Source organism: Pseudonocardia sp. Ae331_Ps2, assembly GCF_001932405.1.
Classification (GTDB): domain Bacteria; phylum Actinomycetota; class Actinomycetes; order Mycobacteriales; family Pseudonocardiaceae; genus Pseudonocardia.
In genome coordinates this window covers 5,856,699-5,972,041 of the sequence record NZ_MCIM01000001.1, presented here as the reverse complement: position 1 = coordinate 5,972,041, position 115,343 = coordinate 5,856,699, and the positions used below count along the sequence as shown (strand labels likewise).

At 75.0% G+C, this 115,343-nt stretch carries 98 protein-coding genes and 2 pseudogenes (1 of these 100 only partly in view); 70 read left to right on the top strand and 30 right to left on the bottom strand.

Annotated elements, in window-relative coordinates:
- On the top strand, positions 1–372 hold the 3' portion of the coding sequence (locus Ae331Ps2_RS27895; RefSeq protein WP_233147495.1) for a bifunctional 2-polyprenyl-6-hydroxyphenol methylase/3-demethylubiquinol 3-O-methyltransferase UbiG. Its footprint begins 387 nt before the window's first position; 372 of the gene's 759 nt are visible here — the last part of the coding sequence; its start codon lies off the left edge, out of view; its stop codon occupies positions 370–372.
- Between the two features lie 312 nt (positions 373–684).
- A complete protein-coding gene (locus tag Ae331Ps2_RS27890) occupies positions 685–1,095 on the top strand; it encodes a DUF3040 domain-containing protein (protein WP_020623751.1) in 411 nt (136 codons plus the stop codon).
- A 681-nt stretch (positions 1,096–1,776) separates the two neighbouring features.
- On the opposite strand, the gene Ae331Ps2_RS27880 is transcribed toward Ae331Ps2_RS27890, so the two are convergent.
- Genes Ae331Ps2_RS27880 through Ae331Ps2_RS27865 form a run of 4 tightly spaced genes read right to left on the bottom strand, consistent with a single transcriptional unit; the run spans position 1,777 to position 7,088 of the window.
- Positions 1,777–2,379: a TetR/AcrR family transcriptional regulator gene (locus tag Ae331Ps2_RS27880; protein WP_075305624.1), complete on the bottom strand. Its 603-nt coding sequence runs from the start codon at positions 2,377–2,379 to the stop codon at positions 1,777–1,779.
- 44 nt (positions 2,380–2,423) lie between these two features.
- The gene (locus Ae331Ps2_RS27875) at positions 2,424–4,772 is read right to left on the bottom strand and encodes a DUF3488 and transglutaminase-like domain-containing protein (RefSeq protein WP_083696102.1); all 2,349 of its coding nucleotides are present in this window, start codon (positions 4,770–4,772) and stop codon (positions 2,424–2,426) included.
- Positions 4,769–6,133, bottom strand: a complete 1,365-nt coding sequence (locus Ae331Ps2_RS27870; protein ID WP_083696100.1) for a DUF58 domain-containing protein — start codon at positions 6,131–6,133, stop codon at positions 4,769–4,771. The genes Ae331Ps2_RS27875 and Ae331Ps2_RS27870 overlap by 4 nt, the downstream gene beginning before the upstream one ends.
- A 1-nt stretch (position 6,134) precedes the next feature.
- Positions 6,135–7,088, bottom strand: coding sequence for a MoxR family ATPase (locus tag Ae331Ps2_RS27865; RefSeq protein WP_075305626.1), 954 nt, complete (start codon positions 7,086–7,088; stop codon positions 6,135–6,137).
- A gap of 694 nt (positions 7,089–7,782) precedes the next feature.
- Here Ae331Ps2_RS27865 and mraZ point away from each other — a divergent pair.
- The 25 genes from mraZ (at position 7,783) to Ae331Ps2_RS31520 (ending at position 40,614) form a co-directional block, all read left to right on the top strand.
- A complete protein-coding gene (gene mraZ, locus Ae331Ps2_RS27860) occupies positions 7,783–8,214 on the top strand; it encodes a division/cell wall cluster transcriptional repressor MraZ (protein WP_043276508.1) in 432 nt (143 codons plus the stop codon).
- Between the two features lie 386 nt (positions 8,215–8,600).
- Positions 8,601–9,599 carry a 16S rRNA (cytosine(1402)-N(4))-methyltransferase RsmH gene (gene rsmH, locus Ae331Ps2_RS27855; RefSeq protein ID WP_075305627.1) on the top strand — a complete coding sequence of 333 codons (999 nt, stop codon included), beginning with the start codon at positions 8,601–8,603 and terminating at the stop codon, positions 9,597–9,599.
- A 64-nt stretch (positions 9,600–9,663) separates the two neighbouring features.
- The gene (locus Ae331Ps2_RS32250; RefSeq protein ID WP_075305628.1) at positions 9,664–10,383 is read left to right on the top strand and encodes a hypothetical protein; all 720 of its coding nucleotides are present in this window, start codon (positions 9,664–9,666) and stop codon (positions 10,381–10,383) included.
- Positions 10,383–12,209, top strand: coding sequence for a penicillin-binding protein 2 (locus Ae331Ps2_RS27845; protein WP_083696096.1), 1,827 nt, complete (start codon positions 10,383–10,385; stop codon positions 12,207–12,209). The genes Ae331Ps2_RS32250 and Ae331Ps2_RS27845 overlap by 1 nt, the downstream gene beginning before the upstream one ends.
- 368 nt (positions 12,210–12,577) lie before the next feature.
- Complete coding sequence (locus tag Ae331Ps2_RS27840) at positions 12,578–14,188, top strand: UDP-N-acetylmuramoyl-L-alanyl-D-glutamate--2,6-diaminopimelate ligase (protein WP_060714742.1); 1,611 nt, start codon at positions 12,578–12,580, stop codon at positions 14,186–14,188.
- A 94-nt stretch (positions 14,189–14,282) separates the two neighbouring features.
- Positions 14,283–15,728: a UDP-N-acetylmuramoyl-tripeptide--D-alanyl-D-alanine ligase gene (gene murF, locus Ae331Ps2_RS27835; protein WP_075305629.1), complete on the top strand. Its 1,446-nt coding sequence runs from the start codon at positions 14,283–14,285 to the stop codon at positions 15,726–15,728.
- Positions 15,725–16,795: a phospho-N-acetylmuramoyl-pentapeptide-transferase gene (gene mraY, locus Ae331Ps2_RS27830; protein ID WP_020627574.1), complete on the top strand. Its 1,071-nt coding sequence runs from the start codon at positions 15,725–15,727 to the stop codon at positions 16,793–16,795. Before murF ends, mraY begins: the two co-directional genes overlap by 4 nt.
- On the top strand, positions 16,792–18,210 hold the full coding sequence (gene murD, locus Ae331Ps2_RS27825; RefSeq protein ID WP_075305630.1) for a UDP-N-acetylmuramoyl-L-alanine--D-glutamate ligase: 1,419 nt from the start codon (positions 16,792–16,794) through the stop codon (positions 18,208–18,210). The genes mraY and murD overlap by 4 nt, the downstream gene beginning before the upstream one ends.
- Positions 18,207–19,487 (top strand): putative lipid II flippase FtsW, encoded by a 1,281-nt coding sequence (gene ftsW, locus Ae331Ps2_RS27820; protein ID WP_043277720.1) that lies wholly within the window; start codon positions 18,207–18,209, stop codon positions 19,485–19,487. Before murD ends, ftsW begins: the two co-directional genes overlap by 4 nt.
- 2,235 nt (positions 19,488–21,722) lie before the next feature.
- Positions 21,723–22,799 (top strand): glycosyltransferase, encoded by a 1,077-nt coding sequence (locus Ae331Ps2_RS33680; RefSeq protein WP_051050412.1) that lies wholly within the window; start codon positions 21,723–21,725, stop codon positions 22,797–22,799.
- Positions 22,796–24,211, top strand: a complete 1,416-nt coding sequence (gene murC / locus Ae331Ps2_RS27810; RefSeq protein ID WP_075305631.1) for a UDP-N-acetylmuramate--L-alanine ligase — start codon at positions 22,796–22,798, stop codon at positions 24,209–24,211. The genes Ae331Ps2_RS33680 and murC overlap by 4 nt, the downstream gene beginning before the upstream one ends.
- Before the next feature lie 88 nt (positions 24,212–24,299).
- Positions 24,300–25,373, top strand: coding sequence for a cell division protein FtsQ/DivIB (locus Ae331Ps2_RS27805; protein WP_075305632.1), 1,074 nt, complete (start codon positions 24,300–24,302; stop codon positions 25,371–25,373).
- Positions 25,374–25,586: 213 nt separating this feature from the next.
- The gene (gene ftsZ, locus Ae331Ps2_RS27800; RefSeq protein ID WP_075305633.1) at positions 25,587–27,005 is read left to right on the top strand and encodes a cell division protein FtsZ; all 1,419 of its coding nucleotides are present in this window, start codon (positions 25,587–25,589) and stop codon (positions 27,003–27,005) included.
- 71 nt (positions 27,006–27,076) lie between these two features.
- Positions 27,077–27,799: a peptidoglycan editing factor PgeF gene (gene pgeF / locus Ae331Ps2_RS27795; RefSeq protein WP_075311565.1), complete on the top strand. Its 723-nt coding sequence runs from the start codon at positions 27,077–27,079 to the stop codon at positions 27,797–27,799.
- A gap of 64 nt (positions 27,800–27,863) precedes the next feature.
- Entirely contained in the window at positions 27,864–28,646 is a 783-nt protein-coding gene (locus Ae331Ps2_RS27790) for a YggS family pyridoxal phosphate-dependent enzyme (RefSeq protein ID WP_083696093.1), read from the top strand.
- A gap of 128 nt (positions 28,647–28,774) precedes the next feature.
- Positions 28,775–29,524: a cell division protein SepF gene (locus Ae331Ps2_RS27785; RefSeq protein WP_064485438.1), complete on the top strand. Its 750-nt coding sequence runs from the start codon at positions 28,775–28,777 to the stop codon at positions 29,522–29,524.
- A gap of 21 nt (positions 29,525–29,545) precedes the next feature.
- The gene (locus Ae331Ps2_RS27780) at positions 29,546–29,824 is read left to right on the top strand and encodes a YggT family protein (RefSeq protein WP_043278632.1); all 279 of its coding nucleotides are present in this window, start codon (positions 29,546–29,548) and stop codon (positions 29,822–29,824) included.
- Positions 29,825–29,871: 47 nt separating this feature from the next.
- Positions 29,872–30,726 (top strand): DivIVA domain-containing protein, encoded by an 855-nt coding sequence (locus Ae331Ps2_RS27775; protein WP_075305634.1) that lies wholly within the window; start codon positions 29,872–29,874, stop codon positions 30,724–30,726.
- Positions 30,727–30,814: 88 nt separating this feature from the next.
- On the top strand, positions 30,815–32,440 hold the full coding sequence (locus tag Ae331Ps2_RS27770; protein ID WP_075305635.1) for a hypothetical protein: 1,626 nt from the start codon (positions 30,815–30,817) through the stop codon (positions 32,438–32,440).
- A gap of 275 nt (positions 32,441–32,715) precedes the next feature.
- Positions 32,716–35,901, top strand: coding sequence for an isoleucine--tRNA ligase (gene ileS / locus Ae331Ps2_RS27765; protein ID WP_075305636.1), 3,186 nt, complete (start codon positions 32,716–32,718; stop codon positions 35,899–35,901).
- Positions 35,902–36,054: 153 nt separating this feature from the next.
- The gene (locus Ae331Ps2_RS27760; RefSeq protein WP_075305637.1) at positions 36,055–36,864 is read left to right on the top strand and encodes a bifunctional 2-polyprenyl-6-hydroxyphenol methylase/3-demethylubiquinol 3-O-methyltransferase UbiG; all 810 of its coding nucleotides are present in this window, start codon (positions 36,055–36,057) and stop codon (positions 36,862–36,864) included.
- 13 nt (positions 36,865–36,877) lie between these two features.
- Entirely contained in the window at positions 36,878–38,371 is a 1,494-nt protein-coding gene (locus Ae331Ps2_RS27755; protein ID WP_075305638.1) for a potassium/proton antiporter, read from the top strand.
- A 43-nt stretch (positions 38,372–38,414) separates the two neighbouring features.
- On the top strand, positions 38,415–38,963 hold the full coding sequence (gene lspA, locus Ae331Ps2_RS27750; RefSeq protein WP_075305639.1) for a signal peptidase II: 549 nt from the start codon (positions 38,415–38,417) through the stop codon (positions 38,961–38,963).
- A 10-nt stretch (positions 38,964–38,973) separates the two neighbouring features.
- Positions 38,974–39,885 carry an RluA family pseudouridine synthase gene (locus Ae331Ps2_RS27745; protein ID WP_060714737.1) on the top strand — a complete coding sequence of 304 codons (912 nt, stop codon included), beginning with the start codon at positions 38,974–38,976 and terminating at the stop codon, positions 39,883–39,885.
- A 3-nt stretch (positions 39,886–39,888) separates the two neighbouring features.
- Entirely contained in the window at positions 39,889–40,614 is a 726-nt protein-coding gene (locus Ae331Ps2_RS31520; protein WP_139318680.1) for a hypothetical protein, read from the top strand.
- Between the two features lie 377 nt (positions 40,615–40,991).
- On the opposite strand, the gene Ae331Ps2_RS27735 is transcribed toward Ae331Ps2_RS31520, so the two are convergent.
- Entirely contained in the window at positions 40,992–41,639 is a 648-nt protein-coding gene (locus Ae331Ps2_RS27735; protein ID WP_083696088.1) for an HAD-IA family hydrolase, read from the bottom strand.
- A gap of 345 nt (positions 41,640–41,984) precedes the next feature.
- Here Ae331Ps2_RS27735 and dnaE point away from each other — a divergent pair, with 345 nt between their 5' ends.
- Positions 41,985–45,533 (top strand): DNA polymerase III subunit alpha, encoded by a 3,549-nt coding sequence (dnaE, locus tag Ae331Ps2_RS27730; RefSeq protein ID WP_020623479.1) that lies wholly within the window; start codon positions 41,985–41,987, stop codon positions 45,531–45,533.
- 112 nt (positions 45,534–45,645) lie between these two features.
- Here dnaE and Ae331Ps2_RS33675 read toward each other — a convergent pair whose 3' ends face one another.
- Entirely contained in the window at positions 45,646–46,692 is a 1,047-nt protein-coding gene (locus tag Ae331Ps2_RS33675) for a PaaX family transcriptional regulator C-terminal domain-containing protein (protein WP_249265297.1), read from the bottom strand.
- Positions 46,693–46,847: 155 nt separating this feature from the next.
- Between Ae331Ps2_RS33675 and Ae331Ps2_RS27715 the strand changes: the two are divergent.
- The 7 genes and pseudogenes from Ae331Ps2_RS27715 (at position 46,848) to Ae331Ps2_RS27685 (ending at position 54,307) form a co-directional block, all read left to right on the top strand.
- A pseudogene (locus Ae331Ps2_RS27715) lies at positions 46,848–48,094 on the top strand (adenosylmethionine--8-amino-7-oxononanoate transaminase).
- Positions 48,095–48,372: 278 nt separating this feature from the next.
- Positions 48,373–50,691: a bifunctional SulP family inorganic anion transporter/carbonic anhydrase gene (locus Ae331Ps2_RS27710; RefSeq protein WP_075305640.1), complete on the top strand. Its 2,319-nt coding sequence runs from the start codon at positions 48,373–48,375 to the stop codon at positions 50,689–50,691.
- Between the two features lie 49 nt (positions 50,692–50,740).
- On the top strand, positions 50,741–51,130 hold the full coding sequence (locus Ae331Ps2_RS27705) for a co-chaperone YbbN (protein WP_020623876.1): 390 nt from the start codon (positions 50,741–50,743) through the stop codon (positions 51,128–51,130).
- A 72-nt stretch (positions 51,131–51,202) separates the two neighbouring features.
- Positions 51,203–52,384, top strand: a complete 1,182-nt coding sequence (locus tag Ae331Ps2_RS27700) for an 8-amino-7-oxononanoate synthase (protein ID WP_075311573.1) — start codon at positions 51,203–51,205, stop codon at positions 52,382–52,384.
- Entirely contained in the window at positions 52,381–53,079 is a 699-nt protein-coding gene (gene bioD, locus Ae331Ps2_RS27695) for a dethiobiotin synthase (protein WP_075305641.1), read from the top strand. The genes Ae331Ps2_RS27700 and bioD overlap by 4 nt, the downstream gene beginning before the upstream one ends.
- Positions 53,080–53,081: 2 nt before the next feature.
- Positions 53,082–54,089, top strand: coding sequence for a biotin synthase BioB (gene bioB, locus Ae331Ps2_RS27690; protein ID WP_020623921.1), 1,008 nt, complete (start codon positions 53,082–53,084; stop codon positions 54,087–54,089).
- Positions 54,086–54,307, top strand: coding sequence for a hypothetical protein (locus Ae331Ps2_RS27685; RefSeq protein ID WP_020623920.1), 222 nt, complete (start codon positions 54,086–54,088; stop codon positions 54,305–54,307). The genes bioB and Ae331Ps2_RS27685 overlap by 4 nt, the downstream gene beginning before the upstream one ends.
- A 15-nt stretch (positions 54,308–54,322) precedes the next feature.
- On the opposite strand, the gene Ae331Ps2_RS27680 is transcribed toward Ae331Ps2_RS27685, so the two are convergent.
- Positions 54,323–55,360 (bottom strand): zinc-dependent alcohol dehydrogenase family protein, encoded by a 1,038-nt coding sequence (locus Ae331Ps2_RS27680; RefSeq protein ID WP_075305642.1) that lies wholly within the window; start codon positions 55,358–55,360, stop codon positions 54,323–54,325.
- Positions 55,361–55,440: 80 nt separating this feature from the next.
- On the opposite strand from Ae331Ps2_RS27680, the gene Ae331Ps2_RS27675 reads away from it, so the two are divergent.
- Both Ae331Ps2_RS27675 and Ae331Ps2_RS27670 read left to right on the top strand, forming a co-directional pair.
- Positions 55,441–55,995, top strand: coding sequence for a type II toxin-antitoxin system PemK/MazF family toxin (locus Ae331Ps2_RS27675; RefSeq protein WP_075305643.1), 555 nt, complete (start codon positions 55,441–55,443; stop codon positions 55,993–55,995).
- A 143-nt stretch (positions 55,996–56,138) separates the two neighbouring features.
- The gene (locus Ae331Ps2_RS27670; RefSeq protein WP_083696086.1) at positions 56,139–57,767 is read left to right on the top strand and encodes an ABC-F family ATP-binding cassette domain-containing protein; all 1,629 of its coding nucleotides are present in this window, start codon (positions 56,139–56,141) and stop codon (positions 57,765–57,767) included.
- Positions 57,768–57,769: 2 nt separating this feature from the next.
- On the opposite strand, the gene Ae331Ps2_RS27665 is transcribed toward Ae331Ps2_RS27670, so the two are convergent.
- Together Ae331Ps2_RS27665 and Ae331Ps2_RS27660 are read right to left on the bottom strand one after the other, a co-directional pair.
- Entirely contained in the window at positions 57,770–58,441 is a 672-nt protein-coding gene (locus tag Ae331Ps2_RS27665; protein ID WP_075311577.1) for an LON peptidase substrate-binding domain-containing protein, read from the bottom strand.
- Between the two features lie 13 nt (positions 58,442–58,454).
- Positions 58,455–59,165 (bottom strand): NUDIX domain-containing protein, encoded by a 711-nt coding sequence (locus tag Ae331Ps2_RS27660; protein WP_075305644.1) that lies wholly within the window; start codon positions 59,163–59,165, stop codon positions 58,455–58,457.
- A gap of 167 nt (positions 59,166–59,332) precedes the next feature.
- On the opposite strand from Ae331Ps2_RS27660, the gene nadA reads away from it, so the two are divergent.
- From nadA to nadC, 3 genes are read left to right on the top strand one after another with little or no spacing between them, the layout of a single operon-like run.
- Positions 59,333–60,331, top strand: coding sequence for a quinolinate synthase NadA (gene nadA, locus Ae331Ps2_RS27655; RefSeq protein WP_075305645.1), 999 nt, complete (start codon positions 59,333–59,335; stop codon positions 60,329–60,331).
- Positions 60,328–61,929, top strand: a complete 1,602-nt coding sequence (locus Ae331Ps2_RS27650) for an L-aspartate oxidase (RefSeq protein WP_075305646.1) — start codon at positions 60,328–60,330, stop codon at positions 61,927–61,929. Before nadA ends, Ae331Ps2_RS27650 begins: the two co-directional genes overlap by 4 nt.
- Positions 61,926–62,843, top strand: a complete 918-nt coding sequence (gene nadC / locus Ae331Ps2_RS27645) for a carboxylating nicotinate-nucleotide diphosphorylase (RefSeq protein ID WP_083696084.1) — start codon at positions 61,926–61,928, stop codon at positions 62,841–62,843. The genes Ae331Ps2_RS27650 and nadC overlap by 4 nt, the downstream gene beginning before the upstream one ends.
- Before the next feature lie 149 nt (positions 62,844–62,992).
- Here nadC and Ae331Ps2_RS27640 read toward each other — a convergent pair whose 3' ends face one another.
- Positions 62,993–64,183 (bottom strand): winged helix DNA-binding domain-containing protein, encoded by a 1,191-nt coding sequence (locus Ae331Ps2_RS27640; protein WP_075305647.1) that lies wholly within the window; start codon positions 64,181–64,183, stop codon positions 62,993–62,995.
- A gap of 174 nt (positions 64,184–64,357) precedes the next feature.
- On the opposite strand from Ae331Ps2_RS27640, the gene Ae331Ps2_RS27635 reads away from it, so the two are divergent.
- From Ae331Ps2_RS27635 to Ae331Ps2_RS27615, 5 genes are read left to right on the top strand one after another with little or no spacing between them, the layout of a single operon-like run.
- A complete protein-coding gene (locus Ae331Ps2_RS27635) occupies positions 64,358–65,836 on the top strand; it encodes a hypothetical protein (protein WP_075305648.1) in 1,479 nt (492 codons plus the stop codon).
- A 34-nt stretch (positions 65,837–65,870) separates the two neighbouring features.
- Positions 65,871–67,196, top strand: coding sequence for a histidinol dehydrogenase (hisD, locus tag Ae331Ps2_RS27630; RefSeq protein WP_020622778.1), 1,326 nt, complete (start codon positions 65,871–65,873; stop codon positions 67,194–67,196).
- A complete protein-coding gene (locus Ae331Ps2_RS27625; protein ID WP_075305649.1) occupies positions 67,193–68,314 on the top strand; it encodes a histidinol-phosphate transaminase in 1,122 nt (373 codons plus the stop codon). Before hisD ends, Ae331Ps2_RS27625 begins: the two co-directional genes overlap by 4 nt.
- Positions 68,311–68,910, top strand: coding sequence for an imidazoleglycerol-phosphate dehydratase HisB (gene hisB, locus Ae331Ps2_RS27620; RefSeq protein ID WP_020622780.1), 600 nt, complete (start codon positions 68,311–68,313; stop codon positions 68,908–68,910). The genes Ae331Ps2_RS27625 and hisB overlap by 4 nt, the downstream gene beginning before the upstream one ends.
- A gap of 35 nt (positions 68,911–68,945) precedes the next feature.
- Positions 68,946–69,998, top strand: coding sequence for an LLM class flavin-dependent oxidoreductase (locus tag Ae331Ps2_RS27615; RefSeq protein ID WP_075305650.1), 1,053 nt, complete (start codon positions 68,946–68,948; stop codon positions 69,996–69,998).
- On the opposite strand, the gene Ae331Ps2_RS27610 is transcribed toward Ae331Ps2_RS27615, so the two are convergent.
- Positions 69,965–71,350 (bottom strand): CoA transferase, encoded by a 1,386-nt coding sequence (locus tag Ae331Ps2_RS27610; protein WP_075305651.1) that lies wholly within the window; start codon positions 71,348–71,350, stop codon positions 69,965–69,967. The genes Ae331Ps2_RS27615 and Ae331Ps2_RS27610 overlap by 34 nt on opposite strands.
- Before the next feature lie 65 nt (positions 71,351–71,415).
- Here Ae331Ps2_RS27610 and Ae331Ps2_RS33670 point away from each other — a divergent pair, with 65 nt between their 5' ends.
- Together Ae331Ps2_RS33670 and Ae331Ps2_RS33665 are read left to right on the top strand one after the other, a co-directional pair.
- Positions 71,416–71,799, top strand: coding sequence for a helix-turn-helix domain-containing protein (locus Ae331Ps2_RS33670; RefSeq protein WP_075305652.1), 384 nt, complete (start codon positions 71,416–71,418; stop codon positions 71,797–71,799).
- Complete coding sequence (locus Ae331Ps2_RS33665) at positions 71,715–72,212, top strand: hypothetical protein (RefSeq protein ID WP_249265549.1); 498 nt, start codon at positions 71,715–71,717, stop codon at positions 72,210–72,212. Before Ae331Ps2_RS33670 ends, Ae331Ps2_RS33665 begins: the two co-directional genes overlap by 85 nt.
- A gap of 353 nt (positions 72,213–72,565) precedes the next feature.
- Here Ae331Ps2_RS33665 and Ae331Ps2_RS27595 read toward each other — a convergent pair whose 3' ends face one another.
- Both Ae331Ps2_RS27595 and Ae331Ps2_RS27590 read right to left on the bottom strand, forming a co-directional pair.
- On the bottom strand, positions 72,566–73,210 hold the full coding sequence (locus Ae331Ps2_RS27595) for a response regulator transcription factor (protein ID WP_075305654.1): 645 nt from the start codon (positions 73,208–73,210) through the stop codon (positions 72,566–72,568).
- The gene (locus Ae331Ps2_RS27590) at positions 73,201–74,412 is read right to left on the bottom strand and encodes a histidine kinase (RefSeq protein WP_075305655.1); all 1,212 of its coding nucleotides are present in this window, start codon (positions 74,410–74,412) and stop codon (positions 73,201–73,203) included. Before Ae331Ps2_RS27590 ends, Ae331Ps2_RS27595 begins: the two co-directional genes overlap by 10 nt.
- Positions 74,413–74,522: 110 nt before the next feature.
- On the opposite strand from Ae331Ps2_RS27590, the gene Ae331Ps2_RS27585 reads away from it, so the two are divergent.
- On the top strand, positions 74,523–75,296 hold the full coding sequence (locus Ae331Ps2_RS27585; RefSeq protein ID WP_083696079.1) for an ABC transporter ATP-binding protein: 774 nt from the start codon (positions 74,523–74,525) through the stop codon (positions 75,294–75,296).
- A complete protein-coding gene (locus tag Ae331Ps2_RS27580) occupies positions 75,293–77,614 on the top strand; it encodes an ABC transporter permease (RefSeq protein WP_075305656.1) in 2,322 nt (773 codons plus the stop codon). Before Ae331Ps2_RS27585 ends, Ae331Ps2_RS27580 begins: the two co-directional genes overlap by 4 nt.
- A 63-nt stretch (positions 77,615–77,677) precedes the next feature.
- Here Ae331Ps2_RS27580 and Ae331Ps2_RS27575 read toward each other — a convergent pair whose 3' ends face one another.
- On the bottom strand, positions 77,678–78,610 hold the full coding sequence (locus Ae331Ps2_RS27575) for an amidohydrolase family protein (RefSeq protein ID WP_075305657.1): 933 nt from the start codon (positions 78,608–78,610) through the stop codon (positions 77,678–77,680).
- A gap of 109 nt (positions 78,611–78,719) precedes the next feature.
- Here Ae331Ps2_RS27575 and hisH point away from each other — a divergent pair, with 109 nt between their 5' ends.
- Positions 78,720–79,355 carry an imidazole glycerol phosphate synthase subunit HisH gene (gene hisH / locus Ae331Ps2_RS27570; protein ID WP_075305658.1) on the top strand — a complete coding sequence of 212 codons (636 nt, stop codon included), beginning with the start codon at positions 78,720–78,722 and terminating at the stop codon, positions 79,353–79,355.
- Here the strand turns inward: hisH and Ae331Ps2_RS27565 are convergent.
- Positions 79,345–80,058, bottom strand: coding sequence for a hypothetical protein (locus Ae331Ps2_RS27565; RefSeq protein WP_075305659.1), 714 nt, complete (start codon positions 80,056–80,058; stop codon positions 79,345–79,347). The two genes, hisH and Ae331Ps2_RS27565, sit on opposite strands and share 11 nt — an antisense overlap.
- A 140-nt stretch (positions 80,059–80,198) precedes the next feature.
- Between Ae331Ps2_RS27565 and priA the strand changes: the two genes are divergently transcribed.
- Genes priA through hisI form a run of 3 tightly spaced genes read left to right on the top strand, consistent with a single transcriptional unit; the run spans position 80,199 to position 82,092 of the window.
- On the top strand, positions 80,199–80,948 hold the full coding sequence (priA, locus tag Ae331Ps2_RS27560; RefSeq protein WP_075305660.1) for a bifunctional 1-(5-phosphoribosyl)-5-((5-phosphoribosylamino)methylideneamino)imidazole-4-carboxamide isomerase/phosphoribosylanthranilate isomerase PriA: 750 nt from the start codon (positions 80,199–80,201) through the stop codon (positions 80,946–80,948).
- The gene (hisF, locus tag Ae331Ps2_RS27555; protein ID WP_020622477.1) at positions 80,948–81,721 is read left to right on the top strand and encodes an imidazole glycerol phosphate synthase subunit HisF; all 774 of its coding nucleotides are present in this window, start codon (positions 80,948–80,950) and stop codon (positions 81,719–81,721) included. The genes priA and hisF overlap by 1 nt, the downstream gene beginning before the upstream one ends.
- The gene (gene hisI, locus Ae331Ps2_RS27550; RefSeq protein ID WP_075305661.1) at positions 81,718–82,092 is read left to right on the top strand and encodes a phosphoribosyl-AMP cyclohydrolase; all 375 of its coding nucleotides are present in this window, start codon (positions 81,718–81,720) and stop codon (positions 82,090–82,092) included. The genes hisF and hisI overlap by 4 nt, the downstream gene beginning before the upstream one ends.
- Positions 82,093–82,172: 80 nt before the next feature.
- On the opposite strand, the gene Ae331Ps2_RS27545 is transcribed toward hisI, so the two are convergent.
- A complete protein-coding gene (locus Ae331Ps2_RS27545; RefSeq protein ID WP_075305662.1) occupies positions 82,173–83,090 on the bottom strand; it encodes an oxygenase MpaB family protein in 918 nt (305 codons plus the stop codon).
- A 48-nt stretch (positions 83,091–83,138) separates the two neighbouring features.
- Between Ae331Ps2_RS27545 and Ae331Ps2_RS27540 the strand changes: the two genes are divergently transcribed.
- Positions 83,139–83,393, top strand: coding sequence for a response regulator transcription factor (locus tag Ae331Ps2_RS27540; protein WP_369804830.1), 255 nt, complete (start codon positions 83,139–83,141; stop codon positions 83,391–83,393).
- Here Ae331Ps2_RS27540 and Ae331Ps2_RS27535 read toward each other — a convergent pair.
- The gene (locus Ae331Ps2_RS27535) at positions 83,351–83,998 is read right to left on the bottom strand and encodes a TetR family transcriptional regulator (protein ID WP_075305663.1); all 648 of its coding nucleotides are present in this window, start codon (positions 83,996–83,998) and stop codon (positions 83,351–83,353) included. The genes Ae331Ps2_RS27540 and Ae331Ps2_RS27535 overlap by 43 nt on opposite strands.
- A gap of 57 nt (positions 83,999–84,055) precedes the next feature.
- Between Ae331Ps2_RS27535 and Ae331Ps2_RS27530 the strand changes: the two genes are divergently transcribed.
- From Ae331Ps2_RS27530 to Ae331Ps2_RS27510, 5 genes are read left to right on the top strand one after another with little or no spacing between them, the layout of a single operon-like run.
- Positions 84,056–85,687: an anthranilate synthase component I gene (locus Ae331Ps2_RS27530; RefSeq protein ID WP_233147498.1), complete on the top strand. Its 1,632-nt coding sequence runs from the start codon at positions 84,056–84,058 to the stop codon at positions 85,685–85,687.
- Positions 85,684–86,334: a Trp biosynthesis-associated membrane protein gene (locus tag Ae331Ps2_RS27525; protein WP_020627499.1), complete on the top strand. Its 651-nt coding sequence runs from the start codon at positions 85,684–85,686 to the stop codon at positions 86,332–86,334. Before Ae331Ps2_RS27530 ends, Ae331Ps2_RS27525 begins: the two co-directional genes overlap by 4 nt.
- 49 nt (positions 86,335–86,383) lie before the next feature.
- Positions 86,384–87,253, top strand: coding sequence for an indole-3-glycerol phosphate synthase TrpC (gene trpC, locus Ae331Ps2_RS27520; protein ID WP_283160278.1), 870 nt, complete (start codon positions 86,384–86,386; stop codon positions 87,251–87,253).
- Between the two features lie 3 nt (positions 87,254–87,256).
- Positions 87,257–88,213: a prolipoprotein diacylglyceryl transferase gene (gene lgt / locus Ae331Ps2_RS27515; RefSeq protein WP_337819498.1), complete on the top strand. Its 957-nt coding sequence runs from the start codon at positions 87,257–87,259 to the stop codon at positions 88,211–88,213.
- The gene (locus Ae331Ps2_RS27510) at positions 88,210–88,848 is read left to right on the top strand and encodes a DUF2461 domain-containing protein (protein ID WP_075305664.1); all 639 of its coding nucleotides are present in this window, start codon (positions 88,210–88,212) and stop codon (positions 88,846–88,848) included. Before lgt ends, Ae331Ps2_RS27510 begins: the two co-directional genes overlap by 4 nt.
- A 76-nt stretch (positions 88,849–88,924) precedes the next feature.
- On the opposite strand, the gene Ae331Ps2_RS27505 is transcribed toward Ae331Ps2_RS27510, so the two are convergent.
- Positions 88,925–89,275: a VanZ family protein gene (locus Ae331Ps2_RS27505; protein WP_020627503.1), complete on the bottom strand. Its 351-nt coding sequence runs from the start codon at positions 89,273–89,275 to the stop codon at positions 88,925–88,927.
- A 111-nt stretch (positions 89,276–89,386) separates the two neighbouring features.
- Here Ae331Ps2_RS27505 and pyk point away from each other — a divergent pair, with 111 nt between their 5' ends.
- The 5 genes from pyk to Ae331Ps2_RS27480 are packed head-to-tail and all read left to right on the top strand — an operon-like array spanning position 89,387 to position 94,307.
- Positions 89,387–90,811: a pyruvate kinase gene (gene pyk / locus Ae331Ps2_RS27500; RefSeq protein ID WP_020627504.1), complete on the top strand. Its 1,425-nt coding sequence runs from the start codon at positions 89,387–89,389 to the stop codon at positions 90,809–90,811.
- A gap of 24 nt (positions 90,812–90,835) precedes the next feature.
- A complete protein-coding gene (locus Ae331Ps2_RS27495) occupies positions 90,836–91,768 on the top strand; it encodes an acyl-CoA thioesterase II (protein WP_020627505.1) in 933 nt (310 codons plus the stop codon).
- Positions 91,765–92,475 carry a dienelactone hydrolase family protein gene (locus tag Ae331Ps2_RS27490; protein WP_020627506.1) on the top strand — a complete coding sequence of 237 codons (711 nt, stop codon included), beginning with the start codon at positions 91,765–91,767 and terminating at the stop codon, positions 92,473–92,475. The genes Ae331Ps2_RS27495 and Ae331Ps2_RS27490 overlap by 4 nt, the downstream gene beginning before the upstream one ends.
- Before the next feature lie 18 nt (positions 92,476–92,493).
- Complete coding sequence (locus tag Ae331Ps2_RS27485; protein ID WP_075305665.1) at positions 92,494–93,831, top strand: O-acetylhomoserine aminocarboxypropyltransferase/cysteine synthase family protein; 1,338 nt, start codon at positions 92,494–92,496, stop codon at positions 93,829–93,831.
- The gene (locus tag Ae331Ps2_RS27480) at positions 93,828–94,307 is read left to right on the top strand and encodes a CoA-binding protein (RefSeq protein WP_020627508.1); all 480 of its coding nucleotides are present in this window, start codon (positions 93,828–93,830) and stop codon (positions 94,305–94,307) included. Before Ae331Ps2_RS27485 ends, Ae331Ps2_RS27480 begins: the two co-directional genes overlap by 4 nt.
- 21 nt (positions 94,308–94,328) lie before the next feature.
- Here the strand turns inward: Ae331Ps2_RS27480 and Ae331Ps2_RS27475 are convergent, their stop codons facing one another.
- From Ae331Ps2_RS27475 to Ae331Ps2_RS27465, 3 genes are all read right to left on the bottom strand, one after another.
- Positions 94,329–94,553 carry a hypothetical protein gene (locus tag Ae331Ps2_RS27475; protein ID WP_075305666.1) on the bottom strand — a complete coding sequence of 75 codons (225 nt, stop codon included), beginning with the start codon at positions 94,551–94,553 and terminating at the stop codon, positions 94,329–94,331.
- Positions 94,554–94,797: 244 nt separating this feature from the next.
- Positions 94,798–95,292: a hypothetical protein gene (locus Ae331Ps2_RS27470; RefSeq protein ID WP_075305667.1), complete on the bottom strand. Its 495-nt coding sequence runs from the start codon at positions 95,290–95,292 to the stop codon at positions 94,798–94,800.
- A gap of 107 nt (positions 95,293–95,399) precedes the next feature.
- Positions 95,400–96,641 (bottom strand): DUF418 domain-containing protein, encoded by a 1,242-nt coding sequence (locus Ae331Ps2_RS27465; RefSeq protein ID WP_075311591.1) that lies wholly within the window; start codon positions 96,639–96,641, stop codon positions 95,400–95,402.
- Positions 96,642–96,739: 98 nt separating this feature from the next.
- On the opposite strand from Ae331Ps2_RS27465, the gene Ae331Ps2_RS27460 reads away from it, so the two are divergent.
- Positions 96,740–97,726, top strand: a complete 987-nt coding sequence (locus tag Ae331Ps2_RS27460; protein ID WP_075305668.1) for a malate dehydrogenase — start codon at positions 96,740–96,742, stop codon at positions 97,724–97,726.
- Positions 97,727–97,953: 227 nt separating this feature from the next.
- Here the strand turns inward: Ae331Ps2_RS27460 and Ae331Ps2_RS27455 are convergent, their stop codons facing one another.
- The 5 genes from Ae331Ps2_RS27455 to treZ all read right to left on the bottom strand — a co-directional run bounded on the left by Ae331Ps2_RS27455 (position 97,954) and on the right by treZ (position 104,156).
- Complete coding sequence (locus tag Ae331Ps2_RS27455; protein ID WP_020624014.1) at positions 97,954–99,033, bottom strand: ABC transporter ATP-binding protein; 1,080 nt, start codon at positions 99,031–99,033, stop codon at positions 97,954–97,956.
- A 15-nt stretch (positions 99,034–99,048) separates the two neighbouring features.
- A complete protein-coding gene (locus Ae331Ps2_RS27450) occupies positions 99,049–100,380 on the bottom strand; it encodes an ABC transporter substrate-binding protein (RefSeq protein WP_075305669.1) in 1,332 nt (443 codons plus the stop codon).
- Between the two features lie 49 nt (positions 100,381–100,429).
- Positions 100,430–101,305, bottom strand: coding sequence for a carbohydrate ABC transporter permease (locus Ae331Ps2_RS27445; protein WP_075305670.1), 876 nt, complete (start codon positions 101,303–101,305; stop codon positions 100,430–100,432).
- Positions 101,302–102,264 (bottom strand): carbohydrate ABC transporter permease, encoded by a 963-nt coding sequence (locus Ae331Ps2_RS27440; RefSeq protein ID WP_075305671.1) that lies wholly within the window; start codon positions 102,262–102,264, stop codon positions 101,302–101,304. The genes Ae331Ps2_RS27445 and Ae331Ps2_RS27440 overlap by 4 nt, the downstream gene beginning before the upstream one ends.
- A 146-nt stretch (positions 102,265–102,410) precedes the next feature.
- The gene (gene treZ / locus Ae331Ps2_RS27435; protein WP_075305672.1) at positions 102,411–104,156 is read right to left on the bottom strand and encodes a malto-oligosyltrehalose trehalohydrolase; all 1,746 of its coding nucleotides are present in this window, start codon (positions 104,154–104,156) and stop codon (positions 102,411–102,413) included.
- Positions 104,157–104,239: 83 nt separating this feature from the next.
- On the opposite strand from treZ, the gene Ae331Ps2_RS27430 reads away from it, so the two are divergent.
- Positions 104,240–104,752 carry a DUF5709 domain-containing protein gene (locus tag Ae331Ps2_RS27430; protein WP_075305673.1) on the top strand — a complete coding sequence of 171 codons (513 nt, stop codon included), beginning with the start codon at positions 104,240–104,242 and terminating at the stop codon, positions 104,750–104,752.
- Positions 104,753–104,818: 66 nt separating this feature from the next.
- On the opposite strand, the gene treY is transcribed toward Ae331Ps2_RS27430, so the two are convergent.
- The 3 genes from treY to Ae331Ps2_RS27415 form a co-directional block, all read right to left on the bottom strand.
- On the bottom strand, positions 104,819–107,185 hold the full coding sequence (treY, locus tag Ae331Ps2_RS27425) for a malto-oligosyltrehalose synthase (protein ID WP_075305674.1): 2,367 nt from the start codon (positions 107,183–107,185) through the stop codon (positions 104,819–104,821).
- Between the two features lie 3 nt (positions 107,186–107,188).
- Positions 107,189–109,357 carry a glycogen debranching protein GlgX gene (glgX, locus tag Ae331Ps2_RS27420; protein ID WP_075305675.1) on the bottom strand — a complete coding sequence of 723 codons (2,169 nt, stop codon included), beginning with the start codon at positions 109,355–109,357 and terminating at the stop codon, positions 107,189–107,191.
- A gap of 170 nt (positions 109,358–109,527) precedes the next feature.
- The gene (locus tag Ae331Ps2_RS27415; protein ID WP_075305676.1) at positions 109,528–109,995 is read right to left on the bottom strand and encodes a PPOX class F420-dependent oxidoreductase; all 468 of its coding nucleotides are present in this window, start codon (positions 109,993–109,995) and stop codon (positions 109,528–109,530) included.
- A gap of 79 nt (positions 109,996–110,074) precedes the next feature.
- Here Ae331Ps2_RS27415 and Ae331Ps2_RS27410 point away from each other — a divergent pair, with 79 nt between their 5' ends.
- From Ae331Ps2_RS27410 to Ae331Ps2_RS30705, 3 genes are all read left to right on the top strand, one after another.
- Entirely contained in the window at positions 110,075–110,500 is a 426-nt protein-coding gene (locus Ae331Ps2_RS27410; protein ID WP_075305677.1) for an HIT family protein, read from the top strand.
- Between the two features lie 4 nt (positions 110,501–110,504).
- A complete protein-coding gene (locus Ae331Ps2_RS27405; RefSeq protein ID WP_020624024.1) occupies positions 110,505–111,101 on the top strand; it encodes a histidine phosphatase family protein in 597 nt (198 codons plus the stop codon).
- A 604-nt stretch (positions 111,102–111,705) separates the two neighbouring features.
- Positions 111,706–113,025, top strand: a complete 1,320-nt coding sequence (locus tag Ae331Ps2_RS30705; RefSeq protein ID WP_083702305.1) for a GGDEF domain-containing protein — start codon at positions 111,706–111,708, stop codon at positions 113,023–113,025.
- 63 nt (positions 113,026–113,088) lie between these two features.
- Here Ae331Ps2_RS30705 and Ae331Ps2_RS27395 read toward each other — a convergent pair whose 3' ends face one another.
- Complete coding sequence (locus Ae331Ps2_RS27395) at positions 113,089–114,459, bottom strand: diguanylate cyclase (RefSeq protein ID WP_020624027.1); 1,371 nt, start codon at positions 114,457–114,459, stop codon at positions 113,089–113,091.
- A 548-nt stretch (positions 114,460–115,007) separates the two neighbouring features.
- Here Ae331Ps2_RS27395 and Ae331Ps2_RS32790 point away from each other — a divergent pair.
- Positions 115,008–115,343, top strand: a pseudogene (locus tag Ae331Ps2_RS32790) (IS5/IS1182 family transposase); the annotation flags it as partial.

The following is a 115,343-nucleotide window of genomic DNA, read 5'->3' as shown; positions in this document are numbered from 1 at the left end:
GCCGCCCCGGGCGGAGCGGTGTCGGTGCTGACGGTGGGGCGCTACGGCGCGTTCATCGGGCGCCTGGCCAGCGGTCGGCTGGCCGAGGCCCGTGCCCTGCTCACCGACCCCGAGGGGCGCACCGGTTCCGACGACCGGCTGCTGCGCCGGTTCGACGCGCACCGGCTGCAGGAGCTCGCCGCCGGGACCGGACGCCTGCAGACCGAGATCCTCCAGGGCGACGGCACCCTCGAGGCGTGGCTGCCCGGCCCCGGTCAGGAGGGCGAGGCGGCGGGCCGCGAGGAACGTGACGAACTGGACGCGCTCGCGTCGCAGGTCGGCGCCCTCGCCGAGGTCGCCCCGCGGTTGCATCTGCTCGCCCGGCGGTACTGACGCCCGTCCCGCCGCCGGTGTCCGACGGTCGTCGTCCGGCTGCCGTCGGTGATCGGTCGACCGGCGTTCACTCGTCCGCCCACCCCCGTCCGGGTGGGTCCGCGACGGTCCGGGTGACCGACGACACGCCGCGCAACACCGTCCGCTCGACGATCAGCCGAGCGGGTTGGACGGTCCGGGTGGTCGCGGCACGATTCGCCTCGTACTCTTGTCCTCAGACGCCCAGGTTGGGGCGCCCGTCGTACCGGTCGGGGCAGGAAGCCCGGGCCGAATGCGGCCTACCGTCCGATTACGTGTGCCGGAGGTGAAGGCATGCCGCTCTCCGAGCACGAGCAGCGCCTGCTCGAACAGATCGAACGCGCCCTCTACCAGGAGGACCCCAAGTTCGCGTCCTCGGTCAGCGGTAGCCGGCGGAGCAAGCCCGCCCGGCGCCGCCGGATCCAGGGCGCCGTCCTGTTCGTGGTGGGCCTCGTGCTGCTCGTCGCCGGGATCCCCTTCCGGGCGCTCTGGCTCGGCGACCTGCCGATCCTCAGCATCGTCGGCTTCCTCGCCATGCTCGGTGGCGCGCTGCTGGCGGTCACCTCGATCGGCGCCCGTCGTGGCGGCGAGGAGACGACCGGCCAGGGCGGATCCGCCCCCAAGGACAAGCAGTCCGGCGAGAGCGGCGGTGGCTTCACCGGCCGGATGGAGGAGCGCTTCCGGCGTCGCTTCGAGCAGGAGTGACGCCCGGGCGCCCCAGGCGACTGCCCGCGTGACGCCCGGCGGGGCGGGACACCGACTCGGTGACCCGCCCCGCCGTCGTGTGTCCGGCACCGTCGCCGGGTGCCTGACGGTCGGGTAGGGGGGCGCGCTGCCCACGGCTGCCCACGGGGCATCGGCTCGGCGACCGGGATCCGGCGGTCGCGTCGTCAGGGGCCCGCTGCGCTGCGCCGGTGTCGCCGGAGAGTGGGCTCCGGACTTGACTTCACAGATCTGTGTACCTAGCGTCGACCCTCCACGAGTTCACTGATCTGTGAAGGGGTCTCGGATGCGTCAGGTTCTGCACGTGGTCATGGAGTTCCTGCGGGACGTCGCGTGGGGCGTCAACGCCGGCAGCGCGATCCGACACGGCGCCCCACCGCCTGCTCCACGGCGTGCCCGGCCCGTCCGGGAGTACGGCGGCGACGCGATCGGAGGTCGGGAGGCCGACCGGGACCAGGTGCACCCTCTGCGCTGGACGGTCGATGCCGGTGGGGGACTTCGCCTGGCCGGCGGCACGCTCCCCGGGGCGGGCCCGGACCCCGTCACACGCTGACGCGGAGGCCGGCCCACGTCGCCGTCGGAGCTGCGAGACGATGCGGTCGCCCCCGGTCCTCGGGGCCGGGTGCGAGCGGGCACGGCGCGTGGCCGGAGTGGCCTGCCTGCTCAGTGCAGCGCCGCTCGTTCGTCCCGCAGCAGGCGCTCGGCCGCCTCTCGCGCCCTGCGCAGGAGGTCGGGGTCGTCGCCGATGCCGTGGTGGGTGATCGCGCCTTCGAGGAGCAGGAACACCAGGTTGGCCGCCGCTTCGGGACCGGCGATCCCGGGGTGGTCGGCCCGGACGAGTGCTTCGAGATGCCGGCGCACCGCACGCTTGTGGGCGCGGACGACGCGATGGGCGGGATGGTCCGCGGGAAGCTCTCCCGCGGCGTTGATGAAGGCGCAGCCACGCCCGGAGAACTCGACGTCCTGGGTGTAGGAGTCCCAGAGCGCCAGCACTCCCGAGCCCGGGCTCGCAGCCACCCTCTGTTCCATCAGCTCCCACCACGCGTGGTGCCGAGCCTGCAGGTAGGCCTCGACCAGGCGGTCCTTCGAGCCGAACCGGTTGTAGAGCGTGCGCTTGGTGATGCCGGACTCGGCCGCGATGGTGTCGACCCCGACGGCGTGGATCCCGCACCGGTAGAAGAGCTCCGACGCCACGTCCAGGATCCGGCGCGCGCCCGGGGTCAGCGCCGGCGCACGCAGCGCCTCGTGATCCTCCGCGCTCGACATCGCCGACCCTCCTCCCCGTGTCGCCGTGCTCCCGACTTCACCGATCAGTGTACGTCGCCGTCGGGCCGAGACGTGCGGACCTCGTCCAGGTCGTCGGCCGGCGCGTCGTCGTCGGCCGGACGGCGCCCGCGCCGGACCGCCTCCGGCACGACCGAGGCCGGCAGCACCCGGGCCCGCAACGGCGTTCCGCCGGCCGCGATCGCCGTCCGGACCTCGTCCACCAGGCCGTCGAGCGTGCCGGGCCCGGGCAGCATCCCGCCGTACCAGCTCGCCTCGACCCGGCCCGCCAGCTCGCGCAGCGCCTCCGCGGGCCGCCCGGACAGGCCGTGCCGCTCGATGATGCGGTCGGCGGCCGCGCGGACGGTGTCCCCGGGCGGCACCGGGACCCCGTGGTCGCGGGAGGCGGCCAGGACCTCGTCCCACGCCGCGGTCGCCGCACCGTCGCCGCCGGCCCGGGCGAGCCCGGCCCGTCGGGAGTACTGGTGCCGGCGCCACAGGCCCGGGGTCAGCACGACGGCGAGCACCGCGGCCGCCAGCAGCAGCGCCACGACCAGCGGCCACCACGACCCGGTCGCGGCCGTCGGCCGGTCCGCCGCCTGCTCCTCGGTGGGCGGGGGCTCCGGGGTGGGACCGGCGGCCTCCGGGGGCGGGGGTGTCGCGGACGGCTCGGGCTGCGGGGTCTGCTCGGCGGCGGGCGTGCCGCTCTCCTGCTCCCGGGCCTGCTGGACGTAGGCCGGGTCGATGGTGCGGCCGTCGGCGAGCGGGGTCGGGTCGAAGGTCAGCCAGCCGTACCCGGGGAACCACGCCTCGACCCAGGCGTGCGCGTCCTCGGTCGTGATCGTCCGGGCCCCGGAGCCGTCGGCGTCGCCCGCGGTGAAACCGACCGCCACCCGGGCCGGGACGTCGACGGCGCGCAGCATGACGGCCATGGCCGAGGCGTACTGCTCGCAGTAGCCGGTGCGGCCGCGGGTCAGGAAGTCGACGAGGGCGTCGCCGTTGCTGCCCGGCGCGGTCGCCAGGCTGTAGGTGAAGGGGGAGCCGGGCCCGGTGAAGTGGTTCTCCAGCGCCATCGCCCGGTCGAACGGCGTCGCGGCACCGGCGGTCACCTCGCGGGCGATCGCGGTGACCCGCGGGTCGACCCCGTCGGTGTCGAGGTAGGCCCGGTCGACCGTGGTCGGGCCGGATGCCGCGCGCAGCTGGTCGGCCGAGGGCTCCGGCAGCCGCATCGACTGGGTCCAGCCGTCCTCGGACTGTGCGCGTTCGCTGTAGACGATGCCGCCGGCGGCGTCGTAGGCCCAGCTCGGCGAGGCGACCGCGATCCGGGTGGGGTCGCCGAACACCGGCAGCCAGTAGTCGCGGAAGCCGAGGTTCTCGACCTGCACGTCCTGCGCGGCGGCCGGCCCGGACGTCGACGGCGGCAGCGGCCCGGTCAGCGGCACCCCCGGCAGCGGACGGCCCGCCTTCCAGCCCTCCTGCGGCACGTAGGTCTGCAGGGTGAGCGCACGCAGGTAGGTCGGGGTCTCCAGACCCCGGACGCTGAACAGCGGCCGCGGCTCGCTGCGGGTCAGCTGTCCGCGCAGCGAGGTGAACGGGTTCAGCCCGATCGAGCCGTCGGCGTTGCCCCCGGTCCCGCCGGTGGCGTCGAAGCGACCCGAGGTCCCCACCGACGACGCCAGCAGCCCCACCAGCAGCGAGCCCACGACGGCCACCGCGACGACCGCGGCCCCGGCCGGGATCTGTCGCAGCCGGTCCGGGCGCAGGAGCAGCAGCACGCCGTAGCCGAGCGTCGCCGCGACGACGGTCCACCAGGGCAGCAGGTCCGGCTGCAGCGCGGTCGGCACCGCGAACACCACGAGCAGCGGCACCCCGGCCGCGGCCGGGGCGGCGACGGTCACCGCGAGACCGAACACCGCGATCGCGATCGTGCCGAACCCGAGGGCGACCAGCAGCAGGATCTCCGGGCTCGCCGGCACCGGCGGCAGGCCGCTGTCGATCTGCTGCCCGGCACCGCCGAGCAGGCCCGACAGCTCGCCGAACGCCGTGGGGCCCGGGAGCACCCCGAGCACACCGCTGCCGGTGAACCACGCCGTCACCAGCAGGATCAGGGCCAGCAGCTGCCCGGGCGCGACCAGCCAGGCCCGCAGCGGCAGCAGCAGGGCGCCGACCAGGGCGACCAGCACGACGGCGACGGCGGCGTGGGCGAACCAGGCCGCGCCCTGCACGACCGAGCTCATCGCCGTCCCGGCGAGCAGCACCGCGACGACGGTCGCGACCGGTCCCAGCACCACCGTCCAGGCCGGCGCGCCCGGCGTCCGGCCCGCCGGCGCGGTCTCGGCGACGGGCGCGGCGGGTGGCGGCGCGGGCCGCACGGGGGGCCGGGTCGGCGCGCTCATCCGGTCGCTCCCGCGGTGCCGGGCGAGCCGCAGGCGTCGGCCCAGGCCCGCTGGACGGTCATGTCGGAGGTGACGACGGTGGCGTGCCACCCGGCACGGCGCAGCGCGGCCGCCGCGACCGACGCCGGGCGGGCCCGCGTCGCCGCCGACCAGGTGTCGACGTCGAGGAGGACGGCGTGCCCGCCGCGCGGCCAGGCCGAGACCAGCGCGGTGACGTCCTGCGGCGCGGTCCCGCCGAGCACCGCGAGCACCCCCTCCGGATGCCCGGGCCCGGGGCCGGGTGCGGTGATCCCGGTGCTCGCCGAGGGCCGCAGCACCGCGAGCGACTCCAGCCGCGGGGGCACGGCGTCCGCGCCGGTCACACCGGGCGGCACGTCGCCGACGGTCTCGCCGGACTCGTCGACGAGCGCGACGGCCTCGCCGCGCTGGAGCAGGTGCACCGCGGCGCTGGCGGTGAACGCCACCGCCCACTCCAGGCTGGACGCGGGTCCGTGGCCGCGGTGGGCGCTGTCGCGCCGGTCGATCAGCAGGGTCACGCCGGACGGGTCGGGCCGGTCGTCGAGGCGGACCATCAGCTCGTCACGCCGGGCGCTGGAGCGCCAGTGCACGCGGCGCAGCTCGTCGCCGTGGCGGTAGGGGCGGATCAGCACGTCCGGGGTGCCGGGGCCGGGGCGGCTGCCGCCCTCGGCGCCACGCCCGGCGGCGGTGGAGGTCAGGGCGGGCCGCCCGGTGAGCGGGGTGACCCGGGGGAGGACCAGCAGCCGGTCGGCGGGCAGCAGGTCGTGGCGGAACTCGGCCAGGCCGAGTGCGTCGGTCCCGCGGCCGCGCAGCGGGCCGATCCGGTACGCGCCACGGACCGCGGGCCGCACCGGGTAGCCGACCCGGGCACCGCGGCGACCGAGCCGGTGCACGGTGAACCGTGGCGGGTAGCGGTCGGCGGGACCGGCGGCGTCGGGCACGTGGTCGGCGATCCGCAACGCGCCCAGCAGGGCGCCGCCGGCGATCCGCAGCAGCACCGTGCCGCCGTCGCCCGCCTCCAGCCGGGCCGGCTCCAGGGTGCGCGCGACCTGCAGCGAGCGGCGCGACCGCAGCGCGACGACGAGCGCGAGCAGCGGCAGGAGCAGCACGAACGCCCCGATCCGGACGAGGTCGCGCTCGTCGAGCGCGATCGCCGAGAGGACCATCGCGGCGCCGCCGGCGAGCAGGCAGCGCCCGCGCACGGTCAGCCCCGCCGGCCGTTCCCGGCGCGGTGCGCCGCCGGTCGCGAGCGGCGGAGAGGACGGCGGAGACGACCCGGACGCGGCCGGGGCGCCGGGCTCGGCGGGAGCCGGTGTCCGCGGCGGCGGCGCGGTCGGCGCCATCTCAGCCCCGCGGCGGGGACGGCACCGCGACCCGCGCGACGGCGGCCCGCACCAGGTCCGCCGGCGTGCGGCGGGCCGCGACCCCCTCGGGCCCCAGCATCAGCCGGTGCGCGAGGACGGGAACGGCGACGGCCTGGACGTCGTCGGGCACGACGTACCCGCGCCCGGCCGTCGCCGCCCAGGCCCGGGCGGCGCGCAGCAGGTGCAGGGTCGCGCGCGGCGACGCCCCGAGGCGGACCTCGGGCAGCCGTCGCGTCGCACCGACGACCTCGACGCAGTAGCGGCGCACCTCCGCCGCGGTGTGCAGACCACGCACCCCGGCGATCATCGACCGCAGCGTGCGCAGGTCGGTGACCGGCCGCAGCCGCTCCAGCGGGTCGGTCGAGCCGTGCTCCTCGAGCATCGCCAGCTCGGCCGCCGGGTCGGGGTAGCCGACCGAGACGCGGATCGTGAACCGGTCCTGCTGGGCCTCGGGCAGCGGGTAGGTGCCGTCCATCTCCACCGGGTTCTGGGTGGCGACGACCATGAACGGGTCACCCAGCGGGTAGGTGCCGCCGTCCACGGTGACCTGGTGCTCGGCCATGCACTCCAGCAGCGCCGACTGGGTCTTCGGTGACGCGCGGTTGATCTCGTCGGCGATCACGACGTTCGCGAACACCGGGCCGGGCCGGAACTCGAACTCCGCGGTCTGGCGGTTGTAGACCGACGAGCCGGTGATGTCGCCGGGCAGCAGGTCCGGGGTGAACTGCACCCGGCTCACCGCCCCGTCGACGGCGCGGGCGAGCGCCTTGGCCAGCGTGGTCTTGCCGGCGCCCGGCACGTCCTCGACGAGCAGGTGGCCCTCGGCGAGCATCGCGACCAGGGCGAGCCGGATGGTGTCGGGCTTGCCGACGATGATTCGCGCCATCGCGGCGGCGATCCGGCCCGCCGCGTCGGCGACGGCGACGGCGTCCATCGGCTCGGGCGCGTAACCGGGGTGCGCACCGCTGGCCTCGGCCCGGCGGACGGGACCACCGGACGGCGACGGGACGGGCGGTACGGAGGGCGCGGACGGCGCGCTCGACGACAACGGGCCTCCTCAGGAGACGGCTCGGATGACCCCAGTCTGTCAAACGTCCCCCGATCGGGACCGGGCGCCGCCACCTGCCCCGCGACGCTGCTCCGTACGGCCGAACGCGGCGGGCCCCGCAGTGCCCCGGCCGGCGCCGTCGGCACCTCCGCCGCGGCGCCCCACGGCACTCCACGGCGGTTCCCCCACCGCGCCCCACCGTGGTTCCCCACGCCACCCCACCACGCGTCCGTCGGGCTCCCCACCGCCCCCCACCCGGCCTCCCCACGGTCGCCCCACCCTCTCCCCACTCGTCCCCACCCCGGACGCCCCGATCGGCCCGGAAACCGCCTCCGACCAGCCACGACGGCGGTGGGGGAGCGGTGGCGCCCCGGACGGGCGCGACGGGCCCGACACGGCCTCCGGACGTCGCGCGACCGGGTGGCGCGGCGCGCGCCCCCACCGTCCCCCACCGCTTCTGACCTGCGGAAACATTCGATGAACGGCGGAAGATCCCCCCGTCTCGGGTTGACGGTGGGTGAGTGTGGGGTAGTGTGGTGATCGCTGGGGCGAACAGGGGTCCCAGGTGGAGGTGGGGTCGGTGTTCCTCGGCACCTACACCCCGAAGTTGGACGACAAGGGGCGGCTCACGCTGCCCGCAAAGTTCCGCGACGAGTTGCGAGGCGGCTGCATGATCACGAAAGGGCAGGACCACTGCCTCTACGTGTTCACCCGTGACGCCTTCACCGAGATGGCGCGCAAGATCGCCGCGGCCCCGCTGACGAACGAGTCGGCGCGGGTGTTCCAGCGGAACCTCTTCTCGGGCACCGACGAGCAGAACCCCGACGGCCAGGGCCGGATCGCGATCCAGTCCGAGCTGCGCCGGTACGCCGGACTGTCCAAGGACTGCGTGGTGATCGGCGCGTTCACGCGTGCCGAGATCTGGGACGCGCAGGCCTGGCAGGAGTACCAGGAGCGGCACGAGGACGAGTTCGCCAAGGCCCAGGAGGAGGTTCTGCCCGGGCTGTTCTGAGTCCCGCTGGCGGGCGGGACGACGGACGGCGGCAGTACCGAGCAGGACAGCACGACCGACAGCGGACGACACCACCGTCGCCGCCCCGACCCGGGTGCCGTGATCGAGATGGCCCTGGCACACCTTCCCCGGTGCCAGGTCCGTCTCGGCACGGCCCCCGGGTGGGGACGGCGCAGGCGCCCACCCCGACTGGGGAGTTCGGGTGGCGCGGTGGAGCCCGCGCGTCTTCGGGCGTGGAGCGGACCGGTTGTGGGAGCCGGCACGCCACACCCACGGACATCGACCGTCCCGGTCCCGGCCCCGTGGCCGGGACCGGGGACGGACGCCGGCCGGCACGACACACACGCACACACCACGGGGACGGACGGCGCACCGGGGGGTGGGACGTGGACGGAACTTCCGGCGACGGCGCCACCCCGCGCGACGAGCGCGCGCCCGGTGACCGGCACACCCCGGTCCTGCTGGAGCGGGTGACCGAGCTGCTCGACCCCGCCCTGCGCGACCGGGACGCGGTCTACGTGGACGCCACCCTCGGCATGGGCGGCCACGCGGCCGCGCTGCTGGCCGCGCACCCCAGGCTGACCGTCGTCGGCATGGACCGGGACCCGCAGGCCCTGGAGCTCGCCGGCCGCAGGCTCACCGCCTACGCCGACCGGCTGCACCGGGTGCACACCGTCTACGACGACGTCGCCGGCGCACTGGAGCAGGCGGGGGTGCCCGCCGCCGACGGGATCCTGTTCGACCTGGGCGTGTCCTCGCTCCAGCTCGACGAGGACGCCCGTGGCTTCTCCTACTCTCGCGACGCTGACCTCGACATGCGGATGGACCCGACCACCGGGTCGACCGCCGCCGACGTCCTGAACTCCTACACCGCCGGTGAGCTGCGCCGGATCCTGCGGGAGTACGGCGAGGAGCGGTTCGCGGGCCCGATCGCGAACGCGATCGTCCGGACCCGGGAGAAGCGCCCCTTCACCCGCAGCACCGAGCTCGTCGAGCTGCTCTACGGCGTGGTCCCGGCCGCGTCCCGGCGCACCGGCGGGCACCCGGCGAAGCGGACCTTCCAGGCCCTGCGCATCGAGGTGAACCGCGAGCTCGAGGTCCTGCGCGACGCGCTGCCCGCGGCGCTGGACGCGCTCGCCCCGGGCGGGCGGATCGTCGTCCTGTCCTACCACTCGCTGGAGGACCGGATCACCAAGCGCGTGTTCGCCGAGCGCGTCCGCTCGCGGACCCCGGTGGACCTGCCGGTGGAGCTCCCCGGACACGGACCGGAGTTCCGGCTGCTGACCCGGGGCTCCGAACAGGCGTCCGACTCCGAGGTCGCCCGCAACCCGCGGGCCGCCCCGGTGCGGCTGCGCGCGGCCCAGCGCGTGGAGGACGGGCCGTGAGCACCCGTGGCACGGCCCCGAGCACGCAGGCAGTACCGGCACGGCGGAGAGGCAGGAACCCCCGATGAGCACACCCGTCATCGAGCGCCCGGGCACCCCGGGCGGTGGCCGGGCACGGCCCGACACCCGCCAGAGCCGTCGCACCGCGGCGCCCCCGCGGATCCCGGCCCAGCGCGGCCCCGGCGACGCCCGCCGGGTGGCCGACCAGCGCCGCCGCACCGCGGCCAGGGAGAACACCGGCCGCGCAAAGTTCGTGCTGGTCGTGATGGTGCTGCTGGTCTCGGGTCTGATCGCGACGCTGTGGCTGTCGACCGCCGCGGCGGCCGACTCCTACGCGCTGCAGGCGGCCCGGGAGCGGACCGCGTCGCTCACCGAGCAGTCCGAGGCGCTCCGCAAGGAGGTCACGGTGCTGCAGAGCCCCGGCTCGCTCGCCGACCGCGCCGCCGCCCAGGGCATGGTCCGGGTGACCGACCCGGCGCGCCTGGTCGTCGCCCCGGACGGACGCGTGGACGTCGTCGGGGAGCCGATGGCCGCCGTCGCCGCGGCCCCGGCCGTGCCACCCGTGCCGCCCGCCGCCGACGCACCGGCACCGCAGACCCCGCCCGCGCCGCCGGCGGGCCAGCCGGGTGCCGCCACCTCCGACCCGGCCGCCGAGGGCGGCGACGCCGCCCCGGGCGGGGCCGCGGGCGCCGGTCAGGGCGCCGGGCAGGATGCTGGTCAGGGTGCCGGTGAGGGCACCGAGCGCGAGGTCCCGGCCGACACCCGGGCGGCGGGCGGGAACTGATGGTCTACGCGCCGCCGCGCCCCCGGCCGCGGGGGCAGGGCCCACGGGGCGGACGGCGCCGGTCCCCGGCCGACGACCCGCGGTTCCGGCTGCGCCTGGCCTGGGTGGCGCTGGCCGCCCTGCTGCTGGTGTCCGGGGCGAAGCTCGTCGTCGTCCAGACGGTGCAGGCGGGCACGCTGACCGCGGACGCGGAGAAGCAGCGCGCCAGCCGGATCGTCGTTCCGGCCGAGCGCGGATCCATCACCGACCGCAACGGCGCCGTCCTGGCCTTCTCCACCGAGTCCAAGGCGCTCGTCACCAACCCGCGTCTGATCAACTCGACCAAGGGCGCGGACGCGGTCGCCTACAAGAACCGGATGGCCGAGGCCGTCGCCGCGGTGACCCACGGCGACCCCGAGGAGCTGAAGCGGGCGCTGAACAGCGACCGCGGCTACGTTGTGATGGCCACCGCGGTCGACCCCGGGCCCGCCCGTGACCTGCGCAGGCAGTTCCCGGAGATCGCCGAGGAGAGCCGCGAGGCGCGCCAGTACCCGAACGGGACGCTCGCCTCGAACATCATCGGCGCCGCGACCTGGAGCGCCGACGCGCAGAAGCTCATCGGCCGGATCGGCCTGGAGTCCTCCGACGACGCCCTGCTCGCCGGGCGCGACGGCTTCCAGATCGCCGACACCGCCGAGGGCAGCGGCACCGTCATCCCCGGCAGCGTGCGCTCCGAACAGGCCGCGGTGTCCGGCTCCGACGTGCAGCTCACCATCGACTCCGACCTGCAGTTCCAGGTGCAGCGGATGCTGGCCGACTACGCGGGCCGCGCCGAGGCGCGCAGCGGGTCGGCCGTCGTCCTCGACCGGGCGACCGGGCAGGTGCTCGCGCTCGCCGACAACACCTCGTTCGACCCGGCGCAGCTGCTGTCCGCGGACCCGAACACGCTGGGAAACAAGGGCGTCACCACGCCGTTCGAGCCCGGTTCGGTCAACAAGGTGGTCACCATGGCCGCCGCGCTGGAGGCCGGCGTCGCCAAGCCCGACGACGTGCTGGCCGTGCCCGGCAGCATCGAGGTCGCCGACCGGACGATCAAGGACGCCTGGGAGCACGGCCTCGACCACTACACGCTGACCGGTGTGCTGGCGAAGTCCTCCAACGTCGGCACGCTGATGACCGCGCAGAAGGTCGGCGAGGACCGCTTCTCGGACATGCTCGCGAAGATGGGCATCGGGCAGAAGACCGGTGTCGGGCTGCCCGGCGAGAGCGGTGGGCGCGTCCCGGCCCGCGCGACCTGGTCCGGCTCCACCTTCGGCAACCTGCCGATCGGGCAGGGGCTGTCGATGACCGTGCTGCAGATGGCCGGGATGTACCAGGCCATCGCCAACGACGGCGTCCGCATCCCGCCGCGGATCGTCGCCGCGACGACCGGCCCGGACGGCGTCCGGGTACCGACCGAGGCACCCGAGCCGGTGCAGGTGATGTCGCCGCAGACCGCGCAGACGCTGCGGACGATGCTCACCGCCGTCACCCAGAAGGCGCACGGCCAGTCCGGCACCGGGCCCGCCGCCGCGGTGCCCGGCTACGAGGTCGCGGGCAAGACCGGCACCGCCCAGCAGGTGGACCCGGCGACCGGGGCGTACTCGCGCTCCCAGTACTGGATCACCTTCGCCGGGATGCTCCCGGCCCAGGACCCGCGGTTCGTGATCGGGATCATGCTCGACGCCCCGAAGGGCGGGACGAGCGCGGCCCCGCTGTTCCACGACATCGCCTCCTACCTGGCCCAGCGCGACGCCGTGCCGGTGCAGACGACGCCCGCCCCGGTGCAGACCCTGCAGATCAGGTGACGGCGCGGCCGGGTGCGGTCCGGCTGCGTCGGGCGGTCCCGGCCGCTGCCCACCCGTACGGGTGCCGGCCGGGCCGCCGTGCGCCCTGCCCGGCGGCCCGCCCACCGGACCGGAACCTGCGCCGGATGGCCGTATCCGGCTGGTCGGACGGCCGGGTGCCGGTCGTCTGTCCGCCGCCCGCCGCGACCGCCTCCGCGAGCGGTCGGGGGCGTCCGACCGGGGGGAGGGGCGGCCCGTGCCGGTCGGTAACCTCCGGCCCTGTGCCCGACCTCCACACCGCAGCCACCGCCCGCTCCCGGAGCACCGGCGGAACCGCGCACGACGGCGGGCCGGGTGGCGTGGTCGGCGACCGGACGGGGACGGGTGACGTGGCGGGTCCGCTCGAGTCGCTGCCGGAGCGCCCCTCGCAGGTGCGCCCGGTCGACGTCGCGCTGCTCGGGCGGCTCGCCGGTGCCGAGCTGAACCCGCGCACCGCGGGCAGCGGCCCCGGCCCCCTGCTCGACCCCGCCGCCGGGCCGCACACCGTCACCGGCGCGACCCTGCGGGCGGGCTCGGTGCGCCCCGGCGACCTGTTCGCGGCGCTGCCCGGCGCCCGGGCGCACGGCGCCGACTTCGCCGCGCAGGCCATCGCCGCCGGCGCCGGCGCGATCCTCACCGACGCCGCCGGCGCGGACCGCGCCGAGATCCGGCACTCCCGGCTCCCGGTGCTGGTGCACCCGAACCCGCGCGAGGTCCTCGGGCCGGTCTCGGCCGCCGTCTACGGCGAGCCCACCGCCCGGCTTCGGGTGCTCGGGGTGACCGGCACCTCGGGCAAGACGACCGTCGCGCACCTGCTGGAGACGGGCCTGACCGCCGCCGGGCGGGCCACCGGCCTGCTCGGCACCGTCCGGACCCGGGTGCAGGTCCCCGGCAGCCCGGCCAGGGCGCTCCCCAGCGCGTTCACCACCCCCGAGGCGCCGGACCTGCAGGCGCTGTTCGCGGTCATGGTCGAGGCCGGCGTGACCGACGTGGCCATGGAGGTCTCCAGCCACGCGCTCGAGCTCGGCCGGGTCGGCGGCTCCCGGTTCACCGCAGGGGCCTTCACCAACCTGTCCCAGGACCACCTGGACTTCCACCCCACGATGACCGACTACTTCGAGGCCAAGGCCCGGCTGTTCGGCGGTGGCGGGGCGGGGGTGGAGGCCGCGCGGCACGCGGTCGTCTGCGTCGACGACGAGTGGGGCCGCCGGCTGGCGGCCCGCCACCGCGACGCGGTCACCGTCTCCTCCGAACCGCGCGGCCCGCACGCCACCTGGACGGTCCGCGACCTCACCGCCCACCCCGACGGCACCCAGACCTTCACCGCGGTCGGCCCCGGCGGGCTCGCCGTGCCGGTCACGCTGAGCCTGCCCGGCCGCTACAACGTCGCGAACGCGCTCGTCGCGCTGGCCGTGCTCGACGCCGACGGGATCGCCCCGGAGACGGCCGCGGCCGGGTTCGCCCGGGCATCGGTGCCGGGTCGGATGCAGCGCGTCGACGCCGGTCAGCCCTGGCTGGGCGTCGTCGACTACGCGCACAAGCCCGCCGCCGTCGCCGCCCTGCTCGACGCGCTGCGCCGCCAGGTCCGCCCGCACGCGCGGGTGATCACCGTGCTCGGCTGCGGCGGGGACCGCGACACCGGCAAGCGCCCGCTGATGGGCGCCGCCGCCGCGATCCGGTCCGACGTGCTCGTCGTGACCGACGACAACCCCCGCAGCGAGGACCCCGGCGCGATCCGCCGCGCGATGCTCGACGGCGCGTTCGCCGAGCCCGCCCGCGGCGACGTCATCGAGATCGGCGACCGGCGCAGCGCGATCGTCTACGCGGTCCGCTCCGCCCGCCCCGGCGACGCCGTGGTGGTCGCCGGGAAGGGCCACGAGGCGGGCCAGGAGATCAACGGCGTCAAGTACCCGTTCGACGACACCGACGAGCTGGTGGCGGCGATCCGGGCGGCGACGTGACGCGCCGCGGGACACCACGGCGGGCCGTGCCGGCACCCGGCACGGCCCGCGCACGGGCAGGAGGACGGATCGGACCGGTGGAGGCGAGCGGGCGATGATCGAGATGACGCCGGCGGAGATCGCGGCCGTGACCGGCGGGCGCTTGCACCGCATCGACGACGAGACCGCCGCCGCACCGGTCACCGCCGTCGAGTTCGACTCCCGGAGGATCGGGCCGGGCGGGCTGTTCCTGGCGCTGCCGGGGGAGCGGGCCGACGGCCACGACTTCGCCGCGCAGGCCGTCACCCGCGGGGCGACCGCGGTGCTGGCGGGCCGCGAGGTCGACGCCCCGGCGATCGTCGTGCCGCCGGTCGAGGGGCGCGACAGCCAGACCTACCTCGGTGCGGTCGACCCCGACGGGACCGGCGCCGCCGTCCTGGCCGGGCTCGGCCGCCTCTCCCGGCACGTGCTGGGCGCCCTGCCGGGGCTCGCCGTCGTCGGCGTGACCGGATCGGCGGGCAAGACCTCCACCAAGGACCTGCTGTCCGCGGTGCTGTCCCCGCTGGGGCCGACCGTCGCGCCGCCGGAGTCGTTCAACAACGAGCTCGGCACGCCGTACACCGCGCTGCGCGCCGACGCGGGCACCCGCAACCTCGTGCTGGAGTTCTCCGCCCGCGGGATCGGCCACATCGCCGCGCTGTGCGCGATCGCGCCACCGCGGATCGGGGTCGTGCTCAACGTCGGCTCCGCCCACCTCGGCGAGTTCGGGTCCCGCGCCGCGATCGCCACGGCCAAGGGCGAGCTGGTCGAGGCGCTGCCCCCGGGCGACCTGCCCGGCGGGCGGGGCGGCGTCGCCGTCCTCAACGCCGACGACGAGCTGGTCTCCGCCATGGCGTCCCGCACCTCCGCCCGGGTCGTCACCTTCGGACGCGCCGCGGACGCGCACGTGCGGGCCACCGACGTCGCCCTGACCTCGGGTCGGGCGTCGTTCCGGCTGGTCACCCCGGCCGGGTCGGCCGACGTCGCGCTGCGGCTGGTGGGGGAGCACCAGGTCTCCAACGCCCTCGCCGCCGCCGCGGTCGCCCTGGAGCTGGGCGGCACCCCGGACGGGATCGCGGCGGCGCTGTCCGCGGCGTCGCCGGCGTCGCGCTGGCGGATGGAGGTCACCGACCGCGCCGACGGGGTGACCGTCGTCAACGACGCCTACAACGCCAACCCCGAGTCCGTCCGCGCCGCGATCGACGCGCTCGGGCAGATCGCCGGTCCGGACCGCCGGGCCTGGGCGGCGCTCGGCCCGATGGCCGAGATCGGGGACGACGCGGCCGCCGAGCACGCCGGGGTCGCGGAGTACGCACGCGCCGCCGGGGCCCTGGTGGTCGCCGTCGGGGCGCCCGACTACGGGCCCGGCGCCGAGCACGTCGCCGACCTGCCCGCCGCCCTGACCCTGCTGCGGGAGCGGACCCGGCCCGGCGACGTCGTGCTGGTCAAGGCCTCCCGCAGCGCCGGGCTGGAGCGGCTCGCTGCCGGCCTGCTGACGACCGAAGGACCGGTGTACCGGTGAGAGGCCTGTTCCTGGCCGCGGGCCTGGCGCTCGCGGTGTCGATCCTGCTCACCCCGTACCTGATCCGCTTCTTCGCGCGGCAGGGCTTCGGGCAGGAGATCCGCGAGGAAGGCCCGCAGAGCCACCAGTCCAAGCGCGGTACGCCGACGATGGGCGGCGTGGCGATCCTGCTCGCCATCTGGGTCGGCTACCTGGGCTCGCACGCGTTCACCCGGGAGCCGATCACCGCCTCGGCGCTGCTGGTGCTGTTCCTGACCACCGCGCTGGGCGTCGTCGGGTTCCTCGACGACTACCTGAAGCTGCGCCGCAAGCGGAACCTCGGCCTCAACAAGACCTCGAAGATCGTCGGCCAGGTGCTGACCGCCTCGATCTTCGGCATCCTCGCCGTGCGTTTCGTCAACGAGCGCAACCTGGCCCCGGCCTCGGAGAGCCTGTCGTTCGTCCGCGACATCACGGTGCTGAGCTTCGGCGTCGTCGGGTTCGTGCTGCTGTGCAACCTGATCGTCGCCGCCTGGTCGAACGCGGTGAACCTCACCGACGGTCTCGACGGCCTCGCCGCGGGCACCGCCGCGATGGTGCTCGGCACCTACGTGATCATCGCGTTCTGGCAGTTCCGCAACAACTGCGCGATCGCCGCGACGGCCGGCTGCTACGAGGTCCGCGACCCGCTCGACGTCGGCCTGGTCGCCGCCGCCGCGATGGGCGGCTGCATCGGGTTCCTGTGGTGGAACGCCGCGCCGGCCCGCATCTTCATGGGCGACACCGGCTCGCTGGCGCTCGGCGGCCTGCTCGCCGGCCTGTCCATGGTGACCCGCACCGAGCTGCTGCTCGTCGTCATCGGCGGCGTGTTCGTCGTCGAGGCGCTGTCGGTGTCGCTGCAGATCATCGTGTTCCGCACCTCGCGGCGGCGGCTGTTCCGGATGGCGCCCTTCCACCACCACTTCGAGCTGGCCGGATGGGCCGAGACGACGGTCATCATCCGGTTCTGGCTGCTCGCCGCGATCTGCGCGGCGATGGGGCTGGGCATCTTCTACTCCGAGTGGTTGTCCATGTCGGGTTCCGGATGAGCGGCCCGTTCGGCGGGGGACCCGTCCTGGTCGCGGGGGCCGGTGTCTCCGGTCTCGCGGCCGCGTCGGCCCTGGTGGACGCGGGCAGCAGGGTGCTGCTGTCCGACGACCGGGAGGAGGCGCTGGCCTCGTTGCCCGACGGCGTCGAGCCGTGGCGCGGCGGCGGGATCCCCGAGGGGGTCCGTACGGTCGTCACCTCGCCGGGGCGACGCCCCGACCACCCGCTGGTCGCCGAGGCCGCCGGGCTCGGTGTCGAGGTGATCGGGGAGCCGGAGCTGGCCTGGCGGCTCGGCGCCCTGCGCGACACGCCGCCGTCCTGGCTGGTGGTGACCGGCACCAACGGCAAGACCACCACCACCGAGATGCTCGCCGCGATCCTCGCGCGCGCCGGGGTGGACGCCGTCGCCTGCGGCAACATCGGCCACCCGGTGGTCACCGCGGTCGCCGCGGGCCACGCGGTGCTCGCCGTCGAGCTGTCGAGCTTCCAGCTGCACTGGTCGCCGTCGGTGCGCCCGGCCGCGGGCGTGGTGCTCAACGTGGCCGAGGACCACCTGGACTGGCACGGCGGGATGGACGCCTACGCCGCGGCGAAGGCCCGCGCACTGGTCGGTGACGTCGCCGTCGGCGGGGTCGACGACGCCGTCGCGGCCCGGCTGCTGGCACGGGCCCCGGCTCCGCGCCGGGTCGGGATCACGCTGTCCGCCCCCGGGCCGGACCAGCTCGGCGTCGCCGACGGGGTGCTGACCGACCGCGCGTTCGGCGGCGGGGAGCTGCTCGCGGCCGACGCCGTCGTCCCTCCGGGGCCGCCCGGGATCACCGACGCGCTCGCCGCGGCCGCGCTGGCCCGCGCGCACGGTGTCGACCCGACCCACATCGGCGCGGCCCTGGCGGCGTTCACCCCCGGCCCGCACCGCAGCGCCCCGGTGGGCGAGCACGCCGGTGTCACCTACCTCGACGACTCGAAGGCGACCAACCCGCACGCCGCCGGGGCCGCGCTGGCCGCCGTCGCCGCCCGCCGGCCCGGCGCCCGCGCGGTCTGGGTGGTCGGCGGGCTGCTCAAGGGGGTGGACCCGGCCGAGTTCGGCCTGCTCGCCGCCGCGCACGCCGAGCGGCTGGCCGGGATCGTCGTGATCGGGACGGATCGGACACCGATCGTCGAGGCACTGACGCGACACGCGCCCGGCCTCCCGGTGCACGAGGTCGCGCCGGGACACGATGGCCCGATGGCGCCCTCCGACCTGCAGGACCCGATGCCGGCCGCGGTCCGCCGCGCGTCCGGCCTGGCCCGCCCCGGCGACGTCGTGCTGCTCGCCCCGGCCGCCGCCTCGATGGACCAGTTCCGCGACTACGCCCACCGCGGCGACGCGTTCGCCGCGGCCGTCGCCGATCTGGCCGCCGCCGGGGTGTCCCGGTGAGCCCGGCGGCGCCGGACCGCACGCTCGGCCAGGTCGCCGTCACCGGCGCCAGCGGGGCCGTGCGGCGGCTGCGGCGCTGGCTGCGCCGGCCGCTGACCTCGCTGCACCTGATCCTCGGCGTCTTCGGGCTGCTGACCCTGTTCGGGCTGGTGATGGTGCTGTCGGCGTCGTCGGTCGGCGACGGCTCGTCGTACTCGGTGTTCACCCGCCAGCTGATGTTCTGCGGGGTCGGGCTCGTGCTGTTCTACGTGGGGCTGCGTGTGCCGCCGCGACGCCTGCGGGCCGCGGCACCGGTGCTGCTGATCATCGGGCTGGTCGCGCTGGTCCTGGTGCTGATCCCGGGGATCGGCGCGCTGCGTGGGGGTGCCCGGTCGTGGTTCGCGTTCGGCCCGGTGTCGCTGCAGCCGTCGGAGGGCACGAAGATCGCGCTGACGCTGTGGGGCGCGCACGTGCTGGCCGCCCGCCGCGCGGTGATGCACCGCTGGAAGCACGCGCTGAACCCGGTCGTGCCGGTGACGCTGGTGATCTTCACGCTGCTCGTGCTGGAGCCCGACCTGGGCATGACGATCTCGGTCGGGATCATCATGCTCGCGCTGCTGTACTTCGGCGGTGCCCCGGTGAAGCTGCTCGCGCTGATCGCGGGCGGCGGCCTGGCCGGTGCGGTGATCCTCGGGCTGACCGCCGGCTACCGGGCCAGTCGGATCACGGCGTTCCTGTCGCCGTCGGCGGACCCGCTGGGTCCGGCGTACCAGGCGACGCAGGCGCTGTACGCGCTCGCCGACGGCGGCCTGTTCGGCGTCGGGCTCGGCCAGGGCCGGGCGAAGTGGGACTACCTGCCCAACGCCCACAACGACTTCATCTTCGCGATCATCGGGGAGGAGCTGGGGCTGGTCGGGGCGGGAGCGGTGCTCGCACTGTTCGCGACGCTGGCCTACACCGGCATGCGGATCGCCGCCCGCAACACCGACCCGTGGCTGCGGATCGTCGTCGCGACGTCGACGGCGGGCCTGGTCGTCCAGGCATCGATCAACATCGGGTACGTCGTGGGACTGCTGCCGGTGACCGGGCTGCAGCTCCCGCTGATCTCCTCCGGCGGTACCTCGCTGGTGGTGACCATGTTCCTGTTCGGGCTGCTCACGAACGCGGCCCGGCACGAACCGGAGGCGGTCGCCGCGCTCCGGAAGGACGGGCAGGGGCGGCTGGCGAAGCTGCTGCGCCTGCCGTTGCCGCAGCCCTACCGCGCACCGGTCCCGGTGTCGCGGTGGGCGGCGCGTTAGGGCGCTCCCACCCCGGGTGGAAGCGGACACGACGGACGACGCAAGGGGCACGAGAGCGTGACGGGTACGGATCAGACCGGCGGGAACGACGGCACCGGCTCGGGCCGGGAGCCCGGCCGGCGTCCGACCATGGGCGGCCGTGCTCCCGGGCCCCACGAGGTCCGGCCGGACGGTGTGGTCTTCGGCGGGCCCGACGGAGCGGGTGGCACGGGTGGGCGCCCGGCCTGGCCTGCGGAGACCCCGTCGGGTTCCGACCTGTTCAGCGCCCCCGCGCAACCCCCGTCGGCACAGCCCCCCTCGTCGCCGCAGCCCCCCTCGGGACTGCCCTCCGCGGAGCCGGGGGAGCCGCAGGGCGCGCGTGGGCCGCAGCGGCTGCCCGGGACCGGGTGGGACCCGCACGCGCAGTCCCGGCGCCCGGGTGCCCGCCCGCTGAACGGGAGTGGGTCGCAGGGCACGAACGGCGTCGCGCACGGCGACCGCGGTGCGGCACGGCCGGTGGGCGGCGCCGCGCACGAGGAGCCCCGGCCGGACGGCACCGACCGCCACGAGGCCCCGCCCACCGGTGCTCCGCGCAACGACGGCCCCTCCAACGGCGTTCCGCGCAACGGCGCCCCGGGCAACGGCGCTCCGCAGAACGGCGACCCGGGCAACGGCGCTCCGCAGAACGGCGACCCGAGCAAGGGGGCCCCGCTGAACGGGGCCCCGCGCAACGGGGCTCCGCGCGGCGCTGCCGGGGGCGGGGACCAGGGCGCCCCGCAGGGCCCGAACGCCGTGACCGGCGGCCAGGACGGCGCCCCGGACGGTGGGCCGCGCGGCCGCAACGGTGCCCCGCGTTCCGACGACGCCGGAGGGCAGCCGGGTGGCCTGCCGCGTCGTCGGCCCGGGCGACCGGTGCCCCCCGCGGCGATGCCGGCGCGACCCGGTGCGGCCGACGACCTGTTCACCCCGCGCGCGAGCACCGGACGCGGTGGATCGGCGCCGGCGGACCGCGGCCCGGCGGACGGCGCGGATCCGACCCGGTCCGGCGACCCGGTGAACGGCGTGCCGCGCACCGGCCCGGCGCAGGACGGCCCCGCCGCCGGTCCGGGACCCGAGGTCCCCGGCGGGTCCGCGACGGACACCGGCCCCACCGTCGCCACGCCGCACACCACGGTCCCGCAGGGCGCCGGTGCGGAGGGCACCGGAACGAACGGTGCCGTGCCGAACGGTGCCGTGCCGAACGGGGCTGCGCCGAACGGCACCGGCCCGGACACGGCCGACGCGTCCGGACCCGACGCCGGGACCGGCCCGCAGCGGCCCGTCGCCGACGCCCGGGGTGAGCAGGCGGCCCCCGACGAACCGCCGACCGTCGCGCAGGCCGCCGGTGACACCGCAGGGCTCCCGGCCGCCGCCTCGGCGGACGGGTCGTCGGGAACCGGTCGGCAGCAGGCCCGGCCCCCGTCGGCTCCGCAGCAGCGCCCGGGCCGGCCCGACGAGCGCGAGCACGCCGGCGTCACCGCCACCGGTCCGCAGAGCGGGCCCGAGCCGGGCGCCCTGTCGGCGACCGGCCCCCGCGGTCCGGTCCCGCCGCACGGCCGGTTCGCCCCCGGCCCGTACGCGCCCGGCCGTCCCGGCGTCGGCCCGCAGGGCCCCGGCCCGGTCCCCGGCGGACCCGGCCCGCAGCAGTTCGGGCGCCCCGGCCCGACCGGCCCGAACGCCCTGACCGGCACCGGTTCGCACCACCCCCACGCACCCGGCAGGCAGGGCCCCGGCCCGGCCCCGGGACAGCAGGGACCCGGTCCGGCCCCGGGACAGCAGGGCCCCGGCCGCCCGGCGCCCGGGTTCGCGGGCCCCGGACGACCGGGTCCCGCGGGGACCGGCCCGTTCCGCCCGGGCGGGTTCGGCTCGGCAGGTCCCGGCGCCCCCGGCCAGTACGGCCCCGGTGGACGGGGTGCCCCCGGTCAGTACGGCCCCGGCGCTCCCGGTCGGCCGGGCCCCGGCGCGCCCGGGCAGCAGGGCCCGGGTGCCCCGCAGAACCCCCAGGATCCCGGCGCCCCGCAGCCCCAGGGCTTCCAGGGACCCGGTCCCCAGCCGACCGGTCCCCAGCCGACCGGTCCGCAGCCGACCGGCCCGCAGCAGAGCCCGCAGGTCGAGGGTGTGCAGGGACCCGGCGTGCCCGGACCCACGGCCCCCGACGCGACCCGCACCGGCGGCCCCGCCACCACGCGTCCCGCCGGGGAGCAGGCACCGGGCCCGGTGTCGGGCGGCCTGTCGGTCGTCGTCGCCGGGGGTGGCTCGGCCGGGCACATCGAGCCCGCGCTGGCCGTCGCCGACGCGATCCGCCGGCTCGTCCCGGGGGCCCGGATCACCGCGCTCGGCACCGAGAAGGGCCTCGACACCCAGCTGATCCCGGCCCGCGGCTACCCGCTCGAGCTGATCCCGCCGGTGCCGCTGCCCCGCAAGCCCACCGCCGACCTGCTCAAGCTCCCCGGCAACGTCCGCGGTGCGGTGAAGCGGGTCCGGGAGGTGCTGGAGGCGGCCGAGGCCGACGTCGTCGTCGGGTTCGGCGGGTTCGTCTCGCTGCCCGCCTACCTGGGCGCCCGCGGCCGGGTGCCGATCGTCGTGCACGAGGCCAACGCCCGCGCCGGGCTCGCGAACAAGGTCGGTGCGCGGTTCGCCTCCGCCGTCTGCGTCGCGGTGCCCGGTACCGGCCTCGCGAACGAGGAGGTGGTCGGGATGCCGCTGCGCCGCTCGATCACCACCCTGGACCGGGCGTCGCTGCGGCCGGAGGCCCGGACGTACTTCAACCTGCCGCCGCACGGCCCGGTGCTGCTGGTCTTCGGCGGCTCCCAGGGCTCCCGGACGCTCAACGAGGCGGTCGCCGCCTCGCTGCCGGCGTTCACCGAGCGCGGCATCTCGGTGCTGCACGCGTACGGGAAGGGCGGCACTCCCGCCGACCCGCGGCCCGGCTACGTGCCGGTGCCCTACATCGAGCGGATGGACCTCGCCTACGCCGCCGCGGACGTCGTCCTGGGCCGCTCGGGCATGACCACCGTCGCCGAGCTGACCGCCGTCGGGCTGCCCGCGGTGTACGTACCGCTGCCGCACGGCAACGGCGAGCAGGCGCTCAACGCCCGTCCGGTCGTCGAGGCCGGGGGTGGCAAGCTCGTGCAGGACGAGGACATGAACGGCGACCGCGCGATCGACGAACTGATGCCGATGCTCACCGACCCCGACCTGGCCCTGGCCATGGGCCGACGCGCCCGCGCCGCCGGGCACGGCGAGGCCGACGAGAAGATCGCCCGCATCGTCCTCGAGGTGGCGGGCCGGTGAGCGTGCTCTCCGACCACGTCCACCTCATCGGGATCGGCGGCGCCGGGATGAGCGGGATCGCGCGGATCCTGCTCGCCCGCGGGGCCATGGTCTCCGGGTCCGACGCGCGGGACTCGCGCACGGTCACGGCGCTGCGTGCGCTCGGTGCCCGCGTCGAGACCGGGCACGACGCAGCCCACCTGCGGCACGACGGCGAGGCCCCGCCGACCGTGGTCGTCTCCACCGCCATCCGGGAGACCAACCCGGAGCTGGCCGCCGCCCGCGAGCGCGGCTACGACGTCGTCCACCGGGCGGTCGCACTGGCCGCGCTCACCGAGGGACGGCGGCTGGTCGCCGTCGCCGGGACGCACGGCAAGACCTCGACGACGTCGATGGTCACCGTCGCCCTGCAGCACGCCGGGGCCGACCCGTCGTTCGCGATCGGCGGCGACCTGTCGGTGTCCGGGTCGGGCGCACACCACGGCAGCGGCGACGTGTTCGTCGTCGAGGCCGACGAGAGCGACGGCTCGTTCACCGCGTTCGCCCCGTCGGTCGCGATCGTCACCAACGTCGAGCCCGACCACCTCGACCACCACGGCGACGAGGCCGCCTACCGGGCCGTGTTCGAGCGGTTCCTGGAGCGGCTCGTCCCCGGCGCCACCCTGGTCGCCTGCGCCGACGACCCCGGGTCGGAGGCCGTGGCCGTGCGGGCGGAGCAGGCCGGCGTCACCGTGCTGCGCTACGGCCGCACCGCGACCGGCCGCCACGACGCCCGGCTGATCGAGTTCACCCCGGACGGCACCGGCTGCCGCGCCCGGTTCCGCACCGGCGACGCCGAGCACGAGCTCACCCTCGGCGTCCCGGGTGAGCACATGGTCCTCAACGCGCTCGGTGCCTTGCTCGCCGGCCGCGCCGTCGGGGCCGACCCCGCCGTGCTGCTGGAGGGGCTCGCCGGGTTCGGTGGGGTGCAGCGCCGGTTCGAGTTCAAGGGCCGCGCCCGCGGCGTGTCGGTCTACGACGACTACGCCCACCACCCCACCGAGGTCGCCGCCACCCTGCGCGCCGCCCGCGAGGCCGCACCGGTCCGGAACGGGCGGCGCGGCCGCGTCCTGGTCGTGTTCCAGCCGCACCTGTACTCCCGCACCCGGCTGTTCGCCGCCGAGTTCGGCGCGTCGCTGTCGCTGGCGGACGAGGTGATGGTGCTCGACGTCTACGGTGCCCGGGAGGATCCCGAACCCGGGGTCGGTCCGGCGCTCATCACCGACGCGGTGACGTTGCCGGCCGAGCGGGTGCACCGTGCCCCCTCGTGGGAGCGGGCACCCGCGGCGATCGCCGCGCTCGCGACCGACGGAGACGTCGTGATCACCATGGGCGCCGGTGACGTCACCGCGCTCGGGCCGGAGATCCTGCGGGAGCTCGCCGGCGAGGGGTGAGCGCGCGGGCAGCAGCGCCACACCAGCGCCACGGCAGTGGGACAGCGGCGGCAGACCGGCGGCAGACCGGCGGCACAGCGGGGGCACGATGAGCAGCGACGAGCAGGACACCGGCGACGACCGGGCCCGGGACGGTGCCCGCTCGTCGGGCCGCCGTGACCCGGACCGGGAACGGCGCGCCGCCGAGCGTGCCCGCCGCATCCGCGAGCGCCGTGCCGCCGAACGCCGCGCCGGACGCCGTGGCACCGCCGGGACCCCCGCCGACACCGACGATCACACTGCCGCGGCCGACCACGCTGCCGCCGCCGACCACACCGCCGCCGACGCCGACGACGGGGCGACCGACGACGGGGCGGCCGGCACCGACCGGGCCGGGACGGCGGGCCGGGGGAGGGGACGCGGCGCGGCCGCCGCCGTCCGGGAGCGCACGGCGGCCCGTGCGGCCGAACGGTCGCGCAGCCGCGACCCCCGCTACCGGCGCCGCCGCCTCGTCGCCCTGCTGGCCACCGCCGCCGTCGTGCTCCTCGGGGTGTCCGCGGCCGGCTGGTGGGCGCTGGGGCGGTACGGCCCGCCGGTGGCCACCGTGCGGGTCGACGGCACCCGCCAGATCCCGGTCCGCGACGTCGAGGACGCCGCCGGCGACCAGACCGGGGTCCCGCTCGCGGCGGTGGACACCGACGGCGTCGCCGCCCGGGTGTCGGCCATCCCGGGCGTCGCCGCGGTGGAGGTCGACCGGTCCTGGCCGGACACCCTGGTGGTGGTCGTGACCGAACGCACTCCGGCCGCGGTGCTCGACACACCGGACGGACCGAAGCTCGTCGACGTCACCGGGTTCGTCTACCGCGACGCCCCGCCGGACGTGCGGCTGCCCCGGCTGCAGCTGCCGCGCATCGCCCCGGACGACCCCGCCACCCTCGCCGCGGTCGGCGTCCTGCAGGCGCTCCCGGTCCCGGTCCGCGACCAGGTCCAGACGCTGTCGCTCGGCGGGGGCGGTTCCACCTTCGAGCTGGGGCTCACCGAGGACCGGCGGGTCCTGTGGGGCCCGTGGGCGGACACCGGGCAGACCGCCGCCCGGGCCCGGGTCCTCGGGCCGGTGCTGCAGCGCCCGGGCGCCGTCTACGACGTCTCCAGCCCGTCGCTGGTCACCGTCCGGCAACGCTGAGCACCCGCCCGCTGCAGCGGGTGACCGGACGACGACCCTGCGCGTTTCCATCGGGGGAGAAGACGAACCACCCGAGCGGGGTGTTGTCGTTGCGCGGCGCGCCTGCTGGACCCGGGCACCGCACTCCACTTAGCGTGCGCGTTCGAAGGCCCGGGGCACCCGGAGCTTGACCCACCCGAACCCCGGACCCCGAGCGACTGGAAGGTGCCGCGCATGACGCCCCCGCACAACTACCTGGCAGTGATCAAGGTGGTCGGCATCGGTGGCGGCGGCGTCAACGCCGTCAACCGGATGATCGAGGTCGGCCTCAAGGGCGTCGAGTTCATCGCGGTGAACACCGACGCCCAGGCCCTCCTCATGTCCGACGCCGACGTGAAGCTCGACATCGGCCGTGAGCTGACGCGCGGCCTCGGTGCCGGCGCCAACCCCGAGGTCGGGGGCAAGGCCGCCGAGGACCACGCCGAGGAGATCGAGGAGGTCCTCAAGGGGGCCGACATGGTCTTCGTCACCGCGGGTGAAGGCGGCGGCACCGGCACCGGCGGTGCGCCCGTCGTCGCGTCGATCGCCCGCAAGCTGGGTGCGCTGACCATCGGCGTCGTCACCCGCCCGTTCACCTTCGAGGGGCGCCGTCGCGCCGGCCAGGCCGAGGAGGGCATCCAGGCGCTCCGCAACGAGTGCGACACCCTCATCGTCATCCCGAACGACCGGCTGCTGCAGCTCGGCGACGTCGGCGTCTCGCTGATGGACGCCTTCCGCTCCGCCGACGAGGTGCTCCTCTCCGGTGTGCAGGGCATCACCAACCTGATCACCACCCCCGGCCTGATCAACCTGGACTTCGCCGACGTCAAGTCGGTCATGTCCGGTGCCGGGTCGGCGCTGATGGGAATAGGGTCCGCACGCGGCGAGGGCCGCGCGGTGCAGGCCGCCGAGAAGGCGATCAACTCGCCGCTGCTCGAGGCGTCGATGGACGGCGCCCAGGGTGTGCTGCTGTCGATCGCGGGCGGCTCGGACCTCGGCCTGTTCGAGATCCACGAGGCTGCGTCGCTGGTCCAGGAGGCCGCGCACCCCGAGGCGAACATCATCTTCGGCACCGTGATCGACGACTCGCTCGGCGACGAGGTGCGGGTCACCGTGATAGCGGCCGGCTTCGAGGGCGGCACGCCGACCCACAAGAAGCTCGAGCCCGCCGTGTTCGCCCGCGGCAGCCAGAAGCCCGCCGGGTCCGCCCAGCAGGCCGCGTCGCCCGCGACCCCGCAGCAGTCCGAGCAGACCCAGCAGCACCAGGCCCAGCAGCACCAGAATCAGCAGCAGGGGCAGCAGCCGCAGGGCCAGTCCCGCTGGGCCGCGACGACCACGACCACCCCGTCGGCGCCGCACCTGCCCGCCACCACGCCGGCGCCCGAGCGCACCGGCGTGCTGCCGCCCGAGCGGCCCACCGCCCCGGCCCCGCGCCAGGGCGACACCCAGCAGCACGGCGGCGACGGCGCGTCCGTCCCGAGCGGCCCGATGTCCGCGCCGGCCTCGTCGACGTCGGCCCCGGCCCAGCACGGCACCGTCGGCGGGAGTTCCGCGACGCGCCCGGCCGAGCCGGTCGAGGACGAGGTGGACGTCCCGCCGTTCATGCGGCGCTGACCCGCGTGCCGGACTCAGCAGGCCCGGCCCCGACCACGGCGGCCCGCGCCGGCGGCACCCGCCGCGCGCGCATCCGCCGGGTCACCACCACCCGCGCCGGTGGCCGGTCCGAGGGCCCGTTCACCTCGTTCAACCTGTCCGCCGGGGTCGGGGACGACCCGGCCGCGGTGGCCGGGAACCGGGCCCGGGTCGTACGTGAGCTCGCGCTGTCCGGTCTGGTCTTCCTGAACCAGGTCCACGGCCGTGACGTCGCGGTGCTGCGCGAGCCCCCGCGGGCCCGCCCCGGCACGGGCGGCGTCGCCCCGGACATCGCCGACGTCGACGCCGTGGTCACCGACGTCCCGCTGCTCGGTGTCGCCGTGCTCGCCGCCGACTGTGTTCCGGTGCTGCTGGGCGACCCGGTCGCCGGCGTCGTCGGGGCCGCCCACGCGGGTCGCGTCGGCGCGGCCGCGGGGGTCGTCGACGCCGTCGTGACCGAGATGACCGCGCTGGGCGCGGAGCCCGCACGGCTGGAGGTCCTGCTCGGGCCGTCGGTCTGCGGCCGCTGCTACGAGGTGCCCCCGGCCATGCGTGCCGAGGTCGACGCCGTGCTGCCGGGCAGCGCGTCCACCACCCGCACCGGCACGGCCGGGCTGGACCTGCGGGCCGGTCTCGTCCGCCGCCTCGCCGACCTCGGCGTCACCAAGGTCGCGACCGACCCGCGCTGCACCGTCGAGGACCCGGACCTGTTCAGCCACCGCCGCGACGGCCGCTGCGGCCGCCAGGCCGCGGTCACCTGGCTCGACCCGCGCTGACCGGCACCCCGGCCCGGCGATTCTCACCACGCGGGGCTCGCGGGCGCTCCCGCGGGCGGGAACCATGGGCGCCGTGCCCGATCCCGTGCCCGATCCCGTGTCCGATCTCGGTACCCCCGCCGCCGACCGTGTCGGTGAACTGACCGACCGACTGGCCGCCGTCCGCGAGCGGGTGGCCGCGGCCTGTCGTGCCGCCGGCCGCGACCCCTCCGAGATCGACCTGCTCGCCGTCACCAAGACGATCCCGGCCGTCGACGTGGCCGCGCTGGTGGATCTCGGGCTGGACGCCTTCGCCGAGAACCGCGCGCAGGAGGCCGCGTCCAAGGTGGACGAGGTCGGGGCCCTGCGCCCGGACGCCGCCCCGGACTGGTTCTTCGTCGGCGGGCTGCAGCGGAACAAGGTACGGACGGTGCTCCCGTGGGTGACACGGATCGACTCCGTCGACTCGCCGCGGCTGGCCCGCGCCATCGACAAGGAGGTCGCGAAGGCCCGTGACGCCGGGGCTCGCGGCGGCCCGCTGCCGGTGCTCGTGCAGTACAGCGTGGACGGCGACCCCGACCGCGGCGGCGTCGCCCCGGACGGGCTCGTCGAGCTGACCGACCTGGTCACGGAGCTGCCGGGGCTGGAACTGGCCGGGCTGATGGCCGTCGCGCCGCTGGGCTGGGAGCCCGACGCGGCGTTCGAGCGGATCGCGCAGGCGCACCGGGAGACCGTCGGACGGCACCCCGGGGCCACGGTTCTGTCGGCCGGAATGAGCGGGGACCTGGAGTCGGCGATCGGTCACGGATCGACGGTGGTGCGTGTCGGTACGGCCCTTGTGGGGGATCGGCGGATAGCCTCCGAGTAATCGCTGGTGGGTGTGGGTACTGAGCACGAGGCGGACACCGCGCCGCCGGCGAGACCGTCGCCAGAACGCGGGGTGCGCGTGCGGTTGGGACGCGTACGGAGTCGAGCAGTACTGCGAGGGGACAGCGGATGAGCGCGATGTACCGGCTGAAGGCGTACTTCGGCATGGTCCCGGCCGACGAGATGGACTATGTGGACGAACCGGATCACTACCGGGGCGGCCACGAGCACCACGCCGGCCCGCGCGGTGACCGTTGGTCCGCCGGGGCCGGTCGGTTCGCCGACCAGGCGTCCTACGATGACGACCGCTACGAGCCCGCGGTGCGCTACGAGGACGGATGGGGAGCCCGCCCGGCGCGGGAGACCCTCCGCCCGGCGCGCGCCGTGCGGCAGGATCCACGCGGCGAGCGGGAGACGCTCGGGCTGGTCCCGGAGCGCGGGAGCCTCCCGACACCCCTCGGAGGGGGTGCCGGAGCGGCCGTCCGCGGGGCGCTGGCGATGGACCCGGAGAGCCTCCGGGGCCCGGCACGCGAGGAGCGGAGCGAGCCCGTCGTCGCCCCCGCGCCGGTGCCGGAGCAGCGCGACCGGGCCGCCGCGGGACCGGCGTCGATCACGACGTTGCACCCCCGCAGCTACAACGAGGCCCGCACCATCGGCGAGCGCTACCGCGACGGTGTGCCCGTCATCATGAACCTCACGGATCTGGACGGCGCGGCCGCGAAACGCCTGGTGGACTTCGCCGCAGGCCTTGCGTTCGCCCTGCGCGGGAGCATCGACAAGGTCACCGACCGGGTGTTCCTGCTCACTCCGGCCGACGTCGAAGTGTCCGCGGACGACGCGCGGAGACTCGCCGAGCGCGGAGCTTTCCGACAGGATTGAGTCGTGGCCGTCGCGATCCTGATGTTGATCTACTACATCCTGTTCTTCTTCTGGCTGCTGCTCGCGGCCCGGATCGTCGTCGAGATGGTCCGGTCGTTCGCGCGCCAGTGGCGACCCGCCGGAGTGCCCGCCGTGGCGCTCGAGGTCGTCTTCACCGTGACCGACCCTCCGGTCAAGTTGCTGCGGAGAGTGATCCCCGTGGTCCGTATCGGAGGCGTAGGACTGGACCTGTCGATTATGGTTCTGTTGCTGGTGGTGTTCATCTCGATGAGCGCCGTCAGATCACAGCTCCTGGGATGAGCCCCAGTCACCCGGGAGTGCCGCCGAGGACCGCATGAGGTGATCCGATGCCGCTGACGCCCGCCGACGTTCATAACGTCGCGTTCAGCAAACCCCCGATCGGGAAGCGGGGTTACAACGAGGACGAGGTCGACGCCTTCCTCGATCTGGTCGAGGCCGAACTGGCCCGGCTGATCGGGGAGAACGACGACCTGCGCGACCAGGTCGCGCAGCTGGAGCAGCGCCTCGGCGATGCCGAGGCCGACCTGGAGGAGGCACGGAGCCAGCCGGCTCCGGCGCAGACCCAGGTCATGGCCGCCTCGCCGTCGCCGATGGGCCGTGGTGCGGGTGCTCCCGCTCCGCAGCTGGCCGGTGCCGGACCCGCCGATGCCGACGGCGGTGACCACCACGTGCAGGCCGCCAAGGTCCTGGGCCTCGCCCAGGAGATGGCGGACCGCCTGACCGCGGAGGCCAAGAACGAGGCCGACACGATGCTGTCGGACGCCCGGAACAAGTCCGAGCAGCTCCTGTCGGACGCCCGGACGAAGGTCGACGGCCTGGTCAACGACGCGCGCTCGCGCGCCGAGACCATGCTCAACGACGCCCGCACGCGGGCCGAGACGCTCGAGCGCCAGTCGCGCGAGAAGGCGTCCGGCCTGGTCAGCGAGGCCGAGCGCAAGCAGAACGAGATCATGGGCGCCATCCAGCGCGACAAGTCCGTTCTGGAGAAGAAGATCGACGAGCTCCGGACCTTCGAGCGGGAGTACCGCACCCGCCTGAAGACCTACCTGGAGTCGCAGCTGCGTGACCTGGAGGGTCGCGGTTCCGCTGCCCCGTCGGACGGCACCGGTGCCACCAGGTCGGGCTCGAACGGCGGCTACGCCGCCTCCGGGTACGGCCAGCGGGCCGACACCGGGAGCTGACCGCCCCACGGCGCCGCCCAGGCGCCGGGGACGACCGACGACGACCGGGTAGCGGACAGGTGCCGCTGCCGACCGACGGAGTTCGCCGATGCTGGTGCTGGTCCTGATCCTCGTGGTCATCGCGCTGGTGCTGCTGCTCGCAGGATGGTTCCTGCACGTGGTGGCACTGGCGTGGACATCGGTGGTCATCAGTCTGATCGCGGGCCTGGTGCTCGCCTACGACTGGTGGCAGACCCGTGCCGCGGTGAAGGCCGGTGACCGGGCGGAGGCCGATGCCTCCGGTCGTGGCACCGGTGCCACCGCGGTGCCGGACCAGGCCGACCGGGCCTCGACGGAAGCGGGCCACGGCGCCGACATGGAGTCCGCGACGCAGGTCCTGCCGGTCGTCCGGCCGGACGGTGGCGCGGCCTCGGGTACGCCCGAGGCGGCCCACAATGCGACCGACGAGACCATCCAGATGCCGGTCGTCCGGCCGTCCGGCTCTGCGGAGGGACCGTCCGGCGCATCTCGTTCGGGTGGACTTTCGTCACGCACGGTGACCGATTCGGGGGCCGAGGCCGCGGTCGACCCGAGCGGGGTGGGCTCACACGCGGGTGCCCCGGCGGGCGCGGACGCGTCGGCGGGACCGGACGGGGAGGACGGTGCGGGTCGTGGCGGCGACCCGGCGCGGTCCGGACCCGCCGATCCCGGCACCGCGGAACCGCCCGCCGAGGCAGCGCGGGCGACCGACTCGCGTCCGACCGGATCCGGCGGCGCCGGCACGACGTCGGCCGTGACGGCGGCAGCCGCAGGCGCGGTCGCCGCCGGCACCGCCGCCGCGGCCGGACGTGACACCACGTCGGGTGCCGACCCGGCGGCGCGCTCCGGTGCCCGTGACGGCGCCGACGACCCGGGCTTCGGCTCGGGTACCGGCCCGAGTGGCACCGGTCCGAGCAGCAACGGCCCGGGCAGCAACGGCCCGGGCGCCCCGGCCGCGGCCGGCCCCGACCGCCCGGGCACCACGGACGGCCCGTCCGACGCGACCACCGCGACCCGTGCCCCGGGAGCGGCGGATGCGACGACCGCGAACGCTGTGCCGGGAGCGGCCACCGCGAACGGTGCTCCCGGAGCGGCGGACCCGACCACGGCGGACCGTGCCACGGCAGCGGCGGCCACGGGAGCGGCGGACGCGACCACCGCGACCCGCACCCCCGCAGCGGCCGACGCCACCACGGCGGCCCGCGCCACGGGCGCTCCCGGTGGCCCGGGCGGGGGCACCGACCGTGCCTCCGGCGGACCGGCCGGTGCGAACACCCCGTCCGGTGCGGGCCTTTCCGATTCCGCCGTGCCCGCGGGTGCCGAGGGCACGGGATCGGTCGCGCCGGTCGACGACCCCCGCGGCGGGGCTCCCGCGGGCGCGGCCGCCGGAGCCGGCGCGGACACCGGCGGCGGTCCGGCCGACGTGGGTGGGACCGACGGGGCCGCCGGCGCGGACGGCGACTCCCCGGAGGAGCCGCACGAGCCCACCCTCGCCGCACTCGCCGCGCGCCTGCCCGACGAGGTGCTCGTGATCGACGAGCACCCCCGCTACCACGTGCAGACCTGCCGGGCCCTCACCGGACGCCCGGTGATCCCGCTGCCCGTCAGCGAGGCCGTCGAGCTCGGGTTCACCCCGTGCGGCTGGTGCGCGCCGAACCGGACCCTCGGCGAGCGGCACCCCGCCCAGGCCCGCTGACCAGCGGCGGGGCGCGCCCCGCGGAATAACGGGGTGCGCATCCGCGCTACCCTGGTTCCACAGGCACCGATCCGGCCATCACCGGGGAGCCTCCGGAAGAAACGGCCACGTGATCCACCGGCCGGAGTAGAACCGGACGGGTGCGGCCCGTCATCGCCGTCGAACGAGAGGCTCGTGCACCCGTGCACGGGCAAACGGGGTGGTACCGCGGCCCGGCTCGCCAGAGCCGTCGTCGTCCCCGTGCGAAGCGAGAGCACGCACGAGGAGCGACACACGTGAGCGGCTATCCCGACGTCCCGGCGCACCCGTCGTTCCCGACGCTCGAGCAGGACGTGCTCGCGTCGTGGGACACCGACGAGACGTTCCGCGCCTCGGTCGACCAGCGGCCCGCCGGCGAGAACGGTGCGGACGAGTACGTCTTCTACGACGGCCCGCCCTTCGCCAACGGCCTGCCCCACTACGGCCACCTGCTGACCGGCTACGTCAAGGACGTCGTCCCGCGGTACCGCACCCTGCGCGGCCACCGGGTCGAGCGTCGTTTCGGGTGGGACACCCACGGTCTTCCCGCCGAGGTCGAGACCGAGAACCAGCTCGGCATCAAGCACAAGTCCGAGATCGACGAGATGGGCGTCGCCGCGTTCAACGAGGCGTGCCGCACCTCCGTGCTGCGCTACACCGGCGAGTGGCGCGACTACGTGACCCGCCAGGCCCGCTGGGTCGACTTCGACAACGACTACAAGACCCTCGACCTGGACTACATGGAGTCCGTCATGTGGGCCTTCAAGTCGTTGTGGGACAAGGGCCTGGTCTACTCCGGCTTCCGGGTGCTCTGGTACTGCTGGCGTTGCGAGACGCCGCTGAGCGCCACCGAGACCAAGATGGACGACGTCTACACCGACCGGCAGGATCCGGCCGTCACCGTCGGGCTGCGCCTGTCGACGCCGGGCCGTCCGGAGACCGACGGCGTCCTCGCCCTGGTCTGGACGACCACCCCGTGGACCCTGCCGTCCAACCTCGCGATGGCCGTGCACCCCGACGTCGACTACGTGGTGGTGGAGGCGAACTCCGAGCGCTGGCTGCTCGCGGAGGCCCGGGTCGCCGCGTACGCCCGCGAGCTGGGGGAGGAGCCGCCGGTCCTGGCGCGGGTGAAGGGCTCCGACCTGCTCGGCGCGAGCTACACCCCGCCGTTCGACTTCTTCACCGGCCGCGAGAACGCCCACCGGGTGCTGGCCGCGGACTACGTCACCACCGACGACGGCACCGGGCTGGTCCACATCGCCCCCGCCTTCGGTGAGGAGGACAAGGAGGTCACCGACGCGGCCGGCATCGAGGTCGTCAACCCGGTCGACTCCCGCGGCGAGTTCACCACCGAGGTCCCCCCCTACGCCGGCATCCAGGTCTTCGACGCGAACCCGCAGGTCATCCGCGACCTCAAGGACGGCAACGCACACGCCCAGGGCGTCCTGCTGCGCCACGAGACCTACGACCACCCCTACCCGCACTGCTGGCGCTGCGGCAACGCGCTCATCCAGCGCGCCGTCGACTCCTGGTTCGTGCGTGTCACGCAGTTCCGGGACCGCATGGTCGAGCTCAACCAGCAGATCGACTGGACCCCGGCGCACGTGCGCGACGGGCAGTTCGGCAAGTGGCTGGAGGGTGCCCGCGACTGGGGCATCTCCCGCAACCGCTACTGGGGCAGCCCGATCCCGGTGTGGCAGTCCGACGACCCGCGCTACCCGCGCACCGACGTCTACGGCTCGCTGGAGGAGATCGAGCGCGACTTCGGCGTGCGCCCGACCGACCTGCACCGGCCGTACGTCGACCAGCTGACCCGGCCCAACCCCGACGACCCCACCGGCAACTCGACCATGCGCCGGGTGCCGGAGGTCCTCGACTGCTGGTTCGAGTCCGGCTCGATGCCGTTCGCGCAGGTCCACTACCCGTTCGAGAACCGCGACTGGTTCGAGGACCACTACCCGGGCGACTTCATCGTCGAGTACAACGGCCAGACCCGTGGCTGGTTCTACACGCTGCACGTGCTGGCCACCGCCCTGTTCGACCGGCCCGCGTTCCGCAACTGCGTCGCGCACGGCATCGTCCTGGGCGACGACGGCGCGAAGATGTCCAAGTCGCGCAAGAACTACCCCGACGTCAACGAGGTGTTCGACCGCGACGGCAGCGACGCCATGCGGTGGTTCCTCATGTCGAGCCCGGTCCTGCGCGGCGGCAACCTCGTCGTCACCGAGCAGGGGATCCGCGAGGGCGTCCGCCAGGCGATCCTGCCGCTGTGGAACACCTGGTACTTCCTGTCGCTCTACGCCGGCGACGAGCGCGGCACGTTCCGCACCGACTCACCCCACGTGCTCGACCGGTACGTGCTGGCCAAGACCGCCGACCTCGTCGACGGCGTCACCGCGGCCATGGACGCCTACGACATCGCCGGGGCCTGCGACCGGATCCGCGACCACGCCGAGACCCTCACCAACTGGTACGTCCGCCGGTCCCGTGAGCGGTTCTGGTCCTCCGACGATGCCGTGCGCCGCGACGCCGTCGACACCCTGCACACCGTGCTGGAGGTGACCTGCCGGGTCGCGGCGCCGTTGCTGCCGCTGACCGCCGAGGCGATCTGGCGTGGGCTCACCGGGGGGCGGTCGGTGCACCTGACCGACTGGCCCGGGGGCTCCGACCCGTCGGTCTCGCACCGCCGGGCCGGTGCCGGGCTGCCGCACGACGCCGACCTCGTCGCCGGGATGGACCGGATCCGGCAGGTCGCGAGCGCGGCGCTGTCGCTGCGCAAGTCGGCGAAGGTCCGGGTGCGCCAGCCGCTGCCCGCGCTCACCGTCGCGGCGACCGACGCCAAGGCGCTGGAGGACTTCACCGGGCTGCTCGCCGACGAGGTCAACGTCCGCTCGGTCGAGCTGACCGAGGACGTCGCCACCCACGGTCGGTTCGAGGTCGCCGTCAACGCCCGGGTCGCCGGCCCGCGCCTGGGCAAGGACGTCCAGACCTGCATCCGCGCGGTCAAGGCGGGGGAGTGGACCCAGGAGGGCGACACCGTCGTCGCCGCCGGCATCACGCTGCAGCCGGGCGAGTTCACCGAGAAGCTCGTCGCCGCCGACCCGGAGCGCACCCAGGCCCTGCCCGGGAACGCGGGGCTCGTCGTCCTCGACACCACGGTGACGCCGGAGCTGGCGGCGGAGGGCACCGCCCGCGACGTCGTGCGCGTCGTGCAGCAGGCCCGCCGCGACGCCGGCCTCGACGTGTCCGACCGGATCGCGCTGACCCTCGACGGGCCCGACGCGGTGCTCGACGCCGTCCGGACCCACGAGGCGTTCGTCGCCGGTGAGGTGCTGGCGACCTCGGTCGCCTACGGCCCCACCGGGGCCGGCGCGTCGAGCGGGCAGGTCGTCGGTCCCGACGGCGCGTCGGTCACGCTGTCGGCCGCGGTCGCCCGCGCCTGACCGGCCCGGCGCCGACCACCGCTCACCGGCGGGGCGTCCCCGCGGGACGGACGCGGTGGTCGGCGCCGGGATCCCGGGCGCCCCGGGCGTCGCCGGGATCTCCGGAACCACCGGTCCGGGGTGCCGGCCCCACCGGGCCCTATCCTCACCCCCATGGGTGACGCGGCGGAACGGTGGCGAGAACGCCAGACCGCCCGCGGGATCCCCGACCACGTCCTCCGCCGGGCCCCCGCCGACCCGTGGACCCACGACCCCGCCGACTTCACCCCGCCCGCCCGACCTGCCGACACGCCGTCGCACCGGGCCGCACGGGCGATCGCCGAGCGCGCCGCCGCGTGGACCTGCGCCGGGGCGAGCGTGCTCGACGTCGGCTGCGGCGGCGGGGACGCCGCGTTCGGCGCGGCGTGGCCGGAGCCGTCGCCGGTGGCCCGGGTGGTCGGCGTCGACCGGCAGGCCGACATGCTCGCGGTGTTCGCCGAGGCCGCCCGCGCCCGGGGACTGCCGCACGCCACCGTGCACGGCAGCTGGCCCGAGGCGGCCGGGGACGCCGGGCGGCACGACGTCGTCGTCTGCCACCACGTGCTGCACAACGTCGTCGACCTGCCCCCGTTCCTCGCCGCGCTGACCGGTGCCGTCCGCACCCGGGGCGGGATCGGCGGTGTCGTGGTCGAGATGCTGACCGAGCACCCGCTGGCCTGGCTGGACCCGCTGTGGGAGCGCTTCCACGACGTGGTCCGGCCGCCGTCGGCCACCCATGACGACGCCGTCGCGGTGCTGCGCGAGCAGCAGGGCGTCGACCCGGAGGTCCTGACCTGGACCCGCACGGCACGCCTGCCGCACGACGCCGCCTGGGTCACCCGCAGGCTCTGCCTGCCCGCCGACCGTGTCGAGGAGGTCGCCGCCGCGCTGGTGGACCTCCCGCCGCGACGCACCGACGCCGTCACGCTGACCTGGTCGCCCTGAGCAGGGGGCCCCGGTGAGCCTGGAACTGCTGCTCGGCATCTCCGCGGGGGTGCTGCTGCTCGGCGTGCTCGCGGTGCGGGTGTCGGTGCGGCTCGGCCTGCCGTCGCTGCTGCTCTACCTGGGCATCGGGGTGCTGCTCGGCGAGTCCGTGCTCGGTATCCGGTTCGACGACACCGGCCTCACCGAGTCCCTCGGCCTCACCGCGCTCGTGCTGATCCTCACCGAGGGCGGGCTCACCACCCGCTGGTCGGCGGTGCGGCCCGCGCTCGGGCTCGGGCTGCTGCTGTCGACGCTGTCGGTGCTGGTGTCGATCGCCGTCACGGGCGGGCTGCTGCACCTGCTGCTCGACCTGGAATGGCGCACCGCGCTGCTGTGGGGCGCGGTGCTGTCCTCCACCGACGCCGCCGCGGTGTTCTCCGTGCTGCGCGGCGTCGCCGTCCCGCAACGCCTGGCCGGGACCCTGGAGCTCGAGTCCGGCATGAACGACGCGCCGGTGGTGATCGCCGTCGTCGTCCTGGCCGGGACCGAGGCCATCAGCTGGACGACGCCGCTGCTGATCGTCTACGAGCTCGTCGGCGGCGCCGTCATCGGTGTGCTGCTCGGGCTGGGCGCGGCCTGGGGACTGCGCCGCGCCGCGCTGCCCTCGACCGGCCTGTACCCGCTCGCGGCGATCGCGTCCTGCCTGCTCGCCTTCGCCGCCGGGCAGGGGGTGCACGCCTCCGGGCTGCTCGCCACCTACTGCGCCGCGCTGGTGCTGGGCAACTCCCGGCTCCCGCACCGCGGCGGCGTCGTCTCCTTCGCCGAGGGCACCGGCTGGATCGCCCAGATCGGGCTGTTCGTGCTGCTCGGCCTGTACGCGGTGCCCGCGCGGCTGCCCGCCGCCGTGGTGCCCGCGCTGATCTGCGCCGCCGTCGTCCTGCTCGCCGCGCGGCCGCTGTCGGTGGCCGCCGCCGCCCTGCCGTTCCGGGTGCCCTGGCGGGAGCAGGCGTTCCTGTCCTGGGCGGGGCTGCGTGGTGCCGTGCCGATCGTGCTCGCCCTCATCGCGGTCACCGAGGGCGGCGGGCAGAACCAACGGCTGGTCGACGTCGTGTTCGTGCTGGTCGTGCTGCTCACCCTGGTCCAGGGCACCACTCTGCCCTGGGTGGCGCGGCTGCTCGGGGTGGTCTCGCGCACCGACACCCGCGGCGTCGAGGTCGACGCCGCCCCGCTCGACGAGGTCGACGCCGAGCTCCTGCAGGTCAAGGTGCCCCCCGGTTCCCGGCTGCACGGCGTCTACCTGCGCGAGCTGCGGCTGCCCCGCGGAGCCACGGTCAGCCTGGTCGTGCGGGACGCCGAGGCGTTCTCCCCGGGCACCGACACCCGGCTGCGCGAGGGCGACCAGTTCCTCGTCGTCAGCACCCGGGACAACCGGGAGGACACCGAGAAGCGGATCCGCGACGTCGACCGCGGCGGCAAGCTGGTCCGCTGGCACGAGGGCGGGGGCCGGCCGGGCGAGCGGGCCGGTTGACCGGCCGGTCGGAGGTGTCGGGGCGACCCGCATAATCACGGGTGTGAGTGCCGACCCCCCACCCCCCACCGTGCCGATCGACCCCGCCGTACGACGGCGCGGTGTGGCGCTGTTGGCGGGCATCGCCGCGGTGTGGCTGGCGCTCGACCTCGTCACCAAGATCGCCGCCGTCGCCGCGCTGGAGGGGGAACGGCCGGTCACCGTGATCGACGGGTTCTTCTACCTCACGCTGCTGCGCAACCCGGGCGCCGCCTGGTCCATGGCCACCGGCTACACCTGGGTGCTGACGATCGTCGCCGTGGTCGTCGTCGGCGTGATCATCCGGATCGCGCGGCGGCTCGCCTCGACCGGGTGGGCCATCGGTCTCGGCCTGGTCCTCGGCGGCGCGCTCGGCAACCTGGTCGACCGGTTCTTCCGCGCACCCGGACCGATGCGCGGGCACGTCGTGGACATGCTGGCCTTCTTCTCCCCGGACGGGAGCGTCTTCCCCGTGTTCAACCTCGCCGACACCGGCATCGTGTGCGGCGGGATCCTGCTGGTGCTGATGGCCGTGCGGGGCATCGAGATCGACGGGAGTCGCGACCGTGGGTGAGGTACGGAGCATGCCGGTGCCCGACGGGTTGGACGGCATGCGCATCGACGCCGGGCTGTCCCGGCTGCTGGGGCTGTCGCGGACCGTCGTCGCCACCCTGGCCGAGTCGGGCCGGATCTCGGTCGACGGTCGTGAGGCCGGCAAGTCCGACCGGCTGCCGGGTGGGTCCTGGCTGGAGGTCGAGCTGCCCGACGCGCCCGCGCCCGCGGTCATCGAGGGCCCGGCCGAGGTCGTCGCGGGCCTGACGGTGCTGCACTCCGACGACGACATCGTCGTCGTCGACAAGCCGGTCGGGGTCGCCGCGCACCCCTCCCCGGGCTGGACCGGGCCGACCGTCACCGGCGGGCTCGCCGCGCTCGGGTTCCGGCTGTCCACCTCCGGCGCCGCCGAGCGGCAGGGCATCGTGCACCGGCTCGACGTCGGCACCACCGGGGTGATGGTCGTCGCCACCTCCGAGCACGCCTACACCGAGCTCAAGCGGGCCTTCAAGGAACGCACCGTCGACAAGCGCTACCACGCCGTCGTGCAGGGGCACCCGGACCCCTCGTCGGGCACGATCGACGCCCCGATCGACCGGCACCCGCGCCACGACTACCGGTTCGCGGTGATGCAGAGCGGCAAGCCCAGCGTCACCCACTACGACACCATCGAGGCGTTCCGCTCGGCCAGCCTGCTCGACGTGCACCTGGAGACCGGCCGCACCCACCAGATCCGGGTGCACTTCTCCGCGCTGCGCCACCCCTGCGTCGGCGACATCACCTACGGCGCCGACCCGACGCTGGCCAAGCGGGTCGGGCTGTCCCGGCAGTGGCTGCACGCCCGCACACTCGGGTTCGCCCACCCCGCCGACGGCCGGCACGTCGAGTTCACCAGCCCCTACCCGGCCGACCTCGACGCGGCGCTGGACGTCCTGCGGGACTGACGCGTGACCGGTCTGAGCACCCGGGCGCTGGGGTGGATCGCCGCGGCGATGGCGGTGGTGTTCCTCGGTGCCGTCTGGGCGGCCGGGTCCGGGCCGTCGGCCGGGCCCCCGGCGGCGACCGGGTCGGTGCGGCTGGGCCCCGACCCCGGCCAGGACGTCGCCGGCTACCTCGCCGGGCTGCCCGCGACCCTGCCCCCGCCCGGACCCGCGGTGCCCGCGCTCGTCCAGTTCGCCCGGCCGCTGACGGTCGACGCCGCGGCCGCGGTGCCCGCCGGGGTCGGCCCGGTCGGGACCGCGGTGTTCCGGGTGCCGATCGACCGGGTGCAGACCGCGCTGCGGTTCGAGCCGGTCACCGGCACCGGGGACGCCGCCGGCGCGCTCGGCGTCGCCCGCGAGCGGGCCGCGTACGGCGCCGGTGCCGACGCCGACCGGGCCGCCCACGACGGCGGGGGAGCGGGCACCCCGGAGGCCCGCGCCGCGCTCGCCCGGCGGGCCGCGGTGGCCGCCGCCGAGGGCCGCGCCCTCGGCGACCCGGGCTGCGCCTGCGTGGTCGCGCTGGTCGTGACCGCGGACCGGGCCGGGCTCGAGGCGCTCGCCGCGCGCCAGGGGGTGCGCGCCGTGCAGGCCGCACCGCCCGGGACCACCGCACCGGAGCTGGCGCTGTCGCCGCTGCTACCCGAGCAGACCACCAGCGCGAGCCCACCCCCCGACGACGGCCCCGTCCCCTGAGCAGTCCTCCCGGTCCACCCACCGCCGCGAGCCGCCGGTGACGACGGTGGCCCGGCGCCGCCGCGGCCACCGGCTGCCCGGTCATGATCGCCACGACCGAGCCGATCGGTGCCGGATCCGGCACCCATCGCTGCATCGGTGGTGATCATGCGGTGCCCGGGCCCTGAGCCGCGGTCCCGCCCGCGATCTGCCCGGGCCCGGCTCGTCCGCCTCCCGCGCACGCACGTCCGGTCATGATCGCCACGGCCGAGCCGATCGGTGCCGAATCCGGCACCGATCACCTCACCGGTGGTGATCACGGCGCCGGCTCCCGGGGGGGTGCCGCCGGCCGGGCAGGAGGGTGCCGCACCCCTGCGGAGCACGGGCAGGCGGCCCGGTCAGCCGAGCACGCCGCGCTCGCGCAGCACCCGGACGGCCCGGGCGGCGCCCTCCCAGTGATGGGCGTCCCAGCCGTGCGCGACGGCGGCGCGGACGTTGTCGACCCGGTCGTCGAAGAACACCACCTGCTCCGGCGCGGTCCCGAACTCGACGTCGGCGCGTCGGTAGATGTCCTGCGACGGCTTCGCGGTCCCGACGTCGGCGGAGAACAGCAGCCGGTCGAACGGGCTGCTCCAGGCCGCCGCACGCACCGCGGCCGCGAGCCCGCGCGGGGCGTTCGACAGCACCGCCAGGCGCACCCGGGCCCGGGCGAGGTCGGCGATCAGCAGCGACGACGACGGCGGCAGCGTCGACCAGAAGGTCACGTCGACCCGTTCGGCGGCGTCGAGCCGGGTCCGCTCGGGCGCCAGGCCCAGCTCGGTGCAGACGGCGGTCCAGTAGCGGTCCGGCGGCTCGCCCAGGTCGTGCCGGGCCCGGTGGCGCCAGTACGCCTCGCGCAGGGCCGGCTCGGACACCCCGAGCACCGCGGCCAGGCGGCGTTCGAGCCCCGCGGAGGGGACGAGCACCTCACCGAGGTCGAACACGACCGTCCTCGGCATCGGCTGCAGTGTCGTCGGCGTCTGCGGCGGCTCGGGGGTGGCGGGCATCGTGGCCCGACCCTAACCCGCCACCGGGGGTCCGCGACACGCCGTCGTCCGGGGTGGACGGGGGGTGAGCTGGAGCGACACGCGGGGCCCGATCGTGCCCGCCCGCCGTCGCCGGAACCGTCGGACCCCACCGTTACGCTGAGGCCCTCACCGATCCGGTCGGTCCGGACCCGCAGGGTCCACCGGCTCCGGCGAGCGGGCCCCGCCAGGCCCGCACACCCGGCGCCGTCGTCCCTGCCCGGCCGTGCCGCCGGCCCGGTGCCGGGCACGTCCGCCCCGACGGGCGTGCGCACATCGTCAGGTCCGCGCCGTCCCAGCGGCGCGGGAGAGGAGCGCGGGACACACATGGGCAGTGCCGGATCCGGGAATCGCTCCTTCGTCCATCTGCACACGCACACCGAGTTCTCGATGCTCGACGGGGCCGCGCGGCTCGACGACCTGTTCTCCGAGGCCGCCAAGCACGAGATGCCGGCCATCGCGATGACCGACCACGGCAACGTGTACGGCGCCTTCGAGTTCTGGCGCAAGGCGAAGGCGCACGACGTCAAGCCGATCATCGGCATGGAGGGCTACCTCGCGCCCGGGTCGCGCCACGAGCGCAAGCGCACCGCGCTGGGGAACGGCAGCGAGAACAACCCCGACCTCATGTACACCCACATGACGCTGCTCGCGGAGAACACGGAGGGGATGCACAACCTCTTCCGGCTCTCCTCGCTGGCCAGCCTCGAGGGGTACTACTACAAGCCGCGTATGGACCGCGAGCTGCTCGAGAAGTACGGCAAGGGCCTGATCGCGACGACCGGCTGCCCGTCCGGCGAGGTCGCCCGCCTGCTCCAGCAGCACGACTTCGACGGCGCCTGCCAGGCCGCGAGCGACTACCGGGACATCTTCGGGAAGGACAACTTCTTCCTGGAGCTGATGGACCACGGCATCGAGATCGAGAAGCGGGTCCAGGAGGACCTGTTCCGGCTCAAGGACAAGCTCGACCTGCCCGGCCTCGCGACGAACGACCTGCACTACACCTACCCGGACGACACCAAGGCGCACGAGGTGCTCCTGTGCGTCCAGACCGGCAAGACCCTCGCGGACCCGAACCGGTTCAAGTTCGACGCGCAGGACTTCTACCTCAAGTCCGCCGCCGAGATGCGCGCCCTCTGGGACCCGATCCACCCCGAGGCCTGTGACAACACGCTGCTCGTCGCCGAGCGCTGCAACATCGACTTCACCACCGGCCAGGACCTCCAGCCCAAGGCGCCCGTCCCCGAGGGAGAGACCGAGGAGTCCTGGCTGATCAAGGAGGTCGAGCGGGGGCTGCACATGCGGTTCCCCGACGGCGTCACCGAGAAGTACCGGCGGCAGGCCAACTACGAGGTCGGCGTCATCATCAAGATGGGCTACCCCGGCTACTTCCTGGTGACCGCGGACCTCATCCAGCACGCCAAGTCGGTCGGCATCCGCTGCGGCCCCGGCCGTGGCTCGGCGGCGGGCTCGCTGGTCGCCTACGTCCTCGGCATCACCGACCTCGACCCGATCCGGCACAAGCTGATCTTCGAGCGGTTCCTCAACCCGGACCGTGTGTCGATGCCCGACATCGACATGGACTTCGACGAGCGCCGCCGCGGCGAGATGATCCGCTACGTCACCGAGAAGTACGGCGAGGACCGGATCGCGCAGATCATCACCTACTCCACGATCAAGGCGAAGGCCGCGATCAAGGACTCGGCGCGGGTGCTCTACGGCCAGCCCGGCTACTCCGTCGCGGACCGGATCTCCAAGGCGATGCCGCCCGCGGTGATGGGCAAGGACATCCCGCTGTCGGGCATCTTCGACCCGTCGCACAAGCGCTACTCCGAGGCGACCGAGGTCCGCGCCCTCTACGAGGCGGACCCGCAGGTCAAGGAGATCATCGACACCGCGCGGGGCCTGGAGGGGCTGAAGCGGCAGTGGGGTGTGCACGCCGCGGGCGTGATCATGTCCTCGACGCCGCTGATCGACGTCATCCCGATCCAGCGCCGCGAGTCCGACGGCGCGATCATCACCCAGTTCGACATGGGTGTCTGCGAGACCATCGGTCTGCTGAAGATGGACTTCCTGGGGCTGCGCAACCTCACCATCCTCGACGACGCCCTGGAGAACATCGAGCTCAACGGCAAGCCCGCCGTCGACCTGGACAAGGTCGAGCTGGACGACCGCAAGACCTACGAGCTGCTCTCCCGCGGGGACACCCTGGGTGTGTTCCAGCTCGACGGTGGCCCGATGCGGGACCTGCTGCGGCGCATGGCGCCCAGCGAGTTCGAGCACATCTCCGCGGTCGGCGCGCTGTACCGCCCGGGCCCGATGGGTGCGAACGCGCACAACGACTACGCCGACCGCAAGAACGGCCGGCAGGAGATCACGCCCATCCACCCGGAGCTGGCCGAGCCGCTCAAGGACGTGCTGGGTGAGACCTTCGGTCTGATCGTCTACCAGGAACAGGTCATGTCCATCGCGCAGGTGCTGGCGGGCTACACACTCGGCCAGGCGGACCTGCTCCGCCGCGCGATGGGCAAGAAGAAGAAGGAGATCCTGGACAAGGAGTACGCCGGCTTCGCCCAGGGCATGAAGGACAACGGCTACTCCGACGCCGCGATCAAGACGCTCTGGGACATCCTGCTCCCGTTCTCCGACTACGCCTTCAACCGCGCCCACTCCGCCGCCTACGGCGTGGTGTCCTACTGGACGGCCTACCTCAAGGCGAACTACCCGGCCGAGTACATGGCCGGCGTGCTCACCTCGGTGCGCGACGACAAGGACAAGGCCGCCGTCTACCTGGCCGAGTGCCGCCGGATGGGCATCACGGTCCTCCCGCCCGACGTCAACGACTCGGTGCGCAACTTCGCCCCGGTCGGCGACGACATCCGCTTCGGCCTCGGCGGCATCCGCAACGTCGGGCACAACGTCGTCGACGCGATCGTCGCCGCACGACGGGAGAAGGGGAACTTCGTCGACTTCTCCGACTTCCTGCGCAAGGTCGACGCGGTCGTCTGCAACAAGAAGGTCGTCGAGTCGCTGATCAAGGCGGGAGCCTTCGACTCGCTCGGGCACTCCCGCAAGGGCCTGCTGCTCGTGCACGCCGACGCCATCGACGCGGTGATGAGCACCAAGAAGGCCGCCTCGATGGGCCAGTTCGACCTGTTCGGGTCCCTGGACGGCCCCGGCGAGGGCGATGACGGCGGCCTCGGTGGCATCTTCGACGTGAAGGTGCCCGACGAGGAGTGGGACTCCAAGCACAAGCTCGCCGTCGAGCGGGAGATGCTCGGCCTCTACGTGTCCGGGCACCCGCTGCAGGGGCTCGAGCAGGCGCTCGCCGCGAAGTCCGACACCTCGATCGCCGACATCGTCGAGGGCTCGGTCGCCGAGGGCGCGCAGGTCACCGTCGGCGGCATCCTCGCCAACGTCAACCGCCGGGTGAACAAGAACGGCGAGCCCTGGGCCTCGGCGCAGATCGAGGACCTCGCCGGTGGCATCGAGGTGCTGTTCTTCCCGCGGGCCTACCAGGTGGTCGGCGTCGACGTCGCCGAGGACGCGATCGTGCTGGTCAAGGCGCGGGTCAACAAGCGCGACGACCGCGTGTCGCTGATCGCGAACGACCTCGCGGTGCCCGAGCTCGCCACCGGTGAGGCCGGACTGCCGATCAAGGTCAGTCTGCGCACCGACCAGTGCACCCCCGAGCGCGTCGCGAAGCTCAAGGAGGTGCTGACCCACCACCCCGGCACCTCCGAGGTGCACCTGACCCTGGTCTACGGCAGCAAGATGACCGCCCTGCGGCTGGACGACTCGCTCAAGGTCACGCACACCTCGGCCCTGATGGGGGACCTGAAGGCCCTGCTCGGCCCCGGCTGCCTCGGCGGCTGACCAGCCACACCTCTCAGCCGGCGTCCACACCCGTTGCAACGGGTGTGGGTACCGGGGACGGGGTGTGGATGCGGCACCGACCGGCCGCCGGCCCGGTCCGGTGGGGCGGGGCTCAGGCCCGGCGGGCCAGGTCGGCCCAGGCGGCGCGGGCGGGGGCGTCCCAGCGCTCGTGCAGGGTGGTGAACAGCTCCGTGGCACGGGACCCGGCCCAGTGCTCGGGCAGCAGCTCGGCGGGCAGCTCGGGGTCGAGGAACGGGAAGCGACGCCAGGCGTGGACCAGGCGGACCTGGCGGGCGAGGACGCCGTCACCGTCGTCGCCGCCGCCGACGCCACCGCCGGCGTCGGCGGCGGCGGCGGTGGACGCGGCGGTGTGACCGGACGCGGCTGCGCCGGCGCGAGCGGGACCGGATGCAGCGGGACCGGATGCGGCGTGCCCGGTTGTGGAGCGGCCGGATGCGGCGGGCCCGGGCTCGGAGCGGCCGGATGCGCCGGGCCTGAGGTGCGGGCCGAACTCGTCGAGGAACTCGGAGTAGGCCCGCTCCACGACGTCGAGGTCCCAGGCCTGGGCGACGATGTCGTCGGCGCGGCCGATGCCGCCGTAGTGCCCGACGAAGGAGTACCCGGACCCGGTGAGATCGAGTTCGTCGAGCACCGCCGCGACCCGGGCCTCCTTGCCGGGGTCGGGGCTGACCCACACCCCGGGGGCGGGGGAGCCCAGCCCGGCCCAGGCGAGCCGGGTGCGCAGCCGGTGCCGCAGGCGTCGCCGCGACTCCGGGACCGAGGCGAGCAGCACCAGCCAGCGACCGTCCCAGCCGGTCGTCGGGCGGCCGAATCCGTAGATGCGGGCGGCGCCGTCGGACAGCAGCTCCGACCCGGCGGGGGTGAGCGACCAGCGGACCCGGCGGCCGTCGCGGTCGGAGGTGAGCAGGCCCTCGCCCGCGGTGCGGGCCAGTGCCTGGCGGGCCGACTTGGCCTCCACGCCGAGCGCGCCCAGCACGTCGAGCAGGGCCCGGGTCCATACCGGCTCGCCGGCCGGGAGGACGAACTCGCCCAGCACGGTGAGCAGCAGAGATCGGGCGGAGGTCTGCCCGAGCTCGCGACGGCGCAGGGCCGACCCGTCGGGCCCCTCCGGCTCGTACACGGAGTCGGGCGTGGCCATGGTCGGGCCAGCGTAGAGGGTCGGCACTAGCGTGGCCGTTCGTGACCACCGCAGGCCCCGGGCGTGTCCCGGACCCGACCCTCCCCGGATCCGCGTCCGACACGGCGGCGCTGCTCGCCACCGACCGGGACCACGTCTGGCACCCCTACGCGCCGATGCCGGCCACCCGGGCGCCGATCGTCGTGGAGTCGGCGCAGGGAGTGCGGCTGACGCTGCCCGACGGCCGTGAGCTCGTCGACGGGATGTCGTCGTGGTGGTCGGCGATCCACGGCTACCGCCACCCGCGGCTCGACGCGGCGGTGCGCGACCAGCTCGGCCGGATGAGCCACGTGATGTTCGGCGGCCTGACCCACGGCCCGGCGGTCGACCTGGCCCGGCTGCTCGTGGACGTCGGACCGGAGGGGCTGGAGCACGTGTTCCTCGCCGACTCCGGCTCGGTGTCGGTCGAGGTCGCCATCAAGATGTGCCTGCAGTACTGGCGGTCCCGCGGCCGCCCCGGCAAGCACCGGCTGATGACCTGGCGGCGCGGTTACCACGGCGACACCTTCGGCGCGATGAGCGTCTGCGACCCCGACGGCGGCATGCACTCGCTCTGGTCCGACGTGCTCCCGCAGCAGGTGTTCGCCGACGCCCCGCCGGAGGACTTCTCCCACGACTACGTCGCCCACCTCGCCGAGCTCGTCGAGACCCACGCCGACGAGCTGGCCGCGGTCGTCGTCGAGCCGGTGGTGCAGGGTGCCGGGGGATGCGCTTCCACGACCCCCGCTACCTGCACGTGCTGCGCGAGCTGTGCCACGCCCACGACGTGCTGCTCGTGTTCGACGAGATCGCCACCGGCTTCGGCCGCACCGGTGAGCTGTTCGCCGCCGACCACGCGTCCGTCGCCCCGGACGTCATGTGCGTCGGCAAGGCGCTCACCGGCGGCTACCTGACGATGGCGGCGACCCTGTGCACCACCCGGGTCGCCCGCGGCATCACCGACGGCGAGGCCGGCGTGCTCATGCACGGGCCGACGTTCATGGGCAACCCGCTCGCCGCCGCCGTCGCCCACGCCTCGGTGTCGCTGCTGCTCGAACGGGACTGGCGGCGCGAGGTGAGCGACATCGCCGCCGGGCTGCGCGCCGGGCTGGCCCCCGTCCGGTCGCTGCCGGGGGTGCGGGAGGTCCGGGTCCTGGGCGCGATCGGCGTCGTCGAGCTGGACGAGGAGGTCGACGTCGCGGCCGCGACCGCCGCCGCGGTGCTCGCCGGGGTCTGGCTGCGGCCCTTCCGGAACCTCGTCTACGCGATGCCGCCGTTCGTCAGCACCCGCGACGACATCGCGCTGATCACCGCCGGGATGCGGGCCGCAGCGCTTGCGGGGCAGCGGGATCCCCACGGCGACGGGCACCGCGACCAGCGCTGAGCGCCTGATCGGACCACCGATCCGGTGGATCTTTCCGTGTTCCACATCACGTTACACAGAGATGTACGGCGCTGACCGGGCGTTTCGTCGCAGACGTCCGAAACGATGAGAAGCGCTCTCATCAGGATCCGATTCCCTGGTCGGGGTGAAACGGTGTCGGCCGATCGCATTCGTCCGGTCGGCCGCACCCGCTCCGCCGGTCGCGCACCGCACGACCCGCCCCAGCCGACCGCACCGTTGCGGTCCGGCACCCCCCACGGACCGATACGGAGGATCCGGTGCCCGCGCACAGTCACTCCAGCACCACCCGCCCCACTGGCAACACCAGCAACACCGAGCACGGCATGCAGGACCACGAGCACGCCCCGGCCGAGTCCGGCCGTGGCGAGCACTCGCCGCCCGGCGGCTCCTGGTTCGGGCGCACGTTCCCGCACGCCCGGGCGGACCTGTCCGCCTCGATCGTCGTGTTCCTCGTGGCGGTGCCCCTCTCGCTGGGCATCGCCGTCGCCTCCGGCGCCCCGATCCTGGCCGGCCTCATCGCCGCCGTCGTCGGTGCCGTCGTCGCCGGTCTGCTCGGCGGCTCGAAGCTCCAGGTCTCCGGCCCCGCCGCGGGTCTGACCGTGATCGTCGCCGAGCTGGTCAACACCTTCGGCTGGCAGGTCACCACCCTCATCACCGCGGGCGCCGGTGTCCTGCAGATCGTGTTCGGGCTGACCCGGCTGTCCCGGTTCGCCCAGGCCATCCCGCCGGCCGTCGTGCACGGCATGCTCGCGGGCATCGGCGCCACCATCGCCCTCGGCCAGCTGAACGTCGTGCTCGGTGGCCAGGCGCAGACCGGCGGTGTCAACTCGATCACCGCGCTGCCCGGCGCGATCGCGAACCTGTCCTGGCCCGCGCTGCTCCTCGGCGGCATCGTCATCGCGATCATGCTGACCTGGAACCGGCTGCCCGCGAAGCTGACCGTCGTCCCGGCCGCGCTGGTCGCGATCGTCACGGCCACCGTCGTCTCCCTCGCGTTCACCGACGTCGTCCGGGTGCAGCTGGGGGGCTCGCTCCTGGACGCGCTGTCGCTGCCCACGCTGCCGGAGTCGAACTGGGGCGGCGTGCTGTTCGGCATGCTGACGATCGCGCTGATCGCGAGCGTCGAGTCGTTGCTGTCCGCCGTCGCGGTGGAGCGCATGAAGCCCGGCACGAGCACCGACACCGACCGGGAGCTGCTCGGCCAGGGTGCAGCCAACACCGTGTCCGGCATGATCGGCGGCCTGCCCATCACCGGTGTGATCGTCCGGTCCGCCGCGAACGTCAAGGCCGGTGCCGAGACCCGCGCGTCGGCGGTGCTGCACGGTGTCTGGATCGCGCTGTTCGCGATCGTGCTGATCGGCGTCATCGAGCTCATCCCGATGGCCGCACTGGCCGGTCTGCTGGTCATGATGGGTGTCGGGCTGATCAAGCCGTCCGAGATCCGCACCGCACGTCAGCACGGCGAGCTGGCCATCTACGCCGCCACCCTGCTCGGCGTCGTGTTCCTGAACCTGCTCGAGGGCGTCCTGATCGGGCTGGTCCTGGCCGGGCTGATGCTGCTCTGGCGTGCCGTCCGGTCCCGCCCGCACCTGGAGCAGGCCGACGACGGCAGCTGCGAGCTCGTCGTCGAGGGCTCGCTGAGCTTCCTGGCCGTGCCGCGGCTGTCCCGCGAGCTGAACGCCGTCCCGCGCGGCTGCGACGTCACCGTCCGGCTGGTCACCGACTACCTCGACCACGCCGCCTACGACCACCTGCTCGCCTGGAAGGCGCGGCACGAGGGCACCGGCGCCACCGTGACCGTGATCGAGCCCGAGCAGGCCCGTCGCGCCACCGCGCCTGGCGCCGGGTTCCTGACCTGGGGCGAGTGGCAGGGCATGCGGACCGAGGGGCACGCGTCGGGGACGCTGATGGCCGGCGTCGCCGCCTACCACGACAACACCTCCGAGGCGATCCGCCCGACCATGACCGGGCTCGCCGACGGGCAGTCCCCATCCGCGATGATGATCACCTGCGCGGACTCCCGGGTGCTGCCGCACGTCATCACCCACAGCGGCCCGGGTGACGTGTTCACCGTGCAGAACGTCGGCAACCTCGTCGTCGGTCCCGGCACCGCGGCCGCTGTCGAGTTCGCCACCGGCACCCTCGACGTCCCGATCGTCGCGGTCTGCGGCCACTCCGGCTGCGGCGCGATGCAGGGACTGCTCGCCGGCGGCGCGAGCGGGGACTCCGCGCTCGGCCAATGGCTGCGCGAGGCACGGCCGGTGCTGCGGGCCTACGAGACCGGCCACCCGGTCGCCGTCGCCGCCGCGGAGGACGGCTTCGGCGAGGCCGACCAGCTGGCGATGGTGAACGTCGCGATGCAGCTGGAGATGCTGCGGGCGCAGGACTCCGGCGCCGAGGTGCTGGGCCTGTTCTACGACATCCGCAGCGCCCGTGTGCTCGTCCTCGACGAGGCGGCGGGCCGGTTCGTCGAGCCCCGCGCCGACATCGGGACCGACGGCTCGGACCTCGACCGGATCGCCGCCGGACACGGGCACGGGGCCACCGCCGCGGCCCGCCGGCTGCTGAAGGTCTGAGACCGCGCACCCGGGAACAATCCGCACCCACGACGTCGTTGAGGACCGTATGGCCACCGTGGAACTGACCACCGACAACTTCGACGACGTCGTGGGCGCGCCCGGGACGACCGTGCTCATCGACTTCTGGGCGTCCTGGTGCGGGCCGTGCACCCAGTTCGCCCCCGTGTACGACGCCGCCTCCGAGAAGCACCAGGACGTGACCTTCGGCAAGGTCGACACCGAGGCCCAGCAGGCGCTGGCCGGGGCGTTCGGGATCTCCTCGATCCCGACCGTGATGGCCGTCCGCGACGGTGTGGTGCTCTACTCCGAGCCGGGCGCGCTGCCCGCCGAGGCCCTCGAGGACCTCATCGGCCAGGTGAAGGCGGTCGACATGGACGAGGTCCGTGCCGCCGTCGCCGAGCAGGAGAAGCAGCAGGGCGAGGCGCCGCAGGCCTGACCGGCGACGCCCGACCCCGGAGCCCCGCACACCTACCGGTGGGCGGGGCTCCGCTCTGCCTAGGGTGTGGACGTGACCGGCCACCTCCCGACGACGCCAGGATCCGGCCCGCTGGCCTGGCTCGACCAGCACGCCCGCGCCCGTACCGAGGCCGGTCTGCGCCGCAGGCTGTCCCCGCGACCGGCCGACCCCGCGAGCGGGCCGTGGCTCGACCTCGCCGGCAACGACTACCTCGGGCTGTCCACCGATCCGCGTGTCCTCGACGGGGCCGCGGCCGCCTTGCGCATCTGGGGCGCGGGCGCCACCGGATCGCGCCTGGTCACCGGCTCGACCGCGCTGCACGCCGAGCTGGAGACCGAGCTCGCCGCGTTCTGCGGGTTCGCCGACGCGCTGGTGTTCTCCTCGGGGTACACCGCCAACCTCGGCGTCGTCACCGCCCTCACCGGGCCCGGCTCCCTGATCGTCTCCGACGCCGCGGCACACGCCTCGCTGGTCGACGCGTGCCGGCTCTCCCGGGCCCGGGTGGTCGTCGTGCCGCACGGCGACGTCGACGCGGTCGACGCCGCGCTGGCGGCCCGCACCGAGACCCGCGCGCTCGTCGTCACCGACTCCGTCGGGTCCGCCGACGGCGACCTCGCCCCGCTCACGGCGCTGCACCGGGTCTGCCGGGCCCGCGGCGCGGTGCTGCTCGCAGACGAGGCGCACGCCCTCGGCGTGCGCGGTCCCGGCGGGCGCGGGCTGCTCGCCGAGACCGGGCTCGCCGGGGCCGACGACGTCGTCGCCACCGTCACGCTGTCCAAGGCGCTCGGCAGCCAGGGCGGCGCGGTCCTCGGCCCGGCCGCGGTCACCGCCCATCTGGTGGACTCCGCGCGCAGCTTCATCTTCGACACCGGTCTCGCCCCGGCCGCGGCCGGCGCGGCGCTCGCCGCGCTGCGGGTGCTCGCCGCCGAGCCCGGCCGGCCGGCCGAGGTGCTGCACGTCGCCGGGGTGCTGGCCGGGGCCTGCGACGCCCCGGTGCCGGTGTCCGCGGTCGTCCCGGTCGTGCTGGGCGAGCCCGGCCCCGCCGTCGAGGCCGCCGCGGCCTGTCTGCGCCGCGGGCTGCGGGTGGGGTGCTTCCGCCCGCCGTCGGTCCCGCCGGGCACCTCCCGGTTGCGCCTGACCGCCCGCGCCGGACTCACCGACGCCGAGCTGTCCTTCGCGGCCGGGGTACTCACCGAGGTGCTGGCCGCGGCGCGGACGGGGGTCCCGGCATGACCGGGCGCCACCTGGTCGTCACCGGGACCGGCACCGAGGTCGGCAAGACCGTCGCCACCGCCGCGCTGGCCGCGGTCGCGGTCGCGGCGGGGGAGCGGGTGGCGGTGCTCAAGCCCGCCCAGACCGGGGTCGGACCGGACGAGCCGGGGGACGCCGCCGTCGTCGCGCGGCTGGTGCCGCAGGCGCACACCGCCGAGCTCGCCCGCTATCCCGAGCCGCTCGCACCCGGGACCGCCGCACGGCGGGCCGGGCTCGCCCCGGTCACCCCCGTCGCGGCCGCCGACGCCGCCCGCGACCTGGCCCGCACCCACGACCTGGTGCTCGTCGAGGGCGCGGGCGGGCTGCTCGTGCACCTCGACGACGACGGCGGCACCGTCGCCGACGTCGCCCGCCTGCTCGACGCGCCGGTGGTCGTCGTCGCCGCGGCCGGGCTCGGCACGCTCAACCACACCGCGCTGACCGTCGAGGCAGTGCGGGCGCGTGACCTGGTCTGCGCCGGGGTCGTCGTCGGGGCCTGGCCGGACACGCCCGACCTCGCCGCCCGGTGCAACCTCGACGACCTGCCCGCGACCAGCGGGGTGCCGCTGCTCGGTGTGCTCCCGGCCGGGCTCGGCGGTGCCGCTCCCGAGTGGTTCCGCGACGTTGCGTGCCGCACATTCGGACCGCGCCCGGTCGGCCGCTGGCAGGATGCCTGATCATGACGACCGCCAGGACCGACGTTCTCACCGTCGCGCGCGACCAGGTCCTCGACCAGGGCCGCGGCCTCACCGTCAGCCAGGTGCGCGAGGTGCTCGACCTTCCCGACGACCGCCTCGACGACCTGCTGGAGCTGGCCCACGAGGTGCGGATGCGCTGGTGCGGGCCCGACGTCGAGGTCGAGGGGATCATCTCGCTCAAGACCGGCGGGTGCCCCGAGGACTGCCACTTCTGCTCGCAGTCGGGCCTGTTCGCCTCGCCGGTGCGCTCGGCCTGGCTGGACATCCCGATGCTCGTCGAGGCCGCCAAGCAGACCGCGAAGACCGGGGCCACCGAGTTCTGCATCGTCGCGGCCGTCCGTGGGCCCGACGAGCGGCTCATGTCCCAGGTCGCCGCCGGCATCGCGGCGATCCGGGACGAGGTCGACATCAACATCGCCTGCTCGCTGGGGATGCTCACGGCCGAGCAGGTCGACGAGCTCGCCGGCATGGGCGTGCACCGCTACAACCACAACCTGGAGACCGCCCGCAGCCACTTCCCCAACGTGGTCACCACCCACACCTGGGAGGAGCGCTGGGACACCCTGCGCATGGTCCGTGCGGCCGGCATGGAGGTGTGCTGCGGCGGGATCGTCGGGATGGGGGAGAGCCTGGACCAGCGCGCCGAGTTCGCCGGGCAGCTCGCCGAGCTGGAGCCCGACGAGGTGCCGCTGAACTTCCTCAACCCGCGCCCGGGCACCCCGTTCGGGGACCTGGAGCCGATGTCCGGGCCGGACGCGCTGCGCACCGTCGCCGCGTTCCGCCTGGCGCTGCCGCGCACGATCCTGCGCTTCGCCGGTGGCCGCGAGATCACCCTCGGCGACCTGGGCGCCCGCAAGGGCCTGCTCGGCGGGATCAACGCGGTGATCGTCGGGAACTACCTGACCACGCTGGGACGTCCGGCCGAGTCCGACATCGACCTGCTCGGCGAGCTGGAGATGCCGATCAAGGCCCTCAACGAGACGCTGTGACGGCGCCGGTGCAGGTCTCCACCCGGGAGGACGGGGGCCCGTACTGCGACCAGTGCGGGAACCCCGACGCGACGGCGGGCCACGACCGGTGCGCCGCGCGACGTGAGCTGGAGCCGCCGCGCTTCTGCCCGGACTGCGCGCGGCGGATGGTGGTCCAGGTCGACCCGGTGGGCTGGACCGCCCGGTGCAGCAGGCACGGCGAGCGGTCCAGCCGGTAGCGGGCCCGGTCCCGGTCAGGGCTTGATCAGGACCTTGAGGGCCTCGCGGTCGTTCATGGCGCGGTAGCCGTCGGGGACCTCGTCGAGGCCGACCGTGCGGTCGAAGACCTTGCCCGGCCGGACCGTGCCGTCCAGCACGTCGGGCAGCAGCTCCTCGATGTAGGCCCGCGCCGGTGCGACGCCGCCGTGCACGCCGACGTTGCGCATGAACGAGCCCACGCCCAGCGGGATGTCGGAGTACTGCGAGACGCCGACCCGGCCGACGAGCTTGCCGTCCTTGGTGACCTCGACGGCGGTGCGGACGGCCTCGACGTAGCCGACGCACTCCAACGCGGCGTCGACGCCGTCGCCGCCGGTGAGCTCGCGGACCTTCTCGATCGCCTCGTCGCCGCGCTCGGGGACGACGTCCGTGGCGCCGAACTCGCGGCCCAGGTCGGTCCGGGCGGTGTGCCGGCCGAGCAGGATGATGCGCTCGGCACCGAGCCGCTTCGCCGCGAGCACCGCGCAGAGCCCGACCGCTCCGTCGCCGACGACGGCCACGGTGTCCCCGCGCTGCACCCGCGCCGAGACGGCGGCGTGGTGGCCGGTGGGGAACACGTCGGACAGGGTCAGCATCGAGGCGAGCAGCGCGTCGTCCGGCTCGCCGGGCATCGGGACCAGGGTGCCGTCGGCGAACGGCACACGGACGGCCTCGCCCTGGCCGCCGTCGGTGCCGTCGGAGCCCCAGCCGCCGCCGTGCCGGCAGGAGGTCTGCAGGCCCGCGGCGCAGAAGTCACAGGTGTTGTCGGCCCACACGAACGGTGCGACGACGAGCTGGCCCTTCGTGCGGTTCCGGACGCCGGACCCGACCTCCTCGACCACACCGAGGAACTCGTGGCCGATGCGGTGGCCCTCGGTGGAGTCCTCCGCCGAGTTGTACGGCCACAGGTCGCTGCCGCAGATGCAGGAGCGCAGGACCCGCACGATCGCATCGGTGTCGTCACGGATGACCGGGTCCGGTATGTCGGACGAGATCCGGATGTCGTGCTTGCCGTGGATCAGAGTCGCCTTCATACCGATGGGTGCCCACATGCGGAACCGTTCATGCGCGCCCGGTCGCGGTGACGCGCCGCACATGCGGCAGGCTGGCCGGCATGGCGATCAACTGGGGCTCGGTCCTGCGCAAGGCCGCGGACGTGGCGGTGCAGTTCCTCAAGGACTCGCAGAAGGACGCGCAGAGGTCCGGTCGGACGGCACCGCGGGGTGCGCGGCCGGGCGGCGGTGCCCGGCCCGGTCCGCCGCCCACGGCCGGGCGGGTGCGGACCGCGCCGACCGGCGACCGTGCCCGGCAGATCGCCTACGCCCCCGAGCCCGACGGCGCCGCGGACCCCGGCGAGATCGTCTGGACCTGGGTGCCCTACGAGGAGGACGCGAGCCAGGGCAAGGACCGGCCGCTGCTCGTCGTCGGGCGCTCGGGTGGGGACCTGCTCGGGCTGATGCTGTCCAGCCAGGACAAGCGGGCCCACGACCCGGACTGGGTCGGGATCGGCTCCGGCGCCTGGGACCGCGAGGGGCGCGACTCCTACATCCGGCTGGACCGGGTGCTGGAGGTGGAGGAGCACGGGATCCGCCGGGAGGGCGCGGTGCTCGACCGGGCGCGGTTCGACCGGGTCGCCACCGAGCTGCGCTCGCGCTACGGCTGGCACTGAGAAACCTGCGCTGAGAAACCGGGGTGCGCCGCACCGGCGCGCCCGCTAGTCTCCTGCTCATCATGAGGCACTGACGACCCCACCGACCGCGGACGCGGCACACGCCCCCGCGGTCCTCCTCCGTCTCCACCGGAGCCGTCGTCATGTCATCGACCGAGCAGATCCGTGCCGTCACCGCCCGCGGGCTGGTCCGTTCCTACGCCACCCACGCCGGCCGCCCCCCGGTGCTCGACGGCGTCGACCTCGTCGCCGCACCGGGCACGCGGGTCGGCCTGATCGGGGAGAACGGCTCGGGCAAGTCCACGCTGCTGAGGCTGCTCGCCGGCGTCGACACCCCGGACGGTGGGACGCTCACGGTGCCCGCGGACCGGGTGTACCTGCCGCAGGAGCCGGACCTGGGCGACGGGGGGACCGTCGGCGACCTGCTGGACGCGGCGCTGCGCCCGCTGCACGACGCCGTCGCCGAGCTGGAGCGCCTGGCAGGCCGGCTCGCCGACGGCACCGGCGCCGCCGCCTACGACCGGGTGCTGGCCTGGGCGATCGCCCACGACGCGTGGGACGCCGACCGGCGCGCCGAGGTCACCGCGGGCACGCTCGGCGTCGCCGACCTGGAGCGGGACCGGCCGGTCGCGACCCTGTCCGGCGGCGAGCGCACCCGGCTCGCGATGGCCGCCGCGCTGGTCCGCCGCCCCGCGGTGCTGCTGCTCGACGAGCCCACCAACCACCTCGACGACGACGCCCTGGACCTGCTGGAACGCTCACTCGTGGAGCTGCCCGGCGTCGTCGTCGCGGCGAGCCACGACCGCACCTTCCTCGACCGGGTCTGCACCGAGCTGCTCGACCTCGACGCCGGTGAGCTCGGCACCGACGGGCACGGCGGACGCCGGTTCGGCGGCTCGTTCACCGAGTACCTCGATGCCGCCGCGGCGAGCCGCCGTCGCTGGGAGGAGCGCTTCGCCGCGGAGCAGGAGGAGATCGCCGCGCTGCGCGAGCGGAGCCGGGCCGGGCTCTCGACGATCGCCCCCGGCCGCGGCCCGCGCGACAACGACAAGTTCATCCACGCCTTCAAGGAGGCCGGCGTCGAACGCACCCGGGCCCGCCGGGTGCACGACGCCCAGCGCCGGCTGGAGACCGCCGAGCGCGAGGCGGTCCGCAAGCCGCCCCGGCCGCTGGAGTTCACCGGGCGCCTGACCGGCGAGGCCCCGGCCGACGGGCTCGCCGTGAGCATCCGGGACCTGCGGGTCGACGGCCGGCTGCGGCTCGACCTGCTCGACCTGCCGGTGGGGGAGAAGCTGCTGGTCACCGGCCCGAACGGGGCCGGGAAGTCGACCCTGCTGGCGGTCCTGCACTCCGACCTGGCCCCGAGCGCGGGCACCGTGGACGTGCGGGCGCGCCGGGTCGGGCTGCTGGCCCAGGACCCCGACGTCGGCCCGCCCGACCGCAGCGCCGCGGCCGCCTACGCCGACGCCGTCGGCGTCGAGCCGGCCGAGGACGTCCCGCTGCGCGAGCTGGGGCTGCTGCACCCGCGCGAGCACGGCACCGCGGTCGGCGAGCTCAGCCTGGGCCAGCGACGGCGGCTGGCACTGGCCGTCGCCGTCGCCGCCGCCCCGGACCTGCTGCTGCTCGACGAGCCGACCAACCACGTCTCGCTGCGGCTGGCCGGGGAACTGGAGGAGGCGCTCGGGACCGCGCCGGGGACCGTCGTCGTCACCTCGCACGACCGGTGGCTGCGCCGGCGCTGGGACGGGCCGCACCTCGCGATCGGCGGGTGAGCTCAGTTCGGGCTGTGCTCGTCGGTGAACGACCCGAGCGGCGCGGGCACCGCCCGCAGGTTCTCCAGCAGGCCGCGCTCGCGGGCGAGCAGCCGGCGGATCTCCCGCAGCCGCTGCACCGGGCTGGTCTGCTCCAGGAGGAGCTGGCGGTCATCGAGGGGGAGCAGACAGTCCCCGGCGAGCAGGTGCGCGAGCTCGGCAGTGGGGGTGTCGTCGGCGGGTTCGGACCAGTCACCGGTCCGCCACGCGGTGTCGCAGTACTCGCGGTGGGCCGCGCGGGCGGACCGCTCCAGCATCGCCACCAGCCGCGGGTCGGCGTCGTCGCCGGTGTCGTCGGGCAGGAACTTGACCTCGCCGCAGAGGTAGGAGTGCGAGGTCGCGTCGAGGTCGAGCAGCCGGAAGCGGCGGGCCCCGCGGGTGACGACGTCGTAGCGGCCGTCGGGCAGCCGGCGGGCGTCGATGAGCACCGCGGTGCAGCCGACGGGGTGCATGCCCGCGGCGCCGGAGCGGTCCGGTGAGTGGCCCTCGCGCACCGCGACGACGCCGAACTCGCGGTCGGGGACGGCCCCGGTGAGCAGGTCGACGGTGAGCTGGCGGTAGCGGGGCTCGAAGATGTGGAGGGGAAGCGCCGCACCCGGCATCAGCACCGTTCCCAACGGGAACAGCGGGAGCATGGCGGACACCGGCTCACGGTAGTACGCCGTCGCGGGCCCCGCCGGGTCGCGCGGGTGGGCGGAGCACGGCGAACGCGTCGGTGACCCGCAGGCCGCGGTCGGTGAACCGGAACACCGCGGCCGGGCGCCCACCCGCGCGCCCGGACGGCGCGACCTCGCCGGTGGGCTCCAGCAGGCCGCGACGGGTGAGGACGCGCTGCAGGTTCGTTGCCGACACCTCGTGTCCCAGCGCGGCGACGTAGTGCTCCCGCAGCGCCGAGATCGTGAACTCCGCGGGGGCGAGCGCGAACCCGAGGTTGGTGTAGGAGAGCTTGGCGCGCAGCCGGTCCCGCGCCGCCGCGACGATCCCGGCGTGGTCGAACGCGGTCGCGGGCAGGTCCTCGACCTCGTGCCACGCGGTGTCCTCGGGCAGCGCCGGGTCCGCGTCGGAGGGGACCAGGCCGAGGAACGCGGTGGCGATGCGGCGCCTGCCGGGCGAGCGGGCCGGGTCGGAGAACACCGAGAGCTGCTCGACGTGGGCGGCCTCGCGGACGTCGACCTTCTCGGCGAGTTGCCGGCGCACGGAGGTCTCGACGTCCTCGTCGGGGCCCAGGGTGCCGCCGGGCAGCGCCCAGCGGCCGGCGTCCGGGTCCAGGGCGCGCTGCCAGAGGAGGGCATTGACCCGCCCCTCCCGGATCCTGAGCACGACGGCGAGGACCTCGTGCAGGACCGGTGGAGGTGTCACGGACCCCAGCCTAGGGCGGACCGGCAACCGCACCGGGACGTGACGGTGAGGTGTCCGTCAGGTGAGGTCCCGGTCACGACGGAGGTGCCGGTGGCGGACGAGCGGTGCTACTATCCGCTCAGTTTCCGCCCGCTAGGCGAAAACCCGATTCGGCCCGGGAGGGCGCAATGACCGGAACGCTGACGGCACCCGGCGACACGGGGATCGACCCCGGCTGGGCCGACGAGGTGCGTGCGCTGGCCCGCGAGCGGGACGCGGTCCTGCTGGCGCACAACTACCAGCTGCCCGAGATCCAGGACGTCGCCGACCACGTGGGGGACTCGCTCGCGCTGTCCCGGATCGCGGCCGAGTCCGACGCGTCGACGATCGTGTTCTGCGGCGTGCACTTCATGGCCGAGACCGCCAAGATCCTCAGCCCGGACAAGACCGTGCTGATCCCCGACGCGCGGGCCGGCTGCTCGCTGGCCGACTCGATCACCGCCGACCAGCTCCGGGAGTGGAAGGCCGAGCACCCGGGTGCGGTCGTCGTCTCCTACGTCAACACCACCGCCGCGGTGAAGGCCGAGACCGACATCTGCTGCACCTCCTCCAACGCCGTCGAGGTCGTCGACTCGATCCCGCGCGACCGCGAGGTGCTGTTCCTGCCCGACCAGTTCCTCGGTGCGCACGTGCGCCGCACCCTGCAGCGGGAGAACATGCACGTCTGGGCCGGGGAGTGCCACGTGCACGCCGGCATCAACGGCCGCCAGCTCACCGACCGGGCCGCCGCCCACTCCGGCGCCGACCTGTTCGTGCACCCCGAGTGCGGCTGCGCGACCTCGGCGCTCTACCTGGCGGGCACCGGCGCGGTGCCGGCCGAGCAGGTGAAGATCCTGTCCACCGGCGGGATGATCGACGCCGCCCGCGCGACCGGTGCGACGGAGGTGCTCGTCGCGACCGAGGTCGGGATGCTGCACCAGCTGCGCCTGGCCGCCCCGGAGATCGAGTTCCGCGCGGTGAACGAGCACGCGTCCTGCCCCTACATGAAGATGATCACCGCCGAGGCGCTGCTGCGGTCGGTCCGCGAGGGCACCGACGAGGTCCACGTCGACCCCGACCTCGCCGCGCGCGGCCGCGCCGCCGTGCAGCGGATGATCGAGATCGGCCAGCCGGGAGGTGGGGAGTGACCGCGCGGGGAGCCGGCTGGGAGGCCGGCGCCGACCTGGTCGTCGTCGGGTCCGGGGTGGCCGGGCTGACCGCCGCGCTCGACGCGGCCGCGGCCGGGCTGCGCGTCGTGGTGGTCACCAAGGACGGCATCGGTGAGGGCTCCACGCGCTGGGCACAGGGCGGGGTGGCCGTCGTGCTCGGCGACATCGCCGGGGACACGCCCGACTCCCACGTCGCCGACACCGTCGCCGCGGGCGGCGGGCTGAACGACGTCGCCGCGGTGGAGACGATCGTGCGCGCCGGACCGGACGCGGTGCGCAGGCTCCGCGCGCGCGGCGCCCTGTTCGACCTGAGCGGGGACCGCCCCGCGCGGACCCGGGAGGGCGGCCACTCGGCGTACCGGGTGGTGCACGCCGGGGGCGACGCGACCGGTGCGGAGATCGAGCGCGCGCTGGTCGCGGCGACCCGGTCGGCACAGCTCACCGTGCTCGACGGGCACGTCGCCGCCGACCTGCTGCGCGACGCCGGCCGGGTCACCGGCCTCACGGTGCTCGACGCCGACGGCCGCGCCGGGGTGCTGTCGGCGCCCGCGGTGCTGCTCGCGACCGGCGGCTACGGGCAGCTCTACGCCTCCACCACCAACCCGGCCACCTCCACCGGCGACGGCGTCGCGCTCGCCCTGCGCGCCGGTGCCGTCGCGGCGGACCTGGAGTTCGTGCAGTTCCACCCGACCGTGCTGTGGACCGGCCCCGGCAGCGGCGCCGCCGGGCGTCGCCCGCTGGTGACCGAGGCCGTCCGCGGCGAGGGCGCGGTGCTGCGCGACCGGGCCGGGACCGCGTTCATGGCCGGGGTGCACCCGCGGGCCGACCTCGCCCCGCGCGACGTCGTCGCCGCGGCGATCACCCGCCGGATGGCCGAGACCGGGAGCGAGTGCGCCTGGCTCGACGCCACCGCCCTCGACGGGTTCGCCGCGCGGTTCCCGACCGTCTACGCCTCCTGCCGGGCCGCCGGGATCGACCCGCTGACCGAGCCGATCCCGGTGACTCCGGCCGCGCACTACGCCTGCGGCGGCGTCGTCACCGACACGTCCGGCCGGACCGGTGTCCCGGGCCTCTACGCGGCGGGCGAGGTCGCCAGGACGGGGCTGCACGGGGCGAACCGGCTGGCGTCGAACTCGCTGCTGGAGGGGCTGGTCGTGGGGGAGCGGGTGGTCCGCGCGGTGCTCGCCGACGCGGGCCCGACCGGGGTGCCGGCCCCGGCCGGGACGGTCCCGGCGCTGCCGGTGGCCGACCGCACCGTGGTGCAGCGGGCGATGTCGGGCAGCGCCGGGATCGGCCGCGACGCCGCCGGGCTCGCCGGCGCGTCGGACGCGATCGAGGCCGTCACCACCACCGCGGTCCCGGTCGACCGCGCCGGCGTGGAGGACGCGGCACTGACCCTGATCGCCCAGGCCGTGCTGGTGGCGGCGGGCACCCGCCGGGAGACCCGCGGCTGCCACGTGCGCACGGACTTCCCCGACCGGGACGACACGCACCAGCGGTCGTCGCTGCGGATCCGGGTCGACGCGACCGGGCGGCCGGTGGTCGTGGCGGACGGCTCGCTGGTGGGTGCGGCATGACGGCACGCACCGGGACGGCGCGGGGCGGGGCGCGCGTCGCCGCCGGGGTCGGTGGGGTCAGCGACGTCGGGGTCCCGGACCCCGAGGACCTGCTGCGGGTGGTGCGCACCGCGCTGGGGGAGGACCTGCGGTACGGCCCGGACGCGACGACGGCGGCGACCGTGCCCGCCGACGCCGTGGCGACCGCGTCGGTCACCCCGCGGGTCGACGGCGTGCTCGCCGGGCTCCCGGCGGCCCGCGCCGTCCTCGACGAGGTGCTCGGCGCGGGCGGGTACACCGTCCTCGCCGAGGCGGCCGACGGTGACCGGCTCACCGCCGGGACCCCGGCACTGACGGTGCGGGCACCGGTCCGCGGACTGCTCACCGCAGAGCGCACCGCGCTGAACCTGCTCACGCACCTGTCCGGGATCGCGACGGCCACCCGCGCCTGGGTCGACGCCGTCGACGGGACCGGCGCCCGGATCCGGGACACCCGCAAGACGCTGCCCGGCCTGCGGCTGCTGGAGAAGTACGCCGTGCGGTGCGGCGGCGGGGTGAACCACCGGCTCGGGCTGGGCGACGCGGTGCTGATCAAGGACAACCACGTCGCGGCGGCCGGGTCGGTCTCCGCGGCGCTGGCCGCGGCCCGCGCGCTCGCCCCGGACCTGCCGTGCGAGGTGGAGGTCGACTCGCTCGACCAGCTCGACGAGGTGCTGGAGCTCGCCGCCGAGCTGGTGCTGCTGGACAACTTCACCGTCGCCGAGACGGCCGAGGCGGTCCGGCGGCGCGGGGACCGGGCCACGCTGCTGGAGTCCTCCGGCGGGCTGGCCCTGGCCGGCGCCCGGGACTACGCGGCCACCGGTGTGGACTTCCTCGCCGTCGGCGGGCTGACCCACTCGGTGACCGCGCTGGACCTCGGGCTCGACCTGGAGTGACCGACGCCGAGTGGCACACCGTGTACCCCGTGACGGGTGCCGCGGGTGCATGGTGTGCCACTCGGCGCTCGGCCGGCCGCACCGCGCCCGCCGAGCGCGGCGTGCTCCGATCTGCGCCGTGGCCCGATGTGCGCGGTGTCGCCGGCCCGTCAGGCGAGCAGTCGGGGCTGGGCGGGGGCCGGGAACCGGGTGGAGAACCGCGCGTCGCCGAGGAACTCCCGCAGCCGCTGCGCCGCGTCCCGCACCTGCGCCTGCGCCCGGGCCGTGACCGGCGCGAGCAGCAGGGTCGCGATCTCGCCGTCCGGGCGCTGCACCCAGGTCCCGACGATGCGACCGTCCACCCAGACCGCCGGTCCGCCGTTGCCGTTGCGGTCGAACAGCTCCGGCGCCACCTCGGCGGGCAGGTACCAGCCGCGGGCCTTCCACCCCATCGTCGATGGGTCGAGGCTCGGCAACAGCGCCACCGACGGCCCGGGATCGGGGACGGGGTCCAGGTCGTCGGGGAGCAGGAACCCGGTGTCCCCGCCGTCGAGGGTCACCTCGACCGCACCGACGTCGGCCAGCGCCGTGGTGGTGGTGGCGACGGTCCAGCCCGCCCACCACTTCAGGTCGTCGCGGCGGACCGGGCCGAACGCCCGCAGGTGGGCGCGGGCCAGCCCGGCCGCGGCCGCGCGACGGGCGTCGCCGTCGGGGTCGGGTGCGGGGCCGATCCCGCCGGGGACCCAGGCGTCGGCCGTGGCCCAGCGGTACTGGCCGTTGACCCACGTCCCGAGCGGTCGGGTCCGCAGCACCCGGCCCTCGAACCCGAGCACCAGCAGCACCCGGGTGTGGGCGGGCTGCGGGCCCCCGCCGGGCAGGACGAGCCGTTGCGCGGCGAGCCCGGGCAGGGCCTTCGCGACGTCGCGGGCGGCGGTCGGGCCCCGTTCGGCGAGCACCGCCAGGACCTGGTCGGCGGCGTCGGCGTACCACGCCTCGGGGTCGTCGTGGCCGGCTGCTGCGGCCTGACGCAGCAGGTCACGACGCTGGACGGCGGCGACGTCGACGGTGGCGGCGTGGTGGGCCAGCGCGGCGTGGCCGCGGCCGAACACCCACAGCGTGCGGCGCATCGCGTGGTGGCGCAGCAGGGTGCGGTCGGTGTGCAACGCGGCGTCGACCGGACCGAGTGACGGGGTCACCATCCGTGCGGCCGCCGACAGGTACACCGTCACCGGGTCGGTCGAGTGCAGCCCGACCAGGTCGTCGCTGATCGCGACGACATCGTCGGTGCGGGTGTGCGGGGCGAGCCGGTGGCGGGTCACCAGCCGGGCGCGGCGCTCGTCGTCGGTCACGTGCCGGGTCACGCGCGAAGGGTGCCACGCAGCGCCCTCCGTGGGCGACCTCACTCCGGCGGAGTGGCGGGGCCGTGTCCGGGGCGCTGCGCCACCTGCAATTCTTGCTCCGTGCTCGCCGCGGTCCGCCCGGGACGATCGGCTCCGGAGCCGCGCCCGTGGGGGACGCGCCGGGGCCGCCACCGTGTGCCCGCAGCGCCGCCGCCGCGCTGGTCCGCCGCGGTGCTGCCCGCGGCCGCCGCCCTGCTCGCGGCGGGTGCGTTCGCGCTGGTCCGCGGGGCGCTGATCGACGACGCCTACATCACCCTCGCCTACGTCCGCACGCTCGCGCTGCACGGGGAGTGGGGCGTGTCGCCCGGCCTGCCCGCGAACAGCGCCACCTCCCCGCTGAACGTGCTGCTCCAGGCGGCGGTGACGCTCGTCGTCCGCGACGCGGTGGTCGCCGCCGGGATCGTGCTGGCCGGGCTGATGGCGCTGCTCACCCACTGGAGCGCGGGGACCGCCGCGGCGCTCGGGCTGCCCGGCTGGACGGCCGCGCTCCCGGCGCCGCTGCTGCTGGCGAACCCGCTGCTGCTGTCCACCGTGGGGCTCGAGACGTACCTGGCGGTCGTCCTGCTCGCCGGGCTCGCGCACGCCGCGGTCACCGGCCGCGCGCGCACCGCGGGCGTGCTGTGCGCGCTGCTCGTACTCACCCGGCCGGACCTGGTCGTCGTCGCCGTGCTCGCGGTCGTCGCGGTTCCGGCGCTGCGCCGACGCCGGTGGGCGGTCGTGGCGGCGGCGTTCCTGGTCGCCGCGCCCTGGTACCTGTTCTCGTGGGTCGTGCTGGGCTCGTTCGTGCCGGACACGCTGCTGTGGAAGGTCGGCGACAGCTGGGGGCGTGACCACATCACCTTCGCGAACGGGCTGACGGTCTACGCCAGGGTGTTCCCGGTGGCGACCGTCCTCGCGCTGCTCCCGGCCGTCGCCGGGGTGGTGGGCGGCCTCGCCTGGGTGGCCGTGCGACGCCGGGGTCGGGCCGCGGTGACGATCCTCGGGCTGGGCGCGGCGGTGCACGCGGGGGCATTCGTCGTGATCGGGACGGCGCCCTACCACTGGTACTACGGCCCCGCGGTCGGCGTGCTGACGGTGCTGGCGGCGTGGTCGGTCGGTGCGCTGGTCCGACCGGTCCGGCGCGACGGGCCGGCCCCGCGCGCGGTCACGACCCTCTCGGCGGCGACGGCGACGCTGCTCACCGCCGTGCTGGCGGTGCTGGCGGTGGCGTCCGCCGCCTTCGACATCGGCCACGGGACGCCGTGGCGGCTCGCGCCGATCTCGACCAACCACGCCACGGCCGCCGAGTACGCGCGGGTCGCCTCCGGTCTGCACGGCACCGTGGTCAGCGCCGGCGAGCTGGGCGCACTCGCCTACTTCTGCGACCGGCGCTGCACGATCGACGACCCGCTGTCGGAACGGGCCCCGATGCTGACCCGGATCGCGGCCCGCCGCGCCGAGGCGGGCCCGGTCGCCTCGGCGCTCTACGACGTCAACTACCTGTTCCTGCGCCCCGCCCCGTACGAGCGCGGGACCACCCGGCTGGTGCACCGGGCCGGGCACCATCCGGACGGCGTCGACGTCGGGACGCCGTGGGCGGGCGCGGGGAACCTGCTCGTGGTCCCGGTGGGCTGAGGGGGCCTCGGAGCACCGCCGTACCCTGGGGACCATGCTCCGCCGCCTCGACCTGCGAGCCGAACCGCTGCCCCGTCCGGCCACCCTGCGCGCCGTGATGCCGCGCGCCGAGCTGGACATCGACGCCGCGCTGGAGCGCGCCCGCCCGCTGGTGGAGGACGTGCGCCATCGCGGTGCCGCCGCCGCACTGGACGCCACCGAGCGCTTCGACCGGGTCCGCCCGGAGACCGTGCGGGTGCCGACCGCGGCGATCACCGAGGCGCTGCGCGACCTCGACCCGGACGTGCGCGCGGCGCTGGAGACCTCGATCGAGCGGGCCCGGATCGTGCACGCCGAGCAGCGCAGGCCCGACGTCGTCACCCAGGTCGTCCCCGGCGGCACGGTCACCGAGCGGTTCGTCCCGGTCCGGCGGGTCGGGCTCTACGCCCCGGGCGGGCTGGCGGTCTACCCGTCGAGCGTGGTCATGAACGTGGTCCCGGCACAGGCCGCGGGTGTGGAGTCGCTGGTCGTCGCCTCCCCGGCGCAGGCCGAGTTCGGCGGGCGCCCGCACCCGACGATCCTCGCGGCGGCCGCGCTGCTGGGTGTCGACGAGGTGTGGGCCGTCGGCGGTGCACAGTGCGTGGCGCTGCTGGCCTACGGCGGCACCGACACCGACGGTGCCGAGCTGGAGCCGGTCGACATGGTCACCGGCCCGGGCAACGTCTACGTCACCGCGGCGAAGCGGATGCTGCGCGGGCTGGTCGGGATCGACGCCGAGGCCGGGACCACCGAGATCGCGATCCTGGCCGACGACACCGCCGACCCCGCGCACGTCGCGGCGGACCTCATCTCGCAGGCCGAGCACGACCCGAACGCCGCGTCGGTGCTGGTCACGACGTCCGAGGCGCTGGTGGAGGCGGTCGAGGCGCAGCTCGAGACCCGGGTCGGCGCGACCAAGCACAGCGAGCGCGTGCGCACCGCGCTGACCGGCCCGCAGTCCGGGGTCATCCTGGTGTCCTCGACCGACGACGGGGTCGCCGTCGTCGACGCCTACGCCGCCGAGCACCTGGAGATCCAGACCGCCGACTCCGCGGGCGACGCGGCGAAGGTCCGCAACGCCGGCGCGATCTTCGTCGGGGCCCACTCGCCGGTGTCGCTGGGTGACTACTGCGCCGGGTCGAACCACGTGCTGCCGACCGGAGGCTGCGCGCGGCACTCCGGCGGGCTGTCGACGTCGACGTTCCTGCGCGGCATCCACGTCGTCGACTACGGCCGCGACGCGCTGGCCGAGGTCGCCGACCGGGTCGTGACCCTGGCGAACGCCGAGGACCTGCCCGCGCACGGCGAGGCCGTCACCGCCCGGTTCGAGGCCCGCGCGTGACCGCGGGGGAGGGCGTGCGGCTGTCGGACCTGCCGCTGCGCGAGGACCTGCGCGGGAAGAGCCCGTACGGTGCGCCGCAGCTCGACGTCGCGGTGCGGCTCAACACCAACGAGAACCCGTACCCGCCGCCGCCGGAGCTGGTCGCCGACGTCGCGGCCTCCGTGACCGACGCCGCCCGCGAGCTGCACCGGTACCCCGACCGCGACCTCGTCGCGCTGCGGGGCGACCTCGCCGCCTATCTGTCCCGGCAGACCGGGGTCGAGCTGACCACGGCGAACCTGTGGGCCGCGAACGGGTCCAACGAGATCCTCCAGCAGATCTTGCAGACCTTCGGCGGGCCCGGCCGGACGGCGCTGGGCTTCGTGCCCAGCTACTCGATGCACCCGATCCTCGCCTCGGGCACGCAGACCGAGTTCGTCCCGGTCCCGCGCCGCGAGGACTTCACCCTCGACGTCGACGCAGCCGTCGCCGTCCTGGCGGAGAAGTCCCCGGACATCACGTTCGTGACCAGCCCGAACAACCCGACCGGGCAGTCGATCGCCCCGGCCGACCTGGCCCGGCTGGTCGACGCCGCGCCGGGGATGGTCGTCATCGACGAGGCCTACGCCGAGTTCGCCGAGGCCACCGGCCGGCCGAGCGCCACGACCCTGCTGGCCACGCACGGCCACAAGCTGGTGGTGTCGCGGACGATGAGCAAGGCGTTCGCGTTCGCCGGGGGACGGCTGGGCTACCTCGCCGCCGCGCCCGCGGTGATCGACGCACTCCAGCTCGTGCGGCTGCCGTACCACCTGTCCGTGCTGTCGCAGGCCGCCGCGCGGGCCGCGTTGCGCCACGCCGAGGCCACCCTCGGCTCGGTGGCGCTGCTCGCCGCCGAGCGGGACCGGATCTCCGGCGAACTGGCCGCCGCCGGCTACGACGTCGTGGCCTCCGACGCCAACTTCATCCTCTTCGGGCGCTTCGCCGACGCCGGCCGCGCCTGGAAGGGGTTCCTCGACCAGGGCGTGCTGATCCGCGACGTCGGCATCCCCGAGCGGCTGCGGGTCACCGTGGGCACTCCGGAGGAGAACGACGCGTTCCTCGCCGCCGCCACCGACCTCGCCACCCAGGAGCTGTTGTGAGCCGCATCGGACGCGTCGAGCGCGTCACCAAGGAGACCCGGATCGTCGTCGAGATCGACCTCGACGGCACCGGGCGCACCGACATCGCCACCAAGGTCCCGTTCTTCGACCACATGCTCGACGCGTTCGGCAAGCACGGCAGCTTCGACCTGTCCGTGCACGCCGAGGGCGACATCGAGATCGACTCCCACCACACCGTGGAGGACGTCGCGATCGTGCTGGGCCAGGCGATCCGGCAGGCGCTGGGGGACAAGAAGGGCATCCGCCGGTTCGGCGACGCCTGGATCCCGATGGACGAGGCCCTGGCCCAGGCCGTCGTCGACGTCTCCGGACGGCCCTACACCGTGTGCACCGGCGAGCCGGAGATGATGCGCGGCTTCGTCGTCGGCGGGCACTACCCGACCGTGCTGAACAAGCACGTGTTCGAGTCGCTGGCCTTCCATGGGCACCTCGCGCTGCACGTGCGGGTGCTCGACGGCCGCGACCCCCACCACATCACGGAGGCCGAGTTCAAGGCCGTCGCCCGTGCGCTGCGGGCCGCGACCGAGTCCGACCCGAGGGTGACCGGGGTGCCGTCCACCAAGGGCGCCCTCTAGGGAATGTTGAGCCCTCAACCTTCGTTGCAGAGGGCATGACGAAGATCGGGTTCCTGTCGTTCGGGCACCACGGGGAGGTCCCCGGGTCCCGGACGCCCACCGCGGCCGACGCGCTGCGCCAGACCGTGGAGCTGGCACGCGCCGCGGAGGACATCGGCATCGACGGCGCGTTCGTGCGCGTGCACCACTTCGAGCGCCAGCTGGCCGCGCCGTTCCCGCTGCTCGCGGCGATCGCGGCGACCACCAGCCGGATCGAGATGGGCACCGGCGTGATCGACATGCGCTACGAGAACCCGCTCTACATGGCCGAGGAGGCCGCCGCGACCGACCTGCTGTCCGGCGGGCGGCTGCAGCTCGGTGTGAGCCGGGGGTCGCCCGAGATCGCGCTGAACGGCGCCGAGGCCTTCGGCTACCGGCCCGCCGACGGGCAGACCCACGCCGACGCCGCCCGCGCCAAGGCCGAGGTGTTCCTCGCGGCGATCCGCGGCGCCGGGGTCGCGCCGGCGGACCCGGCCCGCACCCGCGGCCGGCACGTCGCGCTGCCGGTGCAGCCGCAGTCCCCGGGGCTGGCGGACCGGATCTGGTGGGGTGCGGGCACCCGCGCCACCGCCGAGTGGGCGGCGACCCAGGGCATGAACCTGCAGAGCTCGACCCTGCTCACCGAGGACACCGGCGAGTCGTTCGACCGGCTGCAGGCCGAGCAGATCCTGCGCTACCGCGAGGCCTGGTCCGCCGCGGGGCACGAGCGCACCCCGCTGGTGTCGATCTCGCGCAGCGTCATCCCGGTGACGACCGACCTCGACCGCCGCTACTTCGGCGAGCGCGGCGAGGACGACCAGGTAGGCATCCTCGACGGCGCCCGCTCCCGGTTCGGGCGCAGCTACGTCGGCGACCCGGACCGGATCGCCGCCGAGCTCGCCGAGGACGCCGCGGTCCGGGAGGCGGACTACGTGCTGTTCACCGTGCCCAACCAGCTCGGGGTGGAGTACAACGCGCACCTGCTCCGCTCGATCGCCGAGCGGGTCGCTCCGGCGATCGGCTGGGCGCCGGCCGGTCACCAGGTCGCGGCGGCGGTCCCCAGCAGCTGAGGTGGCCCGGGCAGCGGCGCGGGCCGGCCGTCGAACTCCAGCGGGAGCACGGGTTCGACGAGCCGGCCCATCGGCCCGTCGACGACGTGCATGCCGATGGTCGGCCCGCCGGGCCGGGGCAGGTCCGCGACCTGGGCCGCGGTGAACATCCCGAGCTCCCGGACCCAGGTGCAGACCCCGGCGAGGGTGACCCGCACCCGCCACGAGCCGCCCTCGACGGCGCGCCGGCGCAGCGCCGCGAGCACCCCGGCGGCTCCGAGCCAGGCCGCGAGGTAGTCGTTGAGCAGGTGCGTCGGCGGCAACGACGGCGGCCCGCCCGCACCCTCCTCGAGCGCGAACCCGGTCGCCGAGCAGGCCAGCTGGTCGAAGCCGCCACGCGCGGCCCACGGCCCGTCGGCACCCCAGCAGTGCAGGTCCAGCGCGACGATCCCCGGCCGGTGTCCCGCCAGGTCCTGCGGGCCGAAGCCCCGCGCGGCGGTACCCCGGTAGGCGTTGACGAACACGTCGGCCCCGCCGACCAGGTCGCGCAGCGTCGCCGCCTGCGCCGGGTCCCGCAGGTCCAGCCAGGCGTTGCGCTTCCCGCCGCCGGTCAGCGCGACCATCGCGAGCGGGTCGGGCAGGTCCGGGCGCGACACGTGCAGGACGTCCGCACCGAACGTGCCGAGCAGCTTCGCCGCGACCGGCCCCGCGATGACGTGGGTGTCGTCGAGGACCCGCAGCCGGTCCGGTACCGGCTCGGGCGGGGCGTCGCCGATCCGCTCCACCTCGACGACCGGGCGCCCGGCGAGGTGTCGGCCCGCCGGGTGCGCGGCCCACTGCTCCCCGGTCCGGACCGCCGCGGCCACCCCGCCGGCCGCGCACACGGCATCCTCCAGCTCGACGGACCGCCACCGGGCGGCCTCCTGCGCGATCCGATCGCGCAGGGGCGGGCAGTCCAGCACCCGGCACACCGCGTCGCGCTGGTGCGGGTAGGTGGTGATCAGGAAGATCCAGCCGTCGGCGGTCCGGCGGAACCCGTTGTTCGCCAGTGCCGTCGGGTCCTCGGCCACGGTCTGCACGTCGACGCCGCCGAGGGTGGTGAGGAACGGGGCGCGCAGCGTGTCGATCGTGTCGGCCGCGCGCACCGTGATCTCCCGGGGCGCGCCGCCGGAATCCTCGGCGAGCCCGGCGACCTGCAGCCCGAACGCCCCGACCGCCGCCGACATCGCGTCGGCGAGCCGGTGCACCGACGGCACGAGCGGGTCCGCTCCGGTGACCCGCAGCGTCGAGCGGACCGGGGGAGCGTCCGGCAGCAGGGTGGCCGCCGTGTCGGCGGCGGAGGGGAAGCGTGCGGCCGGGGTCGTCGTGGTCATGGCCCCAGCCTGCGACGGAACGGCCGCACTCTCCACAGGCTCCGTATATCCGTAGGATCGGACGGGTGTCGGGATCTGTCGCCTCCGCCCGCGCGGTCGGCCGGGCCGACCGCATCCTGGAGCTGGTCGCGACCGCCGGGACACCTCCGTCGGTGACCGCGGTCGCCCGGGAGCTCGACCTGCCGCTCAGCTCCACCGCGGACCTGCTGCGCGAGCTGCGGGCCACCGGCTGGCTACGGCTGCGGGGCCGCGGCCACGTCCTGGGCCGCCGGCCGTACGTGCTGGGGCTGCTCGCGGGGCTGGGTCCGCCGGCCTCGCTCACGCACTCCGAGCTCGACGCGCTCAGCCGCGTCGCCCGGGCCCCGTGGCACTCGCGGTGCTGGTCGGCGGGCAGGTCCGCTACGTCGACCACGCCGGTCCCCGCGCCCCCGACCGGCTGCAACGGGTGACCGACGACCACCGGCCCCGACCGCCGCTGCGCACCGCCGCGGGACGGTTGTTGCTCGCCCTGGGCGATCCCGAGGAGTCCGCCCGAGCGCTGGCGGGGGTCGACGACCCGCCCGCGGTCGCGGCCTACCTCACCGAGCGCCCGGAGATCGTCCGTACCCGGCTGGCCCGCAGCGACGGGCTGGCGGACCCGGCGATCCGCGCCGTCGCCGTCCCGGTGGAGGAGGACGGGGAGACGGTTGCGGCGGCGGTGCTCACCGGCACCCGGCGGGGCCGCGCCGACCGCAGCGTCACCCTGGACCGGGCCGCCGCCCGGTTGGTCGCCGCCCTCGCGGACCGGGGGGCGCGGGAGTCGCACGCGGACCCGGGGGCGCGGGAGACCCACGCCGGCCCGTGGCCGGACCGACCGCGCTGAGCAGGTGCCGCGCTGAGCAGGTGCCGCGCTGAGCAGGTGCCGCGCTGAGCAGGTGCCGCGCTGAGCAGGTGCCGCGCTGAGCAGGTGACGGGACGGACCCCGGAACCGGCGACGCGCCACCGCCGGGCCCCGCCACGCCGAACCCCGCCGCGGCACCCGCGGAATCCCGCGACCCCCGAACCCCCGCGGCCCCCGCCCCCCCGCCTCATCCGGCGCAGCACGCGGCCTCCGCCGCACATGATCATCAGTACTTCAGCGCTGTCGCGCACTAGTGGGGCAGCGCTGAAGTACTGATGATCATGTGGTCGCGGCGCGCCCGGTGGTGCGCGGCGCGGGCCACCCGTGGGCGGGTGTCAGCCCGCCGACCGCAGCCAGGCCAGCACCGCCAGCACCCGGCGGTGGCCGGGGGCGTCCGCGGGCAGGTCGAGCTTGGTGAACACCGACCGGACGTGCTTGTGCACCGCGGCGTCGGACAGCACCAGCGCCGCGGCGACCTCGGCGTTGGAGCGGCCCTGCGCCATCAGGTCGAGAACCTCGCGCTCGCGCGGGGACAGCCGCGCGACCGGGTCGCGCCGACGGCGCACCAGCCGGGCCACCACCTCGGGATCCAGCACCGTCCCGCCCGCGCCGACCCGTTCGACGGCGGCGACGAACCCGGCCACGTCGGCCACCCGGTCCTTCAGCAGGTAACCGACACCGGTGCCGTCGCCGGTGTCGAGCAGCTCCTCCGCGGCGACCGGTGCGACCACCTGGGACAGCACCAGCACGGGCAGCCCGGGGTCGGCGCGACGCAGCTCCACCGCGGCGCGCAGCCCGCTGTCCGGGCCCGCGGGCATCCGGACGTCGGTCAGGACCAGGTCGGGCCGGTCGGCCCGGACCGCCGCCAGCAGGGCCGGTGCGTCGCCGACCGCGTCGACGACGGTGTGGGAGAACCGCGTCAGCACCCCGACGATCCCGTCGCGGACCAGCACGGAGTCCTCGGCGACGGTCACCCGCACGGCAGCTCCACCCGCAGGAGCGTCGGCCCGCCCGCCGGGCTGGACAGCCGCAGCCGGCCGCCGGCGAGGGCGACCCGCTCGGCGAGCCCGGACAGCCCGGTCCCGCCCGCCGGGTCGGCGCCGCCCCGGCCGTCGTCGCGGACCTCCAGGACGAGCTGGTCGGCGTGCCGGCCCCCGCCGATCGAGGCGGAGGTGGCGCCGCTGTGACGGGCGATGTTGGTCAGCGCCTCGGTGAGCACGAAGTACGCGGTCCCGGCGACGGCCGGCGGCAGCTCGGCCGGCAGGTGCAGGTCCACCTCGACCGGCACCGGGCAGCGCCGGGCCCGGTCCGCGACGGCCACGGCGAGCCCGTTGTCGGCCAGCGTCGCCGGGTCGAGGCCGCGCACCAGGTCACGCAGCTCGGTCAGTGCCAGCCCGAGCTCGTCGCGGGCGCTGTCGAGCCGTGCCGCGCAGGCCGAGCCGTCGACGGCGTCGAGACGGGCGAGGCCGAGGGTCACCCCGAGCGCGACGAGCCGTTGCTGGGCGCCGTCGTGCAGGTCCCGCTCGATCCGGGCCCGTTCGGTCGCGAACGCGCCCAGCAGCCGCCGGGTCGCGACGTCGGACAGGTCGGGGCCCAGCTCGGTGCCGCGCGGTCCGAGCACGGTGCGGGTCAGCGTCGCCCGCGCCCCGGCCCACGCGGTGACCGTCCAGGGGGTGGCGACGAGCAGCAGGACCCCGGGCGCGACCAGTGGCCAGGTGGACGGGTCGTCGGCGGCGGAGGTGAACAGCAGCACCGGCAGGACCAGGGAGAAGCCGAGGACTCCGGCGTCGAGCGCGGCGAGGCCGGTGGCGGCGAGCAGCGCGAATCCGATCTCCCGCCAGACCAGCGGGGTCCGCCACCGCTGCGCCGACCACCACCGGCCGGGCCGAGTGGACGGATCCGGCAGGGGCGCGGTGTCCACCAGCCGCAGCCGCCACCGTTCCAGCGCCGCGATCGGCCGCCCGCCCAGGCACACCGCCGTGACCAGCAGGAGCGCGGTCGCGGTCGCGACCCAGGGGCCGCCCAGCACGAGCCCGGAGGCCCAGATCCCGGCGACGGCGACGAGCCCGGCCCCGAGCATCGTCCCGGTCAGGAGGAAGGCCAGCGACCGCCACGGCCAGGCCGTCGCGAGGAACCGCAGCGGCTGCTGGTCCAGCGCCTGCCAGGCCGTCACGATCCGCACGTCCCGCAACCTAGCCCGCCGTGCGAGCCGGGCGCGGTAACGCAGGCACTACCCCGGAACTCCCGTCGAGGTGACCGCGTGGGGCCGGGCCCGGGCCGTCCACTGGGCCCATGCCGACCACGACCATCGAGCTCCACGACCTGCACCACGTCCACCGGCCCCGCGGTGCGCCCCCGGTCCGCGCGCTCGTCGGGGTGTCGCTCGCCCCGCGACCAGGGACGGTCACCGCGATCATGGGCCCCTCGGGGTCGGGGAAGTCGACCCTGCTGCACTGCGCCGCCGGGCTGCTCGTCCCCGCCTCCGGTCGCGTGCTGCTCGGCGGTGTCGATCTGACGGCGTTGTCCGAGCGGGGACGCACGCTGGCCCGCCGGGAGCGCACCGCCGTCGTGTTCCAGGCGTTCAACCTGGTCGCCGCGCTGACCGCGGCCCAGAACGTCGCACTGCCCGCGCGGCTCGCCGGCCGTCGGGTGGGTACCCGCGCGGTCGTCGCCGCCCTCGACGAGGTCGGCCTGGCCGACCGGGCCGGGCACCGTCCGGCCCAGTTGTCCGGCGGGCCGCAGCAGCGCGTCGCGATCGCGCGCGCCCTGCTCACCCGGCCCGCGGTGCTGTTCGCCGACGAGCCGACCGGCGCGCTCGACTCGGCCGCGTCCACCGGGGTCCTGGGACTGCTCCGCCACTGCGCCGTCGACCGGGGCGCGACGACGCTGATGGTCACCCACGACCCGGCTGCCGCGGCCTGGGCCGACGAGGTGGTGGTGCTGGGCGACGGGCGCCTCGTCGACCGCTTCCCGGTGCCCGGCCCGCCGGGGGACCGGCGGGCCGCCGCCGCCATCGCGCACCGCCTCACCGGACCCGCTGTCCCGGCCCCGGACGGCGTCCGATGATCGCCGTCGCGAGTGTGCGCGGCCGGTGGAGGGAGCTGCTCGCCGCGGTCCTCGCCGTCGCCGTCGGGGTCGGGTTGCTCGGGGCGGTGCTGCTCGCCGCGGCCGCGTCCCGCCCGGTGGTCCAGGAGCGCCTCGCGGCCACCTCGGCGCTGGTCGTCGCCCCGCCGGTCGTGACGTCGACGACCCCGCGCTCGCACGGGCGGATCCCGTGGAGCGGCCCGGTCGCCGACGCCCTCGCCGACCGCCTGGCCGCGTCGCGCGGCGCGACCGCGGTGCCCGACCGACCGTTCCCCGCGGTCGCCCTGCCCGGCGGACGACCGGTCGGTGACCCCGACGACCTGGAGGGCGGTCACGGCGTCGCCTCGCTCGTCCTCGGCGGGTACCGCGTCACGGCGGGGGAGCGTCCGCGGGGCCCTGGCGACGTGCTCGTCCCCCGCACGCTCGGGGTCGGTCCGGGCGACCGGCTCGCGGTGCAGTTCGCCGACACGGTCCGCACGATGCGCGTCTCCGGCACGACGGACGGTCCCGGCCTCTGGGTGGACGACACCGAGGCCGCCCGGCTCGCCCCGGGCGTGCGGACGATCGGCGTGCTCGGTGCGGTCCCGCCGGCGCCGCCGGACACGACCGTCCTGACCGGCGACGACCGCGCGGCCGTCGAGCCGGTCCAGGAGGCCCGCGTGCGCTGGCGCGGCGACCAGCTCCTCGCCGCTCTCGCGCTGCTCACCGCGGTCACGACCGTCGTCGTGGTCGGTGCCGCGCTGTCGACGGCCGTCGCGGGGCGCCGCCGCGAGCTGGGCCTGCTCCGCGCCGCCGGGGCGCTGCCCGGCCGGGTGCGCCGCCTCGTGCTCGCCGAGTCGGCACTGGTCGGGGTCCTCGGTGCGGCGGCGTGCACGGTCCTCGCGGTCGTCTCGGCCGCTCCGCTGCACACCGTCCTCGTCGCCACCGACGCCGCGCGGCCGGCACCGGTGCCCGCCGCCGCCGGGCCGCTCGCCGCTGCGGCCGCCGCCGGCGTGCTGCTCGCGGTCACCGGGGGCCTCGCCGCGGCGCGCCGGGCGGCCCGGGCCGCGCCGCTGGACGTCGTGCACGACACCGGTCCCGGACGCGGGTCGGCGCGGGGCCGCCTCCTCGGCGGGTCGCTCGCGCTCGCCGCCGGGGTGCTGCTCGCGGCCCGGACCGCGGCGGCGACCGGCGACGGCCGGGTCGGGCTCGCCCTCGCGACCGGTGCCGCGCTGGTGGGCGCGGCCGCGCTGCTCGCTCCGGTCCTGGTCGGGCTGCTCGCGCGGGTCGGCCCCGCTCGTCCGGGCGGCCGGGTCACCGCGATGCTGGTGCGCGCCGAGCTCGCGGCGAACCCGGCGCGGGCCGGCGCGGTCGTCGCACCGGTGGTCGTCGCGGTCGGGTTCGCGGTGCTGCTCGGTGGGCTCGTCGCGACCTCCGCCGACGCGTACCCGGCCCAGCGGACCGCACAGCTCGCCGGGCAGGTGACCGTGGAACGCGACGGCACGCCCGGCCTGCCCGACGACGTCGCCCGCACCCTCGCCGTCCCCGGCGCCCGGATCCCGCTGCCGACCGTGCTCGTCGTCCCCGGGGGTGCGGGACCGACCGCCGTCGACGCCGTCGGGACCGCCGACCCCGGCCTGGTCCGGCCGGGTGAGGTGGTCCTGTCCGTCCCGGCGGCCGACGCGCTCGGCCTCGCTCCGGGCGCGACCCTGGACGCCCGCTTCGCCGACGGCACCTTGGTGGGGCTGCGGGTCACCCGGGTCCTGCCGCCCGACGAGCGGCGCGGGGACGTCGTCATCGACCGGTCCCAGGTCCGCGCCCACGATCCGGCCGCGATGACCCGCACCGCGTTCCTGCCCGCCGGAGCGGTGCCCGGCCCGCTCCCGCTCGGGGTCGCGGTGCGCGACGCGGCTGCCTACGCCGCGCAGGAGTACGCGGTGGACGCCCGGTTGACCGACACCCTGGCCGCCCTGCTGGTCACGGTGTCCTCCGGCTACGGCGCGCTCGCGGTCGCCGCGGGGGCGCGGGCGGCGGCACGCACCCGGCGGACGGACCTGGCGGCGCTGGTCGCGGCCGGCGCGACCCGACGCCGGGTCGCCACGACCGTCGCCGCGGAGAACGGTGTGGCGGCGACCCTGGGCGCCGTCCTCGGGGTCGCGGTGTCGCTCCCGCCGCTGGCCGCCGTGGCGTCGGGGCTGTCCGCAGCGACGGGGACGGCGGTCGGTCCGGTGCTCGACACGGCCGTCACCTCGGCCGCGGCCGGTCTCTGCGTGCTGGTCGCCGTCGTCGCGGGTGGGGTGGGCGCCGCCACCACGAGGTGAGGGCACGTCCCGGTGCGGCTCGACCGGGGGCGCCGGGCGGCCGGCGGGCGGCAGAGCACGAGGTCAGCCGAGGAGCCGTCGCGCGTTGGCGGTGGTCAGCTCGCGCCAGCCGCGGCCGTCCGCGGCCGGGGGAGCGGTGTCGAGCGAGGCGACCTGGGCGCGCACGGCCGCGGCCGGTGTCCAGCACGAGTCGCTGCCGTAGACCAGCCGTTCCACCCCGACGGTGCGCTCCAGGGCCGGGACCTGGTGCGGGAACGGGGTCCCGGCGGTGTCGAACCAGAGGGACCGCAGCTGGTCGGGCACCGGGGCGCCCCCGCCGTCGCCGAACGCCGTGCGGAACAGCTCGATCCGGTCGGCGAGGGCGGGCAGCGCACCGCCGCAGTGCGTGGCGATCCACCGGACACCGGGGAACCGGGTGAGGGTTCCGGACAGCATGAGATCGGTGTAGGTCCGGGCGGTGTCGAACACGAACTCCAGCATCGGTCGGGGTCGACCGGCGGTCAGCTCCGCCGCGTGCGGCGGCGAGGTGGGGTGGACGAGCACCACCGCCCGACGCCGGTCCAGCTCCGCCCACAGCGGCGCGAACGCGGGATCCCCGAGATACCTGCCGTGGGCGTTGGTCTCGACGGTCACACCGTCGCTGCCGAGCTCGTCGAGGGCGTGGACGGCCTCGGCCAGCGCTCCGTCCACGTCGGGCAACGGCAACGAGGCGAGGTGCCCGAACCGGTCCGGGTGGTCGGCGCGCAGGGACGCGCCGGCCTCGTTCACCTCGCGGGACAGGCGTCGGGCGGCCCGGTCGTCCCCGAAGTGGGTCCCAGGAGAGGAGACGGACAGCAGGGACGTGGTGATCCCGCACTCGTCCATGAGCGCGAGGTGGCGAGCCGGGTCCCAGTCCGGCCATCCCGGCATGCCGTCGGGGCTGGTGTGCCCGGCCGACCGGGCGGCCTCGACGTAGGACGGGGTGAGGAAGTGGGAGTGCAGGTCGATCAGGGTCATCGGGTCCCTCCGGACGGAGCGGCTGCGGAACGGGCGGTGGGCGGCAGCCGCGCGGCGCGATCGCCCCGCGCCACCGGTCCCGGGCGGGACGGCGACTATCCTGGTCGTCGTGGCACGCATCGTCGTCCTCGACTACGGCTCCGGGAACCTGCGCTCCGCCGAGCGCGCCCTGCAACGCGTCGGCGCGGACGTCACCGTGACGTCCGACTTCGACGCGGCGACCGAGGCCGACGGTCTCGTCGTCCCCGGCGTGGGCGCCTTCGCGGCGTGCATGCGGGGCCTGCACTCCGTCCGCGGCCCGCAGATCATCGGGCGTCGCCTCGCCGGCGGCCGTCCGGTTCTGGGGATCTGCGTCGGCATGCAGGTTCTGTTCGAGCGCGGCGTCGAGTTCGACGAGGACACCGAGGGTTGCGGCGAGTGGCCCGGCACGGTCGAGCGGATCCAGGCCGACGTGCTGCCGCACATGGGCTGGAACACCGTCCGGACCCCGCAGGACAGCGCGCTGTTCGCCGGGCTCGACGCCGACGCCCGCTTCTACTTCGTGCACTCGTTCGGCGTGCGGCGCTGGACCCTGGAGCCCTCGCACGCGATCGCCGTGCCGAAGGTCACCTGGACCCACCACGGGGAGGACGTCATCGCCGCGGTGGAGAACGGGCCGCTGTCGGCCACCCAGTTCCACCCGGAGAAGTCCGGCGACGCCGGCGCCACGGTCCTGGAGAACTGGCTGCGGTCGGTCACGGCCTGATACCCACCACGACGCCGCCGCCGTCGGGCCGGGCCTCCAGCTCGCCGACGCGGCCGTCGCGGCCGATGCAGGTGACCACGACGGTGGGACCGCTGCCGAGGTCGGCGACGACCAGGCGGATGGTCTCCGGTGCGGGCACACCCACGGCGCCGGGGGCCCGTGCGACCACCTCCGCGACCGGTCCCGGTGCGAGGTCGTCGAGGTCGACGGTGCGCTGTGCCGGGTCCCGGGCGAGCGGTCGGTCGGTCGTGACCACGCCCAACCCGTCGTCGGAGTTCCAGACGTAGGTGCGGGTGTGGGTGGGCCGGCCGGGGTCGGCCGTCTGCACGGTTCCCCCGTCCGCGCCGTACGCCGCGAGGCGGTCGACGACCGTGCTCCCGGTAGCGCGGCGGACGTCGTCGACGAGGCGGGTCAGTCCCGCTGCCGTGCTGATGTCGGTGGCCGGGGCGGCCGGCGCGGAGACGACGGGAGCCGGATCGCGGGCCGGCCCGAAGTCGATCTGCTCGACCTGGACCTGCAGCCAGACCCGTCCGACGACGACGATCACCACGACGGAGATCAGCCCGCTGATCCACGAGGGCGGTCCGTACTTCCGCCTCCGGTACTCGGCGATCTCGCGCCGGTCCGGTGCCCACGGCAGGAACGGCGGTTCGAAACGGGGCGCGGTCCGGTCGGCGCGCGTGCGGGCACGGAGGAGAGCCACGACGGGGAGTGTGGCCGTGCTCGCGCGCTGCCACGGGCGTTCCGCGGAACGCGCCTCGGCCCGGCCCGTACTCCCCGGAACGCATGCTGTCCCCCTCGGCCACTCCCGGGGGCCACGAGTGCCGCGGATACCCTGGCGCGGTGAGCTTCACGTTGCTTCCCGCGGTGGACGTCGTCGACGGGCAGGCCGTCCGGCTGGTGCAGGGCGAGGCCGGCACCGAGACCGGCTACGGCTCGCCCCTGGAGGCGGCCATGACCTGGCAGGCCGGCGGCGCCGAATGGGTCCATCTGGTGGACCTCGACGCCGCGTTCGGCCGTGGCTCGAACGCCGAGCTGCTGGCCGAGGTGGTCGGGAAGCTCGATCTGCGGGTCGAGCTGTCCGGCGGCATCCGCGACGACGAGTCCCTGGACCGCGCCCTGTCCACCGGCGCTGCCCGGCTCAACCTCGGCACCGCGGCGCTGGAGCAGCCCGAGTGGTGCCGGAAGGTCCTCGCCGAGCACGGCGAGAAGATCGCGATCGGCCTCGACGTCAAGGTGATCGACGGCAGGCGCCGGGTCGCCGGCCGCGGCTGGACCTCCGACGGCGGCGACCTCTGGGAGGTCCTCGCCCGCCTCGACGCCGACGGTGCCACCCGCTACATCGTCACCGACGTCTCCAAGGACGGCACCCTCCAGGGCCCGAACGTCGAGCTGCTCACCGAGGTCGCGCAGGCCACCACCGCCCCGGTGATCGCCTCGGGCGGGATCTCCGAGGTCGCCGACCTGACCCGGCTCGCCGAGGTCGCCGCGACCGGGGTGAACATCGAGGGCTCGATCATCGGCAAGGCGCTCTACGCCGGCCGGTTCACCCTGCCCGAGGCCCTGGCGGCCGTGAACGCGGTGAGGGCCTGATGGGCGTCGCGGTCCGTGTCATCCCGTGCCTGGACGTCGACGCCGGGCGGGTGGTGAAGGGCGTCAACTTCAAGGAGCTCCGCGACGCGGGCGACCCGGTCGAGATGGCCCGCGTGTACGACGCCGAGGGCGCCGACGAGCTGACCTTCCTCGACGTCACCGCGTCGTCGTCGGAGCGCGGAACCATGATCGACGTGGTGCGTCGCACCGCCGAGCAGGTGTTCATCCCGCTGACCGTCGGCGGTGGCATCCGCACCCCCGACGACGTCGACCGGATGCTCCGCGCGGGCGCGGACAAGGTCTCGGTGAACACCGCCGCGATCGCCCGGCCCACGCTGCTGCACGAGATGTCGCGGCGTTTCGGCAGCCAGTGCATCGTGCTGTCGGTCGACGCCCGCCGGGTCCCCGAGGGGGAGCAGCCACAGCCGTCGGGCTGGGAGGTCACCACGCACGGCGGGCGTCGCTCCGCCGGTATCGACGCCGTCGAGTGGGCGCAGCGCGGCCAGGAGCTCGGCGTCGGGGAGATCCTGCTCAACTCGATGGATGCCGACGGCACCCGCGCCGGGTTCGACCTGGAGATGCTGACCGCGGTCCGCAAGGTCGTCGACGTCCCGGTGATCGCCTCCGGCGGTGCCGGTGCGGTCGAGCACTTCGCGCCGGCCGTGCGCGCCGGGGCGGACGCCGTGCTCGCCGCCAGCGTGTTCCACTTCGGTCAGCTGCGGATCGGTGAGGTGAAGGACGCGCTGCGCGCGGAGGGGGTCGAGATCCGGTGAGCACCCGTCTCACGGCGGCCGAGTCCGCGCTGGACCCGGGGATCGCCGCCCGCCTCAAGCGCGACGCCGACGGGCTGGTCTGCGCCGTCGTCCAGTCCCGCGCCGGTGAGGTGCTGATGGTCGGCTGGATGGACGACGAGGCGCTGCACCGCACCCTGACCACCGGCCGGGGGACCTACTGGTCGCGCTCGCGCCAGGAGTACTGGGTCAAGGGCGACACCTCGGGGCACGTGCAGCACGTGCACGAGGTGCGGCTCGACTGCGACGGCGACGCGGTGCTGGTCGTCGTCGATCAGGAGGGGCCGGCCTGTCACACGGGAACCCGGACCTGCTTCGACACCGACGTCCTGCTCGCCAGGGACGGCGCATGAGCACCGACGTCCTGCTCGCCAGGGACGGCGCATGAGCACCGACGTCCTGCTCACCAAGGACGGCGGCGGGGTCTGACCGCTCACGGGTGCACCGGCGGCGTCGGTGGCGGCTGGGTGGGTGCCGAGGTGACCCACCGGATCCCGGCGGTGATCGCGTGCCCACCGGCCCGCACCACGGTCGCCTCGGCCACGGGCAGCCACGGCAGCCGCAGCGGCAGCCGCGTCCAGCGTGGCATCAGCCCCACCGACGCGGCGGCCAGCACCGAGTACGGCAGCCGTGCGGAGAGCGGCAGCGGCGGCTCCCACAACAGGAACCGCGCGGCGTCGCGGGCCTCCGGGGTCCCGGCCAGCTCGGGCCGGTAGGCGGCGAGCTGGGCGTGCAGCTCGGCAACGGACTCCGGCGGATCGGGCACCCCCAGCTCACGGGCGACGCGTGCGGTGTCGGCGACGTAGGCGTCGCGTCCGGCGGCGTCGAGCGGGGCGGCGCCGTAGCGGTCGTGCGCGCTGAGGAAGCTGTCGATCTCGGCGATGTGCACCCAGCGCAGCAGGTGCGGATCCGACGCCGAGTACGGGCGCCCGTCCGGCGCGGTCCCGCGGACGTGCACGTGGGCCCGCCTGATCCGCGAGATCACCCGCTCGGCCTCCTCGGCCGGCCCGAACGTCGTCGCGGCCAGGAAGTACGAGGTGCGCTGCAGCCGTCCCCACGGGTCGCCGCGGAACCCGGAGTGCCCGGCGACCCCCGCCATGGCCAGCGGGTGCAGCGACTGCAGCAGCAGCGCACGCAGTCCGCCGACGAACATCGACGAGTCGCCGTGCACGGTGCGGATCGCGGCGTCCTCGGCGAACCAGCGCGGGCCCTCGGCACCGAGGACGCGGGCGCGGCGGCCGGATCCCTCGTCGCCGGCGACCCGGCTGAACACCGCCGACCCGACCCGCGAGCGAAGCGCCTCGAGCCGGTCGGCGACGGCGCCGGGCAGCCGGGCGGACAGATCGACCATGACCCCAGTGTGCGGTCGTGCGGCCCCGGCCGCCCTGCTGGCGAGCTCGTGGCCGGGTTCGCCGCGGGCGACGGCGACCGTCTCGCCGGCGCCGGGCTCACCACCCGCGAGGGCGAGGTGCTGCGGCTGATGGCGCGTGGTCCGTCCGACGCCGAGATCGCCGCCGAGCTGGTGCTCGGGGTGGAGACGGTGACGACCCAGGTGGCGGGCGCGCTCGCGAAGACCGGGTCGCGGAACCGGACCCAGGCCGTCGTCGCCGCCTACTCCTCGGGGTTCGTCGACCCCAGGTTCCCGGTCAGGTAGCGCTGCACGGTCGGCCCGACCGCGGCGAAGATGTCCTCGGGGGGCGCCGAGGCCAGCGGCTCCAGGTGCACCACGTAGCGGATCATGGCGAGCCCGATCAGCTGGGCGGCGACGAGCGCGCCCCGCTCGTCGGGCCGGTCGGGGGAGTGGACGCGGGTGACCGGCACCAGGATCGCCTTGCCGATGAACTCGCGCAGCATCCGGGCCGCGGCCTCGTGTCCCGCGACGCTGCGCAGCACCGCCGCCATCGGGGAGCCGCCGTCGGCGTCCCACACGGTGAGGAAGGTGCGCACGATCCGCTCGCCGACGGTGTCGCCCGGACCGCTCACCAGGTGCTCGCGGACCTGCTCGGGCTCGAGCGGCAGGTCGAGCGCGGCGAGGAACAGCTTCTCCTTGCCGCCGAACCAGTGGTTGACCATCGCCGGGTCGACCCCGGCGCGCTCGGCGATCCGGCGGACCGTGGCGCCGTCGAAGCCGCGGTCGGCGAACTCGACGCGGGCGGCGGCCAGCAGCGCGGCGCGGGTGTCCGCACCGCCGGACCGGCGGCCACGACGCCGGGGCTGCGCCCCCGGGGCCGGGGGTGCGCTGGCGCTCGGTTCGGTCATGCGTCCCATCCTCACCCGCGCGAGGGCAGTCGTCACTGCTCGGGGACAATGAGTCGCATGACCCAGCGGACCCAGAACGCATCCGGTGGCGCGACGACGACGGGCGCCCCCGCCCCCGCGGTTCCCGCAGCCGCAGCCCTGGGCGCGGTGAGCCCCAGCCGCGAGGAGTTCCGGGAGCTGGCGCGTGCGCACCGGGTCATCCCGGTGACCCGGCGGCTGCTGGCCGACGACGAGACCCCGGTCGGGGTGTACCGCAAGCTGGCGGGTGGGCGGTCCGGCACGTTCCTGCTGGAGTCCGCGGAGAACGGCCGGTCCTGGTCGCGGTGGTCGTTCGTCGGGGCGCGCAGCGCCGCGGCGCTCACCGCCGTCGACGGCGAGCTGGTCTGGACCGGAGAGGTCCCCGACGGCCTGCCCACCACCGGTGACCCGCTCGAGGCGCTGCGCACCGTGGTCACCGAGCTGCACTCCGAGCCGCTGCCCGGGCTGCCGCCGCTGACCGGCGGCATGGTCGGCTACCTCGGCTACGACATCGTCCGCCGCGTCGAGCGCATCGCCGACCCGGACGACCCGGCCGTCGACGACCTGGCGCTGCCCGAGCTGGTCATGCTGCTGGCCACCGACCTGGCGGCGCTCGACCACCACGAGGGCACCGTCACCCTGATCGCGAACGCGATCAACTGGGACGCCACCGACGACCGCGTCGACCAGGCCTACGACGACGCGGTCGCCCGGCTGGACCGGATGACCGGCGAGCTCGCGGTCCCGTCGCCGAGCTCGGTCGCGGTGTACACCCCGACCCGCCCGGAGTTCCTCCGCCGGCGCACCCCCGAGCAGCACCACGCCGCGATCGAGGACGCCAAGGAGCAGATCCGCGCCGGTGAGGCCTTCCAGATCGTGCTGTCGCAGCGCTTCGAGATGGAGTGCGACGCCGACCCGCTCGAGGTCTACCGGATCCTGCGCACCACGAACCCGAGCCCGTACATGTACCTGCTGCGCCTCGACGACGCCGCGGGCGGGCCGCCGTTCTCGATCGTCGGGTCCAGCCCGGAGGCGCTGGTCAGCGTGCTCGACGGGCGCGCCACCACGCACCCCATCGCGGGCACCCGCTGGCGCGGCGCGACCGACGAGGAGGACCAGCTCCTGGAGAAGGAGCTGCGCGGCGACGAGAAGGAGCGCGCCGAGCACCTGATGCTCGTCGACCTCGGACGCAACGACCTGGGCCGGGTGTGCGAGCCCGGCACGGTCACCGTGCGGAACTTCTTCGAGATCGAGCGCTACAGCCACGTCATGCACCTGGTGTCGACGGTGTCCGGGCTGCTGCGGCGCGACCGCACCGCGTTCGACGCCGTCGTCGCCTGCTTCCCCGCCGGCACCCTGTCCGGGGCGCCGAAGGTGCGGGCCATGCAGGTCATCGACCGGCTGGAGCCGACCCGACGCGGCCAGTACGGCGGCATCGTCGGCTACCTCGACTTCGCGGGCAACGCCGACACCGCGATCGCCATCCGCACCGCGATGATCCGCAACGGGACCGCCTACGTGCAGGCCGGCGGCGGGATCGTGGCCGACTCCGACCCGGCCGCGGAGGACATGGAGTGCCTGAACAAGGCCCGGGCGGTGCTCTCGGCCGTCGCCGCGGCCGGGTCCCTGTCGGCCCCGCTGACACCCCCGCCCGTCCCGGGCAGCGCGTGACGGCGCCCGGCGACGACGGGGTCGCCGCGCCCGCACCGCACCGCACCGACCGGCGGGCACTCGGCCTGACCGTGCTCGGCCTGCTGCTCGGCGCCGGGGCCCTGTGGGGCGCCGGGTCCGCCGACTGGTTCGTGCTGGAGGTGCCCACCGCCACCCGCGGCACCGTCGAGCTCGGCGCCACCGGCGCGCAGCTGCAACCCGTGGTCACCGCGGTCGCCGCGCTGCTGGTCGCGGCGGTCGCCGCGCTGGTCGCGCTGTCGGGGATCGCCCGCCGGGTGCTCGGTGTGCTGGTCGGGCTCGCCGGGGTGGCTGCGGTGGTGCTCACCCTGCGGCTGGTCGCCGTGCCGCCGTCGGCGGTGGAGCTGGCCTCGGCCCGCTCCGGGCTGACCGCCCCGAACGCCCCCGCGGGCTCCGGCGCGGTCTCGGCGACGCCGTGGCCCTGGCTGGCGGTCGCCGGCGGGGTCGTCGCACTCGCCGCCGCGGTGCTGCTGGTGGTGCGGGAGCCGCGGCTGCCGCGGCTCGGTGCCCGCTACGCCGCACCGGGCACGCAGGCGGCCACGACACCGACCGACCCCGACCGGGCGGCCTGGGAACGGCTCGACGCCGGCGGCGACCCGACCGTCGGTCCGCGTGAGGGGGAGAACTAGCATGACCTCGACGTCCGGGCGACGCGCGAGCGGAGGAGGAGTCGGTCCTGTGAGCACTACGGGCACTGCCGGTACGACCGGACACCCGAACGGGACTCCGGGTCGCGTACCCAGCGTCCTCGAGGCCATCGTGGACGGGGTCCGGGAGGACCTCGCCGTGCGCGAGAGCGTCGTCGATTTCGCCGAGATCAAGCGGCGGGCCGCGGCCGCGCCGCCGCCGCGGGACGCGATGGCGGCCCTGCGCGAGCCGGGCGTCGGCGTCATCGCCGAGGTGAAGCGGGCCAGCCCGTCGAAGGGGTCGCTCGCCGACATCCCCGACCCGGCCGACCTCGCCGAGGCCTACTCCGCCAACGGTGCGCGGGTGATCAGCGTGCTCACCGAGCAGCGCCGCTTCGGCGGTTCCCTGGCCGACCTCGACGCCGTCCGCGCCCGGGTCGACACCCCGCTGCTGCGCAAGGACTTCGTCGTCACGCCGTACCAGGTGCACGAGGCCCGTGCGCACGGCGCGGACGTCGTGCTGCTGATCGTCGCCGCGCTGGAGCAGCCGGTGCTCGCCTCGCTGCTGGACCGCATCGAATCCCTCGGGATGACCCCGCTGGTGGAGGTGCACACCGAGGAGGAGTGCGACCGCGCCCTGGAGGCCGGCGCCACGCTGATCGGTGTCAACGCCCGCAACCTGCACACCCTCGAGGTGAACCGGTCGGTCTTCGGTGAGATCGCGCCCGGCCTGCCGTCGCACGTGCTCAAGGTCGCCGAGTCCGGCGTCCGCGGCCCCGGTGACCTGCTGACCTACGCGGGATGGGGCGCCGACGCGGTGCTGGTCGGCGAGGGCCTGGTGACCAGCGGGGACCCGGCGGCCGCGGTCCGCGGTCTGGTCGCGGCCGGGTTCCACCCGTCCTGCAGCCGGAACGGCGGCTGATCCGTGCTCGTCACGCTCGCCACCGCACTGCCCACCGCACTACCCGGCGCGCTCCCGGCGTCCATCCCCAGCCCGGACCGGGGTGTCTGGCATCTCGGCCCGATCCCGATCCGGGCGTACGCGCTGTGCATCATCGCCGGCATCGCGGTCGCCCTGTGGTGGGGCGAGCGCCGGCTGCAGGCGCGCGGCGGGCGGGCCGGGACGGTGCTCGACGTCGCGGTGTGGGCGGTGCCGTTCGGCCTGCTCGGCGGGCGGCTCTACCACGTCGCCACCGACTGGCGGACCTACTTCGGCCCCGGCGGCAACCCGTGGGGAGCGCTGGAGATCTGGAACGGCGGGCTCGGCATCTGGGGCGCCATCGCGCTCGGCGGGGTCGGGGCCTGGATCGGCTGCCGCCGGCACGGCGTCCCGCTGCCGCTGTTCGCCGACGCGGTCGCCCCCGGCATCATCGTCGCCCAGGCGATCGGGCGACTCGGGAACTGGTTCAACCAGGAGCTCTACGGTGGCCCGACCACCCTGCCCTGGGGGCTGGAGATCTACCGGCGGGTCGACCCCGCGACCGGGCTGGACGACCCGCTCGGCGGTGTGGCACTCGACCCGACGCCGATCGCGGTCGTGCACCCCACCTTCCTCTACGAGCTGCTGTGGAACCTCGTCGTCGCCGCGCTGATCGTGCTGGCCGACCGCCGGTTCCGGCTCGGCCACGGCAGGGTCTTCGGCCTGTACGTCGCGGGCTACACGCTCGGCCGGTTCTTCATCGAGCTCATGCGCACCGACCCGGCGACGCGGGTGTTCGGAGACGTCCGGATCAACGTCGTCGTCGCGTCGGTGGTGTTCATCGGGGCCGTGCTCTACGTCGCGTTCGCCCGTCGCGGCCGCGAGGAGTACGTCGCCCCCGAGCCGGCGGACACCGCCGGGCCCGGGCAGCAGGGCAGACCCCAGGAGCGCGAGGACGCGTGAGCGCGTTCGCGGGCTTCGGCGAGGGCGCCGTCGAGTTCTACGACGGCCTGCTCGCCGACAACTCCCGTGCGTACTGGACCGACCAGCGTGCGGTCTACGAGAACGACGTCCGCGGCCCGATGCTGGCGCTGCTCGCGGACCTCGAACCGGAGTTCGGGGCGGGGAAGGTGTTCCGCCCCTACCGCGACGTGCGCTTCGCCGCGGACAAGACCCCGTACAAGACCCACTGCGGCGGCTTCGCCGAGCCGTTCTACGTCGAGGTGTCCGCGGACGGGATGCTCGCGGCCGGCGGCTACTACCACCTGGCGCCCGACCAGCTGGCCCGCTACCGCGAGAGCGTCGACGACGAGCGCCGCGGCGAGGACCTGCGAGCCCGCCTCGACACCGCCCGCGCCGCCGGACTCACCGTCGACGGCGCGACCCTGAAGACCCGGCCGCGCGGCACCGCCCCGGACCACCCGCGGCTGGACCTGCTGCGGCACACGGGGCTCTACGTGGCGCGGCACTGGCCGCCGGACGACGTGCTGCACGGCCCGCGGGCCCGCGACCGGGTCCGCAGGGTGTGGCGGGCGACCCGCCCGGTCACCGAATGGCTCGACGACCACGTCGGCCCCAGCGAGCTCCCGCGGCGCTGACCCGGCGCCGCGGCCGTGGGGCCCGGCGCGCCCGGAGCAGCGGTGCAGGACCGTCGGAGGAAGGTACCGCTCCGCCTCAGAGCCGCGACGACGTCTCGCGGCCCGGTCGCCGGCGGGCCACCAGCACGGTCAGCCCCAGCCCGAGCGCCGCCCCGGCGACGTCGACGAGCGCGTCGAGGACGTCCCCGCTGCGCCCGATCGGCAGCAGCGCCTGCGCGACCTCCGAGGCCGCCGCGTAGGCGACCAGCCCGCCCAGCAGCGGCCACACCCGGATCCCCGCGGCCCGCCCGGTCCACGCCAGCAGCGCGAACAGCAGCAGGTGGACGAGCTTGTCGGTGCCCGGAGGTGCCGTCGGGACCCCGGATGCCGGGGTGAACAGGATGACCAGGCTCAACAGGACCGACAGGACGAACGGCTGGACGCGCACGCCCCCAGTCTGCTCCACCGCCGATCCTGCGGATGAACACCGTCGAACCGGACACCGACAGGCCGGGTTCCCGTCGTCCTGATCGTTCCAGACACCGCTACCCTGATAGCCGTGACACGTCGAACCAAGATCGTCTGCACCATCGGACCGGCCACGGCGACCCCGGACCGGATCCGTGACCTCGTGGAAGCGGGCATGGACGTGGCCCGGCTCAACTTCAGCCACGGGGACCGCGCCGACCACAAGCGCGTCTACGAGATGGTCCGCGACGCCGCCGACTCGACCGGGCGCGCCGTCGGCATCCTCGCCGACCTGCAGGGCCCGAAGATCCGGCTCGGCCGCTTCACCGACGGGCCCACCGAGTGGGCGACCGGCGAGGAGGTGCGGATCACGGTCGACGACGTGCCCGGCACCCACGACCGGGTCTCCACCACCTACAAGGGCCTCGCCCAGGACGCCCAGGTCGACGACCGGATGCTCGTCGACGACGGCAAGGTCGGACTGCGGGTCGTCGCCATCGACGGCAACGACGTGGTCTGCCGGGTCACCGAGGGCGGCCCCGTCTCGGACAACAAGGGCCTGTCGCTGCCCGGGATGAACATCTCGGTGCCCGCCCTGTCGGACAAGGACGTCGCGGACCTGGAGTTCGCGATGTCGCTGCGGGTCGACGTCGTCGCGCTGTCGTTCGTGCGCAGCCCCGCCGACATCGACCTCGTCCACAAGATCATGGACAACACCGGCGCCGGTCGGGTCCCGGTGATCGCGAAGCTAGAGAAGCCCGAGGCCGTCGACAACCTCGAGGCCGTCGTGCTCGCCTTCGACGGCATCATGGTCGCCCGCGGCGACCTGGGCGTCGAGCTCCCGCTGCAGAACGTGCCGCTGGTGCAGAAGCGCGCCGTGCAGATCGCGCGGGAGAACGCCAAGCCGGTCATCGTCGCCACCCAGATGCTGGACTCGATGATCACCAGCTCGCGCCCGACCCGCGCCGAGGCCTCCGACGTCGCGAACGCCGTCCTGGACGGCACCGACGCCGTGATGCTGTCCGGAGAGACCAGCGTCGGCCGCTACCCGATCAAGACCGTGCGGACGATGGCCGAGATCGTCGAGGCCGTCGAGGCGGGCCCGGCCGACGTGCCGCCGCTCAACCACGTGCCCCGCACCAAGCGCGGCGTGCTGTCCTACGCCGCCCGCGACATCGGCGAGCGGCTCTCCGCCCGCGCGCTGGTCGCGTTCTCCCAGTCCGGGGACACCGTGCGGCGCCTGGCCCGGCTGCACACCCGGCTCCCGCTGCTGGCGTTCACCCCGGAGCCCGCGGTCCGCAGCCAGCTCGCGATGACCTGGGGCGTCGAGACGTTCCTGGTCGACAGGGTCGACTCGACCGACGCGATGATCCGCCAGGTCGACCACGCGATCCTGTCCATCGGCCGGTTCAAGCCGGGTGACCTCGTGGTCGTCGTCGCCGGTTCGCCGCCCTCCACGGTCGGCTCGACCAACCTCATCCGGGTCCACCGGCTGGGCGAGGACGACCACGCCTGACCGGCGCCGGGCATACTCCCGGGCGTGAGTGCCGACCCCGTACACGCACCCGAGACCGTGCCCGAGACCGCAGCCGACGGTGAACCGCGCGGCCAGGCCGTCCTCGACGACCTGGTCGCGCTGCTCGACCTGGAGCGCCTGGAGGACAACCTCTTCCGCGGTGTGAGCCCACCGGTCTCGCTGCCGCGGGTGTTCGGCGGCCAGGTGGCCGGCCAGGCGCTCGTCGCGGCCGGGCGGACCGTGTCCGCCGACCGGCACGTGCACTCGCTGCACGCCTACTTCATCCGCCCCGGGGACCCGAGCATCCCGATCGTCTACGAGACCGAGCGGGTCCGCGACGGCCGGTCGTTCACCACCCGCCGGGTGCTCGCCATCCAGCGCGGCGAGCCGATCTTCTCGCTGTCGGCGTCGTTCCAGCTGCCGCAGAACGGCCTGGAGCACTCCCAGCCGATGCCCTCGGACGTCCCCGCCCCGGAGGCGGTCGACGACCTCGGCACGCGCGCGGCCCGCGGCGACGGCGGCTGGATGGCCGGCCTGCCCCGCCCGCTGGACATCCGGCTGATCGACGAGCCGTCCTGGTCGCAGGACCACACCGGCCCGTCCGACGACCCGATGCGGCTGTGGCTGCGCGCCGACGGCGAGCTGCCCGACGACCCGCTGCTGCACGTCTGCCTGCTCACCTACGCCAGCGACCTGACCCTGCTCGGCTCGGTCGTCGCCCGCCACGACGTACCCCGCACCGGGCTGCAGATGGCGAGCCTGGACCACGCGATGTGGTTCCATGCGCCGTTCCGCGCCGACGAGTGGCTGCTCTACTCGTGCTTCTCGCCGGCCGCCTCCGGTGGGCGCGGCCTGGCCAGCGGCCGCTTCTTCACCGCCGACGGCCGCCTGGTCGCCACCACCATGCAGGAGGGGCTCGTCCGGGTCCCCCGCGACCGGAAGGACCCCCGCCCGTGACCGTCGAGTCCGAGGTCTCACTGACCAGTGTCAACGGCGGGAGGCTCCCCGGTTTCCTGGCCCGCCCCGAGACCGACACGCCCGGCCCCGCCATCGTGATGATCTACGAGATCTTCGGGATGACCCCGGAGATGCGCCGGATCGCCCGCGAGCTGGCCCGCGAGGGCTACACCGTCCTGATCCCGGACCTGTTCGCCCGTGGCCGGGTGAAGCCGCTGTGCATCGCCTCGACGCTGGCGACGATGGCCACCGGCCGCGGTGCCGCGCTCGGCGACTGCGAGTCCGCCCGGCGCTGGCTGGCCGACCAGCCCACCGTCGACGCCGACCGGATCGGTGTCATGGGGTTCTGCATGGGCGGCGGGTTCGCGTTGCTGCTGTCCCAGACCGGTCTGTACCGGGTCGCGGTGCCGTTCTACGGCCGCGCGGGTGTCGCGGTGGAGCCGGTCTGTCCGGTCGTCGCCAGCTTCGGCGGGCGCGACCTGCAGTTCGCCGACGGGTACCCGCAGCGTCTGGAGGCCGACCTGGCGGAGCGGGGGATCCCGCACGACGTCGTCGTCTACCCCGAGGCCGGGCACTCGTTCATGACGCGCACGCCGGGTGCGAAGGGTGCGGTGGCACGCCGGACGCCGCTGCACGCGGAGTACCACGAACCCTCGGCGACGGACGCGACGGAGCGGGTGCGGGCCTTCCTGCACGACCACCTGTAGGCGGGGGAGGATGGGGACGTGAGCGAGCTTGCGAGCGAACCGTCGGGACCGCGCGGCGACCGACCGGATCGGGCCTGGGGCTTCCGCACCCGGGCGGTGCACGCGGGGACGGTGCCGGACGCCGCGACCGGTTCCCGGGCGGTCCCGATCCACCAGACGACCAGCTATGTCTTCCGCGACACCGACGACGCCGCGGCGCTGTTCGCGCTGCAGAAGTACGGGCTGATCTACTCCCGGATCGCCAACCCGACGGTGTCGGCGCTGGAGGAGCGCCTGGCCAGCCTGGACGGTGGCATCGGCGCGGTGTGCACGGCCAGCGGGCAGTCCGCCGAGTTCCTCACCTTCGCCGCCCTCGCCGGGGCGGGGGACCACGCCGTCGCCGCGGCCGGGCTCTACGGCGGCACCATCACCCAGCTCGACGTGACGCTGCGCCGCTTCGGCGTCGACACGACCTTCGTGCCGGGCACCGACCCGGCCGACTATGCCGCCGCGATCCGCGAGAACACCAAGTTCGTCTTCGCCGAGGTCGTGTCCAACCCGGGCGGCGAGGTCGCCGACATCGCCGGGCTCGCCGAGGTCGCGCACGCGGCCGGGCTCCCGCTGATCATCGACGCGACGCTGGCGACGCCGTACCTGTGCCGGCCGCTGGAGCACGGCGCGGACATCGTGATCCACTCGGTGACGAAGTTCCTCGGCGGGCACGGCACCACCCTCGGTGGCGTGGTGATCGAGTCCGGCCGCTTCGACTGGGGCAACGGCCGCTTCCCCGGGATGACCGAGCCGGTCCCGTCCTACGGCGGGCTCACCTGGTGGGGGAACTTCCAGGAGCTCGGATTCCTCACCAAGCTGCGTGCCGAGCAGCTGCGCGACGTCGGCGCCACGCTGTCGGCGCACTCGGCGTTCCTGCTGATGCAGGGCGTCGAGACGCTGCCGCAGCGGATGGAGGCGCACGTGGCGAACGCGCAGAAGGTCGCCGAGTGGCTCGAGGCCGACCCGCGGGTGGAGTACGTGACCTACCCCGGGCTGCCGTCGCACCGCCACCACGAGCGGGCTCGCCGGTATCTGCCCGCGGGGCCGGGCGCGGTGTTCGCGTTCGGGGTGCGCGGCGGCCGGGCCGCCGGGGCGCGGTTCATCGAGGCGGTGCAGCTGTGCAGCCACCTCGCCAACGTCGGCGACGCCCGCACCCTCGTCCTGCACCCCGGGTCCACCACCCACCAGCAGCTCACCACCGAGCAGCTGGAGCAGGCGGGCGTCCCCGAGGACATGATCCGGATCTCGGTCGGTCTGGAGGACCCGGACGACATCGTCTGGGACCTCGACCAGGCGCTGGCCGCCTCGCAGAAGGAGAGCTCGTGACCTGGGAGAACCCGCCCGCGTGGCGGCGCCAGCAGATCCTGCGCGACACCCGCACCGTCGCCGTCGTCGGGGCGAGCCCGAACCCGGCCCGGGCCAGCAACTTCGTCGCCACCTACCTGCTGGCCTCGACCGGCTTCGAGGTGTACTTCGTCAACCCGAACGCACCGGAGATCCTCGGGCGCCCGGTGTACCCCTCGCTCGCGGAGCTGCCGGTGGTGCCGGACCTGGTCGACGTCTTCCGCCGCCCCGAGGACCTCGGCGGGGTGCTCGACGAGGTCCTCGCCCTGGACCCGACGCCGTCGACGTTCTGGCTCCAGTTCGGCCTGTTCGACGAGGAGCTCGCCCGTCGCGCGGAGGCCGCGGGCCTGACCGTGGTGATGGACCGGTGCCTCAAGGTGGAGCACGCGCGCTTCGCCGGCGGCCTGCACCTGGCCGGCTTCGACACCGGTGTGATCACCTCGCGGCGCCGGGACTGATCCCGCCCGGGGGCACGACGGTCAGATCCGCTCGGAGGCCCGCTCGCCGTCGTCCTCGACGACCTCCTCGATCGCCTGCTCCCGCGCGGTCGGGGGGCCGGCCTCCTCCCGGGCCTGTGCCGCCGCGTCCTCGGCCTCGTCCCGGGAGGCGTACTGGGTGAGGAGCCCGCACCCGCAGTCGCAGCGCACCACCCACCGATCCGCGACGTCGGCCATCGGCAGCACCTGCGGGTCGTGATCGGCCACGAGGACCTCCTCCGTGGGGAGTGGATGATCGGCATCATGGCGAGACACAGCACCCGGCGCCATTCGGGAGAGGGGGTCGCCGGACGACGGTCCGGGAGCGACGAGCTGCGGCCTCTCCCGCGCGCCGGCCGCCGCGCCGGGCGTCGCGTCCGCGTGGTCACGACCACCGGAACGCGACGCCCGACGCGGGGATCGCGGATGAGGCTCGGGACCGGGGTGGGCCGGCCGATCGCCGGCGCCGGTCTCACCAGCCGAGCAGACCGACCAGGACGGCGTGGATCAGCCAGAACGGGGCGAACGCCAGTGCCACGAGCCCGCCGGGGCCGACCCCGCGCCGGGCCGGGAACACCAGCGCGAGGGCGGCGAGCCCCCACGGCACGAGCAGCGCGAGCCCGCGCAGCGGCCACGACCCGACCCCGGTGACCAGGGCCAGCAGCAGCGCCACCGCCACCCAGCCGGCCGCCGCGGCCACACAGCGGGGGAGCACGGCGGCGACGCCCGGGAGCTGCGGGGACCGGTCGGCGACCGCGGCCCGCTCCGGCTCGGTTCCCGGCGGGTACGGCGGCGCCCCCGGCAGCGGGGCGTGCGGCGGGACCTCCACCGGGCCGGACGACACCGGGCCCACCCCGGAGAAGCCCGGGGCGCCCTGCCACGACGGCGTCGCCCCGGCCGCCCCGGGCACGTCCGGCCGCGCCGGCTCGTCCGGTCCGGGCTGGTCGGCGGGGTCGGTGCCGCTCATGTCGGGAGCCTAGACCGCCACCCGCTCGCGGGGCCGCGCCCCACGATGATCGCCGGGAGTGGAGTGCAGAGCGCAGCGGGGTGCCTCCGGCGCTCCACTCCCGGCGATCATGGTCCGGTGGGGTGGTGTGCGGGAGCCGGGGTGCGGCCGTAGGTCAGCCGGCGCAGCAGCACCTCGGCCGGGCCGCGGTGGCCTCGGCGCTCGGCGACCACGGCGACGACGACGGTCACCAGCCACACCCCGGCCCCGCACAGCGTCGCCGCCCACAGCGGCAGGCCCGCGCCGAGCCCGAGCGTCCAGGCCGGGAACAGGGCCACGAACGCCACCGACTGCGCCAGGTACCCGCTCAGCGAGCGCCGCCCCAGCGCGACCAGCGCGCGGGACATCCACCCGCCCGGCACGGGTCCTGTGTCGCCCGGGGACCGGTACACGGCCCCCGGACCGTCCGGTGCCGCTCCGGCGGACCGTGTCCGTCGCGCGACGACCAGCCCGGCCAGCGCCGCGTACCCGGCGCCCGCGGCGTAGCCGGTGACGGCGTGCAGCACCCCGACCACGAGCGCGACCGGCTCCGACGGCGTCCACGCCCCCGCGGCGACCAGCCCCAGCGGCAGGCCGCCCACGACCCCCGCCCCGATCCCCGCGACGGCGACCCGGCGCAGCGCGCGACGGTGCCGGGCCGGGTCGTCGAGCCAGCCGGCCCTGGCGACGAGGACCCCCGCGACCGCGGCCCCCGCCAGCCCGACCGCGCTGATCAGCAGGTTGCCGAACAGCCACTCGCCGAAGCGCTCCACCGCCGCGGACACCACGTCCGGTGCGACCAGCGACGGCGACGCCGACGCCGCGTCGGACCGGGTCAGCGCGACGGGGGCGTAGAGCACCGCCAGCAGCGTCGTCGCGGCCACCCCGGTGAGCACCAGCACCGCGGTCGACCCGCGGACCAGCACCGGCGCGAGAACCACGGCGATCAGCCCGTAGGCGGCGACGAAGTCCCCGTGCCACAGCAGCACCGCGTGCGCGGCGCCGACGGCGAACAGCGCCCCGCCCCGGCGCCGGACCAGGGCCAGCACCTGGTCGGGCCCGGCACCGGCGCGGGCCGCGCGGCGGGCGAGCCCGGCGATGCCGTAGCCGAACAGCAGCGCGAACAGCGGGTAGGCCCGGCCGTCGACCAGGGTCAGCTGCGCCGCGGCGAGCCAGGCGTCGACGCCGGTCGGGTCGAGCGGGTAGGTGCGGACCCCGATGCCCCGGTGGGTGACGAAGGTGTGCACGTTCGCCACGGCGATCAGCAGCAGCGCCGCGCCGCGGGCCAGGTCCGGCGCCGGTGCACGACCGGTCACCGGGACGTCTCGCATCGCCCGCACGCTACCGGCGGTGTGGTTCGTGCCACGCATGGCGGTGGGTGTGCTCCCCGTCGCGGTACGCAGGCGCGAACAGGGCTAGGGTCCGGGGCGTGTCTGCTACCCCCGTTACCGTTACCGTCACCGGAGCCGCTGGCCAGATCGGTTACGCGCTGCTCTTCCGGATCGCCTCCGGGCAGCTGCTGGGGCCCGACACCCCGGTCACGCTGAACCTGCTGGAGATCCCGCAGGCCGTGAAGGCCGCCGAGGGCACCGCGATGGAGCTCGACGACTGCGCCTTCCCGCTGCTGCGCGGCATCAACATCTTCGACGACGCGAACGCCGCGTTCTCCGGCACCAACGTCGCGCTGCTCGTCGGTGCCCGTCCCCGCAGCAAGGGCATGGAGCGCGGCGACCTGCTCGAGGCCAACGGCGGCATCTTCGGCCCGCAGGGCAAGGCGATCAACGCCGGTGCCGCGGACGACGTGCGCGTCCTGGTCGTCGGCAACCCGGCCAACACCAACGCCCTGATCGCCCAGGCCTCCGCCCCGGACGTCCCGGCCGACCGGTTCACCGCGATGACCCGCCTCGACCACAACCGTGCGCTGGCGCAACTGTCGAAGAAGCTTGGCGTGGGCCTGGACGAGATCAGCAAGCTCACGATCTGGGGCAACCACTCGGCGACCCAGTACCCCGACCTGTTCCACGCCGAGGTCGGCGGCAAGATCGCCGCCGAGCAGGTCGAGCGGGAGTGGCTGGAGAACGACTTCATCCCGACCGTCGCCAAGCGCGGTGCCGCGATCATCGATGCGCGGGGCGCGTCCTCGGCCGCGTCGGCCGCGAACGCCGCCATCGACCACGTCTACGACTGGGTCAACGGCACCCCGGCCGGCGACTGGACCTCCGCCGCGATCCCGTCGGACGGCTCCTACGGCGTCCCCGAGGGCATCATCTCCTCGTTCCCGGTCACCTCCGAGAACGGCGCGTGGAAGATCGTCCAGGGCCTGGAGATCGACGAGTTCTCCCGCGGGAAGATCGACGCGAGCGTCGCGGAGCTGGTCGAGGAGCGCGACACCGTCGCCAAGCTCGGCCTCATCTGAGCCGACCGCACACCGACCGCGGCCCCGCACCCGTCACGGGTGCGGGGCCGCGGTGCGTCCGGAGCCGTCCCCGCCGGCCACCCGGCGCACCGGTGATCGCCGATCCGCGCGGTGATCCGCGCCGCGCGCGTCCGGACACGCGCGCCGAACGGATCACCGCGCGAGCAGCGGATCACTGCGCGAGCTGCGGATCACCGCGCGGGAGCGGGGGACCGCAGCGGGTCGGGTCAGCCCAGGCGGGCGCCGGTGTCGCCGTCGAACAGGTGGGTGCGGTCCGGGTCGGGGACCAGGCGCAGGCGGGTCCCGCGCTCCGGCGGGGTGCGGGCGTCGACCCGGGCCACCAGCGTCGTCCCTGCGCCGTCGTGTCCCGCGGCCTCGGTGAGGGTGCCGTAGACGTAGGCGTCGGCCCCCAGCTCCTCGACGACGTCGACGGTCACCTCCAGCCCGTCCCCGGCCCCGGCCGGGCGCAGGTCCTCCGGCCGGATGCCGACCGTGACCGTGTCCGACGACCCGCCGGGCACCGGGATCCGCACCCCGCCGAGGGACACCGACCCGTCGGTGCCGGTGGGCACCGTCACCAGGTTCATCGCCGGTGACCCCACGAACCCGGCGACGAAGGCGTTCACCGGGCGCTCGTACAGCTCGCGCGGGGCGGCGCACTGCTGCAGCACCCCGCCCGACAGCACCGCGACGCGGTCGCCCATCGTCATCGCCTCCACCTGGTCGTGGGTGACGTAGACGGTGGTGACACCCAGGCGCCGCTGCAGGGAGGCGATCTGGGTCCGGGTGGACACCCGCAGCTTCGCGTCCAGGTTGGACAGCGGCTCGTCCATGCAGAACACGGCGGGCTCGCGCACGATCGCGCGGCCCATCGCGACCCGCTGGCGCTGCCCGCCCGACAGGGCACGCGGCTTGCGGTCCAGCAGTCCCTCCAGGTCGAGGATCTTCGCCGCCTCGGCGACGCGGCGGGCGATCTCGTCGCGCGGCCGGCCTGCGTTGGTCAGCGCGAAGCCCATGTTCGCGGCGACCGTCATGTGCGGGTAGAGCGCGTAGTTCTGGAACACCATCGCGATGTCGCGGTCCTTGGGCCGGACGTCGGTGACGTCGCGGTCGCCGATCCGGATGGCGCCGGCGTCGACGTCCTCCAGACCCGCGAGCATCCGCAGCGACGTCGACTTCCCGCAGCCGGACGGCCCGACGAGCACGAGGAACTCGCCGTCGGCGATCTCCAGGTCCAGCCCGTCGACGGCGGGGGTGTCCGAGCCGGGGTAGATCCGCGTCGCCGAGTCGTAGGTGACCGTTGCCATGTCAGCGTCCCGCCGTCAGATGTTGGGCTTCACGTCGGTGTCGAAGATCCGGGTCAGCGTGCCCTTGAGGGTGGTGAGCTCGCTCTGCACGTCGGCCCGCTGGTTGAGGATGTTGGCACAGGTCCGCGCGATCTCCTGGTCGGCACCCGGGAAGAACGCGCGCGCCCGGTCCTGGGTGCGGGTCCGGTCGAGCTGGTCGATCGCGACCTTGCGCAGCGGCGTCTGGGCGAGCAGTGGCCCGGTGTTCGCCGAGGTGCGGATCGGCAGGTAGCCGGTGGCCTGGGAGAACAGCACCGTGTTCTCCGGGCTGGTCAGGAACTTCGCGAAGGCCGCCGCGGCGAGCTGACGCTCCGGCGGGATCGCGGCCGGGATGCCGATGCCCGCGCCACCCGTCGGGCACACCGGGCCGGGGACCGGGCCCGCGGGCAGGAACCCGGCGCCCACGTCGAACTGCGCGGCGTCGAGCACGGTGACCAGCGAACCGGTCGAGCCCACCGTCGCCGACACCGCCCCGGCACCCAGGTCGGTGGTGCCGTCGGTCGCGGCGACGCCCGCCCAGCCCGAGGTCACCGCGTTCTGCAGGGCCGAGATCGCCCGGACGGCCTCGGGGGAGTCGCAGGTGACGTCCCACTCGTTCGACCAGGCGCCGCCCTCGCCCCAGAGGTTGTTCTGGAACGACCAGCCGGCGTAGTCGGCCAGGGCGGGGAGCTGGTACGCCTTCTGCGCGCCGGTGCCCGCGGCCTGCAGCCTCGGCCCCCACTCGGCCATCTCGGCCCAGGTCGCGGGCGCCCGGTCGGGCAGGCCGGCCTTCTGCCAGTGCGCCTTGTTGTAGTAGAAGATCGGCGTCGAACGCGCCCAGGGCAGCGCCCAGAGCTTGCCGTCGTAGCGGTAGTCCTCGATCAGCTGCTGCCGGTAGTCGGCGGTGTCGATGCCCGTCGCGGCGATCAGCGGATCCATCGGCACGATGGAGCGCTGCATGTAGTAGCGGAACCACCAGACGTCGGAGAGCACGACGAGGTCGGGCAGCTGGGAGCCGCCGCCGGCCTGCGCGGTCTGGAAGCGCTGGGCGATCTCCTCGTAGGTCGCGCCCGCGGTCACGAGGTTGACCGTGGTCCCCGGGTTGGCCCGCTGGTAGGCGTCGATGATCTGGCGGGACACCTTCTCCGAGCTGCCCGGGTTGTTCGTCCACCAGGTGACGGTCGTCGCCGGCTGCACCCCGGAGTAGTCGACCTCCGGGGCGTCGGCGGGCCCGCCGCCGCTGGTGGAGGGGCCGCCGCAGGCGGCCAGGGCCGCGGCGGCGCCGGTGATGCCGGCGAACTTCAGGAATCCGCGACGGTCGAGGTGCATGGCAGCTGGCGTCCTTTCGGGGGGAGGGGAGGAGGCGCGGGGGACGGTCTCAGTCCTTGACCGCGCCCTGGGTAAGCCCGGCGATGATGTGGCGCTGGAGGGCGATGAAGACGATCAGGACCGGCACGATCACGGCGACCGACCCGGCCATGAGCTGGCCGTAGGCCGCGGCCCGGTTGTCCACGTTGGCCAGCAGGGTGAGCCCGACGGGCAGCGTCATCATCTCCGGCCTGGAGATGATGACCAGCGGCCAGAGGTAGTCGTTCCACTCGTAGACGATCGTGATCAGCGCGACGGTGGCGACGGTCGGCGCGGACACCGGCAGGACGACCCGGGTGAGCCGGCGCCAGTGCCCGGCCCCGTCGAGCTCGGCGGCCTCCAGCAGGCTCGGCGGCAGCGTGCGGAAGTGCTGGCGCAGCAGGAACGTGCCGAACGCCGTCCCGAGACCGGGCAGGATGATGCCCCAGTACGTGTCCGCGCCGCCGAGCGCGGTGATGAGCGTGTAGTTGGGCAGCAGCGCCACCTGCGGCGGCACCATCAGCGTCACCAGCAGCCCGGCGAAGATCCAGTTCTTGAACGGGAACCGGACGAACACCAGCCCGTAGGCGGTGAACACGGCCAGCGCCACCTTGAGCACGGCACCGACCACGGTGACCAGCACTGAGTTGAGGAACACCCGGCCGAACGGCAGGCGCTCGGCGACGGTGGCGTAGTTCTCCGTCGTCGGCGCCGACGGCAGCAGTGCCGGGGTCTGGGTGATGATCTCGGTCAGTGGCTTGAACGACGACAGCGTCATCCACAGCAGCGGGAACAGCACGACGAGTACGGCCACCAGCAGCGGGACGTAGGCGCTGGTCACGACGTCGAACAGGGCCCGCGGCGACAGCGCGCGCGACGACCGGTGCTCCGGAGCGGTGGTGGTCATGCGTAGTGCACCCGCCGTTCCATCCACCGCAGCTGGACCAGGGTGAAGACCACCAGCACCACGAACAGGACCGTCGACACCGCCGCCGAGTAGCCTGCCCGGTTGCTGGAGCCGAAGGCCTGCAGGTAGGCCTCGTAGATCAACGTCGTCGTCCCCTGCCCGAGCGGGGTCATGATCCGGATCAGGTCGAAGGCCTGCAACGAGTTCAGCGCGCTCGTCACGACCAGGAAGAACGTCACCGGCGACAGGAGCGGCAGCACCACCCGGAAGAACGTGCGGGCCGACGACGCGCCGTCCAGCGCGGCGGCCTCCAGCAGGTCCTTCGGGATCGACTGCAGGCCCGCCAGGTAGATCACCGCGGCGTAGCCCATGTTCTTCCAGACGTAGACGATGCAGATCATCGTCAGCGACATCGACGGGTCGTTGAAGAAGTCCGGTGCGGTGCCGCCGAAGGCTCGCACCACCGCCCCCAGCACCCCGATCGACGGGTCGAACACGAACAGCCACACCAGCCCGACGCCGACCCCGGACAGCACGTAGGGGGAGAACACCGCGGCCCGCGCGACACCGGTACCCGGCACCCGCCGGTTGAGCGCCAGTGCGATCAGCAGACCCAGCACCATCGAGCCGCCGACCGTGACGACGGTGAACACCAGCGTCGTCCCGACGATCCCCGCCGACGACGGCGAGGTCAGGAACGTGACGTAGTTCCCGAGCCCCACGAACGTCGCCGACGGCGACCCGAGGGTCCAGTTCAGCAGCGAGTACCGGACGTTCTCGATCACCGGCCGGTAGGCGAAGGCGACGATCAGCGCCGCGTTGGGCAGCACCAGCGCGAGGAACACCCAGAAGTCGTGCCGGTCCCGGGCGGTGAAGCGGCGCCGTCGCCGCGGCGGGGGGCGCGAGGTCGCACCCGGCGCCGTCGGCGTCGAGGCGGACCGGGTGGGGGTGGACGTCACGTGACCTCACGTCTGTCGCAGGGGCGGCGCGCGGCCGCATCGTCGCGACCTCGCAGACCCTCGCAGTCTCGTGTGGCCCGGCCGCGTCACGTGTCCGGCGAACAGGTGAACGGCGGCACTCGGACGGGTGACGCGCAGGGTCCCCGCTACTCCGCCACGCGGCAGATGGCGAACGCCTCCGCCGGGACGGTGAACGAGGAGCCGTCGCTGGTCGTCGGCTCGGACGCCAGCAGGATGCGGGTGATCTCCGATCCGAGCGACAGCGTCACCGGCTCCGGGCCGAGGTTGACCACGACCCGCATCCGCCCGCGGGCGACGACGAGGGTGCGCGCCTGCTCGTGGACGTCCACACCGATCCGGTCCAGCCACGGGTCCGACAGTTCCGGCCAGGCGCGGCGCAGGGCGATGAGCTCACGGTGCATGCGCAGCAGGGTCGCGTGCGGCTCCTGCTCGGGCTCGGACCAGTCCAGCCGGGAGTCGGCGAAGGTCGACTCGGCGTTGGGGTCGGGCACCTCGGCGGCGTCGTCCCAGCCGTGGTCGGCGAACTCGGCGCGCCGGCCGTCGCGGACGGCCTTCTGCAGGTCCGGGTCGCCGAAGCGGGAGAAGAACTGCCACGGCGTGCGTGCGCCCCACTCCTCACCCATGAACAGCATCGGGGTGAATCCGGAGGTGAACAGCAGCGCCGCACCGCAGGCCAGCAGGCCGGGCGAGAGCGTGTGGGTGAGCCGGTCACCGGTGGCGCGGTTGCCGATCTGGTCGTGGTTCTGCAGGTAGGTGACCAGCCGCGAGCCGGGGATCCGCGCGGTGTCGATCGGGGCGCCGTGGCTGCGCTGCCGGAACGACGACCAGGTCCCCTCGTGCAGGAAGCCGCGGGTGAGCACGTGCGCCAGCCCGTCGAGACCGGCCTCGGCGAAGTCGCCGTAGTAGCCCTGGCCCTCGCCGGTGAGCACCGAGTGCAGGCAGTGGTGGACGTCGTCGGCCCACTGCGCGTCCAGGCCGTACCCGCCGCCCTCCCGCGCAGTGATCATCCGCGGGTCGTTGAGGTCGGACTCGGCGATCAGCGACAGCGGGCGCCCGACGTGCGCCTCCAGCGCGGTCACCTCGACGGCGAGCTGCTCCAGGACGTGCTGGGCCCGGGTGTCGCGCAGCGCGTGCACGGCGTCGATCCGCAGCCCGTCGACGTGGAAGTCGCGCAGCCACATCAGGGCGTTGTCGATCATGTAGCGGCGGACCTCGTCGGAGCCCGCGGCGTCGAGGTTCAGCGACGGACCCCAGATGTTGGAACCGGCGAAGTAGGGGCCGAACCGGTCCAGGTAGGCCCCGGACGGGCCGAGGTGGTTGTAGACGACGTCGAGGACGACACCCAGGCCGCGGGCGTGGCAGGCGTCGACGAAGCGCTTGAACGCGTCCGGGCCGCCGTAGTTCTCGGTGACGGCGTACCAGCCGACGCCGTCGTAGCCCCAGTTGACCGGCCCGTCGACGGCGTTGACCGGCAGCACCTCGACCAGGTCGACCCCGAGCGAGACCAGGTGGTCGAGCCGGCCGATCGCGGCGTCGAACGTGCCCGGCCCGGTGAACGTGCCGATGTGGCACTCGTAGAGCACCGACCCGGCCAGCGCGCGGCCGGTCCAGGTCTCGTCGGTCCACCAGAACGCCTCGTGGTCGTAGACGCGGGAGCGCTCGTGCACCCCCTTCGGCTGCCAGCGGGAACGGGGGTCGGGCAGCGGCGTCGCGTCGTCGTCGAGCAGGAACGCGTAGTCGGTCCCGTGCCCGTGGTCGGGCGCCTCGGTGCGCCACCAGCCCCCCGGGGAGGGATCGAGCGCGATGCGCTGGTCACCCACCAGCACGCTGACGCGGTTCCTGTCGGGGGCCCACACGGCGAACTCCGTCACGGGCGCCGATCCTTCCGCACCCGGTGGGGTCGGCGCGCGCCCGGCGGGGGGTGGGCCGGGTCACGCGCCGCTAGGCTGCCCCGATGAGCGACCCCGACGCCGGCGACGACCTCGACTCCGACGCGCAGCTGCAGCCGGAGGACACCCTGGAGTACGGCGGCGTGACCGACGTGCTCGACGAGGGCTACTCGCCGCCCGAGCGCCCGTGGAACGACCGCGACGACGAGACCCTCGACGAGCGCCTGGCCGACGAGGAGCCCGACACCTGGACGGCCGAGCTGGACACGACCGCCGACGCGGAGGACCGCGACGACGCCCGCGCCGCCGGGGTCGTCGGCGACCCGGACTCCCGGGACGACTTCTCCGACGTCGACGACGCCACCGGCGACCTGCTCGGGGACGCCCCGGGTGCCGACGGCGAGCTGCTCGCCGACGACGAGGTGGGCGACCGCCGCGCCGGGCGCCTCACGATCGACGACGCGAGCTTCGACGGCAGCGACGGTGGGGAGAAGGACCTGGTGGCCGGCGACGCCGGCATCGACGGTGCCGGCGCCTCGGCCGAGGAGGCCGCGGTGCACGTCGTCGACGAGCCCTGACCCGCCGGACCCGTACGCGTCGCGCCCCGGCCGCCTGCGGGCGACCGGGGCGCGACGGGTGACGGATCAGGCGGGGCGGACCAGCAGCGCGACGGGGTAGCGGGCGAGCAGGTCGGCCAGCGCGGGCGCGGGCCCGTCCACCGGACGGTTCGCGATCATGTCGTGCCAGTCGTCGAAGCCGCCGGGAAGTGGCAGCCGGGTGTCGTCCCAGCCGCCCCGGCGGGCCAGCCCCTCGGGCAGCCGGGTCGCCACGGCGACGAGCGCGCCCCCGCCCCGCGAGAACGCGACGGCGTGCTCCGCCGCCGGGCCCTGGGCGTCGACCCGGCCGTAGCCGCTGAACAGCTCGGGCCGGAACCGCCGCAGCCGCGCCGTCGCCGAGGTGACCAGCAGCTTGGCCGCGCCGGTCGGGTCGACCGGCGGCTGCTCGCCCGCGTCGAGGCGCTCCAGGATCGCCCGCCGGGCGTCCCAGTCGACCGGGCGCCGGTTGTCCGGGTCGACCAGCGAGTACTCGAACAGCTCGGTGCCCTGGTAGACGTCCGGCACGCCGGGCCCGGCCATCTGGAGCAGCTTCTGGGCCAGCGAGTTCGACCGGCCCGGGTCGGCGATCTCCCCGACGAACGCCTCGATCTCGGCGACGAGCTCGGCGTCGGCGAGGACCTGCTCCGGCCAGGCCGCGATCGCCTCGTCGACCTCGGGCACGGCGTCGATGTGCGAGGTCACCAGCTTGGCCTCCTTGGACGCCTTGCCCAGGTAGCCGGCGAGCCGGTCGGCCGGGATCGGCCACGCCCCGACCAGCGACTGCCAGGCCAGCAGCTCCAGCGAGCGGTCGGGCAGCGGGTGGCGCACCGACCACTCGCGGACCTTCGCCGCCCAGTCCGCGGGTCGCTCGGCCAGGACGGCGAGCCGGGCCCGGACGTCCTCGGAGCGCTTCGTGTCGTGGGTGGACAGCGAGGTCATCGTGCGCGACCGGCCGGCCTCGCGGCGGGCCAGCCCGACGTGGAACTCCTCGGGGGTCACCCCGAACCGGGCCGGGTCGCCGCCGACCTCGTTCAGCGCGACGAGCCGGTTGTACCGGTAGAACGCGGTGTCCTCGACGCCCTTGGCGGTGACCATGCCCGAGGTCTGCTGCAACCGGGTCGCGTACTCCGAGCCGGGCTCGCGGACCAGCCCGCTGTGCAACGCGGTGAGCACCGCGCCCAGGTCCGGTCGCCGTGTGCGGGCCACGGCGACGGCGGTGTCGGCGGCCGCGCGGCCCTCGGTGATCCGCGGCGTCAGGTACGAGCGGTAGACCGGGAACCCGCACAGCAGCTCGGCGACCGCGTCGTGCAGGTCCTCCGCGGTGACCTCGGCCAGGTCGAGCCCGGTCGCCGCCGAGTCCGCACCGGGGCCGGCCCGGAAGGCGTTGGCGATCCGGCGGACCTCGGCGACCAGGATCTCGCGGGCGACGAGGTGGCGGCCGTCGTCCTCGACGGCGTGCGCGGAGCGCTTCTCCCCGGTGTGTTCGGCGGCGAACTGGGTGAGCAGCCCGGCACCGTCGGGGTCGACGAGCACCCCGCAGACCTCGCGCAGCGCCTCGTAGCCGGTGGTGCCGTCGACCGGCCAGGAGATCGGCAGCTCCTCGTCGAGGCCCAGGATCTTCTCCACCAGCAGCCACTTGCCGGGGCCGAGCTCGGCGCGCAGCCGCCGCGCGTAGGCACCCGGGTCGGACAGGCCGTCCGGGTGGTCCACCCGCAGCCCGACGACGGTGTCGTCGGAGCGCACGAGGTCGAGCACGGTGCGGTGGGTGTCGGCGAAGACCTCCGGGTCCTCGACCCGGACCGCGGCGAGGTCGCTGACGTCGAAGAACCGCCGGTAGGTCAGCTCGGCGGCGCCGCGTCGCCAGGACACGAGCCGGTAGTGCTGGCGCGCGTGCACCTCCTTGGCGGTGCCCTCGCCGGTGCCGGGGGCGATCGGGAAGCGGTGCTCGTGGTAGCGCAGCTCCCCGTCGAGGACCGACAGCTGCGACAGCGCGGTGTCCTCGTCGGCGTCCAGCACCGGGAGCAGCAGCGCGCCGGCGCCCCAGTCGATGTCGAAGTGCCGGGCCCAGCGCGAGGCCTGGCCGTGCGTGAGCACGTCCCACCACCACGGGTTCTCGGCGGGCTTCGCGACGCCGACGTGGTTGGGCACGATGTCGATCAGCATCGTCAGGCCGTGCTCGCGCAGCGTCGCGAGCAGCGACCGCAGCCCCTGCTCGCCGCCGCGCTCACCCGACACCCGGGTCGGGTCGGTCACGTCGTAGCCGTGGGTGGACCCGGCCGTGGACTCCAGCAGGGGTGAGGCGTAGAGCGCCCCGACCCCCAGCCGGTCCAGGTAGCCGGTCAGCGCGGCGGCGTCGGCGAAGGTCTGCTCCGCCGAGAGCTGCAGCCGGTAGGTCGATCCCGGAAGGCGGGTCACGCCTCAGCCCTTCGATCGCAGGACGAGCAGGGAACGGGCGGGCAGGGTCAGCACCGAGCCCGCGGACACCGGGTCGAGGTCGGTCCCCGTGACGCCGGCGGCGTTCGGCGGGTGCACCTCGCCCGAGTGGGTGTCGACGACGATCTCCCACGCCTGCCCGAACTCGGTGGGCGGGAGCGTGGTGTCGATGTCCTCCCAGAAGGAGTTGAAGCACAGCAGGAACGAGTCGTCGACGATCCGCTGGCCGCGCTGGTCGACGTCGGCGATCTGGCTGCCGTTGAGGAACACGACCACCGAGCGGCCCAGGTCGTTGTCCCAGTCCTCCTCGGTCATCTCCCGCCCGGCGGGGGTGAACCAGCCGATGTCGGCGACGTCCTCGCTGGTGGAGGACCGGCCGATCGGGCGGCCGGCGAAGAACCGGCGCCGGCGGAACACCGGGTGGGCGTGCCGCAGCGCGGCGACGCCCGCGGTGAAGGTGGTCAGGTCGTCGTGCTTGCCCGCGAGCTCCCAGTCCTGCCAGGCGATCTCGTTGTCCTGGCAGTAGACGTTGTTGTTGCCGCCCTGGGTGCGTCCGGCCTCGTCGCCGTGCAGCAGCATCGGGGTGCCCTGGGACAGCAGCAGCGTCGCCAGGAAGTTGCGCTGCTGGCGGGCCCGCAGCTCGACGATGGTCTCGTCGTCGGTGGGACCCTCGACGCCGCAGTTCCAGGACCGGTTGTGGCTCTCGCCGTCGTTGCCGCCCTCGCCGTTGGCCTCGTTGTGCTTCTCGTTGTACGAGACGAGGTCGGCCAGGGTGAACCCGTCGTGCGCGGTCACGAAGTTGATCGAGGCGAACGGGCGGCGGCCGTCGGCCTGGTAGAGGTCCGAGCTGCCGGTGATCCGCGACGCGAACTCGCCCAGGGTGCCCGCCTCACCGCGCCAGAAGTCGCGCACTGTGTCGCGGTACTTGCCGTTCCACTCGGTCCACAGCGGCGGGAAGTTGCCGACCTGGTAGCCGCCGGGGCCGACGTCCCACGGCTCGGCGATCAGCTTGACCTGCGAGATCACCGGGTCCTGCTGGACGAGGTCGAAGAAGGTCGACAGCCGGTCGACGTCGTAGAACTCGCGGGCCAGGGTGGAGGCCAGGTCGAAGCGGAAGCCGTCGACGTGCATCTCGGTCACCCAGTACCGCAGCGAGTCCATGATCAGCTGCAGGGTGTGCGGGTTGCGGACGTTGAGGGAGTTCCCGGTGCCCGTGTAGTCCATGTAGTAGCGGGGGTCGTCGTCGACCAGCCGGTAGTAGGCGTGGTTGTCGATGCCGCGCATGGACAGCGTCGGGCCCATGTCCGAGCCCTCGGCGGTGTGGTTGTAGACCACGTCGAGGATGACCTCGATGCCGGCGTCGTGCAGGTCGCGCACCATCGCCTTGAACTCCGCGACCTGGGTGCCGGACCGGATCGAGCCCGACGAGTACGCGTGGTGCGGGGCCAGGAAGCCGATGGTGTTGTAGCCCCAGTAGTTCGACAGGCCCTTCTCGGTGAGGTGGTGGTCCTGCACGAACTCGTGCACCGGCATGAGCTCGACGGCGGTGATCCCGAGCCGCTTGTAGTGCTCGATCATCGCCGGGTGCGCCACGCCGGAGTAGGTGCCGCGCAGCTCCTCCTCGACGTCCGGGTGCTGGATCGTCAGTCCCTTGACGTGCGCCTCGTAGACGACGGTCTCGTTGTAGGGGATCTTCGGCGGGCGGTCCGAGCCCCAGTCGAAGTACGGGTTGACGACGACCGACTTCGGCACGTGCAGCGCGGAGTCGGTGTCGTTGCGCGAGTCCGGGGCGCCGAAGTTGTAGCCGAACACGGCCTCGTCCCAGTCGACCGGGCCGTCGAGGGCCTTGGCGTAGGGGTCGATGACCAGCTTGTTCGGGTTGCACCGCAGACCCTGGGCCGGGTCGTAGGGACCGTGCACGCGGTAGCCGTAGCGCTGGCCGGGCTCGATGCCGGGCAGGTAGCCGTGCCAGACGAAGCCGTCGACCTCGGTCAGCGGGACCCGGGTCTCGGCGAGTCCGCCGGGCGCGCCCGGGTCGGGGGAGAACAGGCACAGCTCCACGGCGTCGGCGACCTCGGAGAACAGTGCGAAGTTGGTGCCGGTGCCGTCGTAGCTGGCACCCAGCGGATAGGCGTGCCCGGGCCAGGCCTGCATGGTCTGTGTCCTCTCGTCGCGTACCCCCGGCCGCAGGCCGCTGGCACGCTCACACTGTGTAGGGCGGGCTCCGTTGCCGCATGGTGGACGGGGCCGCCGGCGGCCCACGCCACATCACCGTCACGTCCGCAGCTGCTGCGGACGGGGGCGGTCGATCGTCCCAGGGGCGGTCAGGAGTCGGCGAGCCGGGCGGGGAAGCCGCCGGTGGCGACAGGGCTCCACCGGGTCGGGGTGATGCGGATCAAAGCCTTCCCCTGGTCGGCCATGGCCCGGCGGTACTCGTCCCAGTCCGGGTGCTCGCCGGAGACGGCGCGGAAGTAGTCGGCCAGCGGCTCGAGCGCGTCGGGCAGCGTGATGAGCTCGGCGTCGCCCTCGACCTGCACCCAGGCGCCGTCGAACTCCTCGCTCAGCACGACGACCGCGGCCCTGCCGGCCCTCGCGACGTTGGCCGACTTGGCGCGCTCGGGATAGGTGGAGATCACGATGCGCCCCTCGTCGTCGACGCCGCCGGTGACCGGGGAGGCCTGCACGCCGCCGTCGGAACGGGTGGTCATCAGCACCATGTGGTGCCGGGGCCGGACGAACTCGAGCAGCTCGTCCCGGTCGACGCGGTCACTGCGGGCGATGGTGCGGGGCATGCCCGGAATCCTAGGGCGGCCGGGGGCCCCGCGCCCGCCGTTCCTCACCCCGCGCCGCGGGCCACTAGGGTCCGGATCCGTGGCCACCGTCTTCACGAAGATCATCAGCGGCGAGATCCCGGGCCGGTTCGTCTGGGCCGACGAGCAGTGCGTGGGGTTCCTGTCGATCAACCCGCTCGGCCCGGGGCACACCCTCGTCGTGCCGCGCGCCGAGATCGACCAGTGGGTCGACGCCGACGCCGGCCTCGTCGCCCACCTCACCGGGGTGGCACGGACCGTCGGACTCGCGGTGCGGGAGATCTGGTCGCCGCCCCGGGTGGGTCTGCTGGTCGCCGGGTTCGAGGTGCCCCACCTGCACGTCCACGTGTTCCCGGCCTGGGACATGCGGGCCTTCGACTTCGCGAACGCGGCCGCCACCGTCGACGGCGCCGAGCAGGACGGGCACGCCGAGGCCCTGCGCGCGGCGCTGCGGGCCGCCGGACACGACGCGCACGTCCCGGGCTGAGCGGGTGCACCTGCTGCTCGTCCGGCACGCGCTGCCCGAGGCCGTCGAGCACGACGACGGCACGCACGCCGACCCGGGCCTCGCGCCGCAGGGCCTGGAGCAGGCCGCCCGGCTGGTCGACGCGCTGGCCGGCACCCCGGTCGACGCGCTGTACACCAGCACGATGCTCCGGGCGGTCCAGACCGCGGAGCCGCTCGCGCGCGAGCGCGGCCTCACCCCGCACACCCGGTCCGACCTGCGCGAGTACGACGCAGAACGCTCGCTCTACGTCCCGGTCGCCCGGATGGCGCAGGCCGACCCGGCGGCATGGGCGCGGATGCGGGCCGGGCACCTGCCCGACCACGTCGACGGCGCCGCGTTCCGGGCCCGGGTGCGTGCCGGGATCGAGGACGTCGTCGCGGCACACCCGGGCCGGGCGACGGTGGTCGTCGTCGCCCACGCGGGCGTGGTCAACGCCTACCTCGCCGAGGTGCTGGGCATCGGACGGGACCTGCCGTTCCCCCTGGACTACGTCGGCCTCTCACGGGTGGTGTGCGCACGCGACGGGATGCGCAAGGTCGCGACGGTGAATGAGACCGCCCACGTCGCGGACCTGCTCTGACCTCCACCGCCGACCGTTGCGCAACGGTCGTCGACCGCTTGCCGTCGACCGTTTGCCGTGGACGGAGGCGCACGTGATGGACGTGTGCCCCCGCTCGTACGCCGTTCGCCGCCGTCGTTACGCCGCCCGGCTTCGGACGGGTGATCCAGGACGCCGAGCGGGCGGGCTGTACCTACGCTCGGCTGCGTCTCCGCCCGACGACGATGCCGAGGTCGTGGGGCCCCGTCCAGGGCGGGTGCCGGATCCCGGCACGGGCCACCTACGGACTCCGAAGGGACCGCACGCCGATGGCCGAGCGCGGAGGCTCCGGGACGCGGGACGACGAACGTCGCGTCCCCACTCCCGCCGGTCCTCCCGTCGCGCGTGGCGCCTTCTCGGTCCGCGACGTCCGCGACGTCCGCGCGGACGTCCGCGCGCTGCGCCTGCTCGCCCTCGGCGCCGTCCGGATGCCCCGTCCGGATGCGCCGCCCGGCGGGTCCGGGGGCGGTCGCATGCCCCCGGCAGGTGTGGTTCCCGGTGGTCACCGGCCTCGGTCGCGCACGACGTCACCGGCGCCGCACGGTCCCGACGGCACGATCGCCCCAGTTCGTTCGGGCAGGCACCGGTGACCGCGATCCGGGGTGAGGACGCCGAACGGCCCCGCTGGCCCTCGCGCGGGCTGCCGGCCCGGGTACTCGCCGTGCTGGTGCTGGTGGAGCTCACCGCGGTGGTGCTCGTCGTGACCGACGTGGCGCGGCTGCCGTGGGACCGCGCCACCGGCATGCTGGCGCTGGGCGCCCTCGGTCTCGCCGCACTCGGCGCGCTGCACACCGAGATGGCGTCCGGCATCGACCGGGTGCGCCGGCGCGGAGCGCAGGTCACCTACTTCGACCTGTCGACGGTCTGGACCTTCGCGGCCGCGCTGCTGCTGCCGCCGGGGGTGGCGGGCCTGGTGGTCGTCGCGGTCTACGGCCACCTGTGGTGGCGGGTCTGGCGCCCGGCCGGGGCGAAGCTGTATCGGCACGTCTACACCACCGCGACCGTCGTGCTCGCCGCGATGGCCGCCTCGGTCCTCGTCTCGTCCGACTCGCTCACCGCGGCGGCGGGGCTCGGCGGTGCGAGCCAGGTGGTCGGCTACCTGTCGCTGCTGCTGGCCATGGCTGTCTACGGGCTGGTCAACCAGGTCCTCGTCGCGACCGCGCTGGCCCTGACCTCGCCGGATCGTCCCGACTGGCGACGCCTGATGGGGGACTGGGACGACCACGTGCTCGAGGGCGCGACGCTCTGCCTGGCGGTGCTGGCCGCGCTCGCGGTGCAGCGCCATGTGCTCCTTGCGCTGCTGGTCCTCCCGCCGCTGTTGGTGCTGCACCGGGCGGTGCTGATCCGGCAGCTGGAGGAGCGGGCGAACACCGACGCCAAGACCAACCTGCTCACCGCGGTCGCGTGGCGGGGCCGGGCGCACCGGGCGCTCACCCGGGCCCGGCGCCAGCGCGGTGCCGTCGCGGTGCTGATCCTCGACCTGGACCACTTCAAGGCCGTCAACGACGGCTACGGCCACCTCGCCGGCGACGAAGTGCTCACCGCTGTCGCCGCGACGCTGAAGGCCCAGGTCCGCGAGGTCGACCCGGTCGGGCGCTTCGGTGGGGAGGAGTTCGTCGTCCTCCTCGCCGGGCTGCCGGTGGGGCCGGAGGGGTGCGCGCTCGCCCACGGCGCGGCCGAGCGCATCCGGCGGACCATCCGGTCGCTGACGGTGCACGTCGACGGCCCGGGCGGCGGCATCACCATCCGCGACCTGTCGGTGTCGGTCGGGGTCGCGGTGACCGGCGGCGACGGCGAGTCCCTCGACGACCTGCTGCAGGTCGCCGACCACGCCCTCTACGCCGCCAAACGTGCCGGACGCGACCAGGTCCGGATCGGGCGCGACGGGAGCGTCCCCGGCTACTGAGCCCCGGCCACTGAGCGCCGGCGGCAGGGCCCCGGTGCCGCGGCGGCGGCAGGACGGGACGGGTCAGGCGTGCTCGGGCTCGGCCGGGAAGGTGTGCCGCCCGATCCGCACGGCGTCGCGCCCGGCGCGTTTGGCGGCGTAGAGGGCGGAGTCCGCGACCTCGAGCAGCCCGGTCAGGGCGTGGCCGTCGTCGGGGAACAGCGCCCCGCCGATCGAGACGGTGATCCCGGTCCGGGACGGAGGGCCGTCGGTCCCGGGGGCGTCCGGGGGCGGTGCGGGCAGCCGCTGGGCGGGGACCCCGTCCACCGGTGCCACCGGGTCGGACTCACCCGCGATCCGCCTGCGCAGGCGCTCGGCGATCTGCCGGACCTCCTCGCGCCCGTCGTGCCCGGACAGCCGGGGGAGCAGCACGACGAACTCCTCCCCGCCGAACCGGCCGACGAGGTCGTGGTCGCGCAGCTCCTCGCGCAGTACCCGGGCGGTGGCGGCGAGGACCTGGTCGCCGTAGAGGTGGCCGTGGGTGTCGTTGATCTCCTTGAAGTGGTCCAGATCGAGGATCAGCAGCGCCGCCGGCCGCCGTTCGCGTTCGGCGATGGCCAGCTCGTGGGTGCCGCGCAGGTGCCAGGCCGCGTGGTTGAGCAGCCCGGTCTTGGAGTCGGTGTCGGCGCGTTCGCGCAGCTTGCGGACCAGGATCGTGCGGTGCAGCGCGAGGATCGGCGGCACCGCGAGCAGCGCGACGAACGGGCCGCTCGCGGCCAGCGCCCCCGCCGTCAGCGCCCCCAGGCAGAGGGTCGCCAGCTCCAGGGTGAGCTCGTCGCCGCCGAACAGGATCCGCACCACCCGGGTGTCCGGGCTGGCCACCGCGACCACACCGAGCACCAGGCAGGTGTTGACGACGGTGTAGGTCAGCAGCGCGAGCAGCAGCGCGACGACGTCGGGCAGGCTGCCGTAGAGCTCACCGGGCCGGGTCGCGGCGAGCACCCCGGCCGCGGCGTGCACGGAGAGGATCACCGTCGCGGTGCTGTAGACCTCGCGGTAGACCGGCCTGCGGTCCGGGGGCGGCACCGGCCGCAGCACCCGGACGTAGAGGTGGGTGTAGACGACCACCACCACGAACGCGCCCAGGACCGGTGGCAGCAGCAGGGCCGAGGCGACCGTCCAGACCGAGGTCAGGTTCACGTGATGGGTCTCGGCGGTGTAGCGCCGGACGCGCTCGATGCCGGCCACGACCTCGGTGTGCAGGATCCCGGCCACGGTCAGGGTGACGAGCAGCACCAGCGTCGGGCGGTCGAGCCGGGGCGGGTGCAGCAGCCCGGCGAGGACCAGGCAGACCGCCAGCAGCTCCACGGCGAGGACCGGGCCGAGCAGCCGACCCGGGATGGACCAGATCGGCCAGCGGGTGACCTGGTGCAACCGGACCGGTTCCGGGGCCATGCGTCCCTCCCTCGGCCGGCGTCGTACCACCCGATCCTGCCCGTCCGCTGCGGCGAACGGGATGCCGCCGCGCCGTGATCCTAGCCGCACCCGTCGCGTTCCGTGATCGATACGACGTCGTGATCGAGTCGTAGCTGCTCGGACGAGTGTCCTCGTCACGCTGGGTGTCACCGGCAGGGCCGGGTCGGTGATGGTCGACGTCGCAATGGTGCTCCCTGGTTTGTTCGTCGGCCGACCGCGGTCCACTCTTTCCGGCGACGGCGTCGAGAAATGGATGAGAGACCATGTCGGTGTGTCCGGCAATTGCTGTCCGTGACGGTGTGGCAGCACCACTACGTGCGGGATGTCGATCAGGAAAGGAGATCATCGTGCGCAACTGGGGTTGGTGAGGGCATCCGCCGCAATGGCCGCGGCCATTGAGGTGTTCTCAGTAGCGGGGTGGCAGGTCGTGGCGACACGCCGAGGGTGGTGAGATGAGCGGGAACGGGGCAGGACCCCGGTAGATCGGTTCGGTCCAGCACAGATCGACACCGTCACCGAGGTCCTGCATGTCTGATCCTGTCACCTACACCGCTGTCCTCCCGATCGGGGAGCGCACCGTGGCCTATCTGGCGCGGCTCCTGGTCCTTCAACGCCGTCGACGTGGCACCCGGCGGCGGGCGTTGACCCCGTTCGCCCAGGCAGTGCTGGTGATCCGCTGGTTCTGTGATGCTACCCGGGTCCGATGTTTGGCCGGTGACAACGCGATCAGCACTGCAACGGCCTACCGTTACCTGCACGAAGGCATCGACGTCCTCGCCGCGGCCGCACCCGGCCTGCACGGAGCCCTGCTCGCCGCCCGCACAGCCGGGCACACCCACGTGAATCTCGACGGCACCCTGATC

Excerpts from the sequence above, each read along its gene's own strand:
- Ae331Ps2_RS27705 (WP_020623876.1), top strand. The coding sequence starts at position 50,741 with ATGGCCACCGTGGAACTGACCACCGACAACTTCGACGACGTCGTGGGC.
- Ae331Ps2_RS27445 (WP_075305670.1), bottom strand. The coding sequence starts at position 101,305 with ATGACCACCACCGCTCCGGAGCACCGGTCGTCGCGCGCGCTGTCGCCG.
- glgX (WP_075305675.1), bottom strand. The coding sequence starts at position 109,357 with ATGCAGGCCTGGCCCGGGCACGCCTATCCGCTGGGTGCCAGCTACGAC.
- Ae331Ps2_RS27665 (WP_075311577.1), bottom strand. The coding sequence starts at position 58,441 with ATGCTCCCGCTGTTCCCGTTGGGAACGGTGCTGATGCCGGGTGCGGCG.
- Ae331Ps2_RS27805 (WP_075305632.1), top strand. The coding sequence starts at position 24,300 with ATGAGCAGCGACGAGCAGGACACCGGCGACGACCGGGCCCGGGACGGT.
- Ae331Ps2_RS27890 (WP_020623751.1), top strand. The coding sequence starts at position 685 with ATGCCGCTCTCCGAGCACGAGCAGCGCCTGCTCGAACAGATCGAACGC.
- Ae331Ps2_RS27535 (WP_075305663.1), bottom strand. The coding sequence starts at position 83,998 with ATGACCGAACCGAGCGCCAGCGCACCCCCGGCCCCGGGGGCGCAGCCC.
- nadA (WP_075305645.1), top strand. The coding sequence starts at position 59,333 with ATGACCGGAACGCTGACGGCACCCGGCGACACGGGGATCGACCCCGGC.
- Ae331Ps2_RS27780 (WP_043278632.1), top strand. The coding sequence starts at position 29,546 with ATGTTGATCTACTACATCCTGTTCTTCTTCTGGCTGCTGCTCGCGGCC.
- Ae331Ps2_RS27470 (WP_075305667.1), bottom strand. The coding sequence starts at position 95,292 with ATGAGCGGCACCGACCCCGCCGACCAGCCCGGACCGGACGAGCCGGCG.
- Ae331Ps2_RS27670 (WP_083696086.1), top strand. The coding sequence starts at position 56,139 with ATGTCATCGACCGAGCAGATCCGTGCCGTCACCGCCCGCGGGCTGGTC.
- Ae331Ps2_RS27865 (WP_075305626.1), bottom strand. The coding sequence starts at position 7,088 with ATGGACGCCGTCGCCGTCGCCGACGCGGCGGGCCGGATCGCCGCCGCG.
- ftsZ (WP_075305633.1), top strand. The coding sequence starts at position 25,587 with ATGACGCCCCCGCACAACTACCTGGCAGTGATCAAGGTGGTCGGCATC.
- bioD (WP_075305641.1), top strand. The coding sequence starts at position 52,381 with ATGACCGGGCGCCACCTGGTCGTCACCGGGACCGGCACCGAGGTCGGC.
- Ae331Ps2_RS27450 (WP_075305669.1), bottom strand. The coding sequence starts at position 100,380 with ATGCACCTCGACCGTCGCGGATTCCTGAAGTTCGCCGGCATCACCGGC.
- Ae331Ps2_RS27770 (WP_075305635.1), top strand. The coding sequence starts at position 30,815 with ATGCTGGTGCTGGTCCTGATCCTCGTGGTCATCGCGCTGGTGCTGCTG.
- Ae331Ps2_RS27785 (WP_064485438.1), top strand. The coding sequence starts at position 28,775 with ATGAGCGCGATGTACCGGCTGAAGGCGTACTTCGGCATGGTCCCGGCC.
- Ae331Ps2_RS27395 (WP_020624027.1), bottom strand. The coding sequence starts at position 114,459 with ATGGCCCCGGAACCGGTCCGGTTGCACCAGGTCACCCGCTGGCCGATC.
- Ae331Ps2_RS27680 (WP_075305642.1), bottom strand. The coding sequence starts at position 55,360 with ATGAAGGCGACTCTGATCCACGGCAAGCACGACATCCGGATCTCGTCC.
- Ae331Ps2_RS27735 (WP_083696088.1), bottom strand. The coding sequence starts at position 41,639 with ATGCCCGCCACCCCCGAGCCGCCGCAGACGCCGACGACACTGCAGCCG.
- Ae331Ps2_RS27875 (WP_083696102.1), bottom strand. The coding sequence starts at position 4,772 with ATGAGCGCGCCGACCCGGCCCCCCGTGCGGCCCGCGCCGCCACCCGCC.
- nadC (WP_083696084.1), top strand. The coding sequence starts at position 61,926 with ATGACGGCACGCACCGGGACGGCGCGGGGCGGGGCGCGCGTCGCCGCC.
- Ae331Ps2_RS27610 (WP_075305651.1), bottom strand. The coding sequence starts at position 71,350 with ATGACCACGACGACCCCGGCCGCACGCTTCCCCTCCGCCGCCGACACG.
- Ae331Ps2_RS27775 (WP_075305634.1), top strand. The coding sequence starts at position 29,872 with ATGCCGCTGACGCCCGCCGACGTTCATAACGTCGCGTTCAGCAAACCC.
- Ae331Ps2_RS27845 (WP_083696096.1), top strand. The coding sequence starts at position 10,383 with ATGGTCTACGCGCCGCCGCGCCCCCGGCCGCGGGGGCAGGGCCCACGG.
- Ae331Ps2_RS27760 (WP_075305637.1), top strand. The coding sequence starts at position 36,055 with ATGGGTGACGCGGCGGAACGGTGGCGAGAACGCCAGACCGCCCGCGGG.
- murD (WP_075305630.1), top strand. The coding sequence starts at position 16,792 with ATGAGCGGCCCGTTCGGCGGGGGACCCGTCCTGGTCGCGGGGGCCGGT.
- hisD (WP_020622778.1), top strand. The coding sequence starts at position 65,871 with ATGCTCCGCCGCCTCGACCTGCGAGCCGAACCGCTGCCCCGTCCGGCC.
- murF (WP_075305629.1), top strand. The coding sequence starts at position 14,283 with ATGATCGAGATGACGCCGGCGGAGATCGCGGCCGTGACCGGCGGGCGC.
- Ae331Ps2_RS32250 (WP_075305628.1), top strand. The coding sequence starts at position 9,664 with ATGAGCACACCCGTCATCGAGCGCCCGGGCACCCCGGGCGGTGGCCGG.
- Ae331Ps2_RS27530 (WP_233147498.1), top strand. The coding sequence starts at position 84,056 with ATGACCCAGCGGACCCAGAACGCATCCGGTGGCGCGACGACGACGGGC.
- Ae331Ps2_RS27880 (WP_075305624.1), bottom strand. The coding sequence starts at position 2,379 with ATGTCGAGCGCGGAGGATCACGAGGCGCTGCGTGCGCCGGCGCTGACC.
- Ae331Ps2_RS33675 (WP_249265297.1), bottom strand. The coding sequence starts at position 46,692 with ATGGCCACGCCCGACTCCGTGTACGAGCCGGAGGGGCCCGACGGGTCG.
- Ae331Ps2_RS27580 (WP_075305656.1), top strand. The coding sequence starts at position 75,293 with ATGATCGCCGTCGCGAGTGTGCGCGGCCGGTGGAGGGAGCTGCTCGCC.
- Ae331Ps2_RS27790 (WP_083696093.1), top strand. The coding sequence starts at position 27,864 with ATGGGCGCCGTGCCCGATCCCGTGCCCGATCCCGTGTCCGATCTCGGT.
- Ae331Ps2_RS27675 (WP_075305643.1), top strand. The coding sequence starts at position 55,441 with ATGGCGATCAACTGGGGCTCGGTCCTGCGCAAGGCCGCGGACGTGGCG.
- Ae331Ps2_RS27545 (WP_075305662.1), bottom strand. The coding sequence starts at position 83,090 with ATGGTCGATCTGTCCGCCCGGCTGCCCGGCGCCGTCGCCGACCGGCTC.
- Ae331Ps2_RS27870 (WP_083696100.1), bottom strand. The coding sequence starts at position 6,133 with ATGGCGCCGACCGCGCCGCCGCCGCGGACACCGGCTCCCGCCGAGCCC.
- Ae331Ps2_RS27745 (WP_060714737.1), top strand. The coding sequence starts at position 38,974 with ATGCCGGTGCCCGACGGGTTGGACGGCATGCGCATCGACGCCGGGCTG.
- hisF (WP_020622477.1), top strand. The coding sequence starts at position 80,948 with ATGGGCGTCGCGGTCCGTGTCATCCCGTGCCTGGACGTCGACGCCGGG.
- Ae331Ps2_RS27415 (WP_075305676.1), bottom strand. The coding sequence starts at position 109,995 with ATGCCCCGCACCATCGCCCGCAGTGACCGCGTCGACCGGGACGAGCTG.
- dnaE (WP_020623479.1), top strand. The coding sequence starts at position 41,985 with ATGGGCAGTGCCGGATCCGGGAATCGCTCCTTCGTCCATCTGCACACG.
- Ae331Ps2_RS27585 (WP_083696079.1), top strand. The coding sequence starts at position 74,523 with ATGCCGACCACGACCATCGAGCTCCACGACCTGCACCACGTCCACCGG.
- bioB (WP_020623921.1), top strand. The coding sequence starts at position 53,082 with ATGACGACCGCCAGGACCGACGTTCTCACCGTCGCGCGCGACCAGGTC.
- Ae331Ps2_RS27615 (WP_075305650.1), top strand. The coding sequence starts at position 68,946 with ATGACGAAGATCGGGTTCCTGTCGTTCGGGCACCACGGGGAGGTCCCC.
- Ae331Ps2_RS27465 (WP_075311591.1), bottom strand. The coding sequence starts at position 96,641 with ATGCGAGACGTCCCGGTGACCGGTCGTGCACCGGCGCCGGACCTGGCC.
- Ae331Ps2_RS27430 (WP_075305673.1), top strand. The coding sequence starts at position 104,240 with ATGAGCGACCCCGACGCCGGCGACGACCTCGACTCCGACGCGCAGCTG.
- Ae331Ps2_RS27575 (WP_075305657.1), bottom strand. The coding sequence starts at position 78,610 with ATGACCCTGATCGACCTGCACTCCCACTTCCTCACCCCGTCCTACGTC.
- Ae331Ps2_RS27455 (WP_020624014.1), bottom strand. The coding sequence starts at position 99,033 with ATGGCAACGGTCACCTACGACTCGGCGACGCGGATCTACCCCGGCTCG.